This window comes from Rheinheimera salexigens (assembly GCF_001752395.1).
Classification (GTDB): Bacteria; Pseudomonadota; Gammaproteobacteria; order Enterobacterales; family Alteromonadaceae; genus Alishewanella; species Alishewanella salexigens.
In genome coordinates this window covers 2640495-2755837 of the sequence record NZ_MKEK01000001.1, presented here as the reverse complement: position 1 = coordinate 2755837, position 115343 = coordinate 2640495, and the positions used below count along the sequence as shown (strand labels likewise).

118 protein-coding genes (2 of these 118 cut by a window edge) are annotated in these 115343 nt (G+C 42.2%); 91 read left to right on the top strand and 27 right to left on the bottom strand.

Translation table 11 applies throughout. The annotated features are described in order from the left end of the window. A protein-coding gene (locus BI198_RS12525; protein WP_070049857.1) for a putative sugar O-methyltransferase crosses the window boundary here: on the bottom strand, positions 1-714 show its 5' portion. It extends 345 nt beyond the left edge of the window; only the first 714 of its 1059 coding nucleotides appear in the window; its start codon is at positions 712-714; the stop codon falls past the left edge of the window. A 191-nt stretch (positions 715-905) separates the two neighbouring features. Here BI198_RS12525 and BI198_RS12520 point away from each other — a divergent pair, with 191 nt between their 5' ends. The 13 genes from BI198_RS12520 to pseI all read left to right on the top strand — a co-directional run bounded on the left by BI198_RS12520 (position 906) and on the right by pseI (position 13869). Beyond that, positions 906-1733 (top strand): flagellin N-terminal helical domain-containing protein, encoded by an 828-nt coding sequence (locus BI198_RS12520; protein ID WP_070049856.1) that lies wholly within the window; start codon positions 906-908, stop codon positions 1731-1733. 283 nt (positions 1734-2016) lie between these two features. After that, the gene (locus BI198_RS12515) at positions 2017-2841 is read left to right on the top strand and encodes a flagellin N-terminal helical domain-containing protein (protein WP_070049855.1); all 825 of its coding nucleotides are present in this window, start codon (positions 2017-2019) and stop codon (positions 2839-2841) included. A 65-nt stretch (positions 2842-2906) separates the two neighbouring features. Beyond that, positions 2907-3317 carry a flagellar protein FlaG gene (locus BI198_RS12510; protein ID WP_235605330.1) on the top strand — a complete coding sequence of 137 codons (411 nt, stop codon included), beginning with the start codon at positions 2907-2909 and terminating at the stop codon, positions 3315-3317. A gap of 32 nt (positions 3318-3349) precedes the next feature. Continuing rightward, positions 3350-4813, top strand: coding sequence for a flagellar filament capping protein FliD (gene fliD / locus BI198_RS12505; protein WP_070049854.1), 1464 nt, complete (start codon positions 3350-3352; stop codon positions 4811-4813). A gap of 39 nt (positions 4814-4852) precedes the next feature. Next, complete coding sequence (gene fliS, locus BI198_RS12500) at positions 4853-5269, top strand: flagellar export chaperone FliS (protein WP_070049853.1); 417 nt, start codon at positions 4853-4855, stop codon at positions 5267-5269. Between the two features lie 11 nt (positions 5270-5280). Next, the gene (locus BI198_RS12495) at positions 5281-5589 is read left to right on the top strand and encodes a hypothetical protein (protein WP_070049852.1); all 309 of its coding nucleotides are present in this window, start codon (positions 5281-5283) and stop codon (positions 5587-5589) included. An 18-nt stretch (positions 5590-5607) separates the two neighbouring features. Continuing rightward, a complete protein-coding gene (locus BI198_RS12490; RefSeq protein ID WP_070049851.1) occupies positions 5608-8430 on the top strand; it encodes a motility associated factor glycosyltransferase family protein in 2823 nt (940 codons plus the stop codon). Next, entirely contained in the window at positions 8430-9146 is a 717-nt protein-coding gene (gene pseF / locus BI198_RS12485; RefSeq protein ID WP_235605329.1) for a pseudaminic acid cytidylyltransferase, read from the top strand. The genes BI198_RS12490 and pseF overlap by 1 nt, the downstream gene beginning before the upstream one ends. Beyond that, positions 9136-10104 carry a hypothetical protein gene (locus tag BI198_RS12480; protein ID WP_070049850.1) on the top strand — a complete coding sequence of 323 codons (969 nt, stop codon included), beginning with the start codon at positions 9136-9138 and terminating at the stop codon, positions 10102-10104. Before pseF ends, BI198_RS12480 begins: the two co-directional genes overlap by 11 nt. A 2-nt stretch (positions 10105-10106) precedes the next feature. Continuing rightward, on the top strand, positions 10107-10775 hold the full coding sequence (locus BI198_RS12475) for a class I SAM-dependent DNA methyltransferase (protein WP_074467420.1): 669 nt from the start codon (positions 10107-10109) through the stop codon (positions 10773-10775). After that, positions 10768-11463 carry a WbqC family protein gene (locus BI198_RS12470; RefSeq protein ID WP_070049849.1) on the top strand — a complete coding sequence of 232 codons (696 nt, stop codon included), beginning with the start codon at positions 10768-10770 and terminating at the stop codon, positions 11461-11463. Before BI198_RS12475 ends, BI198_RS12470 begins: the two co-directional genes overlap by 8 nt. A 17-nt stretch (positions 11464-11480) precedes the next feature. Beyond that, on the top strand, positions 11481-12839 hold the full coding sequence (locus BI198_RS12465; RefSeq protein ID WP_070049848.1) for an NAD(P)-binding protein: 1359 nt from the start codon (positions 11481-11483) through the stop codon (positions 12837-12839). Continuing rightward, positions 12826-13869 carry a pseudaminic acid synthase gene (pseI, locus tag BI198_RS12460; RefSeq protein WP_070049847.1) on the top strand — a complete coding sequence of 348 codons (1044 nt, stop codon included), beginning with the start codon at positions 12826-12828 and terminating at the stop codon, positions 13867-13869. Before BI198_RS12465 ends, pseI begins: the two co-directional genes overlap by 14 nt. On the opposite strand, the gene pseC is transcribed toward pseI, so the two are convergent. Both pseC and pseB read right to left on the bottom strand, forming a co-directional pair. Beyond that, positions 13866-15017, bottom strand: a complete 1152-nt coding sequence (gene pseC, locus BI198_RS12455) for a UDP-4-amino-4,6-dideoxy-N-acetyl-beta-L-altrosamine transaminase (RefSeq protein WP_070049846.1) — start codon at positions 15015-15017, stop codon at positions 13866-13868. The two genes, pseI and pseC, sit on opposite strands and share 4 nt — an antisense overlap. Beyond that, positions 15014-16015, bottom strand: coding sequence for a UDP-N-acetylglucosamine 4,6-dehydratase (inverting) (gene pseB, locus BI198_RS12450; RefSeq protein WP_070049845.1), 1002 nt, complete (start codon positions 16013-16015; stop codon positions 15014-15016). Before pseB ends, pseC begins: the two co-directional genes overlap by 4 nt. Positions 16016-16404: 389 nt before the next feature. Here pseB and BI198_RS12445 point away from each other — a divergent pair, with 389 nt between their 5' ends. From BI198_RS12445 to BI198_RS12280, 34 genes are all read left to right on the top strand, one after another. Further along, positions 16405-17925 (top strand): sigma-54 dependent transcriptional regulator, encoded by a 1521-nt coding sequence (locus BI198_RS12445; RefSeq protein WP_070049844.1) that lies wholly within the window; start codon positions 16405-16407, stop codon positions 17923-17925. 145 nt (positions 17926-18070) lie between these two features. Further along, the gene (locus BI198_RS12440) at positions 18071-19237 is read left to right on the top strand and encodes a sensor histidine kinase (protein ID WP_235605328.1); all 1167 of its coding nucleotides are present in this window, start codon (positions 18071-18073) and stop codon (positions 19235-19237) included. A gap of 2 nt (positions 19238-19239) precedes the next feature. Further along, positions 19240-20622, top strand: coding sequence for a sigma-54-dependent transcriptional regulator (locus BI198_RS12435; protein ID WP_070049843.1), 1383 nt, complete (start codon positions 19240-19242; stop codon positions 20620-20622). Between the two features lie 146 nt (positions 20623-20768). Next, complete coding sequence (fliE, locus tag BI198_RS12430) at positions 20769-21104, top strand: flagellar hook-basal body complex protein FliE (RefSeq protein WP_070049842.1); 336 nt, start codon at positions 20769-20771, stop codon at positions 21102-21104. Positions 21105-21117: 13 nt separating this feature from the next. Then, entirely contained in the window at positions 21118-22809 is a 1692-nt protein-coding gene (fliF, locus tag BI198_RS12425) for a flagellar basal-body MS-ring/collar protein FliF (RefSeq protein ID WP_070049841.1), read from the top strand. Further along, positions 22802-23836 carry a flagellar motor switch protein FliG gene (gene fliG / locus BI198_RS12420; RefSeq protein WP_070049840.1) on the top strand — a complete coding sequence of 345 codons (1035 nt, stop codon included), beginning with the start codon at positions 22802-22804 and terminating at the stop codon, positions 23834-23836. Before fliF ends, fliG begins: the two co-directional genes overlap by 8 nt. 180 nt (positions 23837-24016) lie before the next feature. Beyond that, complete coding sequence (gene fliH / locus BI198_RS12415; protein ID WP_083256611.1) at positions 24017-25033, top strand: flagellar assembly protein FliH; 1017 nt, start codon at positions 24017-24019, stop codon at positions 25031-25033. Further along, positions 25033-26376 carry a flagellar protein export ATPase FliI gene (gene fliI, locus BI198_RS12410; protein ID WP_070049838.1) on the top strand — a complete coding sequence of 448 codons (1344 nt, stop codon included), beginning with the start codon at positions 25033-25035 and terminating at the stop codon, positions 26374-26376. The genes fliH and fliI overlap by 1 nt, the downstream gene beginning before the upstream one ends. Further along, positions 26373-26837 carry a flagellar export protein FliJ gene (gene fliJ / locus BI198_RS12405; RefSeq protein WP_070049837.1) on the top strand — a complete coding sequence of 155 codons (465 nt, stop codon included), beginning with the start codon at positions 26373-26375 and terminating at the stop codon, positions 26835-26837. Before fliI ends, fliJ begins: the two co-directional genes overlap by 4 nt. A gap of 178 nt (positions 26838-27015) precedes the next feature. Further along, positions 27016-28734 carry a flagellar hook-length control protein FliK gene (locus tag BI198_RS12400; protein ID WP_083256610.1) on the top strand — a complete coding sequence of 573 codons (1719 nt, stop codon included), beginning with the start codon at positions 27016-27018 and terminating at the stop codon, positions 28732-28734. A 106-nt stretch (positions 28735-28840) separates the two neighbouring features. Then, positions 28841-29353 carry a flagellar basal body-associated protein FliL gene (gene fliL / locus BI198_RS12395; protein WP_070049835.1) on the top strand — a complete coding sequence of 171 codons (513 nt, stop codon included), beginning with the start codon at positions 28841-28843 and terminating at the stop codon, positions 29351-29353. Between the two features lie 12 nt (positions 29354-29365). Continuing rightward, positions 29366-30454, top strand: a complete 1089-nt coding sequence (gene fliM / locus BI198_RS12390; protein WP_070049834.1) for a flagellar motor switch protein FliM — start codon at positions 29366-29368, stop codon at positions 30452-30454. 5 nt (positions 30455-30459) lie between these two features. Beyond that, positions 30460-30843 carry a flagellar motor switch protein FliN gene (fliN, locus tag BI198_RS12385; RefSeq protein WP_070049833.1) on the top strand — a complete coding sequence of 128 codons (384 nt, stop codon included), beginning with the start codon at positions 30460-30462 and terminating at the stop codon, positions 30841-30843. Next, positions 30843-31493, top strand: a complete 651-nt coding sequence (fliO, locus tag BI198_RS12380; RefSeq protein ID WP_070049832.1) for a flagellar biosynthetic protein FliO — start codon at positions 30843-30845, stop codon at positions 31491-31493. Before fliN ends, fliO begins: the two co-directional genes overlap by 1 nt. A gap of 8 nt (positions 31494-31501) precedes the next feature. Continuing rightward, on the top strand, positions 31502-32248 hold the full coding sequence (gene fliP, locus BI198_RS12375; protein WP_070049831.1) for a flagellar type III secretion system pore protein FliP: 747 nt from the start codon (positions 31502-31504) through the stop codon (positions 32246-32248). Then, a complete protein-coding gene (fliQ, locus tag BI198_RS12370) occupies positions 32245-32514 on the top strand; it encodes a flagellar biosynthesis protein FliQ (RefSeq protein WP_070049830.1) in 270 nt (89 codons plus the stop codon). The genes fliP and fliQ overlap by 4 nt, the downstream gene beginning before the upstream one ends. Positions 32515-32525: 11 nt before the next feature. Next, on the top strand, positions 32526-33299 hold the full coding sequence (gene fliR, locus BI198_RS12365; protein WP_070049829.1) for a flagellar biosynthetic protein FliR: 774 nt from the start codon (positions 32526-32528) through the stop codon (positions 33297-33299). 12 nt (positions 33300-33311) lie between these two features. Further along, positions 33312-34442: a flagellar biosynthesis protein FlhB gene (gene flhB / locus BI198_RS12360; protein ID WP_070049828.1), complete on the top strand. Its 1131-nt coding sequence runs from the start codon at positions 33312-33314 to the stop codon at positions 34440-34442. Between the two features lie 105 nt (positions 34443-34547). Further along, positions 34548-34853, top strand: a complete 306-nt coding sequence (locus BI198_RS12355; protein WP_070049827.1) for a DUF962 domain-containing protein — start codon at positions 34548-34550, stop codon at positions 34851-34853. Positions 34854-34921: 68 nt separating this feature from the next. Then, positions 34922-35494 (top strand): hypothetical protein, encoded by a 573-nt coding sequence (locus BI198_RS12350; RefSeq protein WP_070049826.1) that lies wholly within the window; start codon positions 34922-34924, stop codon positions 35492-35494. Between the two features lie 243 nt (positions 35495-35737). Further along, positions 35738-37837: a flagellar biosynthesis protein FlhA gene (gene flhA, locus BI198_RS12345; protein ID WP_070049825.1), complete on the top strand. Its 2100-nt coding sequence runs from the start codon at positions 35738-35740 to the stop codon at positions 37835-37837. 9 nt (positions 37838-37846) lie between these two features. Beyond that, positions 37847-39304: a flagellar biosynthesis protein FlhF gene (gene flhF, locus BI198_RS12340; RefSeq protein WP_070049824.1), complete on the top strand. Its 1458-nt coding sequence runs from the start codon at positions 37847-37849 to the stop codon at positions 39302-39304. Continuing rightward, on the top strand, positions 39297-40175 hold the full coding sequence (locus BI198_RS12335; RefSeq protein ID WP_070049823.1) for a MinD/ParA family protein: 879 nt from the start codon (positions 39297-39299) through the stop codon (positions 40173-40175). The genes flhF and BI198_RS12335 overlap by 8 nt, the downstream gene beginning before the upstream one ends. Continuing rightward, complete coding sequence (locus tag BI198_RS12330; protein ID WP_070049822.1) at positions 40172-40891, top strand: RNA polymerase sigma factor FliA; 720 nt, start codon at positions 40172-40174, stop codon at positions 40889-40891. Before BI198_RS12335 ends, BI198_RS12330 begins: the two co-directional genes overlap by 4 nt. Before the next feature lie 53 nt (positions 40892-40944). Beyond that, a complete protein-coding gene (gene cheY / locus BI198_RS12325) occupies positions 40945-41316 on the top strand; it encodes a chemotaxis response regulator CheY (protein ID WP_449421105.1) in 372 nt (123 codons plus the stop codon). A gap of 25 nt (positions 41317-41341) precedes the next feature. After that, complete coding sequence (locus BI198_RS12320; protein ID WP_070049820.1) at positions 41342-42091, top strand: protein phosphatase CheZ; 750 nt, start codon at positions 41342-41344, stop codon at positions 42089-42091. A gap of 15 nt (positions 42092-42106) precedes the next feature. Continuing rightward, positions 42107-44425, top strand: coding sequence for a chemotaxis protein CheA (locus tag BI198_RS12315; protein WP_070049819.1), 2319 nt, complete (start codon positions 42107-42109; stop codon positions 44423-44425). A 5-nt stretch (positions 44426-44430) separates the two neighbouring features. Further along, positions 44431-45600 (top strand): protein-glutamate methylesterase/protein-glutamine glutaminase, encoded by a 1170-nt coding sequence (locus BI198_RS12310; RefSeq protein WP_070049818.1) that lies wholly within the window; start codon positions 44431-44433, stop codon positions 45598-45600. Beyond that, positions 45593-46336: a flagellar motor protein gene (locus BI198_RS12305; protein ID WP_070049817.1), complete on the top strand. Its 744-nt coding sequence runs from the start codon at positions 45593-45595 to the stop codon at positions 46334-46336. Before BI198_RS12310 ends, BI198_RS12305 begins: the two co-directional genes overlap by 8 nt. A gap of 4 nt (positions 46337-46340) precedes the next feature. Further along, positions 46341-47300: a flagellar motor protein MotB gene (locus tag BI198_RS12300; protein ID WP_070049816.1), complete on the top strand. Its 960-nt coding sequence runs from the start codon at positions 46341-46343 to the stop codon at positions 47298-47300. After that, positions 47300-48079: a ParA family protein gene (locus BI198_RS12295; RefSeq protein WP_070049815.1), complete on the top strand. Its 780-nt coding sequence runs from the start codon at positions 47300-47302 to the stop codon at positions 48077-48079. The genes BI198_RS12300 and BI198_RS12295 overlap by 1 nt, the downstream gene beginning before the upstream one ends. Then, positions 48079-48894 (top strand): chemotaxis protein CheW, encoded by an 816-nt coding sequence (locus BI198_RS12290; protein WP_070049814.1) that lies wholly within the window; start codon positions 48079-48081, stop codon positions 48892-48894. Before BI198_RS12295 ends, BI198_RS12290 begins: the two co-directional genes overlap by 1 nt. A 30-nt stretch (positions 48895-48924) precedes the next feature. Beyond that, positions 48925-49419, top strand: a complete 495-nt coding sequence (locus tag BI198_RS12285) for a chemotaxis protein CheW (RefSeq protein WP_070049813.1) — start codon at positions 48925-48927, stop codon at positions 49417-49419. Beyond that, on the top strand, positions 49419-49853 hold the full coding sequence (locus BI198_RS12280; protein ID WP_070049812.1) for a DUF2802 domain-containing protein: 435 nt from the start codon (positions 49419-49421) through the stop codon (positions 49851-49853). The genes BI198_RS12285 and BI198_RS12280 overlap by 1 nt, the downstream gene beginning before the upstream one ends. Before the next feature lie 17 nt (positions 49854-49870). Here BI198_RS12280 and BI198_RS12275 read toward each other — a convergent pair whose 3' ends face one another. Together BI198_RS12275 and BI198_RS12270 are read right to left on the bottom strand one after the other, a co-directional pair. Beyond that, positions 49871-50176, bottom strand: a complete 306-nt coding sequence (locus BI198_RS12275; RefSeq protein WP_070049811.1) for an EscU/YscU/HrcU family type III secretion system export apparatus switch protein — start codon at positions 50174-50176, stop codon at positions 49871-49873. Between the two features lie 34 nt (positions 50177-50210). After that, positions 50211-52124, bottom strand: a complete 1914-nt coding sequence (locus tag BI198_RS12270) for a flagellar hook-length control protein FliK (protein WP_070049810.1) — start codon at positions 52122-52124, stop codon at positions 50211-50213. A gap of 65 nt (positions 52125-52189) precedes the next feature. Here BI198_RS12270 and ccmA point away from each other — a divergent pair, with 65 nt between their 5' ends. The 10 genes from ccmA to BI198_RS12220 are packed head-to-tail and all read left to right on the top strand — an operon-like array spanning position 52190 to position 59992. Continuing rightward, positions 52190-52888, top strand: a complete 699-nt coding sequence (gene ccmA, locus BI198_RS12265) for a cytochrome c biogenesis heme-transporting ATPase CcmA (RefSeq protein ID WP_235605327.1) — start codon at positions 52190-52192, stop codon at positions 52886-52888. Continuing rightward, a complete protein-coding gene (gene ccmB, locus BI198_RS12260; RefSeq protein ID WP_070049809.1) occupies positions 52882-53547 on the top strand; it encodes a heme exporter protein CcmB in 666 nt (221 codons plus the stop codon). The genes ccmA and ccmB overlap by 7 nt, the downstream gene beginning before the upstream one ends. A 1-nt stretch (position 53548) precedes the next feature. After that, a complete protein-coding gene (locus BI198_RS12255; RefSeq protein WP_070049808.1) occupies positions 53549-54286 on the top strand; it encodes a heme ABC transporter permease in 738 nt (245 codons plus the stop codon). Further along, entirely contained in the window at positions 54286-54486 is a 201-nt protein-coding gene (gene ccmD, locus BI198_RS12250; RefSeq protein WP_070049807.1) for a heme exporter protein CcmD, read from the top strand. The genes BI198_RS12255 and ccmD overlap by 1 nt, the downstream gene beginning before the upstream one ends. Continuing rightward, on the top strand, positions 54486-54968 hold the full coding sequence (gene ccmE, locus BI198_RS12245) for a cytochrome c maturation protein CcmE (protein ID WP_070049806.1): 483 nt from the start codon (positions 54486-54488) through the stop codon (positions 54966-54968). Before ccmD ends, ccmE begins: the two co-directional genes overlap by 1 nt. Continuing rightward, positions 54968-56941, top strand: coding sequence for a heme lyase CcmF/NrfE family subunit (locus tag BI198_RS12240; protein WP_070049805.1), 1974 nt, complete (start codon positions 54968-54970; stop codon positions 56939-56941). Before ccmE ends, BI198_RS12240 begins: the two co-directional genes overlap by 1 nt. After that, positions 56934-57509, top strand: a complete 576-nt coding sequence (locus BI198_RS12235; protein WP_070049804.1) for a DsbE family thiol:disulfide interchange protein — start codon at positions 56934-56936, stop codon at positions 57507-57509. The genes BI198_RS12240 and BI198_RS12235 overlap by 8 nt, the downstream gene beginning before the upstream one ends. Next, on the top strand, positions 57506-58006 hold the full coding sequence (locus BI198_RS12230; RefSeq protein WP_070049803.1) for a cytochrome c-type biogenesis protein: 501 nt from the start codon (positions 57506-57508) through the stop codon (positions 58004-58006). The genes BI198_RS12235 and BI198_RS12230 overlap by 4 nt, the downstream gene beginning before the upstream one ends. Beyond that, a complete protein-coding gene (gene ccmI, locus BI198_RS12225; protein WP_070049802.1) occupies positions 58006-59199 on the top strand; it encodes a c-type cytochrome biogenesis protein CcmI in 1194 nt (397 codons plus the stop codon). Before BI198_RS12230 ends, ccmI begins: the two co-directional genes overlap by 1 nt. Position 59200: 1 nt before the next feature. Beyond that, entirely contained in the window at positions 59201-59992 is a 792-nt protein-coding gene (locus tag BI198_RS12220; RefSeq protein WP_070049801.1) for an MlaA family lipoprotein, read from the top strand. Between the two features lie 111 nt (positions 59993-60103). On the opposite strand, the gene BI198_RS12215 is transcribed toward BI198_RS12220, so the two are convergent. From BI198_RS12215 to BI198_RS12205, 3 genes are read right to left on the bottom strand one after another with little or no spacing between them, the layout of a single operon-like run. Beyond that, positions 60104-61333 carry an ABC transporter permease gene (locus BI198_RS12215; RefSeq protein ID WP_070049800.1) on the bottom strand — a complete coding sequence of 410 codons (1230 nt, stop codon included), beginning with the start codon at positions 61331-61333 and terminating at the stop codon, positions 60104-60106. Next, positions 61330-62124, bottom strand: a complete 795-nt coding sequence (locus BI198_RS12210; RefSeq protein ID WP_070049799.1) for an ABC transporter ATP-binding protein — start codon at positions 62122-62124, stop codon at positions 61330-61332. Before BI198_RS12210 ends, BI198_RS12215 begins: the two co-directional genes overlap by 4 nt. Before the next feature lies 1 nt (position 62125). Further along, a complete protein-coding gene (locus tag BI198_RS12205; protein WP_070049798.1) occupies positions 62126-63580 on the bottom strand; it encodes an efflux RND transporter periplasmic adaptor subunit in 1455 nt (484 codons plus the stop codon). 224 nt (positions 63581-63804) lie between these two features. Between BI198_RS12205 and BI198_RS12200 the strand changes: the two genes are divergently transcribed. Then, positions 63805-65007, top strand: a complete 1203-nt coding sequence (locus BI198_RS12200) for a serine hydrolase domain-containing protein (protein WP_070049797.1) — start codon at positions 63805-63807, stop codon at positions 65005-65007. A 27-nt stretch (positions 65008-65034) separates the two neighbouring features. Next, entirely contained in the window at positions 65035-65106 is a 72-nt protein-coding gene (locus BI198_RS16500) for a pentapeptide repeat-containing protein (RefSeq protein WP_083256687.1), read from the top strand. A 47-nt stretch (positions 65107-65153) separates the two neighbouring features. Here the strand turns inward: BI198_RS16500 and BI198_RS12195 are convergent, their stop codons facing one another. After that, on the bottom strand, positions 65154-66416 hold the full coding sequence (locus BI198_RS12195; RefSeq protein ID WP_070049796.1) for an HlyC/CorC family transporter: 1263 nt from the start codon (positions 66414-66416) through the stop codon (positions 65154-65156). Positions 66417-66481: 65 nt separating this feature from the next. Continuing rightward, entirely contained in the window at positions 66482-67288 is an 807-nt protein-coding gene (locus BI198_RS12190) for a cytochrome C assembly family protein (RefSeq protein WP_070049795.1), read from the bottom strand. A 177-nt stretch (positions 67289-67465) separates the two neighbouring features. On the opposite strand from BI198_RS12190, the gene ffh reads away from it, so the two are divergent. Then, positions 67466-68833, top strand: a complete 1368-nt coding sequence (gene ffh / locus BI198_RS12185; RefSeq protein ID WP_070049794.1) for a signal recognition particle protein — start codon at positions 67466-67468, stop codon at positions 68831-68833. Between the two features lie 143 nt (positions 68834-68976). Here the strand turns inward: ffh and BI198_RS12180 are convergent, their stop codons facing one another. Continuing rightward, a complete protein-coding gene (locus BI198_RS12180; protein ID WP_070049793.1) occupies positions 68977-69462 on the bottom strand; it encodes a glutathione peroxidase in 486 nt (161 codons plus the stop codon). 117 nt (positions 69463-69579) lie between these two features. Here BI198_RS12180 and BI198_RS12175 point away from each other — a divergent pair, with 117 nt between their 5' ends. Beyond that, positions 69580-70470: an NAD(P)-dependent oxidoreductase gene (locus tag BI198_RS12175; protein ID WP_235605326.1), complete on the top strand. Its 891-nt coding sequence runs from the start codon at positions 69580-69582 to the stop codon at positions 70468-70470. Here BI198_RS12175 and BI198_RS12170 read toward each other — a convergent pair. From BI198_RS12170 to BI198_RS12125, 10 genes are all read right to left on the bottom strand, one after another. Beyond that, complete coding sequence (locus BI198_RS12170; RefSeq protein ID WP_070049792.1) at positions 70459-70932, bottom strand: RES family NAD+ phosphorylase; 474 nt, start codon at positions 70930-70932, stop codon at positions 70459-70461. The genes BI198_RS12175 and BI198_RS12170 overlap by 12 nt on opposite strands. Before the next feature lie 2 nt (positions 70933-70934). Beyond that, the gene (gene parS, locus BI198_RS12165) at positions 70935-71384 is read right to left on the bottom strand and encodes a type II RES/Xre toxin-antitoxin system antitoxin (protein WP_070049791.1); all 450 of its coding nucleotides are present in this window, start codon (positions 71382-71384) and stop codon (positions 70935-70937) included. A 183-nt stretch (positions 71385-71567) separates the two neighbouring features. Beyond that, entirely contained in the window at positions 71568-72227 is a 660-nt protein-coding gene (locus BI198_RS12160) for a CoA transferase subunit B (protein ID WP_070049790.1), read from the bottom strand. A gap of 10 nt (positions 72228-72237) precedes the next feature. Next, positions 72238-72939, bottom strand: a complete 702-nt coding sequence (locus BI198_RS12155; protein ID WP_070049789.1) for a CoA transferase subunit A — start codon at positions 72937-72939, stop codon at positions 72238-72240. A gap of 35 nt (positions 72940-72974) precedes the next feature. Continuing rightward, positions 72975-73883, bottom strand: coding sequence for a hydroxymethylglutaryl-CoA lyase (locus tag BI198_RS12150; protein ID WP_070049788.1), 909 nt, complete (start codon positions 73881-73883; stop codon positions 72975-72977). Further along, a complete protein-coding gene (locus BI198_RS12145) occupies positions 73880-75880 on the bottom strand; it encodes an acetyl/propionyl/methylcrotonyl-CoA carboxylase subunit alpha (RefSeq protein ID WP_070049787.1) in 2001 nt (666 codons plus the stop codon). Before BI198_RS12145 ends, BI198_RS12150 begins: the two co-directional genes overlap by 4 nt. 5 nt (positions 75881-75885) lie before the next feature. Next, positions 75886-76680, bottom strand: a complete 795-nt coding sequence (locus BI198_RS12140; RefSeq protein ID WP_070049786.1) for an enoyl-CoA hydratase/isomerase family protein — start codon at positions 76678-76680, stop codon at positions 75886-75888. A gap of 341 nt (positions 76681-77021) precedes the next feature. Continuing rightward, positions 77022-78629, bottom strand: coding sequence for a carboxyl transferase domain-containing protein (locus BI198_RS12135; RefSeq protein ID WP_070049785.1), 1608 nt, complete (start codon positions 78627-78629; stop codon positions 77022-77024). A gap of 102 nt (positions 78630-78731) precedes the next feature. Next, complete coding sequence (locus BI198_RS12130) at positions 78732-79901, bottom strand: isovaleryl-CoA dehydrogenase (RefSeq protein ID WP_070049784.1); 1170 nt, start codon at positions 79899-79901, stop codon at positions 78732-78734. Further along, a complete protein-coding gene (locus tag BI198_RS12125) occupies positions 79898-80332 on the bottom strand; it encodes a MerR family transcriptional regulator (protein ID WP_070049783.1) in 435 nt (144 codons plus the stop codon). The genes BI198_RS12130 and BI198_RS12125 overlap by 4 nt, the downstream gene beginning before the upstream one ends. Before the next feature lie 273 nt (positions 80333-80605). Here BI198_RS12125 and BI198_RS12120 point away from each other — a divergent pair, with 273 nt between their 5' ends. The 20 genes from BI198_RS12120 to BI198_RS12030 all read left to right on the top strand — a co-directional run bounded on the left by BI198_RS12120 (position 80606) and on the right by BI198_RS12030 (position 100219). Then, on the top strand, positions 80606-81787 hold the full coding sequence (locus BI198_RS12120) for a thiolase family protein (protein WP_070049782.1): 1182 nt from the start codon (positions 80606-80608) through the stop codon (positions 81785-81787). 130 nt (positions 81788-81917) lie between these two features. Continuing rightward, complete coding sequence (locus BI198_RS12115) at positions 81918-83414, top strand: CoA-acylating methylmalonate-semialdehyde dehydrogenase (protein ID WP_070049781.1); 1497 nt, start codon at positions 81918-81920, stop codon at positions 83412-83414. 300 nt (positions 83415-83714) lie between these two features. Next, positions 83715-84872: an acyl-CoA dehydrogenase family protein gene (locus BI198_RS12110; RefSeq protein WP_070049780.1), complete on the top strand. Its 1158-nt coding sequence runs from the start codon at positions 83715-83717 to the stop codon at positions 84870-84872. 101 nt (positions 84873-84973) lie between these two features. After that, the gene (locus BI198_RS12105) at positions 84974-85747 is read left to right on the top strand and encodes an enoyl-CoA hydratase (RefSeq protein WP_070049779.1); all 774 of its coding nucleotides are present in this window, start codon (positions 84974-84976) and stop codon (positions 85745-85747) included. Positions 85748-85767: 20 nt separating this feature from the next. Next, positions 85768-86904, top strand: coding sequence for an enoyl-CoA hydratase/isomerase family protein (locus BI198_RS12100; RefSeq protein WP_141728881.1), 1137 nt, complete (start codon positions 85768-85770; stop codon positions 86902-86904). A gap of 12 nt (positions 86905-86916) precedes the next feature. Then, positions 86917-87807: a 3-hydroxyisobutyrate dehydrogenase gene (gene mmsB / locus BI198_RS12095; protein WP_070049777.1), complete on the top strand. Its 891-nt coding sequence runs from the start codon at positions 86917-86919 to the stop codon at positions 87805-87807. A 535-nt stretch (positions 87808-88342) separates the two neighbouring features. Then, positions 88343-89101: an SDR family oxidoreductase gene (locus BI198_RS12090; protein WP_070049776.1), complete on the top strand. Its 759-nt coding sequence runs from the start codon at positions 88343-88345 to the stop codon at positions 89099-89101. A gap of 81 nt (positions 89102-89182) precedes the next feature. Then, positions 89183-89632, top strand: coding sequence for a nuclear transport factor 2 family protein (locus BI198_RS12085; RefSeq protein WP_070049775.1), 450 nt, complete (start codon positions 89183-89185; stop codon positions 89630-89632). A 97-nt stretch (positions 89633-89729) separates the two neighbouring features. After that, entirely contained in the window at positions 89730-90077 is a 348-nt protein-coding gene (locus BI198_RS12080) for a DUF3024 domain-containing protein (protein ID WP_070049774.1), read from the top strand. A 32-nt stretch (positions 90078-90109) separates the two neighbouring features. Continuing rightward, positions 90110-90940: an EcsC family protein gene (locus tag BI198_RS12075; protein WP_070049773.1), complete on the top strand. Its 831-nt coding sequence runs from the start codon at positions 90110-90112 to the stop codon at positions 90938-90940. 116 nt (positions 90941-91056) lie between these two features. Next, positions 91057-91305, top strand: a complete 249-nt coding sequence (locus BI198_RS12070) for a DUF3297 family protein (protein ID WP_070049772.1) — start codon at positions 91057-91059, stop codon at positions 91303-91305. Positions 91306-91594: 289 nt separating this feature from the next. Then, positions 91595-91933, top strand: a complete 339-nt coding sequence (locus tag BI198_RS12065; protein ID WP_070049771.1) for a hypothetical protein — start codon at positions 91595-91597, stop codon at positions 91931-91933. Positions 91934-91989: 56 nt separating this feature from the next. After that, positions 91990-92289, top strand: coding sequence for a hypothetical protein (locus BI198_RS12060; protein ID WP_070049770.1), 300 nt, complete (start codon positions 91990-91992; stop codon positions 92287-92289). A gap of 45 nt (positions 92290-92334) precedes the next feature. Further along, a complete protein-coding gene (locus BI198_RS12055; protein ID WP_070049769.1) occupies positions 92335-92871 on the top strand; it encodes a DUF924 family protein in 537 nt (178 codons plus the stop codon). Continuing rightward, entirely contained in the window at positions 92872-93627 is a 756-nt protein-coding gene (locus BI198_RS12050) for an alpha-ketoglutarate-dependent dioxygenase AlkB family protein (RefSeq protein ID WP_070049768.1), read from the top strand. Between the two features lie 155 nt (positions 93628-93782). After that, positions 93783-95843 carry an amidohydrolase family protein gene (locus BI198_RS12045; protein WP_070049767.1) on the top strand — a complete coding sequence of 687 codons (2061 nt, stop codon included), beginning with the start codon at positions 93783-93785 and terminating at the stop codon, positions 95841-95843. Next, the gene (locus BI198_RS16140; protein WP_201243498.1) at positions 95840-96154 is read left to right on the top strand and encodes a GNAT family N-acetyltransferase; all 315 of its coding nucleotides are present in this window, start codon (positions 95840-95842) and stop codon (positions 96152-96154) included. Before BI198_RS12045 ends, BI198_RS16140 begins: the two co-directional genes overlap by 4 nt. Then, entirely contained in the window at positions 96154-96327 is a 174-nt protein-coding gene (locus BI198_RS16135) for a GNAT family N-acetyltransferase (RefSeq protein ID WP_235605325.1), read from the top strand. Before BI198_RS16140 ends, BI198_RS16135 begins: the two co-directional genes overlap by 1 nt. A 140-nt stretch (positions 96328-96467) precedes the next feature. Next, positions 96468-98882 carry a TonB-dependent receptor plug domain-containing protein gene (locus BI198_RS12035; protein WP_070049766.1) on the top strand — a complete coding sequence of 805 codons (2415 nt, stop codon included), beginning with the start codon at positions 96468-96470 and terminating at the stop codon, positions 98880-98882. A gap of 2 nt (positions 98883-98884) precedes the next feature. Further along, positions 98885-100219: an aminotransferase class V-fold PLP-dependent enzyme gene (locus BI198_RS12030; protein ID WP_083256609.1), complete on the top strand. Its 1335-nt coding sequence runs from the start codon at positions 98885-98887 to the stop codon at positions 100217-100219. A gap of 211 nt (positions 100220-100430) precedes the next feature. Here the strand turns inward: BI198_RS12030 and BI198_RS12025 are convergent, their stop codons facing one another. Together BI198_RS12025 and BI198_RS12020 are read right to left on the bottom strand one after the other, a co-directional pair. Further along, positions 100431-100796, bottom strand: a complete 366-nt coding sequence (locus BI198_RS12025; RefSeq protein ID WP_070049765.1) for a hypothetical protein — start codon at positions 100794-100796, stop codon at positions 100431-100433. Further along, positions 100793-101848 (bottom strand): hypothetical protein, encoded by a 1056-nt coding sequence (locus BI198_RS12020; RefSeq protein ID WP_070049764.1) that lies wholly within the window; start codon positions 101846-101848, stop codon positions 100793-100795. Before BI198_RS12020 ends, BI198_RS12025 begins: the two co-directional genes overlap by 4 nt. 275 nt (positions 101849-102123) lie before the next feature. On the opposite strand from BI198_RS12020, the gene BI198_RS12015 reads away from it, so the two are divergent. Both BI198_RS12015 and BI198_RS12010 read left to right on the top strand, forming a co-directional pair. After that, positions 102124-102429, top strand: a complete 306-nt coding sequence (locus tag BI198_RS12015) for a hypothetical protein (RefSeq protein ID WP_070049763.1) — start codon at positions 102124-102126, stop codon at positions 102427-102429. 1 nt (position 102430) lies between these two features. After that, positions 102431-103030, top strand: a complete 600-nt coding sequence (locus BI198_RS12010) for a hypothetical protein (RefSeq protein ID WP_070049762.1) — start codon at positions 102431-102433, stop codon at positions 103028-103030. Positions 103031-103099: 69 nt separating this feature from the next. On the opposite strand, the gene BI198_RS12005 is transcribed toward BI198_RS12010, so the two are convergent. The 3 genes from BI198_RS12005 to wecA all read right to left on the bottom strand — a co-directional run bounded on the left by BI198_RS12005 (position 103100) and on the right by wecA (position 106798). Beyond that, positions 103100-104251: a polysaccharide pyruvyl transferase family protein gene (locus tag BI198_RS12005; protein ID WP_070049761.1), complete on the bottom strand. Its 1152-nt coding sequence runs from the start codon at positions 104249-104251 to the stop codon at positions 103100-103102. 101 nt (positions 104252-104352) lie between these two features. Beyond that, positions 104353-105666: a flippase gene (locus tag BI198_RS12000; protein WP_235605382.1), complete on the bottom strand. Its 1314-nt coding sequence runs from the start codon at positions 105664-105666 to the stop codon at positions 104353-104355. A gap of 67 nt (positions 105667-105733) precedes the next feature. Next, positions 105734-106798, bottom strand: a complete 1065-nt coding sequence (wecA, locus tag BI198_RS11995) for a UDP-N-acetylglucosamine--undecaprenyl-phosphate N-acetylglucosaminephosphotransferase (protein ID WP_070049759.1) — start codon at positions 106796-106798, stop codon at positions 105734-105736. Positions 106799-106980: 182 nt separating this feature from the next. Between wecA and BI198_RS11990 the strand changes: the two genes are divergently transcribed. From BI198_RS11990 to BI198_RS11955, 8 genes are all read left to right on the top strand, one after another. Next, positions 106981-108036, top strand: a complete 1056-nt coding sequence (locus tag BI198_RS11990) for a glycosyltransferase family 4 protein (protein WP_235605324.1) — start codon at positions 106981-106983, stop codon at positions 108034-108036. Beyond that, positions 108033-108851 carry a WecB/TagA/CpsF family glycosyltransferase gene (locus BI198_RS11985; protein WP_235605323.1) on the top strand — a complete coding sequence of 273 codons (819 nt, stop codon included), beginning with the start codon at positions 108033-108035 and terminating at the stop codon, positions 108849-108851. The genes BI198_RS11990 and BI198_RS11985 overlap by 4 nt, the downstream gene beginning before the upstream one ends. A gap of 28 nt (positions 108852-108879) precedes the next feature. Continuing rightward, a complete protein-coding gene (locus BI198_RS11980; protein WP_070049757.1) occupies positions 108880-109782 on the top strand; it encodes a glycosyltransferase in 903 nt (300 codons plus the stop codon). A 20-nt stretch (positions 109783-109802) separates the two neighbouring features. Continuing rightward, positions 109803-111104 carry an O-antigen ligase family protein gene (locus BI198_RS11975; RefSeq protein ID WP_070049756.1) on the top strand — a complete coding sequence of 434 codons (1302 nt, stop codon included), beginning with the start codon at positions 109803-109805 and terminating at the stop codon, positions 111102-111104. Then, positions 111088-111798: a YdcF family protein gene (locus BI198_RS11970; RefSeq protein ID WP_070049755.1), complete on the top strand. Its 711-nt coding sequence runs from the start codon at positions 111088-111090 to the stop codon at positions 111796-111798. The genes BI198_RS11975 and BI198_RS11970 overlap by 17 nt, the downstream gene beginning before the upstream one ends. Before the next feature lie 4 nt (positions 111799-111802). Then, positions 111803-113548 carry an ABC transporter transmembrane domain-containing protein gene (locus BI198_RS11965; RefSeq protein WP_070049754.1) on the top strand — a complete coding sequence of 582 codons (1746 nt, stop codon included), beginning with the start codon at positions 111803-111805 and terminating at the stop codon, positions 113546-113548. 155 nt (positions 113549-113703) lie between these two features. Beyond that, positions 113704-114117 carry a YbaN family protein gene (locus BI198_RS11960; protein WP_201243497.1) on the top strand — a complete coding sequence of 138 codons (414 nt, stop codon included), beginning with the start codon at positions 113704-113706 and terminating at the stop codon, positions 114115-114117. Further along, positions 114110-114865, top strand: a complete 756-nt coding sequence (locus BI198_RS11955) for a HesA/MoeB/ThiF family protein (protein WP_070049753.1) — start codon at positions 114110-114112, stop codon at positions 114863-114865. Before BI198_RS11960 ends, BI198_RS11955 begins: the two co-directional genes overlap by 8 nt. 9 nt (positions 114866-114874) lie before the next feature. Here BI198_RS11955 and BI198_RS11950 read toward each other — a convergent pair whose 3' ends face one another. Continuing rightward, positions 114875-115343: the 3' portion of an NnrS family protein gene (locus BI198_RS11950; protein ID WP_070049752.1), read on the bottom strand. The gene runs 734 nt beyond the window's last position; only the last 469 of its 1203 coding nucleotides appear in the window; its start codon lies beyond the right edge, outside the window; its stop codon occupies positions 114875-114877.

Genomic DNA, 115343 nt, shown 5'->3' with positions numbered 1-115343 from the left:
TAACTGGTTAATATCAATAGTTGTTAAATTTTTTGTATCCATATAGCCGGTAATTTGTTCAGCCGGAACCGCCTCGCGTAAATATGACTCTGCTATACAAGAGGTTGGCGGAATATCTATATCAATATAGCGCAGCTGGTCAATATTACTCTTGGCTAAAATTTCGCCTAAGGAGCCAAATCCGCCTCCTATTTCAAGTACCGTTTTGATCTCTATATCTATATATTGCTTGAGCAGTGTAAGGCCTAACAAATAGTTAAGTGAAGAACGGCTATACATTTTATTATCAAATTCAAACTGCTCTATTGGTTTGCCATAATCAGACTCTGAAAAAAGATGTATTGCAGGTAATGTATCAGTATCGTTAGCGGCGACAAAAACCCGATAATCAGCTAATGCGGCTTGATAACCATTTAAGCACAGCTCTAAAGATTTTTGCGCTTTTATTGCTTCAGGATACTGCTGAATGAATGAATCTAATATCGTTTGCTGCATTTCAGCAGTAAAGCTATTACCTGGTACACCAAAAGTGGGCACGAAAAAGCCTAAAGCTTCAGGTAAAGCCCTAAAGTTATCCATGCCATGTTGTTGAACAGCTTGGGCAATATTTAGTGAGGCTTTAGCCCAAAATGTTGAAGGCTGATACAAGGATTCTTGTTGTTTCATGTCATTAAAAGCTTGTGATAATGCCTCGTAGGTATTGACTTTACTCATAAAGGTTTCCAATTCAGATTAAGACTAAAAGTATTTCGTAAATGCTCATTAAGATACGGACTTTAGTTATTTTGTATTTATTCTAAAAAAAGAGCTAAAGAAAAAGCCGAGTTGAACGATATATATAGTATCAGGCATTTAGTCGCTAATAAGACTCTACGCTAAAGTTATTATATCCAAGGAGCAACATCATGGCATTATTCGTTAACACTAATACATCTTCATTGAATGCACAGCGTCAAATGATTAATTCGGGTAACGCATTAGACACTGCATTTAAACGTTTATCATCAGGTATGCGGATTAATAGTGCGGCTGATGATGCGGCTGGTCTACAAATTAGTAATCGTTTAACTAGCCAAATAAACGGCTTAGACCAAGCTGGACGTAATGCTAACGATGGTATTTCTTTAGCGCAAGTCGCTGAAGGCGCAATGGATGAAATTACTAACTCATTACAACGCATTCGGACGTTAGCGATTCAATCCCAAAATGGTATTAATGGTGATGAAGATCGTAATGCGTTACAAAAAGAAGTGTTAGCATTAAAAACTGAAATGAGTCGGATTGCTACAACCACCCAATTTGGTGATCAGAACTTATTAGCCGGTACTTTTTCTGCTAAGTTTTTAGTTGGAGCCAATGCCAATCAAAATATTAGTGTTAACTTATCCAGAACGGACGGTTTTGGAGCTTTAGGACTAGGCATAACAGCGTTAACTGTTTCAACTGTTGGTGGAGCTTCAGCCGCGCTAGCCCTCGTAGACAGTGCAATTAAAGCTGTAGATAGCAAACGGGCAGATTTAGGTGCAGTGCAAAATCGGTTCCAATCTACTATTCGTAACTTAGCGAATATTTCTGAGAACGTCTCAGGCGCTCGCAGTCGAATTCGCGATACTGATTTTGCTAAAGAAACTGCAGAGTTAACTCGTCAACAGATTTTGCAACAGACTAGCCAAACAATTTTAGCGCAAGCTAATCAGCGGCCACAAGCTGCACTAAGCTTATTACAAGGATAATTAATAGGTAACTGACTATAAATTGCTAGAGCAATTATAGTCAGTATTACAGTAGTGGAGTGACTCGTAAAATACAAAGCCACCTTAAGGTGGCTTTGTATTTTTTGTACTAAATAACAAAAAATACAAAATTAAATAAAAAAACTAAAGTTAATAAAAATGAAGCCGATAGCTTGTATAAGCCAAGTTGCAGCTTGGTTAAATTAACGGGATATCCCGCTTGTAATGACAAAAAATTATAGTTTTTAGTATTTAAATTAAGCTAAAAACTAAGGAGTGACTCATGGCTTTATTTGTTAACACCAATACTTCGTCGCTAAATGCGCAGCGTCAATTATTAAATTCTGGCTCAGCATTAGATACTGCTTTTAAACGTCTTTCATCAGGTATGCGGATTAACAGTGCGGCTGATGATGCGGCTGGCTTACAAATTTCAAACCGTTTAACCAGCCAAATTAATGGATTGGATCAAGCAGGGCGAAATGCTAACGACGGCATTTCATTAGCGCAAGTCGCTGAAGGTGCGATGGATGAAATTACTAATTCATTACAACGTATTAGGACTTTAGCTATTCAGTCTCAAAATGGTATTAATGGTGACGATGATCGCAATGCGTTGCAAAAAGAAGTTACAGCTTTAAAACTAGAAATGAGTCGAATTGCCACAACCACTCAGTTTGGTGATCAGAACTTATTAGCCGGCGCTTTTTCAGCTAAGTTTTTAGTGGGTGCCAACGCTAACCAAAATATTAGTGTTAACTTATCAAGAACTGATGGTTTTGGCGCAAAAGGTTTAGGTATTGAAGCATTAACTATTTCAACTGTTGCTGGTGCTTCTGGTGCTTTAGCTTTAATAGATAGTGCGATAAAAGCTATAGATGGTAAACGGGCTGATTTAGGTGCGGTGCAAAATCGGTTTCAATCTACTATTCGTAACTTAGCCAATATTTCTGAAAACGTTTCTGGCGCCCGGAGTCGTATTCGTGATACCGACTTTGCTAAAGAAACTGCAGAATTAACTCGGCAACAAATTTTACAACAGACTAGCCAGACGATATTAGCTCAGGCTAATCAACGGCCACAAGCAGCCTTATCACTATTAGGCTAAGCAGCAAATAAATTAAGGGGGGCTTTAGCCTCTCTTAGTTTTACTTTATTTTTTTGGGGAAAGTTATGGATAATGTAAGTAATACCTCAATGCTAAGCAATTTAAACTCTAAGACAGATATTAATTTGATAAGGGATGCAAGTTTAGCGACAAAAAATGCTACAGTAACTACTGTAGAAAAGTCGCATTATTCAGCAGAAATAGAGTCAGTTGAGGCCGGTGTAAAGCCCAGTGATAATGAAGTTGAACAAGCGCTTGATGTTGTAAATCAAGCCGCAGTGTTTCAGCAGCGCGCTTTAACCTTTAAACTAGATGAAGATTCCGGCCGTACAGTGGTAACCGTTCTAGATAAAAATACAGAACAAGTGATCCGACAAATACCGACTGAAGAATTATTGAAAGTCTCCCAAGATATTAAGAAGTTGCAACAAGAGATGGGGCAGTCGCTGGGTTTACTAGTTAATCGTAAAGTGTAAGTGATATATATTAATCGAACAATGAGGTTGCTATGGCAAATATTAATTTCTTAGGTGCAGCATCTGGCTTACCTTTAGAGGATTTAGTCACTAGTTTCGTAAATAGTGAACGAGAAATTCGATTTGGCAGAATTAATAAAACCAAAGCAACTTTAGATGCATCGTTGTCTGGAGTCGGCAAACTTAAGTCTGCTCTATCTGCATTTCAAGATGCGGCAAACAAACTAAGTGGTGATAAGTTTAAACAGCGTTCAGCATTGGTTACTCAGCCAATCGAAGGCAAGTCATTTATTGAAGCTACAGCGAATAGCAATGCGTCGGCATCGAGCTTTGATATCAAAGTAAATCAAATAGCCCAAGGTAGTCGGTTAGAATCAGCTGATTTAGCTTTTAGCAGTGCCGATGATGTCATTGCTACCAGCGATGGTAAATTAACCTTTACTGCAGGTAGCAAAAGTTTTGATGTTGATGTTACTGCTGGTATGACCTTAGAACAGCTAAGATTAAAAATTAATGACAGTAGTGCTAACTTTAGCGTTAATGCCAATATTATTAATGCTGGTGGCAGTGTTGGCACTAAATTAGTTTTAAACTCATCAGAAACCGGTGAGGGCAATGATTTAGTTATATCAAATGACAATGCCGAATTAGACGCTATTTCTACCCAACCCACAGGTGTATCAGCAGGGTTAAGTTCTGTGCAAGCAGCTCAAAATGCCATTGTTGAAATTGATGGTATTATTGCAACTAGTGCAACGAATAAATTTGATAATGTGATACAAGATATTAGTTTAACCGTAGTCGCTAAAACCCCAGAGGGTAATAATGCTAAGTTAGATGTTGATGTTGATAAAGATGCTGCCAAAACTAATATCAAAGCCTTTTTAGACAGCTACAATCAGTTGGTTGATCAGGTGGCTAATTTAACCAAAAATAGAACCCTAGGTGCAGATGGTCAATCGGTTACCGGCGCGAACGGTGCGTTAAAAGGCGACCCTTTACCAGGCTCAATAATGTCGCAGCTGCGAAATATTTTGGGCAGTACTATAAGCGGTAGTGACCCGCAAATGAACTCACTGTATTCGTTAGGTGTTACTCTTAATAAAGAGGGTAAATTAGAAATTAATACTTCTACTGAATATAGCGAAACTTCGGGCCAAATGCGTTTTAATAAAGCACTAGATGAAAATTTTGATGCTATAGGTAAGATGTTTGGTAATGAGTCTGGTTTGATCACTAAACTTGATTCTTTTATTAAAGAGTTTAATAAGTCAGGTGGCGTTATTGCGAGCAAAGAATCATCAATCAACAGCCAAATAGCAAATAATACTAAAGCTTCTGAGGCAGCGAGCCGATATATAGAAAGTTTCGAAAAATCATTACGTAGCCGGTACCAAGGATTAGATGTTTTGCTTGCCGAAATGCAACGAACGCAGGCGAATGTTGCTTCAGCATTATCCAGCTTGCCAGGATTTGGTACGACTAATAAGACATAATGATATTTTGATTATCATACTATATTTGGAGAGCAAGCTATGAGTTACGGAATTAAAGCATATAAAGCAGTCGGCGTTAAAGATGATTTAGCCGTTGCCGATCCGCATCGCGTGATACAGTTGTTAATGCAAGGTGCTTTAGAAAACCTAGCAAAAGCTAAGGGGTTTATTGAACGTAAAGATTTTCCTGGTAAGTCAAAAACTCTTTCAAAAGCAATGGCTATTATTAGCGCATTGCAAAAGTCATTAGATATGGAAGCGGTTGCGGATATTTCCGACAACTTAGCGGCGCTTTACGACTTTATGTTAAATCATCTTATTTTAGCTAGTACTGAAAATAGTGTTGAAAAAATAACCGAAGTGATGGGCTTGTTATTAACAATAAAATCTGCGTGGGATCAAATTTCAGTTGCTGATCGTGAGTATGGCTATGAATTACAGAGCCAAAGAGCGTAGGGAGCGGGTTAATGGATAGTCTTGATAATTTCAAATCCAAGATATCATTACTCAAATGTGAGATAAATGTTTTGCTACAGTCAAAAGAATATAACGTGGCTGAAATAATTAATAAAATGGTTATATTCAATACTTTATTAACGATAAATGCTGCTAATATTAGCCGTTCCGAACAGATTAGGCCTTTTTTAATAACCAACCAAGAGTGGCTAACGGTAACGATAGAAAAATTGCAAAAAGAACAACAGTCTGTCGCTAATCAAATGATGCAATTACAACAAAGAAAAAAGGTTGAAATGAAATACAGCGTTCATCAATAATATAAAACTAGGGATTAGATGCTAAAATTTATTAACTACCAACTTGATGATGAAGAGCGGCAACAACAGCTAGAAACTCAGGTTACTCCTTTACTTCAACAGAGGTGGACCAAAAACCTTAATGCTATTAAAGAGTACGACCCTGCACTAAGTTCAAAAATTCAACAGTATAACTCATCAAAACACTCAATTTTTTGTACCAAAACTGCTCAATTAAATATAGTTAATATCAATACGGGGCGAGTGCTTTATCAACAGGCGCCAGAGCAAGAAATGATTCAAGAAGTGCAAAAGTTCATCCAAAATGCACCTTTTGTCAGTGTTCAGCCAGTTAATGAGCATAATGATTGCGAGCCTTTACCTGTTAAAGTTGATGCCCTAATGATGTTTGGTTTTGGCTTAGGTTATCAAGTTATTGAGCTGTTAAAAAACAGTGCTATTCGCTATCTAGTTATTTATGAACCTAACTTAGAAAATGTTGCATGCTCAATTTACAGTATTGATTGGCAAGAATTATTTGATTTAGCAAACCGTAAAGGAACACAGTTATCATTTCAATTCGGTAATGCAGCGACAACGATTGTAAATGATATTAAAGAACTATTAGGATTAATTACTGGTTTAGATAAAATTTATCTTTACCGTCACTTATGCCATCCCGTTTCTGATGAGGTATTTGCATTCCTATTGCAAAACAGTGGTGATTTAGCAGCATTATCTTTATCAGGCCGGCAATTTGTAGGGTTTAATCTAGCGATTGATTATGTTGCACCTCACGTTAATAACGTTTTAGGTTATTTAGATAAAAAAGTGCCACTGTCGAACAGCATCAATGCGCGGTATGAGAAAAATATGCAAGCATTTTCTCGTCTTTATCCAGAGATTTACCAATTATTTAGCCAATATAAACCTAGTAGCTGGCAATTAGTTGAATATCCAAATGGCGATTGCAATTTATGGCATAAAGAACGACGCGTATATCTTTATTATAATTTGCTAGCGGAATCTACGGCCTTAATAGAGCAATATTTAGCGCAACCTTTTAAAGATGATGTGATGGTTGGTTTAGCATCGAGTGAAAAATTTAAAAGTTTTGTCCATTATCAATATATAGATAAACTGCAGCAAATTTTTTTAAATTTAAAAAATGAACAACATCCTTTACCCGAGCAGGTGGATTCATTAATTGTTTTTGGGGTTGCATTAGGCAAACAAATAGAAACATTAGTTAAAAAAGTCGATATCAAAAATCTCTATATATGTGAACCTAATTTAGATTTCTTTTATGCCAGCTTGTTTGTGACTGATTGGGATGCCATTTTTACTAGTATCGACAAAGAAAACAAACGTATTTATTTGAATATAGGCGGAGATGGAACAGTATATTTCTCCGATTTTATGGCTCAGTTTTATCAAGTGGGCGCTTTCGCAATTGCTAATACTTATATGTTTTCAAGTTATTTTTCCCCTGAGTTATTAAATGCAGCACAAAGTTTAAAACGGCAACTCAAGGTTGTGCTAACGATGGGGGAATATTACGATCATGCTCGTTATGGTATTGCTCACACTTATATCAGCTTAGAAACTGAACATAAGTTTATGAAGAAAGATCGTACTGTCACTGATACTTTAGCAGCGAAAAATATCCCTGTATTTATCATTGGTAATGGACCAAGTTTAGATCAAAGTATTGACTATATTAAAGAGCACCGAGCAAGAGTAATTGTAGTAAGTTGTGGCACAACCATCCGATCTTTATATCAATTGGGTATTCAACCTGACTTTCATGCTGAGGTTGAGCAAAATAGAGCAACTTTTGATTGGATCACTCAAGTTAATGATAGGGCTTACCTCAAAGGGATTAAGATTATCTCTGTTAATGGTTTACACCCAGATACTGCCAGTCTTTTTGCTCAAAGCTATCTAGCATTTAAAAGTGGGGAAGCCTCGACTCAGCTATTTCAAACCGCTTTAGCAAAGCGCGGTTTTGATGTGGCATCGTTAGCCTATGCATATCCGACAGTGTCAAATATGGTATTAAGTTATGTGTTGGAAATGGGCTTTAAAACTATTTACTTATTTGGTGTTGATTTAGGCTATACCGATGTAGCTCAACATCACTCTAAACATTCCGCTTATTATACTTCTTCAGGTGCAGAAGTGTATGACTATAAAGCTTTTCATGGCAATGCTATGGCAGTGAAAGGAAATTTTCGGCCCTTGGTTTATACTAAACCAGAGTTTGATGTTTCTCGCCAAGTATTAGAGCAAGTTATTGCCACAATGCAACCGGATGTTGAAATCTATAATTGTAGTGACGGCGCTATGATAAAAGGAGCAGTAGCATTAGCACCGCATAATATATTGTTGGGTCATGAAATAACTGATATAGCTACAGCTTTAGAGCATTATTTATCAGAGTTGTATTTTTCTCAGTCTTTATCAGCGTTTGCTAAACCAATTTTAGATTTTTATGATTTGAATTTACTTAGCGATAGTATTTCACAGTGGCAGAAGTTGGTAGCTCAACCAGTAACAACGGTTCTAGAAGCCAAAGAATCTATTAATAAACAGTGGGAATTTATTAAAGCTGAGTCCACAGATAAGCATAATTTACTATTTTATTTGTTTTATGGTAGCACCAATTATTTTTTAAGTGTATTAACCAAAGTATTACCTAAATCAGAGAACAATGCGCAAGATTTTATTCGATTTAATCAAGTCCGCCAATATTGGCACGATTATTTGGCGGACGCACTGGATGATTTTGTTTCTCAGCCGATAATAGCAGATAAGGTTAAAGTAAATTACTTACCTAAACTAGCAACTAAAGGAATGTAATGGTGAAAGTTGCAATAATTCCAGCTCGCGGCGGTAGCAAACGTATTCCGAGAAAAAACATTAAAGACTTTTGTGGTCAACCGATGCTTAGCTGGCCTATTACTGCTGCTATTAACTCTGGATTATTTGAGCGCATAATCGTATCAACAGATGATAGCGAAATTGCAGCCATAGCTGAACAGTGTGGCGCTGAGGTGCCGTTTATCAGGCCAAGCAGCTTAGCGGATGATCATTCTGCAACCGTGCCAGTTATACAAGATGCCATCACAAGATTAAATTTGGCTACTTCAAACCAGGTGTGCTGTATTTATCCTACAGCAGCTTTTATTCAAGCTACTGTTCTACAAGCTGCATTTGAACTATTACAGCAAACCGGGGCTGACTTTGTTATGCCTGTAACTGAATTTAGTTGTCCATTAGCACGTGCGCTCAATTTAGATCTACAAGGTCGATTACAGTTACTACAAAATGAGAATGAAAATAGTCGTACCCAAGATTGTGCAACGCACTATCATGATATTGGTCAGTTTTATCTTGGTACTGCTGCGGCTTGGTTAAGTCCTAAAGCCTTTTATGCCCAAGATGTGAGGGGACTAACTGTTCCGCGCTATTTAGCCCACGACATTGATACACCAGAAGACTGGAAATATGCAGAGTTGGTTTTTAGCCAGCTAACAAAATTAGCAAAAATAGCCATTGCTGAAAATGAAAACTAAATTAATATATTTTTTATGTGATGCTAACGAAAAAAGTGGTATGGGGCATTTTCTGCGTTGCATTGCTTTGGCAAAAGCTTTAATTCAAGAGAATATCAAGGTTATTTTTGTCGGCGACTATAGTGGAACTGCGCAAGGTTTTGCTGAATATTTCGGAGTTAATTTACAACTAAATAAAGCCTCAATAGAGCAAAGAGTACTACAACTTCAGCAAGCAAGTGCGATTATAATTGATAGTTACTGTTTTGAACCAACAAAATTACCAACCGAGCATCATTATGTATTGATTGATGATTTTTGCCAACATGGTGCTTATCCTGTACAAGGCGTGCTTAACTTTACTTTGGCTGCGATGGATTATGATTATCTGATTAAAGGCGCTCAGCATCAGGCTTTAGGTTTAAAGTACTACTTACCGCATCCGGCAATCTCTGAGTTGAAACTTGTCGATACGGTTAGCAATATAAAAAAAATACTAATTATGATTGGCAGTGGTGATGTGGATAAGGTAGGTATTCGAATTGCCGACTTGTTATATAGCCTTGATTTAAATTTACAAATTAAGATAGTGGGTAAGCCACCAGTTGGTATGACACTGCCTTATAAGTTTATCGCTGCCACGCCACAAGTCGATCAGTTATATGGCTGGGCGGACTTTTGTATTACCAGTGGAGGTTTAGCCAAGTATGAATGTGCTTATTTGGGGCGACCGGCAGCGGTAATTTCATTAACAAAGGCCGAACTAGCAGAAACTATACAGTTTAGTCGAGCTGGGCTTTGTTTTAATTTAGGATCAAGTAATGACATTTGTCAGCAAGATTTGTGTGTACAATTAACGGGACTAATTGATTCAAAGTCGCAACGTTTAGCTGCAAGTGTAGCTTGTACTCAAATTTTTTCTGAAGGCTCTGCTGAAAATGCAGCGACCTTTGCCTTAGCATGCTTTAATGGACAGTAAATATGACTGATGACTTTTTAGAACACCAGTTACAGAGCTTATCTAAGCATTATGATGAATTAGCGACGAGCCATGGATATTCACATCATGCTGTTCAGCAAAGTAGTAGTGATACCCAGCAGCGACGTTTTGAGGTTTTATTACAGGGTTTCCCTGACTTTAAACATAAAAAAATATTGGATTTTGGCTGTGGAGCTGGGCATTTATTTGCATACCTTAAACAGCAGGGATTTACTGGAGAGTATGTTGGCTATGATATTTCCCCTCAATTATTACAACTTGCTAGGCAGCACCATCCTGAAGCTCGATTTGAGCAGCGCAATATTCTGCAATCAACAGTAACAGAAACTTTTGACCTAATTTTTATCAGTGGCGTTTTTAATAACGATATTGAACATAATCAGCAGTTTATGCAGAAAGTACTCAAAATATTATTTCCTTTATGCCGCCAAGGGCTCGCTTTTAATTGTTTAAGCACTTACGTCGATTTTAAGGCATCGAACTTATATTACTTCGATCCCAGTGTTGTTTTCACTTACTGTAAAGAAAATATCACCCCTTTAATTGCCTTGCGTCATGATTATGAAATTAAACCTGGTGTGGTTCCATTTGAGTTTAGTTGTTATTTAAAGCAAACTGCTATTTTACCTCGTAAGAACAATTATGATTAAAGTCGCTATTAGTCAACCTACTTATCTACCTTGGTTAGGTTACTTCCAGCAAATAGCTCAAGTTGATAGTTTTGTGTTTTTAGACACTGTCCAATTTGAAAAGCAATCTTGGCAATCCCGTAATAGAATTAAAGATCATCAAGATCAGTTGATTTGGTTATCAGTACCAATTCAGTCACATTCGTTGGGTGCAAAGATTCAAGATATAAAATTAGCTCAGCAAGGTTTAAATTGGCAACGTAAGCATCTCAATTCAATTTCAACTTATTTAGGTAAAACGCCTTACCTAAAAGAGGTGCAGCAGCTTTTGCAAGCGGTGTTTGATCAAGAGTTCGATAAACTGGCTGATTTAAACATTGCTTTAATCCGTGCTTTCTGCCAGAAAATGGGTATAAAAACTCAGTTGCTTAGAGCTTCAGAATTAAACGTTTCTGGCAGTAAAACTGATTTGTTATTACAGATCCTGCAGCAGTTGGATGCTGATTGCTATTATGCTAATCAAGGCTCCCGTATTTATTTAGAGCAAGAAGCTAGTCGCTTTGCAGACCTAGAAATTGAATTAAAATATCAACAGTGGGTTCATCCAGAGTACCAACAAAAAGGGCAGGGTTTTATTAGTCATTTGGCATGGCCTGATGCAGTTTGTCATCAAGGATTTGATGCTAAGTTATTGCAGTTACTGAGCTAACGCAGGAGTGATATTGAATGCAAAATGTTGATTACCTAATTGTGGGTGCGGGTATCTCAGGTTTGACTGCAGCATTAACCATTTTAGCTAAAACGCCTAAAGCGAAAGTTACCTTAGTCGATAGTGCCGATACTGCAGGTGGTTTATTACGTTCAGAATCTTTTGCTAATATGCAGTTTGATTTTGGAACTCATATCCCTGAGCAAAGCCGTTACCCAGAGCTGAACCAGTTACTTTTCCCTGCCGAGTTATGTAAAAACTGGCATCAACTAAGCTTTTTAAAAGTGGGGAACTATTTCAATCAACAGTTTAATGAGCGCTCGCAATTTCCTGATTTAAGCCATGATGATGGCTTGATTTATGTGGCATTATTGGAATTGCTGCATACAAATGACAGCGTCTTTGAAGCTGGAAACCTTGAGCATTATTTACATCATCATTATGGCCAAGCTGTAACTAACAACGTCTTTGCACCTTTAATGAAAAAGTTGACGAATCAATCGTTAACAGAGCTGTGTGCATCAGCATTAAAATACTATGGTTTAAATCGATTAATTTATGGCAAGCGGCAACTCAGTATTAATTTAAAAAAAATAAAGCATTTAGATAAAGTTTTAGCTTTTACTGATGATCTAGAAATGCCCCGGCAAAGCAGGTGGTACTATCCTAATCAGCAACAGGGGGTGGGTAACTGGATAAAGCTGTTACAGCAACAAATTAGCCAAAGAGGCGGCCAGTTTTTATTCTCTGAACGCATAAAGAAATGTACAGAAGTTGATGATGGTCAGCTGATTACGTTACAGAGTAATAACCAGATTAAGACTAAAAAGGTGATCTGGACAATTCCTGTTTATAGTGGCTTAAATAATGTTACGCAAACTCGCCCGCAAACTCGTGCTATAAGTATTTTACATTATATTAGTGACGCTCCGCCATCAACTGAATGTCACTATGTGTATTGTCACCAAGCGTCGTTTAATAGTTATCGTGTAACCTTATATAGCAATATACAAGCAGCAGAGCAGAATGCAGATTATCGGTGTAGTGTTGAAGTTATCCATGAGCCTACGCAGATACCATGTGCAGAATTAATTATTAATGAAATCAAAAAAATGGGGCTGTTTAGCATTGAAGCAAGTTTGCAGCATGTTGGTACTAGTGGCCAGAGTTCAGGTTTTCCTGTTCCTTTAGTCGGCAGCGAGCAACAGCGATTAATTCAGTTTGAACAAGTAAAAAAAGCTAATCCAAGTGTGATTTTTATGGGCAGAGCTAAACCTGAATTGTTTTTTATGACCGATGTTTTAGATGATACTTATTTATCGGCACTGCAAACTGTAACTGCAACAACAAAGAGGGATTTGCATGTTCATTATTAATGGCAGGGAGATTTCTACTGAGCAGCCACCTTATATTATTGCTGAAATGTCTGCCAATCATAATGGTAGTATTGAGCGAGCAAAACAAATTATTTTGGCGGCAAAACAAGCCGGTGCCGATGCTGTTAAGCTACAAAGTTATACTGCGGATACCATAACTTTAAATGCTAATTCTGAAGACTTTATGATCCGTGGTGGGTTATGGGATGGCCGAAACCTTTATGAGCTATATCAACAGGCTCAAATGCCATGGCATTGGCATAAACCGCTATTTGAGTATGCCCATCAAATTGGTATCACGATATTTAGTTCTCCTTTTGATACGACGGCAGTAGATCTATTGGAGCAGCTTAATGCTCCCGCTTACAAAGTCGCATCTTTTGAAGCGGTAGACTTACCATTAATTCGTTATATAGCGCAAACTGGCAAACCGATGATAATCTCAACGGGTATGGCAAATGCAGAAGAAATTGCAGAAGCAATTGCAGCCGCTCGTGAAGGCGGTTGTAAACAGTTAGCAATTTTGCATTGCGTCAGTGGTTATCCAGCACCCGCGGCAGACTATAATCTACGAACAATTGCTGATATGCAGCAACAATTTAATATTTTAACCGGATTATCAGATCATACTATAGATAATGTGACGGCTATTACTAGTATCGCGATGGGAGCCAGTATTATTGAAAAACACGTCACCTTAGATCGCAATGGTGGCGGAGCTGACGATAGCTTTTCTTTAGAACCCAAAGATCTACAGGCTCTATGTCGAGACGTGAAAACAGCGTGGCAAGCGTTAGGCCAAGTAAGTTATGCGCGGCAAAGTAGTGAGCAAGGCCATGTTAAATTTAGGCGTTCTTTGTATTTTGTAGCAGATTTAGCCGCCGGCACAACGATTACTGAAGAACATATTCGCAGTGTTAGGCCTGGTTTTGGTTTAGCACCAAAATATTATCATCAGCTAATTGGTCGTCGGCTTAAAGCTGCCGTGCAACAGAACAAGCCGACCAATTGGGATTGCTTTGAAAGCTAATTATCAAGCAGCTGTTGAAGTATCTCGCTTATATATTGCTGCTGTTCACCCGTTAATTCAGGAAACATTGGTAAGCTTATTATCCGCTCGTAAAAATCTTCAGCGATAGGGAAATCGCCCCAATCAAAACCTAACTGCTGGTAATAAGGCTGAGTATGAATGGGAATATAGTGCACATTTACTCCTATACCTGCGTCTCTTAAGCCATCGAACACCAGTTTGCGCTTAGTTTTGTCGTTTAAACGAATAATATATAAATGCCAAGCACTGATATTAGTATCATCTAGCTGTGGTAAGCCTAACGGTAAATTAGCCAATAGCCGATCATAGTTAGCCGCAAGCAGTTGCCGTTTTTGGATAATAGGCATTAAACGTGTGCTTTGGCTTAAGCCCAATGCAGCTTGTATATCTGTCATGCGGTAGTTAAAACCGAGCTGTAACTGTTGATAGTACCAAGCGCCGTGGCTAAGTTCGGTCATTAAGTTATCGTCACGGCTTATACCGTGGCTTCTTAATAAACGCATTTTGTCGGCTAATTCAGGCTTATTGGTAAGCGCAATACCGCCTTCGCCAGTAGTAATTATCTTTACCGGGTGAAAGCTAAAAATACTGATGTCACTATAACGGCAACTTCCCACAGGTTCGTCTTGATATTGTGCACCTACAGCATGAGAGGCATCTTCAATAATACTAAAACCAAACTCTTTAGCTAAATAATATATTTGTTGCATATCGCAACTAGCGCCGGCTAAATGCACCGGTATTACCACTTGTGGCAAGGTATCTGTCAGGCGGGCCTGTTCAAGCTTTTCTCGTAAGCTATCAACGGCCATATTGCCAGTATCAGGTTCGATATCTACAAAATCTACATCAGCGCCACAGTATCGAGCACAATTGGCGGAAGCAACAAAGCTGATGGGTGAAGTCCATACACGGCTGCCAAGGCCAACGCCTAAAGCTAAGCAAGCCAAATGTAAAGCAGATGTGGCACTATTAACCGCAATGGCATGTTGAGCTGTGGTTAGCTCGGCTAAGCGCTGTTCAAAAGCAGGAACGGCTGGCCCCTGAGTTAAAAAGTCACTATGTAGTACCTCTGTTACCGCATCAATATCTGATTGGCTAATATGTTGACGACCATAGGGGATCACAGCATGGCATCCTGATTAAAGAGTTTCATTTGTTCAACGCTTAAAAACTCGGGATTAGTATTAGACGCATATTCAAAATTAGTTGCCACCAGTTTGCCTTGTTCTTGCAGTCCATTGCTTGAAAAATCATTACTACGATTAAAAAATTTAATGGCTGGCGCAATAACGTAATGATCAGCAAATTCATAGGTATGATAAGACATATCACCCGGGCACATCATTTCATGCAATTTTTCACCTGGACGAATACCGACTATTTTAATCGGTAATTCTGGTGCCATGGCTTTGGCTAAATCTACAATACGAATTGATGGAATTTTTGGCACAAATATCTCGCCACCGAGCATGCGCTCAAAATTCTTTAATACAAAATCGACGCCTTGCTGCAGGCTGATCCAAAAACGTGTCATATCGATATGAGTGATAGGAATATGATCGCTACCTTTAGCTTGTAATTGCTGAAAAAACGGTACTACTGAGCCACGAGAGCCGACTACATTGCCATAGCGAACCACCGAAAATCGGGTACGACTGCCGCCAGCCATATTATTAGCGGCGACAAATAGCTTATCGGAAGCCAGCTTAGTCGCGCCATAAAGATTTACTGGGTTGGCTGCTTTGTCAGTAGATAATGCAATTACTTTTTCAACATTATTATCAATAGCAGCATTAATAACGTGCTCGGCACCATTAATATTGGTTTTAATGCATTCCATTGGATTATATTCGGCGGCTGGCACTTGTTTTAACGCTGCGGCATGAATCACGTAATCGACGCCATGCATGGCACGAATTAAGCGTTGCTCATCTCTTACGTCACCAATAAAATAGCGCATACAACTTTGGTTAAACTGCTGCTGCATTTCATATTGCTTTAGCTCATCACGGGAAAAGATAATGATTTTTTTCGGTTTATAACGTGCTAGCAAAGTGGCAGTATATTTATGACCAAAAGAGCCTGTGCCGCCAGTAATTAGAATGGTTTTACCATTAAACATGAAATGCCCTCAGCAGCTGTATTATCAGCCATCTTAGTAATTTTATTGGCTTATCGGCTGGTGCCGAAAACAACCGAAATTAAACCGTAATTAATTCTCAAGATCAATATCATTAAATTACGATCAAGCTGTTAATAAGCTAGCAATTACAATTAGTAATTAATGCTAGCATTCACTACAAGCATTAACTATGCCGCAATTAAGTGTAATTTAATACGATGAGTTAGTAGTAAATAGCTTTAATGACATTAATTACGTTTAATTAAACATAATTCAGCGCTAAAATTTTGACACTGCGTCAAAAAATTAGCCTATTTGGTTGCAAGCTAGCCATTGCTTAGTACAATGACTGCAAAACGAGAACAAAAAATAAGAACCTAAGTAGTACTATGTCGAATAATCCCGCTAGGTCTAATAGCCCCATAACTTATATTGTTGATCAACAGCCTGGTCGTGCTGAGCGTTTAAGTACGGTGCTAGACTTTATTTCTGAGCCGCATCAAAGCTGTGACTTAGCTACATTAAAGTCAAAGCTGGCTGATGATGCTACGGCTGTGGTGCTGTTAGGTGCATTACCCGAACAGCAGCATGCTGAGATTATTCAGCGTTATCCGACAGTGGCGTTTTTATTATTGGGTGAGCCTTTAAAGCCGTTACTACAATTTTCTAATGTGGTGGGGTTGCTTACCGATCCTTTTGCTTATGCCTCTTTAACCCAGTTATTACGCGACTGTCAGTTATATCACCGTTTAATGCCACGCCAACGCCAACATGACTGTAAAGTGCAGTTTGATGGTATGGTCGGTAATTCTGAGCCGATGCGTCAGGTACGATTTTTAATTAAGCAAGTCGCGGCAACCGAAGCTAACGTTTTAGTGTTAGGTGACTCGGGCACGGGTAAAGAAGTGGTGGCGCGTAATATTCATTTATTATCTCATCGTAAGGCGGGGCCTTTTGTGCCCATTAACTGCGGTGCTATTCCGGCAGAGCTGTTAGAGAGCGAATTGTTTGGCCATGAAAAAGGTGCTTTTACTGGCGCGATTTCTACCCGTAAAGGTCGTTTTGAGTTAGCCCAAGGTGGCACACTGTTTTTAGATGAAATAGGCGATATGCCGCAGCCGATGCAAGTAAAGCTGTTACGTGTATTGCAAGAACGCACCTATGAGCGGGTCGGCGGTACTCAAGTGATTAAAGCCGATGTGCGCATCATTGCGGCTACCCATCGCAACCTAGAGCAGATGATTATTGATGGTGGCTTTCGTGAAGATTTATATTATCGTTTAAATGTGTTTCCCATTGAAACACCGTCACTGCAACAACGAACTGATGATTTAGGTTTGCTAATTCAAGCGTTATTACAAGTTAATGCACTGCGTAATAAGGCCAATGTTAAATTTACTGATCGTGCCATTGAAAGCCTTAAGTTACACCCTTGGCCGGGTAATGTGCGGGAATTAGCTAATTTACTAGAACGCATGGTGATTATGTATCCAGAGCAAGTGGTGGATGTGGCCGAGTTACCGTTAAAGTATCGTCATTTAGAGGTTGAAAGCTATCAACCAGAATATCCGGAAAGTTTGCAAGAGCGCGACTTACTGAATGCGTTATTTCAATCTGACGATGACGATTTTGACCAAGATGACGAAGGCACTGATTTAGAGGCTGCGGAAAATGCTGAGCTAGAGCAGAATAACGGCAATGGATCATTTTATGCTAATGGCAATATTAAGCATTTACCCGAAAACGGTTTAGATTTAAAAGAGCATCTGGCCGAGTTAGAGATCCATTTTATTTCGCTAGCATTACATCGCCATGAATATGTGGTGGCCCGAGCGGCAGAAGTTTTAGGTTTACGCCGCACCACTTTGGTGGAAAAAATGCGTAAATATAATCTGAATAAAGAAGACTAACGTTATAAGTCAGTATTTTGACAGTTGAATACTGACTTTTTTGGTTGTAAATTACTTCAAAATCAATTGCTTACATTCAATCTTGCGTTGGCTTGAACCTTGCATTAGCTATAGGACGTTATTGTTTAACTGTTCTAAGGTAGCTATGACTATGGCCAATGCTTTTGCTCTTTCATCCCTTTATACCGCGACCTTACCTTCGGCTAGCTTAAGTATATTACCCTCTCGGTATAGCGAACAAGGCACAGTTGATACCGCTGAGCATAATCAAGCTGATGCCTTATTGCAGGCGTTACCTGCGGCCGTTATTTTATTAGACCAACGTGGTTACGTGTATCAAGCGAATGCGGCAGCAATAGACTTATTAGGTGAGCCGTTAATTGGCGAGCGCTGGTTAGATGTAATTACCCGCAGCTTTAGCCCACGTAGTGATGATGGCTTAGAAGTGTCGTTAAAAGATGGCCGTAGGGTTAAGTTAGCCATTAGCGCCATTGCCGCTTCTTCTGGCCAAGCCCAACCAGGGCAATTAATTATGCTGACCGATTTAACCGAAACCCGTGCTTTGCAAAGCCGGTTAAGTCATCTGCAGCGGTTATCTAGTTTAGGCAAAATGATGGCGTCGTTAGCCCATCAAATTCGCACACCTTTATCTGCCGCTATGTTGTATGCTCAAAATTTAGCTAACCCACGCATTACTATGCAAACTCAACAGCAGTTTCAGCAAAAACTGCAATCACGACTGCAAGATTTAGAACAGCAAGTGAATGATATGCTGTTATTTGCCCGTTCAGATTCCTCTCAAGCCGTTGCGCCTTTTAGTGTTACCGAGCTAGTGACGGCAATTCAAGCCAGTGCCGATGCGATTTTGGTCGCGGCTAATGCCCAGTTAACCGTTACGGTAACGGCACCGCAAGCTTGCATAATTGGCAATATGAATGCCTTAAGTGGCGCCATTTTAAATTTAATTCAAAACAGTTTGCAGGCTAAACCTGAGCAAGCACAGATTAGTTTGAGCATAGCTGAAAGCATAACTGAGAGAAGAGAACAGCCTAATAGTCTGGTTATTGCTGTAACCGATAATGGCCCAGGTGTGGCCAAAGCCATTCAGTCGCAAATTTTTGAGCCTTTTGTTACCAATAAATCGACAGGTACTGGGCTTGGGCTGGCGGTAGTGCAAGCGGTTGCTCACTCACATCATGGTGTTGTTTGTTATAAACCGAGCGAGCAAGGCGGGGCCTGCTTTGAATTAACCTTGCCTATGCAAGCAAGTGAAACAATGCAAACCGCTAACCTGCAACAGAGTGGAGGCTAAGCGTGAAACAAACAATTTTAGTGGTTGAAGACGATGCTGGTTTGCGCGAAGCATTGCAAGATACGTTAATGTTAGCCAGTTATCAGGTGCAAGCGGTTGATAGTGCTGAAGCGGCACTATTATTGTTAAAGCAGCAGCCATTTCAATTAGTGGTGTCGGATGTGCAGCTAGGCGGTGTTTCTGGCTTAACCTTATTAAAAACCTTACGTGAGCATTATCCACAGATACCGGTATTAATTATGACCGCCTATGCCACCGTGCAAGCGGCGGTAGAAGCGATTCGTTTAGGCGCTATTGATTACCTAGCCAAGCCATTTTCACCGGAAGTATTGGTCAACACTGTTAGCCGCTATGTTAGCGCTGAGGCCATAACCACTATAGAGCCGATTGTTGCGGCTGAAAGTAGTAAGCAGTTACTCACGTTGTGTGGCCGTGTGGCCCGTACCGATGCTAACGTGATGATTTTAGGCCCTAGTGGCTCGGGTAAGGAAGTGTTGGCGCGCTATATTCATCAATTATCTGAGCGAAACCAAGGGCCTTTTATTGCCATAAACTGCGCGGCCATTCCTGAGAGTATGTTGGAATCAACTTTATTTGGTTATGAAAAAGGCGCCTTTACTGGCGCGATAGCAGCATGCCCAGGTAAGTTTGAACAAGCCCAGCGTGGCACCATTTTGTTAGATGAAATTACCGAGATGGATTTAAACCTGCAAGCTAAGTTGCTACGGGTGTTACAAGAGCGCGAAGTTGAGCGTTTAGGCGGCCGTAAAACCATTAAATTGGACGTTCGTGTACTCGCCACCAGTAACCGCAATTTAAAACAAGCGGTGGCCGATGGCGTATTTCGTGAAGACTTATTTTATCGCTTAAATGTGTTTCCATTAACTTGGCCTGCTTTAGCCGAGCGCGCTGAGGATATCGTGCCTTTAGCCGAGCACTTTATTGCTAAATATTGCCGCAATGAAGGCCGCACTATTGCCAAACTCAGCACGGATGCCGCAGCACGATTGAGCCACTATTCTTGGCCGGGTAACGTGCGCGAGCTGGATAATGTGATCCAGCGGGCATTAATTATCTCTAGTGCTGATGAAATTCAAGCCGCAGATATTATGCTGGAATGTAGTGAAAGCATTCCAATGTCATCATTTAGTTCAGCAGAAGCTGAGCCTGTCGCTAATGCTCCTGTTTTAGCTGATTCGGCATTGGATAGCGCAGCTGACTTTAAAACTAGCGTGCATGATCAAGAACATCGAATTATTTTGGCGACCATGAAAGCTTGCGCCAATAAACGCAAAGATGTGGCTGAAAAGCTCGGTATTAGCGATCGCACTTTGCGCTATAAGTTAGCCCGAATGCGTGAGCATGGCATTGATATTCCGGTTTGATATCAGAAAACGGGTGCTAGACACCCGTTTTTTTATGGCTATAGCCAGTTGGTTATAATTGGCACAGTTAATGCTTTGTATATAACTAATAGTTAAACAACTAGTTAAAAAGCTAGTTAAACAGCAATTTTTTGACAGGTGAAGCGATGAATATCAAAGGCCCAAACTTATATGCCGAAATGCAATCAATGGCAGTGCAAGCTCGAGCTGTTGGTACTGAGCTAAAGCTTAAAAATACTGCTGAAGTTAACCCTAGCCAAACAGATTTTAGTCAGTTATTAACCCAAGCCTTGGGCAATGTTAATAACCTGGCGCAAGAAACAGGACAACTACGTAACGCACTGGAAATGGGCGATCCTAATGTGTCTTTAGCCCAAGTGATGATAGCCAGTCAAAAATCGTCATTAGCGTTTGAAGCCACGGTGCAAGTGCGTAACAAACTGGTTGAATCGTATAAAGAAATTATGTCGATGCCGGTATAGGGAGTAATAATAAGTGGCTGATAATCAATCAACCGAACTGGCATTAAGTGGTAATGACTACGCCAGCGGTGAACAACAAGAACATAAGCCTAGTTTTATTGGCTCTTTTGCAGGGACTGATTTAGTTCGGCAAATTACTATGGTTGTCGCCTTAACCATTTGTTTAGCCATTGCCATTTTAATTGTATTTTGGGCTAAGCAGCCTGAATTACGGCCGCTGGGTACTTATGCCACGGAAGAGCTGATCCAAACCTTAGATCATTTAGATTCGCAAAAAGTAAAGTATGAATTGCAAGGCAGCGTGATATTGGTGCCTGAAGATGAGTTTCAAAAAATTAAGTTGTCTTTATCTCGGGCCGGTTTAACCAAAGAAGCCTCAACCGGCACTGAATTTTTATTAAAAGATAGCGGCTTTGGCGTTAGTCAGCGCTTAGAAACCGAACGCTTAAAGCATAGCCGTGAACAACAATTAGCCCGTACCATTGAAGAGTTGCAAAGTATCTCGCGTGCTCGGGTGTTATTAGCCATTCCTAAAGAAAACGTATTTGCCAGAAAACAAAAACTGCCTTCTGCCACAGTGTTAGTGACAGCTAGAGGTGGCACAGTGATCCGTGATAGTGAAGTTGATGCTATTGTCGATATTATTGCCTCAGCGGTACAAGGTTTAGAGCCAACGCGGGTAACGGTTACTGATCAAAGTGGTCGCTTATTAAATAGCGGTTCACAAAGTGCTACATCGGCACGTTCACGTCGTGAATATGAGTTGCAGCGTACGCGTGAAGCTGAATACAGACAAAAAGTTGACTCTATTTTAATGCCGGTATTAGGTTACGGTAACTATACTGCCGAAGTCGATTTGCATATGGACTTTACCGCTACCGAGCAAACCCAAAAACGCTTTAATCCAGATTTACCGGCTGTGCGCAGTGAAATGACGGTTGAAGAAAGTAATGTTGGCAGCCTAAGCGGCGGTATTCCGGGCGCGTTATCTAATCAGCCACCATTAAATTCAACTATTCCTGAACAAGCCACAACCGAAAGTAAGCAACAAATTATTCCTGGTCGTAGCCATAAAGAAGCCACGCGTAATTATGAATTAGATACCACTATTAGCCATATTACTCAGCAAAGTGGTGTTATTAGGCGCTTAAGTGTATCGGTTGCGGTAGATTATAAGCCTAGTGTAGATGGCGCAGCGCCAGAGCCGCGTAACCAGGCAGACATCATGAATATTCGTCGCTTATTACAAGGTGGTATCGGTTTTGATGCCCAACGTGGTGATGTAGTAGAAGTGATATCGGTGCCGTTTATTAAAGATACCATTATTGATTTTCAGCAACCGGCGTTTTATACCGAAGAATGGTTTACTCGGTTAATACGGCTGATTATTGGTGGTTTAATTGTTATTGTGCTGCTGATGTTTATTGTGCGGCCAATGCTGAAGAAATTGATTTACCCAGAAGATACTAAAGACGCTTATGATGAAAAATCTATGAGCAAAGGCTTAGACTTGGGTGAAGACACAATTGACATGTTAAACTCATCTTTTGATGAAAATTCGGTTGGTTTCGCGGCAGATGGCACCTTAATGCTGCCAGACTTACATGGCGATGATGATCTATTACGCGCAGTTCGGGCCTTGGTTGCCAATGAGCCTGAATTGTCTTCTTTAGTGGTAAAAAATTGGTTGGCTGAAGATGAGTAGCTTAGAAGCAACAAAACCTACCTTTGATGTAGGTAAACTCGACGGCGTAGAAAAGGCCGCTATTTTATTGCTGAGTTTGTCTGAAGAAGACGCGGCGCAAATTTTAAAACACTTAGAGCCAAAGCAAGTGCAAAAAGTGGGCATGGCGATGGCGCAAATGGTTGATTTAAACCAAGCTAAAATCTCTGCAGTGCATAGTTTGTTTATTGAACAAATTCAGAACTTTAGTACCATTGGTTTCCAAAGTGAAGAGTTTATCAAGCGGGCATTAACCGCCGCTTTAGGTGAAGAAAAAGCGGCTAACTTAATTGATCAAATTGTCTTAGGTGGCGGTGCTAAAGGCTTAGACTCGTTGAAGTGGATGGACTCTAAGCAAGTAGCCAGCATTATTCGTAATGAACACCCGCAAATTCAAACTATTGTGTTGTCTTATTTAGAGCCTGAGCAATCGGCAGAGATTTTATCGCAGTTTCCTGAGAAGGTGCGGTTAGATTTAACCATGCGTATTGCCAACTTAGAAGAAGTGCAACCAGCGGCATTACAAGAATTAAACGAAATTATGGAAAAACAATTTGCCGGTCAAGCGGGTACGCAAACGGCGAAAATGGGTGGCTTAAAAGCTGCGGCAGATATTCTTAACTATATGGATACTAACGTTGAAGGCCTGCTAATGGACGCTATTCGTGAAAATGACGAAGAAATGGCCCAGCAAATTCAAGACTTAATGTTTGTATTTGAAAACCTAGTAGATGTTGATGACCGGGGTATTCAAACCTTATTACGTGAAGTGCAACAAGATGTGTTAATGAAGGCATTAAAAGGCACTGACGAAAACTTAAAAGAGAAAATTTTAAGAAATATGTCTAAACGCGCCGCTGAATTATTACAAGATGATTTAGAAGCGATGGCACCAGTACGAGTAAGTGATGTTGAAGCCGCCCAAAAAGAAATACTATCAGCTGCACGACGGTTATCTGACGCCGGTGAAATTATGCTCGGTGGTGGTGGTGGTGATGATTTCTTATAAATGATTTCTGATAACTGACTTTTTATCGCTAACTTATTAATATTGGGCTGGCGTATAAAACCTAGCAAGGGCTAGATAATATTGGTGTTATTTTGCGGTAAAAGGTATGTCTGGCATGAGTGATAAAAAAACTTTAATTACGGTCGGCCATTTTCGCCGGATGACGAAACCGAACAGCAACTGCAGCATTGGTTTACGCCTGATTTAACGGCTGACCAAGCCGCAGGTCAGCCTAAAACCAATGCATTAAATATATCGACTACTAGCAACAAATCAGCCCAAGCTGATGAGCAAGAAGAATTTAATATAAAGCCGTTAACTGCAACCGATATGGAGCAAATTCGTCAAGCCGCTTATGACGAAGGCTTTGCCGAAGGTAAAGAAGAAGGTTTTAGTAAAGGGTATGCTGAAGGGCGCGAGCAAGGCCAGCAAGATGGCATGGTACAAGGCCAAGCCGAAGGTAAGAAAAACGGCTTAGCCGACGCTGAGCAAGAGTTAACCGCTCAGCGCGAACAATTAACGGCATTACTGAGTCAATTACAGCAACCGTTATTAGCCGTTAACGAACAAGTGAAGCAGCAACTATTACAACTCAGTTTAGCCATGGCCCAAGCCGTGATTGCGGTAGAAGCTAAAACTAATCCTGATGTTATTTTACAAGCCATATCTGATGCCACCTCGGCGTTACCGCTACAAAGTAAAAATGTCGTTATTAAACTAAACCCAATTGATATTGCTAAGGTTGAGCAGTTTTATTCCGCAGCAGATATCACTAAAAATGGCTGGCAGCTAACACCGGCGGTTAATGTAAGCGAAGGCGGTTGTTTAGTACAAAGTACCTTATCTAGTGTGGATAGAAGCTTAGAGCAGCGCATTGAAACCAGCTTGGCGCATTTTATTGAGTTAGAGCAATTGGACAAACAAGATGCGGCGAAAAACATTGCTGATAGCCCAGATAGCAATGTCTCAGAGGATCTGAGCTCAGAAAGAGAGAGCCCAGAAGGCGAGCACTCAAAAAATCAGGCAGCAGAATCAGCTGCCGACGATAAGAATGCTACCGACCCAGAAGCCACCGACCCAGAAGCTACAGAGCCTGCAGCAGCCGAGCAAAACTATACGGCAGCTGAAGAGTCACACCTTGATGCGTCTAGCAAAGCTAATCGCCGCTTAGATAAAGACTTGGACGAAGAGCAATAATGTCTAGCAGCGATATTCTCAGCAGCTTTTTACAGCAGCAGCAACAATATATTCAAACAGTGCGACCTGCGGTTGCTGGTCATTTAGTCCGTGTTGTTGGCCTGACACTAGAAGCAACGGGCTGCAGCGCTGCTATTGGTCAGCCGTGTATGGTTGAAGCCGCCCAAGGCGAAATTATGGCTGAAGTGGTGGGCTTTGCTAATGATCGTATTTTTTTAATGCCCAAAGATGATGTTTCTGGCGTCGTACCAGGGGCAAAAGTGACACCACTACTGAATTATAAAGGTGTACCACTTAGTTTAAACCTACTGGGTAGAGTTATCGATGGTGTAGGTGCACCGTTAGATGGCAAAGGACCCATTGCTACCACTGAATATGCTACCGCCAAAGGTAAACCGATAAACCCGTTATTACGCCGGCCGATTAAGCAGCCGTTAGATGTAGGCGTGCGAGCTATTAATAGCATTATCACTGTGGGTAAAGGCCAGCGTATGGGCTTATTTGCAGGCTCGGGTGTGGGTAAAAGTGTGTTATTAGGCATGATGACCCGCGGTACAGCAGCAGATGTAATTGTGGTTGGCTTAGTGGGCGAGCGTGGCCGCGAAGTAAAAGAATTTATTGAAGAAATACTTGGCGAAGAAGGTAAGGCACGTTCAGTGGTGATTGCTGCCCCTGCCGACGTGTCGCCATTAATGCGTTTAAAAGGCTGTGAAACTGCAGTGCAAGTGGCCGAGTACTTTAGGGATCAAGGCTTAGATGTGTTGTTGCTCATTGATTCTATTACTCGTTATGCCCAAGCCCAACGCGAAATTGCCTTAGCGGTAGGCGAGCCACCGGCAACTAAGGGCTATCCGCCCTCGGTATTTGCTAAGTTACCGGCGTTGGTAGAACGCGCGGGTAATGGTTCTGGTAGCCAAGGGTCTATTACGGCGTTTTATACTGTTTTATCCGAAGGCGATGATTTACAAGATCCCATAGCTGATGCATCGCGGGCGATTTTAGATGGCCATATCGTGTTATCTCGCACTTTAGCTGATTCAGGCCACTTTCCGGCTGTTGATATTGAAAAATCGATAAGCCGAGTAATGCCAGCGGTAACCAGTATGGAGCATCAATATCAAGCCCGAGCCATTAAGCAACTGTATGCCAGCTTCCAGCAAAGTAAGGACTTAATCGCTATTGGTGCCTATGTTCGCGGTAGTGATCCGCAGCTAGATAAAGCCATTGCTATGATGCCGAAAATTAATCAGTTTTTGCAACAAGGCATGACCGACGTTATTCCTTATGACGAGAGTTTGCAGCAACTTAATCAGATCATGCCTTTAAGCCAAGGTAAATTATGATAAATCATCGTTTTGCTATGTTGATTAAAGTACAACAGCAGCGCGAAGAAAAACTACAAGCGCAGTTTATAAATGCTCAGCAGTTTTATCAGCAAACCGAGCAAAAGTATCAAGGTTTAGCTAATTACCGCACCGAATATATTCTGCAAAGCCAGCAACAAGGTAGCTCTGGGTTACAAAGCCGGCAGTATAATCAGTTTGTTAGCTTTATAGGTAAGTTGGATCAAGCCTTAGTTCAGCAAACCAAGGCGATGCATCAAGCGCGGCAAGTAGCCGAGCAGCGCAAGCAAACTTGGTTAGAAATGCAGAAAAAACGTAAAGCTTTAGAGTTATTAGTGCAACGTGAACAAACAGCTGCCTTGCAGCAACAGATGAAACAAGAACAAAAAACGGCTGATGAATATGCCAGCCAATTATTTATGCGTCGGTTAGCCTTAGAAAAAAGCGCTGAGAATAGCTAAATTTGGATTTAAAACGCTGCTGTCTACTACATTGGCCTGAAATTTGTATGTAAAACATAAGCGATAGAATTTTAGCTCAATGCTTTTACTAAAAGCTTAGCATTAGTCGCTTTAGTGGGTGCTTTACAAGTGCTCGGTCATTACAGCACGCAGGTTCAGGCAGGATCAGGAGATTTCGATGTCAAGTGGACAGGTTTCAATGTTGCTAAGCAGTGTAGGCAGTGCAAATAGCGCAGATAGCGCTTTACGCCAAGGGCCAAAAGACAATGCTTTTAGTGCTATTTTAGCCAAAGAAACATCAGATAAGTCTTTTATTCAGCAGCGGCAAGTTCCTGCCGCCGTCAGCCATTTCTCTGAAGCCAGCAGCGAAAAAAAGACTGAAAGCGCTGATACAGCCAATGCTGATACTGGGTCTAACATAGCTGCCGATGCGGCGGATGAATTGTTATCTAGCAACTTATTACAGCAAATAGCCTTAACTAATTCTAACAAAGCGATTTCTAACGACAACAGCCTTGCTGGCGCTAACGCTAAAGGAATATCTATTAATGAACAAGGCAATAACTCGGACCAAGATAATGCCGAATCAGACTTATTAGCAGAATTAGCAGAATTAGCAGATGCTAAAGCGATTGCTGCAACGGATATAAGCCAAGACGGCTCTGAGCAAACAGATGCTAAACCGGCTGATACCATAAAAGCTGATAGCCAATTAATAACAAGTCAATTGCAAACTCAGTCTGCAAAGTCGGATAAAGTTGAAGCAAGTACAAGCAAAACCGCCGAACAGTTAACTAAAGCTGAAAAGTTAGCCGCTGCAGCGGCGATAAGCACTAAGCCGGTGATCAGTAATGGACCCGTTACGATTACTGATGATGCTGAACCCGTCATAAAACTGCCGGAGCATGCAGACAAAATAGCAGGTTTCGCAGACAAGCAGGCAAAGCCAGCTGACAAGCAGCCTACTAAAGCAGATGGCACAACAACTAGCGACGCCGAATCATTAACAGCCTTAACTAAAGCGACTGCATCAGCTGACGATAGCGCAAAACAGGTGGCAACGGCTGTGACAGATGCAGCGAAAAGCGATAAAGCTCAAGCTAATTCTTCTAAGACTGCGTTTTCAGCTACTGCAGCTAACTTAGCTAGCAAGGCCGATACCAAAACAGATACTAAAGCTGATGCTAAATTTGTAGCCGAAGCTAAGGGCAACCAGAGCCAGGCACAAACCGGGCCAGATAAATTGACAACTGCAGCTCAGCACACAGATGCAGCGGCGACTGCATCTGAGAAAGCGCCTGAAAAGCTTGCTGATAAAGTGACGCCTACAAATTCTGCTGTTACTGCAGCGCGCTCAGAGCAGGGCTTTTCTGCAACTTTAGCTAACGCGCAAGCGACGGCTATGGAATCACGTTTAGCGACGGCAACCAATAATTTAGCGCCAACGACAACGCATGCTGAGCAATTAAAGCAAAGCATTAACTTAATGCAGCAAGATGCCGCAGGGCATATGCGACAGCAGGTGAGTTTAATGTTAAGCCAGCAGATACAAAAAGCCGAAATTAGGCTTGATCCCGCTGGGCTGGGTATGATGCAAATAAAAATAGATATGCAGCAAGATCAGGCAACGGTGCAATTTACCGTGCAACAGCATCAAGCTAAAGAGCTAATAGAGCAACAATTGCCACGTTTGCGTGAAATGTTGCAACAACAAGGTATTCAACTGGCTGAAGGCCAAGTGCAGCAGCAGTCGCAACAACAGCAACGGCAGTTAGCACAGCAACAACAGCAGCAAAATCAGCAATTAGCCGGCGAAAGCTCTAATGAAGAACAACTTGGCATGCCAATCCAAGTAACGGTAAAGCATTCAGATCGTTTAGTAGATTATTATGCGTAAATGACTTGGCTAAATCACTTGGCTGGCAAGAAAGCACGTACAAAGATTTACATTATCTAGCTTAGAGCCGCATAATAGCGCAAGAGTAATTATAGGTAGTTAAAACATGGCAGCAGACAAAGATTTAGTGATCACAGAAGGGTCGGGTAAGAAGAAAACTATTATGATCGCAGCAGGGGTTTTAATATTGTTGCTGGCAGGCGGTGGGTATTTTTTTCTGTTTAATGGTCAAGATAAGCAAACTATGAATAATGGTGCTGAATCGGCGACCGACAGTACTAACCTTAAAACAACGACAGGCTCTGCGCTATATGTGCCATTACCTCGTCCGTTTGTGTTTAATGTGCCTGGTAGTGCTCGGGATAGAATGGTGCAAATAAAAGTACAATTATTGGTACGTGGTAAAGAAAACGAAAGTTTAGCAATGCGCCATATTCCGCTGATTGAAGGTAGTTTGTTAGAGACATTTAGCTCGGGCAATGCCGATGATTTAAGTGCACCCTCTGGCCGAGATGTCTTAAAAAATAATGCATTAAGTAATTTGCAACAAGAATTATTAGAAGTAGTGGGTTCGGTGGTAGTAGAAGAAGTACTTTTCACCGGTTTTGTTATGCAATAAGAGTGAGCAGCCGTGACCGATTTATTGTCACAAGACGAAATTGATGCGCTATTGCATGGTGTCGATGACGTTGAAGAAGAAGAGGTAGAAGAAACCGGCAAAGGTACAAGCCGCTCTGCTGCTGAATACGATTTCTCGTCGCAAGATCGGATTGTGCGCGGACGTATGCCTACGTTAGAAATGGTAAATGAGCGCTTTGCCCGTCATATGCGGATTAGCTTATTTAACATGATGCGGCGTACTGCTGAAGTATCCATTAACGGCGTGCAAATGATTAAGTTTGGCGAGTATGTACATACTTTATTTGTACCTACTAGCTTAAATATGGTGCGGTTTAGACCTTTAAAAGGCACTGGCTTAATTACCATGGAAGCACGGCTAGTCTTTATCTTAGTAGATAACTTTTTTGGTGGTGATGGTCGTTATCATGCCAAAATTGAAGGTCGTGAATTTACGCCAACCGAGCGGCGTATTATTCAAATGTTATTAAAGCTTATTTTTGAAGATTATAAAGAAGCTTGGTCACCGGTAATGGATGTGTCTTTTGAATATCTTGATTCTGAAGTCAACCCAGCCATGGCGAATATTGTTAGCCCAACTGAAGTGGTCGTTATAAGTTCTTTTCATATTGAGCTAGACGGCGGTGGCGGTGATTTTCATGTTGCCTTGCCGTATTCAATGTTAGAGCCAATTAGAGAGCTTTTAGATGCGGGTGTGCAAAGCGACAAAGAAGATACTGATATGCGCTGGAGTAAGGCGCTACGCGACGAAATAATGGACGTTAAGGTTGATCTTAGTACTAAAATGCTTGATGTCGATATTAGCCTGCGTGAATTAATGGAATTAAAAGCCGGTGATATTATTCCGATAGAAATGCCTGAACATATAACGGTATTAATTGAAGATTTACCGACTTATCGCGGCAAGTTAGGCCGCTCGCGGGATAATGTGGCGGTGAAAATTACTGAGAAAATAAAACGACCAGAATCGGTAAAATCAGAATTGCACGTATTTACAAAAGGCGGCCGCCGTCTTGATAGCGACGCAGATATCAATGAATTAGAAGCGGATCTGAATTTGTCAGATCAGGATAAAAGGTAATAAAAATGGCTGATGATAAAGACACCATGGACGAATGGGCAGCAGCAATGGCAGAAGCCGAAGGCGGCGCTGAAGCGGTTGACTTAGAAGAATTACGTGATGAAAAATCAAGCATTTCTGCCGATGAAAAGCGTAAGCTTGATACTATTTTAGATATTCCGGTTACCATTTCGATGGAAGTAGGTCGAGCTAAAATAAGTATTCGTAACTTATTGCAGCTAAACCAAGGTTCAGTAGTAGAGCTAGAGCGTGTTGCTGGCGAACCATTAGATGTGTTAGTCAACGGCACTTTAATCGCCCACGGCGAAGTGGTGGTAGTGAACGATAAGTTTGGTATTCGCTTGACCGACGTGATTAGCCAAATTGAACGTATTAAGAAACTGCGTTAATGCTGCTTAATGTAACTAAAGCGGCTTTAGCGCTGCTGCTGGCGCTACTATTAACCAGTGTTAGTAGTAGCGCTGTGCTGGCGCAACAAAGCGCTACAGCTGTTGCTGCAGAGGCTTCTGCTGATAAAGAGCCCGTAGCGAGTGAAAAGCCTAAATCGTCTGAGCAGGCTTTAGTTGATGCAGAGCCATTGGCTAAAACAGAGCCCTCAGCTATAAAAGAGCCCTCAGCTATAAAAGAACCTTTAGCAGAAACACAATCTTCTGCAGAAATAAAGCCAATATCCAGCAGTGACAAACCGACAACGCCTGCTGCGTTAACCGCTAAGCCTACGCAACCAGGTAGTTCAGGTTTAAGCTTAGGTAAAATGGCCATTTCTTTGGCGATCGTGGTGTTAATTGTTTTAGCACTGGGCTGGACCTTCAAAAAATTGACGTTACGCCTGCCAGGTAGCCGACATATAAAAATAATTTCCACTTTATCTTTAGGCCCTAAAGAGAAGCTGTTAGTCATTGAAATGCAAGGGAAACAACGCGTTTTAGGTGTCACTTCAAACAACATAAATTTGCTGTTTGAACTAGAAAATCCACTACCAGAAGAAAAGTTGGCATCAGACTTTCATACACAGTTACAATCGTTCCTAAAAAAATAGAATGAACTATGTTGCGACTGTTGTTTCTGGTGCTAATTTTATTCGTTAGCCCCGAGGTTTTTGCTGATAATGGTGCACTATCTGCACTAAAGATAACCACTAATGCTGATGGTAGTCAGGAATATAGCGTAACACTGCAAGTGTTAGCGTTAATGACGATGCTGAGCTTTATTCCAGCGCTCGTGATTATGATGACCTGCTTTACCCGGATTATTGTGGTGTTGGCAATATTGCGCCAAGCCATTGGCTTGCAGCAGTCACCGTCTAACCAAGTGTTAATAGGTATTACGTTATTTTTAACGTTTTTTATTATGGCTCCGGTGTTTAAAGACATTAATGACTCTGCCATTCAGCCTTATCTCACCGAAGAAATATCGCCGATACAAGCTTTAGAAACTGCCATAGTGCCAATAAAAGGCTTTATGCTGCATCAAACCCGCACTAAGGATTTAGATACCTTTGCGCAAATTGCCGGTTTAGAGCTAGCAGAAAACCCGCAAGATTATCCCATTACTGTGGTGATACCGGCCTTTATTACCAGTGAATTAAAAACCGCGTTTCAAATCGGCTTTATGCTGTTTATTCCGTTTTTGATTATCGACTTAGTGGTGGCCAGTGTCTTAATGGCTATGGGTATGATGATGTTATCGCCAATGATTATCTCATTGCCGTTTAAGCTAATGATGTTTGTGTTAGTTGATGGCTGGGTGCTGGTGATGGGAACCTTGGCTACCAGTTATGGAGTCGGCACATGAGTCCAGAGGTGTTTGTCGATGTGCTACGTGATGCACTATTTTTAGTTATCTTGCTGGTTAGCGCCATTATTTTGCCGTCACTATTTGTCGGCTTATTAGTTGCGGTATTTCAGGCGGCGACCTCTATTAACGAACAAACACTGAGTTTTTTACCGCGCTTAATTGTTACCTTATTATCACTCATTTTTGGTGGTCATTGGTTAACGCAAACCATCATGGAGTTTACCCATGAGTTATTCCTTAGTATTCCAACCGTGGTAGGGTAGCCGAGCGGATTATGGAATTCCCGTTAAGCATTTTAATGCAAACCATTGCTGATTATTTACTGCCGTTATGTCGGGTAACGGGGATGTTTTTAATTATGGCCGGTATTGGCGTGCGCAACGTGCCGATGCGAATTAAAACCGGTTTAGTGGTAATGATTACCTTAATTATTATGCCAACGCTTCCCCCAGTAGAAAATACCAACTTAATGTCTGGCCAGATGATCATTGAAGTTTTATTGCAATTAATGATTGGTTTTGCCCTAGGCTTTATATCTTTATTATTCATTACCACTTTCGTTGTTGCTGGCCAGTTATTAGCGACTCAAACCGGTTTAGGTTTTGCGTCTATGGTCGACCCAGCCAGTGGCGTAAGCGTGCCAGCGATTGGTCAGTTTTACTTAATTTTAGCCACGTTATTATTTTGGTTATTTGATGGCCATTTAATTATGATCCAGATGTTAGTGTTTAGTTTTGAAACATTACCGATAAACGGCGAGTGGTGGGAAGTGAGTAGTTATTGGGTGGTGCTTGAGTTTGGTGGTTGGATGTTCGCTACTGCTTTAGCTATTGCCTTAGCACCTATTATTTCGATGTTAACGGTGAATTTATCTTTCGGTATTATGACTCGCGCCGCGCCGCAGCTTAATATCTTCTCGATAGGCTTTCCTATCACCATGTTATCGGGCTTAGTTATTTTATGGTTAACCTTAGATACGTTTTTATTCCATTTCGACAAACAGTGGCAGCACAGCATCGAGTATAGCTGTCGCCTAATTGGCTGTTAAGGGAGCTTCGCTATGGCAGCAGATGATAGTGCGGAAAAAACCGAACAGCCCACGGCTAAGAAGCTGCAAGACGCAGCCGAAAAAGGCCAGATAGCCCGATCCAAAGACTTAGGAACGGCCTTTGTTTTAATTGGTAGTGCCTGCGCCATACTGATGTTTGGCAAAATGTTAGCGATGGGGATCTTAACTATTGGTCAGCGCATGCTGCGCTTAGACCAAAAAGATATGTTTGAAGTTAATTCTATGTTCACGGCATGGGGTGAAGTAGGTAAAGAGCTTATACCGCCTATGGCAGGTATTTTTGCCGTTATTTTAGCCGCAGCTTTTATTGGTAATACCTTATTAGGTGGCTTTAATTTTAGTATGCAAGCCGCAGCCCCTAAAGCCAGTAAAATGAGTGTATTTAAAGGCTTTAAACGCATGTTTGGTTTACAAGCTTTTGTTGAGCTATTAAAAAGCTTTTTAAAAGTTATCGTTGTTGTCGGCATTGCCTATTTATTATTAAAATTCTTTTTCGACGACATTATGTCGTTATCTTTGATGAGTGAGCCGAATAATATTGAGTCGGCTTTATACTTTTTAGCATGGATATTTTTAGGACTATGCTCCAGCGTATCGGTGATTGCTTTAGTGGATGCACCGTATCAAAAGTGGAACCATATAAAACAACTTAAGATGTCGTTGCAGGAAATAAAAGACGAGCATAAAAATAGTGAAGGTAGCCCAGAGATAAAGCAGCGTATTCGTCGCACTCAGATGGAAATGTCGATGAAACGGATGATGCAAGAAGTACCCAAAGCCGATGTTATCGTTACCAACCCGACACACTACGCCATAGCGCTAAAATACGACCAAGGTAAGTTTAAAGCCCCCGTTGTAGTGGCTAAAGGTGTGGATGAAGTAGCCATGCATATTCGTAAAATAGCCAACGAGCATAAAATCCCGGTATTAGAATCGCCAGCATTAGCCCGTTCTATCTTCCACACTACAAAAGTAGATCACCCCATCCCAGAGCAGCTATTCGCCGCCGTAGCCCAAGTACTCGCCTATGTGTATCAATTAAAAATGCACAAAAAAGGCAAAGGTACTAGACCTAAAGCCCTAGCCAAAGATCTGCCTATTCCTGATGATTATCGCCATTAAGTTTAAATAATGCTCTCAAAGTGAAGTTGGCTGTTGATTTGGTAAATTTAATCAGCAAAGCTGAGTAATAATATATTGAATGCCAAACGCGGCAAGGATAGCTTAATGTCTAAACAATATAAAAATTTTGCTGAGTTTTACCCATTTTACTTAAGCCAACACACTAACCAAGCCTGCCGTCGGCTGCATTTTATAGGTTCTAGTATCATTATTATGCTACTTATCTATGTTGCTATATCAGGCAAACTGCTTCTACTGTGGCTACTCCCTGTCATTGGTTATGGTTTTGCCTGGCTGGGCCATTTTGTGTTTGAAAAAAATAGGCCAGCAACTTTTACTTATCCAATTTACAGCTTAATAGGTGATTGGGTGATGTTTAAAGATATTTTAATTGGCAAGATTAAGTTTTGAAGATTAACCTATTAATACTTGGCGTTAATTGGTTTATATATTAGGCATAAATTTTAAGGTTGAGAGCTATGCACATACAAGAAAATACTCAACAGCATCTTATCTTGAAAGATAGTCCTTGGTGGGGGCTTGCTGTGGGCTTGGTTGTTGCTGGATTTTGTTTTTTGCTCGAGCCGGCTGAAATGACCGCATCTCCGATACTGAATAAATTAATTCTAGTGTTTATCGGAATAGCCTTTCTTGCTGGGTTTACACTGGCTATGCGTAAAACAACCATTCATTTTGATCGAACTGCGGGGACGATTAGCCGAATAAGTGCACCGCTGTTGCCTTTGAACACATTTCGCCTATTTGGTTTGCGCAGTGAAACTCGACTGATCAAACCCGTTTTATTTGCTTATCTTGAGATGCAGCGAAAAAGTAACCACAGTGCGGTTTCACGATATAGTTTAGCCTTGTCAACGGGTGAGATCCCCGATGACATTCTGGGTGGTAAAAGCTCAATGATTTTTGCACCTGAAATGGATAAAGTGCGTTGGCTAGTTGGCTTTAATATCGGAATGAAGAAAACAAAGGCCAACGAGATTGTTAACACTGTTAACCAATGGCTGGGAACAAATACTCGGCACAATATAGTTTGATTCGACTTAGGAAAATCTGCATAACCAAAAAAAACAAATGTAGGTACATAGGCAGATGTTTAAAGATATTGTAATTGGTAAAATCAAATTTTAGTCCTATTGTTCTCAAGGATGAACACTATCCTGTTACCCTAAAAGCGGATATCTAACTCTCTGATATCCACACTTCCAGCTAGGTTCTCCAATATTGGAGCAGTTCTTGCTTAATACCCTGTATAGCGCCAATTTACTGTCAGGGTTGTCATGCAGTTAGTCAGTTATATCAAAGGTTTTGATCGTTCTAAACTCAGGTTTTTACAAGGCTTGGGTACGCCGCTATTTATTTTAGCTGCGTTAGCGATGGTGGTGTTGCCTTTAGCCCCAGTGCTGTTAGATGTATTGTTCTCATTTAACATTGCACTATCGCTAGTGGTGTTATTGGTAACGGTTTATACCTTGCGCCCCCTCGATTTTGGTGCTTTTCCGGCTATTTTGTTAGTGGCGACGATAATGCGCTTGGCACTTAACGTGGCCAGCACCCGGGTGGTATTACTTGAAGGTCATAATGGTGGTGATGCGGCCGGTAAAGTAATCGAAGCTTTTGGCTCGGTGGTTATTGGTGGCAACTATGCCGTTGGTATCGTGGTGTTCTTAATTTTAATTATCATTAACTTTGTGGTTGTGACCAAAGGTGCCGGTCGTATTGCTGAAGTATCTGCGCGTTTTACCCTTGATGCTATGCCAGGTAAGCAGATGGCGATTGATGCCGATTTAAACTCAGGTTTAATTACCCAAGAGCAAGCCAGAGATCGGCGTGAAGAAGTAACAAGCGAAGCCGACTTTTATGGTTCGATGGATGGTGCCAGTAAGTTTGTTAAAGGCGATGCCATCGCCGGTATTGTTATTTTAGTCATCAACTTAGTGGGTGGCTTATTTATTGGCATGTTCCAGCATGATTTGTCTTTTGCTAATGCCATGGAAGTGTATACGTTATTAACCATAGGTGATGGTTTAGTGGCGCAAATCCCGTCGCTGTTATTGTCTATTGGTACTGCAATTATTGTTACCCGGCAAAATAAATCGCAAAACATGGGCCAGCAAATGACGGCGCAATTGGGCAATACTCAAGTGTTGTTTGTGGCCTCAGGCGTATTAACGCTTATGGGTATAGTACCGGGTATGCCGCATTTTTCATTTTTATCGTTAGCGGCTATTGTTGGCGCGATGGCGTATTTCATGCACAAACGCGGTAAAGAAGCCAAAGCCGAGCTTATTACACGTGATGCTGCGGTACAAACCGATGCGCCACAGCTTAATAAAGAAATTGGTTGGGATGACGTGCAAGGCGTCGATGTAATTGGTTTAGAAGTGGGTTATCGCTTAATTCCGCTGGTTGATAAAAGCCAGGGCGGAGAGCTATTAAGCCGGATTAAAGGCGTGCGTAAAAAGTTATCGCAAGAATTAGGTTTTTTAATTCCGCCGGTACATATTCGCGATAATTTAGATTTAGAGCCTAATAGCTATCGTATGACCTTAATGGGCGTGATCAGTGGTGAAAGTGAATTGCGCCATGATAACGAATTAGCCATTAACCCTGGCCAAGTCTTTGGCACGGTAAAAGGCATAGAAACCAAAGATCCTGCTTTTGGTTTAGATGCAGTTTGGATAGCAAAAGATCAGCGTGAACATGCCCAAACCTTAGGTTATACCGTTGTTGATGCCGCAACTGTCGTCGCCACGCATTTAAGTCAAATTTTAACTAATCATGCGGCGAGTTTACTGGGGCATGAAGAAGTACAGAACCTACTGGATATGTTAGCTAAGCATTCACCTAAATTAGTAGAGGGCTTAGTGCCGGATACGTTGCCACTAACAGTGGTAGTGAAAGTACTGCAAAACTTATTACAAGAAGGTGTGCCAATTCGCGATATGCGCACTATTGTGCAAACGTTAGTGGAATATGGCGCGAAAAGTCAGGATGTGGATGTGTTAACCGCAGCGTGTCGAATTGCCTTACGTCGGTTAATTGTGCAAGAAGTGGGTGGTAATCGCAGTGAGATACCGGTCATTACCTTTGCGCCAGAATTAGAACAAATGCTGCATCAGTCTATGCAAGCGGCCGGAAATGACGGTGCAGGTATTGAACCGGGCCTAGCAGATAGAATTCAACAGTCATTACAAGAGTCTTATCAAAACCAAGAATTAAGTGGCGATAGTGCAGTTTTACTAACGTCAGGAATTTTACGATCAGTTATGGCACGATTCGTGAAGTATACCATTCCAGGACTGAGGGTATTGTCTTATCAAGAGATACCCGATGATAAACAAATTCGCATTGTTAGTGTGATTGGTCAGGCTTCTTAGGAGTAACTCATGAAAATAAAACGCTTTGTAGCAAAAGACATGCGTAGTGCTTTAACCGAGGTGAAAGAGTTCCTTGGACCTGATGCAATTATTTTATCCAATAAAAAAGTACCAGAAGGTGTAGAGATAGTCGCGGCTATTGATAACGAGACCGCGCCAGTGCAGGCAGCCTCTAAGCCAGTGCTTAAGCGGGCTGAGCCACGTTTTCAAGCCACGGTATCTGACGATGATGACACTGAATCGGCTGGCGACTCACTACAAGCATTATTAGCCCGTCAAATGCAAAAACAGCACAATGATGGCAGTGCTAATAGTGCGAACGGTGCTACAGCACAACCGGCTGCGGCATTTAATCGTCCAGCTCAAGCCTCTCGGCAGAACAGCCTTGAGCGTCAAAATGGCTATGATAGACCAAGCAGCCCTGAGCGCCAAAGTGGCTTTGAGCGTCAAAATACTGGCAATGCGCAAGCCGCAGCGAATAGCCAATTAACAGAAATAAGCAAGTTGCAACAGCAACAAGCCAGCTTAATGCAAAAACAGATGGACTCGATGCGCAATGAAATGCTGTCGATGCGTCAATTATTACAACATCAAGTGTCAGGTTTAATGTGGCAAGATTTAGCACGCCGCGAGCCAGTACGTGCTTTGGTGATTGAAAATTTGCAACAGCTAGGGTTAACAGAGCAAATGGCTGATCAGCTAGCCTGTTTTATGTCTGAAGACATGAATGCTAATGATGCCTGGGATTCTGCCTTAGAGTTATTAGCCGGCCAAATTAGTACCACCAATGACGATATTTTGCGTCGCGGTGGAGTAGTAGCGTTAGTCGGGCCAACAGGGGTGGGTAAAACCACTACCGTTGCTAAATTAGCGGCAGAGTTTGCCCGTCGTCATGGTGCCGACCAAGTGGCGCTGATTACAACCGACTGCTATCGCATTGGTGCTTATGAGCAATTAGCCACCTTTGGCCGCATTATTGGCTGTCCAGTTAAGTTAGCTAAAGATAGCGAAGAATTAACGTTATTAATTAATCAGTTACAACAACGTAAATTGATATTAATTGATACCGCAGGTATGAGCCAACGCGATGTGCGTTTAGCCGAAAAACTTGCCACGCTGGTGCATAATAGCCATGTCAAAATAAAAAGTTATCTGGTATTGTCTGCAACAGCACAGGCGCGGGTTATGCAAGAAAGCGTTACCCACTTTAAGCGCATTCCATTATCTGGTTGTATTTTTACTAAACTTGACGAATGTTTAAGTTTAGGCGAGGTAATTAATGTGGCAATTCAAAATTCACTAGCCGTAAGTTATTTGACCAATGGTCAGCGTGTGCCTGAGGATATTGCAGTTGCAGACGCAAAAGCATTAGTGCAACAGGCAGAAACATTACGACTAGCACAAAGTAGTACGGTTCATCAGTGGTACAATGATGAGATGAATCGGGCGGAAGGGACCTATGCATAATCATGACAATTTTGATGATCAAGCTAATGGTCTTAGAAGAATGAATAAACAGATGGTAAAAGTTATTTCGATTAGTGGCGGTAAAGGCGGCGTAGGTAAAACTAACGTGTCGCTTAACCTTGCTATGGCTTTAGCCCAATTGGGTAAAAGCGTTATGGTGCTAGATGCCGACTTAGGCTTAGCAAACTGTGATGTGATGCTTGGTTTACGGGTAGAAAAAAACTTATCTCACGTTCTATCAGGCGAAGTTTCGCTTGATGATATTATTATCGAAGGCCCGTTTGGTATAAAAATTATACCGGCGTCTTCAGGTTCACAAAGCATGACAGAATTAGCCCCCGCAGAGCATGCTGGTTTAATTCGTGCTTTTGGTGAAATGCAAACGGCTGTCGATGTGTTGTTGGTTGATACCGCTGCGGGTATTTCTGATATGGTTTTAAGCTTTTCGCGAGCCTCTCAAGATGTGTTAGTTGTGGTGTGTGATGAACCTTCATCCATTACTGATGCTTATGCCTTAATGAAAATACTTAGCCGAGATCACGGCGTAGACAGATTTAAAATTGTGGCCAATATGGTGCGCAGTGTTAAAGAAGGCCAAGAACTATTTGCTAAATTAACCCGAGTGACTGACCGGTTTTTAGATGTGAATCTGGAATTAGTGGCAACCATACCTTATGATGAAAACGTGCGAAAAGCGGCGCGTAAACAAAAAGCCTTTATTGATGTTTTTCCTAAAACAGCCGCGAGCATGGCCATTAAAAGTTTAGCCCTAAAAGCCGCTAAGTGGCCGTTACCTGATATGGCATCGGGGCACTTAGAGTTTTTCTTAGAGCAGTTAATTGACGCTCATCCGGAACGAGGCGTGCTGTGAATAGTAAATTAGCCGCTTACGGCGGTGTTGATCGTATGCAACAACTGATAGAGCAGCATACGACGCTAGTGAAGCGTATAGCCTATCATTTGTTAGCTCGGTTACCTGCCAGTGTGCTAGTAGATGATTTAATTCAATCCGGTATGATAGGCTTAATTGAAGCCGCAAAGAATTTTGATGGCAGCAAAGGCGCCAGTTTTGAAACCTTTGCCGGCATTCGCATCCGTGGCGCAATGTTAGATGAAATGCGCCGTGGTGACTGGACGCCTCGCTCAGTGCATCGCAATGCCCGCTTATTTGCTGAAACGATTGCCGAATTAGAAACCCTACATGGTCGGGATATTAAAGATTTTGAAGTAGCCGAAAAGCTAAATATTTCTTTAGATGAGTATCATCATATACTTAGTGATATTAGCAGTGGTAGAATTATCGGCATTGAAGATCTTGGTGTGTCTGAAGATGTCATTGTGAGTAGCGATGATACGGATAATGATACTTTATTTGATATTCAAGCCAATAGCGCATTTCAACAAGATTTAGTGTCTACTATTAGTAAGTTACCTGAGCGTGAAGCTTTGGTATTATCTTTATATTATAATGAAGAACTAAATTTAAAAGAAATTGGTGCGGTATTAGATGTAAGCGAATCACGCGTGAGTCAAATACATAGCCAAGCCCTTATTAGATTAAAAGCCAGAATGCAAGACTGGGTATAAACCTATTCTGAGTTTGCCGTAATATCTCGTTGGAGGAGATTTTGGATAAAAACATGAAAATTCTTGTGGTAGATGACTTTTCTACTATGAGACGAATAATAAAAAATCTGTTACGTGATCTTGGCTTTACTAACGTTTCTGAAGCGGATGACGGCAGCACTGCTTTACCTATGCTGCAAAATACTGCATTTGATTTTGTAGTAACCGATTGGAATATGCCAGGTATGCAAGGTATCGATTTGCTTCGAGCTATTCGTGCTGATGCTAAGCTAAAGCACATTCCAGTATTAATGGTTACAGCAGAAGCTAAAAAAGAACAAATTATTGCCGCTGCACAAGCGGGGGTAAACGGTTACATTGTGAAGCCATTTACCGCGGCTACGTTACAAGAAAAACTAGCAAAAGTCTTTGAGCGCTTAGGCTAATCGTCACGGACAAGGGAGTCACAATATGACGATAATAACGGAGCCCGTGATTTCGTTACAGCAAGCTCGCCAGTTAGTTGAGTTATTAGAAACAGAGCAATATGAATCTGCTAATCAATTAGTACAACAGCTAGCGCTGCCCGATAGCTCTGAGTTATTTGCTGAAGTAGGTAAGTTAACCCGGCAATTACATAGCTCATTAGAAAGCTTTCATCTTGACCCTTCTTTAAATAATTTACTTGAAGAAGATATTCCCGATGCTAAAAAACGCTTAGCGCATGTTATTGGCATGACGGAGCAAGCAGCTAATCGGACGATGGATGCGGTAGAGTCTTGTTTACCGATAGCTGATCATATTTCCCAACAATTAGCCCTTATTCAACCGCAGTGGCAACGCCTTATGCAGCGCCAATTGCCGTTAGATGAATTTAAAAGCATGTGTCATAACGTAGATGGTTTTTTGTTGCAAGCCAATATCGATTCTAAAACCCTCAATAGCTTACTGACAGATGTATTGATGGCGCAAGATTATCAAGATCTTACCGGACAGATTCTAAGTCGTGTTATTGAATTAGTTCGCGAAGTTGAAGAAGGTTTAATTGGTTTATTAACAGCATTTAATAAGTCAGAAACTGCATCATCCTTAGCACCAACAAAAAATAAAAAAGTTAAAGCAAGAGATGCAGAAGGGCCAATCTTAGACGCCGCAGAGCGTGAAGATGTGGTAACAGGGCAGGATGATGTTGATGACCTGCTTTCTAGTTTAGGCTTTTAATAGAGGTATTCAAGCATGAGCTTTGATATGGATGAGGATATTTTACAGGACTTCCTAGTCGAAGCTGGTGAGATACTTGAGTTGCTACAAGAACAACTGGTTGAGTTAGAAAACAACCCCGACGACGCTAATTTATTAAATGCCATATTTCGCGGTTTTCATACCGTAAAAGGTGGCGCAGGCTTTTTAGCCTTAACGGAATTAGTTGATGCCTGCCACGGTGCTGAAAACGTTTTCGATATTTTACGTACCGGTAAACGTCGTGTCACGTCAGAATTAATGGATGTAATACTACAAGCCTTAGATAGTATTAATGCCATGTTTGTGGCGGTAATAAACCGCCAGCCTTTAACTCCCGCTCCAGCAGAATTACTGCATGCATTGCACATTTATAGTGAGCCTGAATCAGCAAACCAAGCTGCGCCTTTAGCAAGCTCGAAAGAAAATGTTGCAGTTGAATCAGTGGTTACCCAAGTTGCTACTGATGCTGGCGACAGTGGCATTGATGATATGACTGAAGAAGAATTCGAGCGCATTTTAGATGAGTTACACGGTACAAAATCCGCTGGATCAATTGATGAAGCTGCAGCATTAAGCTCAGACACCGGTGATATCACGGATAATGAATTTGAAGCGATTTTAGACCAGTTGCATGGTAAAGGCTCATTTATTCCTGATACTGCTGTTAGTGGTACTGATTTTGCCGTTAGTAATGATAGTTCGTCTAATGAAATAGATGATGATGAGTTTGAAGCGTTACTGGATCAACTGCATGGTAAAGGCAAAGCGCCAACAGCAGCTGATAAACCAGCAGTGGCTAAACCGGCTAAAGTAGTGCCAGCGCCTGCTGCAAGTAACGCAACCAAGCCTGACGAAATTGATGATGATGAATTTGAAGCGCTGTTAGATCAGCTGCATGGCAAAGGTAAAGCGCCTACAGATGTAGATAAGCCAGCTGCAAATATACCTTCAGTAAGTAACCAGGCTGGCTCACAGTCTTCTACACCCAATGTAAGCCCAGCTATACCAGCGGCACCTAAGCCAGCTGAAGCCAAATCGAGCTCAACTGATGCAGCAATAAACGCTCCTGCTACAGATAAAGCGGCACCGACCCAGCAAGTACAAACCGAAACTACCGTCAGAGTTGATACTAAACGCTTAGACCAGATCATGAATATGGTCGGAGAGTTAGTGCTGGTGCGTAATCGGTTATTAAGTTTGGCTGGCACGGTAAGCGATGAAGAGATGGGTAAAGCCATTGCCAATTTAGATGTGGTAACCGGAGATATTCAAGGTGCGGTAATGAAAACCCGGATGCAACCGATTAAAAAGGTATTCGGTCGATTCCCTCGCGTAGTAAGAGATATGGCGCGATCGTTGAAAAAAGATATTGAGTTAATTTTAGAAGGTGAAGACACCGACTTAGATAAAAACTTGGTAGAAGCTTTAGCCGATCCTCTAGTGCATTTAGTACGTAACTCGGTTGATCATGGTATTGAAATGCCAGAAGTGCGGCAACAAGCCGGTAAAAAACGGGTTGGTACGGTTAAGCTGGCAGCTGAACAGGCAGGCGACCATATTCTATTAACCATCCAAGACGATGGTGCGGGTATGGACCCGGAAAAACTGAAATCTATTGCCATAAAGCGCGGCATTTTAGATGTTGATGCTGCGGCACGTATGTCTGATAACGATGCATTTAATTTAATTTTTGCTCCTGGTTTCTCCACTAAAGAACAGATCTCTGATATTTCTGGTCGTGGTGTGGGTATGGATGTGGTTAAAACCAAAATTACCCAACTTAATGGCTCGGTGCAAATTCATTCAAAATTAGGTCAAGGCACCTTATTAGAAATTAAAGTGCCATTAACCTTAGCCATATTACCCACGTTAATGGTGATGGTAGGCAAGCAAACTTTCGCCTTACCTTTAGCCGGTGTTAGTGAAATTTTCCATTTGGATTTAAATAAAACTAATGTCGTTGATGGTCAATTAACCATAGTGGTGCGCAATAAAGCCATTCCGTTATTTTTCCTCGAACATTGGTTAGTTAAAGGCTCTGAGAAAAAACGTCGTCGGGAACAAGGCCATGTGGTGATTGTGCAAATTGGTACTCAACAAGTAGGCTTTGTGGTTGACGCATTGATTGGTCAAGAAGAAGTAGTGATTAAGCCGCTAGATCGCTTATTACAGGGCACTCCGGGTATGGCAGGTGCAACTATTACTTCTGATGGCGGTATTGCATTGATATTAGATGTACCTAACTTACTTAAACATTACGCTAAAAAATCAAAAATTAAGTTTGAGCGATTCAGCAGCGGCCGAGGTGAATAGACAATATGACTATCCGGGTCTTAGTTGTTGATGATTCAAGTTTCTTTCGCCGTAGGCTGACAGAAATTCTGGCGATAGATCCCGCGATTGAAGTGATAGATACTGCCGTAAATGGCCGCGAGGCGGTGGAAAAAGCTAAAGCATTACAACCTGATGTTATTACTATGGATGTAGAAATGCCGGTATTAGATGGTATTTCTGCCGTGCGCGAGATCATGCAATCGCAACGTACACCGATTTTAATGTTTTCATCATTAACCCATGAAGGCGCTAAGGCTACTTTTGATGCCCTAGAAGCTGGTGCGGTCGATTTTTTACCGAAAAAATTTGAAGATATTGCTCGTAATAAAGATGAAGCCGGTCAAGTATTACGCGATAGAGTAAAAGCGGTTGCGCGCAGAAGGCCCTTAGGTCGTGCCACTTTTAATACGGTAGCGCCGCGCACAGAGTTAACTAAACCCTCAGTTACCAGCCCTATGACGTCGAGTCTTAGTGCGCGATCTACAACGGTAAAGCCAGAAAGTTTGCAGCGACCTCAGTTAAGCCAGCGCTTAGCTGCTACGTCCAGTAACAAAACCTTTCAAGCTAGCGGAAAGCAATATAAGTTAGTGGCTATTGGTACTTCTACCGGCGGCCCCGTTGCTTTACAACGTATTATCACAGCCCTGCCTGCAGATTTCCCGTTACCCATAGTGTTAATTCAACATATGCCAGCTGCTTTTACTGGCGCTTTTGCTCAGCGCTTAAATGGCTTAGCCAAGATAAAGGTTAAAGAGGCAGAAGAGGGTGATGTTCTGCAACCCGGCGTAGCTTATTTAGCGCCTGGCGGTAAACAAATGTTGCTAGAAGGCTCGCCAAGCCAAGCTCGTTTAAGAATAAGAGAAGATGATTCGCCTAGAATTACCTTTAAACCTAGTGTGGATATTACCTTTGCTACCGCTGCTAGAGTTTATGCCGATAAAGTATTAGCCATAGTATTAACGGGCATGGGAGCAGATGGCCGCGAAGGGGCCAGAATATTAAAGCAACAAGGCGCACAAATTTGGGCACAAGATGAAGCAAGCTGTGTTGTTTATGGCATGCCACAAGCTATTGCTCAAGCAGGTTTGATGGATGCTGAAATTAGCTTAAATGATGTTGCGGCACGTCTACTGGTGGAGCTTAAACATGGATAAACTTGCGATAGCCGGTTTTTTTCTGGCAGTGATTGCCGTGGCTGGCGGCTTTGTTATGGAAGGGGGCAGTTTAACCACTTTACTGCACTTGCCTGCATTCTTTATTGTGGCTGGCGGAACGGTTGGTGCAGTAATGTTGCAAACACCCTCTGCGCAATTTCAGCAAGGTTTGAAAATGCTGCCTTGGGTATTTCATTCTGAACAAATTCCATTACAACATACGGCACAACGCATTGTGAACTGGGGTACAGCAGCGAGAGGCAATGGCTTTTTAGCCCTCGAAGACGATGCGTTATCTGAGCAAGATGAGTTTTTGCATCGTGGCTTAAATATGTTAGTGGACGGTGTTGAACCGGGTGTGTTGCAAGATACCCTAGACGCTGAATTAAGCTTAGAGCACGAGCGCTTAATGCGCGGTGCCAGAATATTTGATGCTATGGGCGGATATAGCCCTACTATAGGTATTATTGGCGCGGTATTGGGGCTTATTCAAGCTTTAGCTAATATTTCCGAGCCACAATTATTAGGTATGGGTATAGCAACGGCCTTTGTTGCCACCATTTATGGTGTTGGTTTTGCTAACTTTTTCTTTTTGCCTGTTGGTAATAAGTTAAAAAATTTAGTTGAACAGCGTACGCTATATCATGAGTTAATTGTGGAAGGTTTAGTGTCTATCGCCCACGGTGAAAACCCCTACAATATTGAACGTAAGCTGGCCGCTTACCGGCTGGAGTAAGGCGATGTATCGGCATCGGAGTAGACATCAGCAGCAACCAGATCAGCAAGTCGATCGCTGGCTAGTCTCTTATGCCGACTTTATGACCTTATTGTTTGCGCTGTTTGTTGTGCTGTACGCTATGTCTATTATCAAAGAAGAACAATATAGCGTGTTAGAGCAAAGCTTAACCCGCTTATTTGTTAAGCCTATTAGCTCTGAAACCGGGCTTACCAGTAAAGGGGTATTAACTGATAATGGGCCACAAAGTGAATTAGCATTGTACGGCACGTCATTACAGCCGGCAAAAGGGCCAACCTTATTAGCGGATGCCAGTATCTTATCTGACATTGATGATAAAAATTTAGGCAGTCCATTACAGTCGGTAGAGCAGCACTTAGTTAAAGCCTTAGACAGCTTAATTGAGCAAGGTTTAACCAAAATACAACGTGATGGAAATTGGCTAACCATTGAATTAAATAGCGGCTTATTATTTGCCAGCGGCAGTGCAACTGCTACAGATTCAGCAGCGACCTTATTAACAGAAATTACCAAGATTATTAATCCGATTAATAATTATATTCGAGTGCGTGGCTATACTGATAATCGGCCGATTAATAACGAACTATTTGCATCCAACTGGCAGTTATCTGCCAGTCGCGCCGCTTCTGTGCTGCGACTATTAGAGCGATTAGGCACTACGCCTGCCAGAATGGCGATTGAAGGTTTTGGCCAATATTATCCCTTCGCCAGTAATAATAATGCCCAAGGCCGAGCTGAAAACCGTAAAGTGGTGATAGCTATTTCTCGCTATGGTTATCAACAAGCAGAAGCGCCGCCAGTAAACTTAGCAGCAGAAACTGAGTTGCAACAAAAACTAGAACAAGTCACTCAAGATGATGGCAGTATTAAAATAATTGCCTTACCAGGTGGTGGTATTCGTATTACGACACGACAACCCGCTGCGAATGAGCAAGGACAATAATGGTAATCTGGACAGTAGCGAATCAAAAAGGTGGCGTAGGTAAAACGACAACTGCAGTTAGTTTAGCCGGTTTACTTGCCGAGCGAGGCCATAGAGTATTGCTAGTGGATACCGACCCTCATGCGTCTTTAACCTATTATTTTGGTATTGATGCGGAAGATCTAGAAGTTAGTGTGTACGATATTTTTATTCGTGGCAACGAGGCTACTGCCGAACAAATTTTGCAGTCGTTATGCCCAAGCGGGGTAAAAAACCTAGATATATTACCGTCTTCAATGGCACTTTCTACCTTGGATCGCTCTTTAGGTACCCGTGGCGGTATGGGCTTAATGTTAAAAAAAGCCCTGCTAAAAGTAGAACATGAATATGACTATGTATTAATAGATTGCCCTCCGGTGATGGGGGTACTGATGGTTAATGCCATAGCAGCATGCGATAGGTTAGTTATTCCGGTTCAAACTGAGTTTTTGGCTTTAAAAGGCCTAGAGCGAATGATCGCTACCATAAAGCTTATGTCTACCTCGCAGAAAAAAAACTATCCTTATACTATAGTTGCCACTATGTATGATAAAAGAACAAAAGCTTCGTTAGAAGCCTACAAAGAATTAAAACAAACCTATCAAGATAAAGTCTGGTCGGCTGTAGTGCCAATTGATACTAAGTTTCGTGATGCGAGTTTGGCCAATACACCGCCGAATGTTCATGCCCCATCGTCCAGAGGTGTGTTTGCATATAATACGTTACTGACCTATTTGTTGCAGTTAACGCCGGAGTATTGATGAGCAATTTAAACGCTAGTCACAAGGTGATGCAACATTATCTGTCGGCGCTGTTAACCGAAGAGCCGGTAATCAAGCAGACTGTATCGGAAAAAACGCCAGAAGCAGATGTGCTTGCCAAGCAACAACAGCAACAATTAAATGCTTTATTAGCGCAAGCTAGCCAGAAAGAATTATTACAAGTAAGCCTACAAAATAAGCTGATTGAAAAAACAGTTGCTCCAGTAATAACTAACAAGCAAACTGCTAATTTACTGGCGACACAGCCAGAGGTAATTAACGCTACTGTTGTAATAGAGAAAGTAACAGAGAAAGTAACTGAGAAAGCAGCCGAGAAAACACTAAAAAAAGCACCAGAGAAAGAATACCGAAAAGGCCGTTTTCAAGCGTTGTTTTTCCAGTTAGCGGGTTTAAAAATCGCGGTACCGTTAAAGGAACTCGGGGGTATTCATAAGCTTGGCCATGTAAATAGCTTGATTGGTAAACCAGAGTGGTTTAAAGGTGTTATGCTGTATCGCGAGCAAAAAATTAATATTGTTGATACCGCGCGCTGGGTAATGCCAGAGAAGTATGATCAACAAATGCAGCAACAGTTAGATTATCAATATGTCATAATGCTGGCGAATAGTAATTGGGGTATTTGCTGCGAATCATTAGTGAATACCTTTATGTTAGAACAAGAAGATGTGCAATGGCGCCAAGTTGAAGGCAAACGCCCTTGGATGGCTGGTGTGATTAAAGAACATATGTGTGTGCTAGTTGATGTTGATGCGATGATTGATTTGCTAAATCGTGGTTTAGATATTACAGCCTAATAAGATCCAAGCAGTATAAAGGAGCAGTGTGTGAGTACACTAACTAAACAATCTAATACTAAAAGTACCAGCGCTGACGTGGTATTACAGTGGGTAACATTTAAACTGCAAGAAGAAACTTACGGTATTAATGTTATGCAGGTGCAAGAAGTGCTGCGTTACACTGAAATTGCTCCTGTACCAGGTTCACCGGACTATGTTATCGGTATTATTAACCTACGTGGCAATGTGGTTACAGTAATTGATACTCGCACCCGTTTTGGTTTAGAGCCGGCGGAATTAACCGATAATAGTCGCATTGTGATTATTGAGGCTGAAAAACAAGTGATTGGCATTTTAGTCGACAGCGTTGCTGAGGTGGTTTATTTGAAGCAATCAGATATCGACACCGCACCAAACGTTGGTACTGATGAAAGCGCTCGCTTTATTCAAGGTGTGACAAACCGTGAAGATGAGTTACTTATTTTAGTCGATTTAAACAAACTGCTCAGTGACGAAGAGTGGGATGAGGTAGGCGCAATCTAATGATGATGCTATGGGTAGTTGTGCTGGCACAAACTATTTTACTAATTGCATTGCTATTAGGGATTTATCTAATGCAGCGTCGCAGTCAGCGACAGCTGCAACAATTGCAGCAGCAGCTGTCAACCTTAAACCAAGCCACGGCACTGCATACGCAACTTGATCATGACATAAAAGAATTACGCAGTGGTATTATCGGTGTTGGTCAGCGGGTAATCAGTTTTGAATCAGAGCTATCTGAGCAGCAACAACAACTGCATCAACTGATGGATAAGCAACAATCATTAGAGTTAGCGGATCCAGATGCTAAAATTTACAGTCGAGCAATGAAAATGGTTGAGCTGGGCGCGGGCTTGGAAGAAATTATTCGAGAGTGCGAACTGCCACGAGCCGAAGCTGAGTTATTATTAAGCCTGCATCAAACTAAATCCAGTTAGACTTTAATCAATGTTAATCAGGTTTTAATGTCTACACGCTGATGAATATTATGCCAATTCTCTGGAAATTTACCCTGCAACACATACGAAAATGCGATTAGTTCTGCAATCACAATGTACAGTTGTTCTGGGATCTCATCGCCTAAACTTAATTGATTAAGCAACTTACTTAGCTCATCATCTTGATGCACCAACACGCCATGCTGCTTTGCTAGAGTGATAATATCCTCGGCAAGTTCGCCATGGCCTTTTGCTGTAATAGTGGGGGCGGCTTTACCAGAATATTGTAATGCTGTTGCTGATTTTTGCTGATATTTATCCATAAATCATTATACCCTTATACTTACATCCATTTCGCTACACCCGTATTGTTACTAAGCTATTAGTGCGAGGTATTAGGCTATCGGGGATCACGCCAAGTACACACTCTGCTTTATTAACTTCAATACCTTGCGCCTGACAGCGTGCTTTTAGTAAAGGCAGAAATTGCTCAGTGACGCGTTGTGCTGCTGCCTGCTCGGCGTAGAACTGCAGTTGCAATTCTTGTTGCTGCAAGGTTGCCACTACTAATAACCTGCCCAGTTGCTGCAAATCAAACTTCATGGTTAGACGCCATTGTTTTTGTTTATTGCCGTCCTCTTGATTGCTCGCTTCGCGTTGCTCTATGCTCATTTGATTAAGCACACTCTGTTGGCCTTGCTGCAAGGGCAACTGTAATACTAGTTGTTGGTTACTATTGCTATCAAGCATATTTAGCTGGCTTTGCTGAATAGCACTACTATGAGTACCTAATTGGCGCAGTAAACCGCTAGTTTGGCTTGGGTCTAATTGGCCAATTAACGTTGCCAGCCGCTGTGCTGTAGGAGCTTGATTAGCAGGCGCGGTGGCTTTTTGTTGTAAACTGCCGAGTAATAATTGAATGGCCAACGCTAACGTGCCGGCGCCAGTTTGTAGGTTGGGACTAGCCTGTAAAGGCTGAAACTGCAGTAAACTGGACAGTTGTTGGTTTAATTGACTGCTAGATAATACTTTATTGCCATCGGGTTGGCCTTGGCGAATCAGTGCCAGCACTTTGCTGACAACAGGATCTAAGGCTTCACTCTCTGCTAAAGGATCTATTTTAGGGGCTAATAATGGCAATAATTGACGCCATGCTTGTTGCACACTTTGCTGTTGACTCTCTTTTGAGGGTAAGGCTGTAGTGGCTTGGGTTTTATTACTGGTTGCTATGTCAGCCGTTTTTATTAACTGTATAGTTTGGTTTAATTTATCACTAGCGACAGTCACTGTTTCATTGATAGGCGTAGCACTTAATTGTAAAAGCCATTGATTACCACGCAACTGTATTTGGGCTTGGTAGTTATTATTATTTATGCCCGTGCTGTTAGCTTGCGGGGGTAATTGTAATAGCGGTAATTTACCCAGGCTAAGCTGTTGGTTACTTAGTGTTAAAGTGGGAGCTTGCTGATTAACCAAATGACGCAATTGCTGCAAAATTGCCTGATGCTCTGGCAAGCTTAAATCGACTTTAACATTTGCCGCTGGCATAGCGTTAAGTAGCGTAGTATTTGCTTGCTGAGCAGTTGTCTGCTGAGAATTGCTAGGCACTAATTGTAACTGGCTACTCGACGGCCGAATAATTAACTGTATAGGGTGTTGGTTACTATAGGCAGTAGCTTGGCGTTGTATGGCTGCGCCAAGCGCTCGGCTAGTGACAGAGCTTAATGGTATTGCCGCTAAATTTGCTAACTGCAAGGTAAGCTTATTGCCACTAATACTAACGCTTGCATTTAGCACCGCTGCGGTAGGTTGTGCTGCAGCATTAACTAAAACATTACCAATATTACCCGTACTAGCGGCATTAGCAATCTGGTTAGTGGTGCTGGCAAGTGCTTGTTGCAGCATACTTGGGCTTAACGCTAAGGTGATTTGTTGGCTTTGCGTTAAGCTAATGGGCAAATTAATGTTGGTTATTGCAGATTTTATCGCTAAATTTAATAATCCTTTGTCTTGGCTTAAAAATTCAATTTGTACGGCTAAGCTCTGAGTTGTCGATTTTGCATCAGCACTCAAAGGTGGCACCCAATTAAAATTAGCCGGCAACGGGATCTGAAGCGGCCCTTGGTTCGACGGTACCTGCACTGAAAAAGCACCACTACTAAGTTGTTGCAGTTGGGCTTGATAAACTTGTGCGACTAAAAGTTTAAGCGCTGGTTTATCAAGCGTTAAGGTACTGGCAAGACTGGGTATTGGTAACTTTATTTCATTCATTATTTACTCTTTTTATACCTCTAGTACAGGTTGTGTCATTCGTATTATGGTCGGGTTATGCTAATATGCGCGCAATATACTTAGTCGTCGATAACTTTAGGTGCGCGTCAACCTTGCTATCTTATTCAGTATCTACCGGCCAAATGTTGTTACAAGCCACACAACTGAGTTGTATTCGACAAGATCGAGTGCTTTTTGAGCAACTCTCTTTGCAACTTAATGCCGGTGAACTATTACAAATCGCCGGCAAAAATGGTGCAGGCAAAAGCTCTCTGCTGCGTTTGTTGGCTAATTTAGCCACGCCGGAAGACGGCCATATCCAATACTTAAAATACTCTTTAACTCAAGCTGCTGATGATTATGCGGCTAATCTCTGTTATATCGGCCACCATAGTGGAATACATGAGCATTTAACCGCCATTGAAAACATTTCTTTTTGGCGAGCCAGTACCGGTGTAGCGGCAGCAGATGATTATCCACTGTTAGCCAAGCTGGGTTTAGCCGGTTTAGAGGATATTCCGTGTCGTATGTTATCGGCTGGGCAGCAACGCCGAGTTTCATTAGCCCGATTATGGTTTACACCACGGAAAATTTGGATCCTAGATGAGCCTTTTACTGCTTTAGATCAAGCTGCCATTGCTTTATTACAGCAACACTTTTTAACGCATTTACAACGTGGTGGTGGCATAATACTTACTACTCATCAGCCTTTAACGCTGCAATACCCTGAAATGCGTAAATTGGAGTTAGCCTACCGATGGTGATGTTAAGCCATTTTATTCATCGCGAGCTGCGGTTATTAGCGCGACAAAAAGCTGACTGGCTGAATCCAGTATTGTTTTTTATTATCGTGCTAAGTTTATTTCCATTAGGCGTAGGGCCCGAGCCTAATTTATTACGCCAAATGGCGCCGGGTATTGTCTGGATTGCAGCATTATTAAGTGTATTACTGGCAGCCGAGCGCTTATTTAAAGATGATTTTCGTAATGGTGTGGTAGAGCAACTCGTCGCAGCCCGGCAACCGGTAATGGCTTTTGTGTTAGCAAAAACATTCACCAATTGGTTAAGCACCGGTTTACCGTTAGTGCTGCTATCACCGTTAGTTGCGTTACTACTGGGCTTAAATACCGCCAGTTTAATGGCAATGATGCTGACATTAGCGCTAGGGACACCATTGTTAAGCTTGCTTAGCGTATTAGGCGCAGCTCTTACGCTATCTGCCGATAAAGGTGGCATCTTATTGGCGCTGCTGATTTTACCGTTGTATATTCCGTTATTAATATTCGCTAGTGCGGCTATGGAGGCAGCCAGTATGGGCCTGTCTTACCAAGGTCAATTGGCGATAATTTTAGCAATGTTATTATTTAGTTTGGCGTTGATCCCGTTTGCTGTGGCCAGCGCGTTGAAAATAAATGTGAGCTAACATGTTTAAATGGTTACACCCTTTTGCAAAACCTGAGACTGTTTATCATTTATGTGGTCGCTGGTTACCTTGGTTAATGACTTTGGCATTACTTACCCTTGGCTTAGGTAATATTTGGGGTTTAGCGTTTACCCCGCCTGATTATCAGCAAGGTGACAGTTACCGTATTATACATCTGCATGTTCCCGCCGCTATTATGTCGATGGGTACCTATTTTTATATGGCTGTTGCCGCGTTAATCGCTTTAGTGTGGCAGGTTAAAATTGCCCAATGGTCTGTGTTAGCTATTGCACCAATAGGCGCTGTTTATACTGCTATTGCACTTATTACCGGCATGGCATGGGGTAAGCCAATGTGGGGGACGTGGTGGGAATGGGATGCACGTTTAACCTCAGAATTAATATTGTTATTTTTGTATTTAGGCGTCATAGCGCTCAGTGGCGCTTTTTCTGACCGGGCTATGGGCAGCAAAGTGGCCTCTTTATTAGCTGTGGTTGGGGTGATTAACTTACCTATTATTCATTTCTCAGTGCAATGGTGGAACACGCTGCATCAAGGCGCCTCTATTACTAAATTTGCCAAACCCTCTATCGACCCCAGTATGTTGTGGCCACTATTAATTAGTATCTTAGGCTTTGCACTATTTATGTTTGCTATGGTCTGTATGAGGTTACGCACGGCCATTATGCAAAACGAACAACATAGACCTTGGGTAAAAGCGCTGGTGAGGAAAGCATAATGTATTTTCAATCATGGGCAGAATTTTGGGCAATGGGTAATTATGGCTTTTATGTCTGGTTATCGTTTGGCACTACCTATGCAATGTTAGCGGCTTTGGTCATGTATAGCCGCGGTCAGCATAAGCAACTAAAACGTGATATCGCAGCGCAAGAAGCTCGCGAGCTACGAATCAAGCAGTATCAGGAGCAACAGAACTAATGCAACCTAGACGAAAAAAACGCTTATTGGCCATTGTGCTAATTGTCGGGTTAATTACCGCAGCAGTAGGCGCGATGCTATATGCTTTGCAGCAAAATATTGATTTGTTTTATACGCCAACCCAATTAGTCGAAGGCTTAGGCAAAGATAAAGTTATCCCGCAACCGGGACAACGTTTACGTATTGGTGGCATGGTGGTTGAAGGCTCGGTAAAGCGCGATCCGCAGACGTTAAAAGTACAGTTTGATGTTGTGGATATCGGCCCTACAGTGACCATTATTTATCAGGGCATACTGCCAGATTTATTCCGCGAGGGCCAAGGTATAGTGGCACAAGGTATCTTACAAGATAACCGCACTATCATTGCCAGCGAAGTGTTAGCAAAACATGATGAAGAATATATGCCGCCTGAAGTAGCGGAAGCTTTAAAAGGCATTAGGCATGTGCCACCTGTTAATACGCCTGTCAGTGGGGGCTATTAATGATTATTGAAGCTGGACAACTGGCGCTAACTTTTGCTTTTGCACTTTCTATCCTATTAGCTTTAGTGCCACTTTATGGTAGTTTTACCGGTAATCAGCAAGCATTACTGACGGCTAAACCCCTAGCTATCGCCATGTTTGTGTTTAGTTTAATCGCGATGTCGGTTCTGGGTTATGCGTTTTATATTAGTGACTTTTCGGTTATTAATGTCGCCAGTAACTCTAGTTCAGTATTACCTTGGTATTACCGCTTAGCGGCCAGCTTTGGCTCGCACGAAGGCTCTATGTTGTTGTGGGTACTAATGCTCACTGGCTGGACGGCATTAGTGGCCATGTTTTCTAAAGCCTTACCATTATTGTTGCAAGGTAGAATCTTAGCGGTTCTGGGCTTAATTAATGCTGGCTTTATCGCCTTTTCATTAATTATGTCTAACCCGTTTGCTCGTAGCTTACCGTTTTATCCGGTTGAAGGCCGTGATTTAAACCCGTTATTACAAGACTTTGGCATGATATTACATCCACCCATGTTGTATATGGGCTATGTCGGTTTTGCCGTCGCTTTTGCCTTTGCCATAGCTTCATTAATGGGCGGAAAATTTGATAGTGTGTGGGCACGTTGGGTTAGACCTTGGGCATTAGCCGCGTGGGTGTTTTTAACCTTAGGTATTATGTTAGGCAGTTGGTGGGCTTACAATGAATTAGGTTGGGGCGGCTGGTGGTTTTGGGACCCAGTAGAAAACGCGTCATTTATGCCTTGGTTAGCGGGTACCGCCTTAATACATAGCTTAGCGGTAACCGAAAAACGCGGTACCTTTAAATCTTGGACGGTATTATTAGCGTTAACCGCTTTTGCGTTAAGCTTAGTTGGCGCATTTTTAGTGCGTTCAGGCGTGTTGGTATCGGTACATTCTTTTGCCACCGATCCTGGCCGTGGCTTGTATTTATTAGTGTTTTTATTAGTTGTAGTAGGTGGCTCATTATTACTTTACGGTTTACGTATGAGCGCAGTACGCAGCCAAGCGCGGTATCAGTTATTCTCGCGTGAAATGATGCTGTGGAGTAATAACATCTTTTTATTAACCGCTTGCTTAATTGTATTCTTAGGCACTTTATTTCCGCTATTCCACAAAGAGTTAGGCTTAGGCTCTATCTCTATTGGCGAGCCATTCTTTAACCAAATGTTTTATTACCTAACTATTCCGTTTGCACTATTACTTGGTTTAGGCCCTTGGGTACGATGGAAACAACAACAATTTATGCTGTTAATTAAACCGTTAGCGTTAGTCGCAATAGCGGCAATAATGTTGGCATTAACTGTGATGGTTACCATGCAAAGCTTGCAAGCTAATTTAGCATTGCTGGGTTTATTGCTGGGGGCTTGGGTGGGTGTTTCGGCACTGGCTGAAGTGATATTGCGCTTACATAATTTTGGTTCCATCAAGCAAGGCTTAACTAAGCTTAATGCCAGCCATTACGGTATGACCATTGCCCATATTGGTTTTGCAGTGTTGATTGTTGGTGTCGTGATGACCAAAACCTACACTGAAGAGCGTGATGTGCGCATGGCAGTGGGCGATGTTACCTCAGTGTCTGGTTACGACTTTACCCTAACCGAAGTATATGCTTTAAACGGGCCTAATTATGGCGGTCAAGCGGCTGAAATAGATGTGCGTAAAGACGGTAAATATATAACCCATTTGCACGCAGAAAAACGTTTTTATCGTATTCAACGTACGGTGATGACGGAAGCGGCTGTACATGCCCGGTTAAGTCGAGATTTATATATTTCGTTAGGTGAAGAGTTACCCGGTAATGCGTGGGCACTGCGTATTCAAGTTAAACCTTTTATGCGTTGGGTATGGTTAGGCGGCGTATTAATGGCGATTGGTGGCTTTTTAGCCCTAGCGGATAAGCGCTATCGTCGTAAGCCAACGAGCGCGAGTAGCCAAGCTGCTGAGGTAAACCATGCGTAAATTATTCTTTTATTTACCGTTAGCTTTATTCTTGGCGTTAAGTTTATTTTTACTCAGCGGCTTATTTTCTAACCCTATGGAGCGCAGTTCAGCCACCGTGGGTAAAGTGTTGCCTGAGTTTAGTTTGCCAGATTTAATGCAACCTAAAACGCTGTGGACGGCAGAGAAGTTAACAGGCGAAACATTTCTACTTAACGTGTGGGGCACTTGGTGTCCAACCTGTAATGCTGAATTAGCTTATTTAACCGAATTACGCCAACAAGGTGTTAAAATTGTCGGTTTGTATTACGACTTACCTAAAGATCCTACTTTTGATAAGCCTTTTAACTTAAAGACCTTGCAGCAAGAAGTGGTAGAAAAACTACAACAACGCGGCGACCCATATCAATTTAATATTTTAGATGCTAAGCGCACCTTATCGTTAGACCTAGGGGTTAGCGGTGCGCCAGAAACGTTTTTAATTGATGCCGATGGCGTGGTAAGACTGCATCATATTGGCGATATTAACCCGCAAATATGGCGCAGTAAGTTAGCGCCGTTATATCAGCAATGGAGCGCTAAACCATGAAGCGTTTACTGTTGGTTTTAATCTGTGTCTTTGCAGCTAACTTTAGCCAAGCTAATGAAATTATGCCCTTTAAAGATGCAGCAGAGCGGCAATTATATCAGCAATTAACGGCTGAATTACGCTGCCCACAATGTCAAAATCAGAATGTGGCTGATTCTAATGCTGTGGTAGCGGTAGATATGCGCGAGAAAACTTTCGAGTTAATTCAACAAGGTAAAAGTCGCGAACAGATTCTAGATTATATGGTTAATCGTTATGGTGATTTTGCCCATTATCAGCCGCCATTAAATAAACTCACATTATGGTTATGGATAGCACCTTTCGCCATGTTAGTGGCGTTATTAGCTTTTGGTGCTTATAGACGAAAAACCACTAGTACGGTGCAGGCTAATGTTGCTGACAGCGCATCCGAAAACACCGTAAGTAGCAACGCTGCTGATAATAAGCATAACGAAGAGTTAGATAAGTTGATTGATCGTTACCGGAGTAAAAAATAATGTTGTGGCCTTTAATGATCGCTAGTGGCGTTATGCTACTCATTTGTGCGTTATGCCTGTTTTGGCCACGACGTAGTCGTCAACAAAGTTTATCTAACACGGCGTTATTTGAACAGAGGCTACAAGCCTTAGCTTTAGCGCGGGATAATGGTGAATTAGCCGAGTCAGATTTTGTACAGGCGGCTAATGAATTAAAGTTACAGTTTGTCAGTACTCAGCCGCAATCGACGGCTAACAATATTACGATGAGTCGCTTACTAGCGGGCTTAATGTTAGTAGCTATAATGGTTATTGTTGGCGGCGTTTATGCTTTTAACGGTAACTATAGCCAATTACAACAATGGCAATTAGCGCAAGACAACTTACAACTATATGGTGAGCGAGCGTTATTGCAACAAGGTGAGCCGTTATCTGCTGAAGAAGTTGAACTGTTTGCTTTAGCATTACGTACTAAACTAGCTAAAGAAGGTGATGATGCTATTGCTTGGATGTTGCTAGGCCGTATTCGTTTATCACAAGGTTTTCCTGAACAAGCCGTTGATGCTTTTGAAAAAGCCCTAGCCATATCGCCAGATCGCACTGCCGTATTACTCAGTTATAGCCAAGCCTTAATTATTGTTGGCGATGAGCAAAGTTTAGCCTTAGCCGGTCGGGCAGTGGCTAGAGTGCTAATTAACGAGCCAAAAAACAGTGATGCGCTATCATTAATGGCGCTAATTGCTTATGAAAACGGTGACATGGAACAAGCTAAACAAGCATGGATAGTATTATTAGCAGAGTTAGAGACTGATGACCCACGCTATGCGGCCGTGCAACAACGGTTAAGTGAGTTAGGTGTCGATGTACAAGTTGATACACGGCGCATTACCGTTGATTTATTTGTTGACCCAGCTTTGCAGCAAGCCAATCCTGAGGCGACTTTATTTTTATTCGCCAGAGCAAAAGAAGGCCCAGCATTACCGTTAGCGGTGCAGCGCATACCGTTAGTGGCTGGTCAACAGCAATTGGTTTTACAAGAGTCGATGGCGATGCAACCAGGCTGGAGTTTAGCCAATGCGGAACAAATAGAAGTCGTGGCTCGGATGTCGATATCGGGCACGGTTGAGCAGCGTCCTGGTGACGTACAAGCCGTATCGGATGTGTTGTCTTTTGAACAACCACAAATTTCAATTAAGTTAACGCTGGAACCGTAATATGGCAGCATTAAAACAAGTTATTAGTACCGCATCACTGCTGCTGTTGTTAGCGGGCTGTGCAAGTAACACTGCGCCACAGGCAACAGATAATGCTGCAGCGCCTTTAACGGCAAATCCTTACGTTGATGAGCGTGATCCGCTGGAAAGCTTTAACCGCAGCATGTGGGACTTTAACTATGATGTACTGGATCATTATCTGTTAAGACCGGCCACTGTCGGTTATATGGCAGTAGTACCTAAACCTGCGCGTAAAGGTTTACGTAATGCCAGTAATAATTTATCTGAACCGGTAAACTTTCTTAATGGCGCCTTACAGGCTAAGCCTAATAGCACAGCTATTAGTGCGGCACGATTTTTAGTTAACAGTACCTTAGGCATATTTGGTTTATTTGACGTTGCTAGCCATATTGGTTTAGCCGAGCAAGATGAAGACTTTGATCAAACCTTAGCGGTGTGGGGTGTGGGTGACGGGGCTTATGTTATGGTACCTGGCCTAGGGCCCGATACTGCAAGGGGCTTAGTTGGCCGAGCAGGCGATACTTGGTACTCACCGTTATCGTTATTAAGCTTGCCTTTAACCATTACTAAGTTTGCTATTAATGCCCTAGATAGCCGTGAGCAAATGATGTCGATGGAACAATTGCTGGAAGAGTCGCTTGACCCTTATGCATTTGTTAAAGAATCTTACTATCAACGCTTATTATTTAAAATTTATGATGGTAATCCGCCAAAATCTGCTGAGCCGGAAATTGATGAAGATATCTTCGATGATTTATTAGATGATTGGTAAAGCGACAATCTAGTATTAATATGCAAAAACGGCTTAAAAGCTTTATAAAGAGCGATTAAGCCGTTTTTTTATGTCGGTTTTATTACCGGTTTTTAAAAGTAACGGGTGCGATTACTCGTAGCGTAAGGCATCAATAGGTTGTAATTTTGCAGCTTTTGTTGCGGGGTAATAGCCAAAAAACACCCCGATTAAGCATGAAAAACCTAAGCTCATTAACACTACTTCAGGTTGAATAATCGCCGTGTAGCCCAAAAAGTGAGCTAAGCCTTGGGTTACCGCAACGGCGAGTAATAATCCGATTAAGCCACCCATACCACAGAGTAATACCGCTTCAATTAAAAACTGCTTTAAAATTACTTTTGGCTCTGCACCTACAGCCATACGTAAACCAATTTCGCGGGTACGCTCTGTCACCGACACCAACATAATATTCATAATGCCGATACCGCCCACTAGTAGCGAGACCGAAGCCACAGCGGCTAACAAACCATTAAATATTTGCATGGTTTCTGAGCGGGTACTAATCATTTGCGATAAGTTAAAAATACGAAAGGATGTCTCGCCAGTGGTACTGCGTAAACGCTGGCTTAATAAGCTTTCCATTTCTTGCTGCACAAAGTCCATATCTTGCTCGTGCTCTACTTGAACAATAATACTGCGAATGGCGGTGGGGCTAGATAACGTCATGCCAGCAATGCGTTTGCGTACGGTGCTTAATGGCATGAAAATTAAATCATCTTGATCATTGCCTTGCGTATTTTGGCCTTTAGTATTCAATACACCAATAATGGTTACTGGGATTTTATTCACCCGTACGGTTTGGCCAATAGGATCGCTTTCGCCAAATAACTCGCGCTTAACGGTTTGGCCAATAATGGCGACGCGTGCCGCGGTATTAAGCTCGGTAGGGCTAAATTCTCTACCTGATACTACAGACCAACTTTGGGCCGCAAAAATACGATTATCAACGCCGTTAATTTCGGGCGCCCAATTCATATTGCCATAGATAAGCTGACCGCTAGCGCGCAGTGTCGGCGCCGCCACGTTCACTTGGGGGATTTGTTGCTCTATGGCTAACGCATCTTGTTCGGTTAAGCCCTGACTGGTACCTGACGACTCACGAGCGCCACCACTAGAGCGACCACGGGCAAACACCACAAACACATTGCCGCCAAGGCTTTTTATTTGTTGATCTACGTCATAACGCGCACCTTCGCCTAATGCCAGCATAATAATCACTGCAGAAACACCAATAATAATGCCGAGCATAGTTAATATGCTGCGCATCAAATTCACTTTAAGCGCAGACCACGCCACGGCTAATAAGGTAAGCATATTCATAGCTGTGCTCCGCAAGTACTACTGAGAGTTGTGCCTTGAGTTTTGCTCTGGGCACTTTGTCTTAACTGTCTTAATTCAGTTAATGCTGTTTGGGCACAGGCAGGTATAGATTGGCTATCGCTAATTAATTCACCATCGCGAAACATCAACTGCCGATTAGCAAAGGCCGCGATATCATGTTCATGGGTAACTAATACTATGGTTTTACCTTGTTGATGCAGTTGTTGAAACAAGGCCATTATCTCTAAGCCTGTTTCGCTATCTAAAGCCCCTGTAGGCTCATCGGCTAACAGCAAGGCTGGTTGATTAACTAAGGCTCTGGCGATAGCTACGCGTTGTTGTTGGCCACCTGAAAGCTGTGCAGGGTGATGATCAGAACGAGAAGCTAATCCCACCTGTTGTAAGGCTTGTTGAGCCATATCCTTTATAAGGTGTTTTGGTGTGTTGCTGTAAAGCAAAGGCAGCAATACATTATCTAATGCACTAGTGCGCGGTAATAAATTAAATTGCTGAAATACAAAACCAATATATTTATTCCTAATTTGTGCCAGTTTAGCGGCTGACAAATGAGTGATATTGTCAGTTTGTAATAATACTTCGCCGCTGCTGGGTGAATCTAAACAGCCCAGCAAGTTCATAAAGGTAGATTTACCGGAGCCTGAAGGGCCCATCACCGCGACAAATTCGCCGCTATTAATCCGAATATCAAGTGGTTTCAATGCTTGTACGGTTTGGCCACCCATTTGATATTGTTTACTAATGGCACGCGTTTCAATAACACAGCTAGCCATATTAACTGGCCCTCACTGCGCGCACGATTACATTGTCTTGGGCAGATAACTCGTTGCTAAGTACCTCACTGTATTCGTCATCAGCTAAACCAATGCGAATCGCAACAGGATACAAAGTACCATCGGCTGCCAGCTTCCATACTTGGGCAGCAGTGCCATTACTGCCTTGCTGGCGTTGTTCACGAGCTTGAGCCATAAGCTGGCTATAACGGGCAAATTCCTCTGGCGTCAATATCTGTTGTAACCTATTTTGCATTTTTTGCCGTTGCTGTTGCATTATCTGCCGTCTATCTGTATTGGGTCCAGGGCTGTTACTTTGGGCAAGAGCCTGTTTAAGGTTGTTTTGAAATTCACTCATAAGCTTTTTAACGTCGGCCGCTTTGTCCGCGCTTAGTTTTAGCTCTGCAATCAGTTTTTCGGCCATATCGGTTGGATTGGCCTGGGCAGTTTCATTGTTCGCGCCTGTGGGTTTAAAACGTAGTGCCGCATTAGGCACGCGTAATATATCCTGCTTTTGGCCGCGAATAATATTCAAGTTTGCGGTCATACCGGGCAGTAATAATTGTTGCTGATTTGGCGCGGCAATAATAACTTTATAGGTTACGACATTTGACACATTTGTGGCGGCTTTGCGCACTTGTTGTACCTGACCGCGAAACTGCCGCTCAGGAAAAGCATCCACCTGAAACCTGACCTCTTGGCCTTGTACAATTTTACCAATATCCGCTTCATCAACATCAGCTTCTATTTGCATTTGAGATAAATCTTGAGCAATGGTAAATAAGGTGGGAGCCGCAAGGCTAGCGGCAACCGTTTGGCCAATATCAACTTGGCGATCAATAACAATACCATTGACAGGCGAGCGAATTATTGTCCGATCTAAGTCTAACTGCGCTTGTTCTAATTGAGCATGTCGTTGTAGTAGCTGGGCTTGGGCACTTTGGATTTGCGCTTCGGATAAGGCAACTTGTGCTGTAGCAGTCTCAAAACTGGCGATGGCGTTATCTAATTCAGTTTGATTAGTGAGTTGCTGGGTAATTAACTGTTGTTGGCGATTATAAGCCCGCTCGGCGCGCGCTAATTCTGCGTTAGACTTGGTTAATCCTGCTTGTTGCTGGGCGACATTGGCTTTGGCCATAGTAACATCGGCTTGTGCTTGGCGTAATCGAGCTTGATAGCTGCGATCATCTAATTGAGCAATAGCTTGGCCTTCGCTGACTTGATCATTAAAATCGACATAGAGTTTGGTAATAAGGCCTGATACTTCGGTACCTACTTCAACAGTCACCACTGCTTTAGTGCTGCCCGCCGTATTCACTACGCTTTCAATTGCACCAATACTGATGCCTTGCGTTTGATAATCAATAGCGGCTTGTTGCTCACCTTTATTTAGCCAAATCAGCAAAATAACGCTAACTACTATTGCTATGATTGTGGCTGTAATCCTATTACGCATCTTTATACTCCTGATAGTACTACTTATACTTTTATTATACCCATTGCTATACCCATACTATACTCAGGGCTTAGTCAGCGCAGAAGCAGCGATGGGTAAAGGTTATGTAAAGTTACTATGGACGGCTAATAAGTAAACTGAGTAAGTTAAGTTGGCAACGAAAGCGAAAGTCCTTACAATGCGAAAATTAGTAGTAACTATTTTTATAAGTATAAGGACACAAAGTGAAACTTTGGTTTATCGGTTTGTTGTTAAGTTTTGTCTCTGTGTTGGTATCAACGCCGGTCTCGGCAGAAGATGATTTAGCAAAAGTGATCAGCAATTTTGATCAACATTTTTTAGCCAAGCTAAAAGAATCAGGTGTGCCAGGTGGCGCTTATGCCATTGTCCAAGGTGATAAAATTATTGCCACTGCCGGCTTTGGTGTGCGCCAATTAGGTTCAGTAGAAGCAGTTGATCCTTTTACGGTATTTCGTATTGCTTCAGTATCAAAAACCTTTGCTGCAAGCTTATCGACCATATTGGCGGCGGAAGGTAAATTTGGCTTAGATGATAAGTTAATTGATTATATTCCTGAGTTTTCCTTTAAATCTAAACACTTCAACAAACAGCTGACCTTAACCCATTTGTTATCACAAAGTACGGGAGTGATGCCAAATGCCTATGACAATTTAATTGAAGCCGATGTACCCATGGCGCGAATTTTACCCCAGTTTAGTAAAATTGATCCGCTGTGTAACCCAGGCAAATGTTACGGTTATCAAAACGTTTTATTTAGTTTAATTGAACCAGTTATGCTGCAAACTACCGGCTTAACTTATGCCGAGTTAATTCAGCAACGGCTGTTTACGCCTTTAAAGTTGCCAACAGCATCAGTAGGGATGGAAGGTTTTTTTGGCAGTGAAAACCGGGCTATGCCTCATGTTAGGGCGCGTAAAAAATGGCATCCAGTTAAAGTTGCAGAAGATTATTATCACTTTTTGCCTGCGGCAGGTGTTAATGCCAGCGCAGTCGATTTAGGCTATTGGTTAATAGCCCAATTAGGCCATAATCCCAATGTGTTATCGCCACAATTACTGCAACAATTAACCACGCCGCATATTAAAACCCGCCGTGATTTACGCCGCAAACAATGGCGAAGCCATCTTACTGATGCCAATTATGCATTGGGTTGGCGCCTGTATCAATTTGGTGATGATGAGTTGGTATATCATGGTGGCTGGGTTAAAGGTTATCGTGCTGAAATAGCCTACTCGCAACAACATCAGATAGGCGTAGCCATGTTATTAAACGCTGAATCGAATGTGATTAATGAGTTAGGGCCGTATTTTTGGCAGAATATGTTAACGGCATTGCATCATAATCAGCCAAAGCATGGCGTACAGCAAACAGCTGCGCTTGATGCGGTTAATACTAGCGTAGAGTGAACCGTCAATCTTAATAAGCATTCTTCTTTGAGGAATTGCTATTTAAGGAATTGTCACTTTAGGAATTGCTATTTGAGGGATTGCTACTTGGCATACTAAAACTAGTGGCTATCAAGCAAATTAACTTGATAGCCATTAATTGCGGTTTATTTTAAAAGTGGCATAAAGCGGACAGTCTTAATCATATTATCCTGCACGTTTATCAATTCAAATGGATAACCTGCTAGCTTTATGCTTAAGCGACCTTGCGGAATTTCTTCTAACAGCTCTAAGATCAAACCATTAAGTGTTTTTGGGCCATCCGTAGGTAGGGTTAAATTCATCTCGCGGTTTAAATCGCGGATATTAATACTACCATCAATTAAAAACGAACCGTCAGGTTGCGGCATAATATCTTCATTACTTTCTTCGGCAATATCTGTGGTAAATTCGCCCACCACTTCTTCTAAAATATCTGCCAGCGTCACTAAACCTTGAATATCGCCATATTCATCAACCACTAAACCAATACGCTCTTTGGTACGCTGAAATTTAAGTAACTGGGTATTGAGCTGGGTGCCTTCAGGAATAAAGTAAATATCGTTTACCGCGCGCAGTAATGAGGCTTTAGTTAATTGCTCTTTAATGGATAAACGCATTAATTCACGCGGATGAACAAAGCCTAAGGCATCATCAATATTATCTCGGTACAGTAAAATGCGGCTGTATTGGATATTGGCTAATTGGCGCTCTATATCCTTCCAGTCATCATTAATATCAATACCCGACACTTCATTGCGCGGGACCATAATATCTTCAACTGTAGCGTTTTCTAAGTCTAGTACACCCACTAACATGCTTTGGTGTTGTTCAGGAATAAGCGCTCCGGCCTCATGCACTACTGTTCGTAATTCTTGGGCGCTTAAGCTATGGCCTTGATGACTTTCTGGGTTGATTCGTAATAACATTAAAATGCTATTTGTAATACAGTTTATAAGCCAAACTAACGGGTAAAATATTTTCAATAGCAATTGTAATAGGGCAGAACTTGGAAAAGCGATGCGTTCTGGATGCAGTGCCGCAATAGTTTTAGGGGTAACTTCAGCAAAGACTAAAATAATTAAGGTCAGCACTATAGTGGCAATAGCAATACCGGCATCGCCATATAAGCGCATACCAATAATAGTTGCAATGGCAGAGGCTGCGATATTAACTAAGTTATTACCAATTAGAATTAAACCGATTAAACGATCAGGCCGCTTTAATAATTTGCTAACACGGATAGCGCCTTTATTGTTTTCGTTTGATAAATGCTTCAAACGGTAAGGATTTACAGACATCATGCCTGTTTCTGAACCTGAAAAATAAGCAGAGATGAAAATGAGTACGCCAAGAATAATAAATAACGTACTCGTTGTTATGTCGTCCAAGAGTTAAACACCTATATAACCAAACACCCATATTAATTAATATGAATGGGCACTTGAGTCAAGAATTAAAGTTTATCCAACAGCACTTCGCGAACAAAGCGACTACCGAAGTAGGCTAATGTTAGCAGTAAACTACCACTGATCGTTAGCATATTAGCCGTTCTACCACGCCAGCCTTTACGTGCATGGCCCCAACATAACAGGGCAAAGATTATAAAGGCTATAAAGCTTAACACGTTTTTATGTAAGTTAGCTTTTGCTAACCAATTATCCATAAATAACGCGCCAGTTAATAACGCTAAGCCTAGTAGAATTGTCCCCGTTAGCAATAAGCGAAATTGTAACTTTTCAGCATAAACTAAAGGTGGCATATGTCGACTAACTGCAGTGAAGTCTTTTTGCTTTAATTTATTGCTGATATAGCTAACTTGTAATGAATACAACATGGCCATAATTAACACTGCATAGGCAATAAAGGCTAAAAAAATATGGGCTAATAAACTGATATGTTGTTCAAAATGCTGCATTTGGATGCCGTGAGGCATAATCAGGGTAGCCAGTTGGGTTAAGCAGGCAAAGCCATACACTACCGGAAGTAATAATATGGTTGGAGTGCGCAATGCGATTAAGGTTATCGCCACGGTAATTAACCAGCAAACTAAAGAAATAACATTAAGCAAACTAAAATTTTGACCATCACCGGTAAATAACAAGCTTGTTAACGCTAGCATATGTAACACTATGCCAATAATAGCGGCAGAGAAAGTGGTTTTAAAGTGTGGCCCGGCCGGATGAAAAATACGCAGCAATACTGAGGCGGTTGCTATTAAATAAGCAACTAAAGCGACTGCGCTAAGTAATACCGTTGACATGAGCATTTTTTCCTCTTATTTCATCAGTCTACTATTGTATGGTATGTTGACACTTAAACACAGTGTTCGCTAATAAGCTTTTATATCAAGAGTTTTATCATCAGTATTTCATAACGGCTGATTCTTCATCTTGTCTGAGGTATAATCAGCCACATTATCAGTGTTGAGTATAATAGCATGTTTGAAAACCTCTCTGACAGATTAAGCCGCAGCCTAAAAAACATTACCGGCCGCGGTCGTCTTACTGAAGACAATATTAAAGAAACCTTACGTGAAGTACGTATGGCGCTGCTTGAGGCTGACGTTGCCTTACCTGTTGTGCGCGACTTTGTTGCGAATGTTAAACAACGCTCAGTCGGTTTAGAAGTTAGTAAAAGCTTAACCCCAGGCCAAGAGTTTCTGAAAATTGTGCAAAAAGCACTTGAAGAAGCCATGGGCGACGCTAACGAAGAACTGGTATTAAATACCCAGCCGCCAGCAGTCATTATGGTTGCCGGTTTACAAGGTGCGGGTAAAACCACCTCTGTTGCTAAATTAGCGAAATATTTAACTGAGCGTAAAAAGAAGAAAGTTATCGTTGTGTCTGCTGACGTTTATAGACCAGCGGCCATTAAACAGCTAGAGACCTTAGCTAACGATATTAATGTCGAATTCTTCCCCAGTGACATCTCGCAAAAGCCAGTTGATATTGTTAACGCCGCTATAACCCATGCTCGGTTACGCCAATTTGATGTGTTATTAGTCGATACCGCTGGCCGTTTGCATGTCGACAGCGACATGATGGACGAAATTAAAGCCTTACACGCTGCGGTTAAGCCTATTGAAACCCTGTTCGTGGTTGACGCGATGACGGGTCAAGATGCCGCTAATACTGCTAAAGCCTTTAACGATGCGTTGCCATTAACGGGTGTAGTATTAACTAAAGCTGACGGTGATGCCCGTGGTGGTGCCGCGTTATCTATTCGGCATATTACCGGTAAGCCGATTAAGTTTATCGGTATGGGCGAAAAAACGGATGCATTAGAGCCGTTTTATCCTGATCGTATCGCGTCGCGTATTCTAGGCATGGGCGACATGCTGGGCTTAATTGAAGAGCTAGAGCAGAAAGTCGATAAAGAAAAATCGGCGAAAATGGCCCAGAAAATAATGAAAGGCAAAGGCTTTTCATTAGAAGATTTTCGCGAGCAATTAGTCCAAATGCGTGGCATGGGTGGCATGATGTCGATGTTAGATAAACTGCCAGGCATGAAAAACTTACCTGCGGGTGCCGCTAATCAAATGGGCGATAAACAATTTGTCAAAATGGAAGCTATTATCAATTCCATGACGCCAAAAGAGCGAAATTTTCCAGATTTGTTAAAAGGCTCGCGTAAAAAGCGCATTGCAGCCGGTTCTGGTACCCAAGTACAAGATATAAATCAGTTGCTAAAGCAGTTTATGCAGATGCAAAAAATGATGAAGCAAATGTCGGGTAAAGGCGGCATGATGAAAATGATGCGTGGCATGGGCGGTAAATTACCACCAGGTATGTTACCTCCACGCTAAGCGGTAGCCGTTAAATACTGTCAACGTTATTTAAGACGGGACTAGCTATTAAAAAAGCCTTGTTGATACAAGGCTTTTTTGTGGTTTTAAATCGCTGAAAGTTATTAGTTAATAATTACTAGCTAATAATTACTAGCTAATAACTACTTAATTAATAATTGGTCTATCGCCGCAGTCATACTGCTGGGCTTAGTTCTGGGCGCATAGCGTTTAATTACTTCGCCCTGTTTATTGACTAAAAACTTAGTGAAATTCCACTTAATCGCCCGAGTTTTTAGAACGCCGCGAGCTTGGCTTTTTAAATAATCAAATAACGGTGCTGTTTCAGGGCCATTAACCTCTACTTTGGCCATAACAGGAAAGTTAACACCATAATTAAGTTGGCAAAATTGCTGAATGTCTTTATTGGCGCCAGGCTCTTGCTTACCAAATTGATTACACGGAAAGGCTAAAATAACTAAGCCGCGATCTTTATAGGTTTGGTGCAAAGCTTCTAACTGGGCATATTGTGGTGTAAAACCACATTCACTGGCGGTATTCACAATTAGCAGCACCTTATTTTCAAACTGCTGCAGCGGTACATTTTCACCTTGGGCATTATCTACACTGAATTGGTATATATTTGTCATGAAAACTTCCTTGCTAACGGCTTTGCAATTAGCCGGATTAATTTGTAAGCTCTGCGCCACAGTATGTCACAGAATTAAGTCTAAACTATGTCAACCTCTAACAAGTCAATGTCAAGCATGTCAAAAATACCAAACAAATCAAGCAAGCAGGTCGCCTTTATCGGCTTAGGTGTTATGGGTTATCCCATGGCCGGTTTTTTACAACAAAACGGTTATCAGGTCACTGTTTATAACCGCACTACGGTTAAAGCCCAAACATGGGCTGCAGAATACGGTGGGTCTTGGGCGCAAACCCCAGCTGCTGCCGTAAAAGATGCCGAACTGGTGTTTATGTGTGTGGGCAATGATAACGATGTGCGTTCTGTCGTTTATGGCGAACATGGCGTATTAGCCGGTATGCAAGCCGCAACGGTATTGATTGATCATACTACCGCATCGGCAGAATTAGCGCGTGAGTTAGCGGCTGCAGCTAAGCAACAAGGCATTGGATTTTTAGATGCACCTGTTTCTGGTGGCCAAGCTGGTGCAGAAAAGGGCATTTTAACGGTAATGATTGGTGGCGATACTGCGGACATGGCTAAAGCCGAAGCGGCCATTCAATGTTATGCCCGTTGTGCCAAACTGTTAGGGCCTGTTGGTTCAGGCCAATTAGCTAAAATGGTTAATCAAATTTGTATAGCTGGCGTGGTACAAGGCTTGGCTGAAGGTTTAAACTTTGCCCAAAATGCCGGGTTAGATGCAGCGGCCGTGGTTGAAGTAATCTCGCAAGGCGCAGCACAATCATGGCAGATGCAAAATCGTTCAGCAACGATGCTGCAGGGGGAGTACGACTTTGGCTTTGCCGTCGATTGGATGCGCAAAGACTTAGGCATAGCGCTAACAGAAGCCCGAAATAATGGTAGCCATTTACCCTTAACCGCATTAGTTGATCAATTTTATAGCGAAGTACAACAAATGGGTGGCCAGCGCTGGGACACCTCTAGTTTATTAGCGCGTTTAAAGCGCTAAACGTGGATCTGGCATAAAGTCTAGTTCGGTAATATTGGTAACACAACTAGCAAAGTTGGCGTGTTTAGGGTTAAGCAAAATATTGTTTTCTCGGGGCGCCAACACGCTAGGTACTGCTAGTGCTAAACTGGCATTTTGATTTAGCCAGCTATCACCAATACGGGCGGTTTCACTCGTTGCCGGTTGGTCACGCCAACTAATTGGCAGTGTGCTGTTATTGATTTGCATTAAGTCTGTTCTAACAATAGTTAATTGAAATAGCTTGAACTGACTTAACGCTGCACGATTATTTAAATGCACTAAAATTTCTAATATAGCTAAAGCTTCACTTCCTGCGGTGTATATACACTGCTGTCCTTTGCTATTCCAACGCCCTCCATATAAGCGCGCACCTTCACCATCAAAAGCATGTTTGAGCCATTTACTATGCACTAAACGAAAAAGCTGAATACTTTTCACCATGCTTAGGCAAATACCCCATGCTCTAAACGGCCGATTAAATCGAGTACGGCTTGGGTTTCGGCTGAGGTTACTAGCATAGCTAGGGGCGATTTGTTGCCAAGACCATATACGGGTTCGGTTAGCCAACGGCTAGCGGCAGCAATGTTGTTGTCGAATAAGGCGATGGCTGCCACTAACACGGTAGCAAAGCGGTATAGTCGATCACTTTCATCTTGAGTAAATTTGCCGACTTTAGCCCGTCGCGCGAGCGTTGCTGGCGCCAACTGACACACCGAGGCTAATTGTTTTTTATCTAAACCAGATAAACTAGCAAGGGTGTCAAATACGCTATAGGCAAACCCATTATGCAGTGCTTGATATAATTTTGGCCCACGTTCTGCAATACCTAACTGTTGCCAAATAGTAGTAGCTTGATAAAGCGGGGGGGTAAACTCTTTAACTAACGCAATCATATTGCACCTGTAATCAAATGATACATTTTAAATATATCACATGGTTGCTGGTTGGTCAAAAAGTAAGCGATAAAAGCAGGGCGGTTGAAAGATAAAATAGCATAAGACAAAACCGACTAGTGTTAGTCATCAGCAATAAAAAAGCTGGCTTAAGCCAGCTTTTTTATTCTAGAGAGAAGAATACTAATTAAACTTCATTTCTGGGATATCACCGTCAACGACCAGTTTACCTGCCGTTTTCTGTTGAATTTCTTCAACTGAAATACCCGGAGCACGCTCTAATAAGTGGAACGCGCCATTACGTACTTCTAATACTGCAAGGTCAGTAACAATTTTCTTAACACAGCCGACACCGGTTAACGGTAGGGTGCAGTCAGTTAATAGTTTACTGTTACCGTACTTATCGGCATGGGTCATGGTGACAACGATGTTTTGTGCGCCTGCTACTAAGTCCATAGCGCCGCCCATACCTTTAATCAATTTACCTGGGATCATCCAGCTGGCAATATTACCGTTTTGATCCACTTCAAAGGCGCCTAATACTGTTAAATCAACATGGCCGCCACGGATCATGGCAAAGCTTTCAGCTGAGTTAAAAATAGCCGCGCCTTTTACGGCAGTAACGGTTTCTTTACCGGCATTAATCATATCAGCATCTAGATTTTCTTCAGTTGGGAATTGCCCCATACCGAGTAAACCATTTTCTGATTGCAGCATCACTTCAATACCTTCTGGTACGTAGTTCGCCACTAAGGTTGGAATACCAATACCTAAATTTACGTAATAACCATCTTGTAGTTCTTGTGCTACGCGCATGGCAACTTGTTCACGAGATAAAGCCATTGTTGCCTCCTTAAGCTTGACGAACGGTGCGACGTTCAATGCGTTTTTCAAAAGTACCTTTGATAACACGTTGCACGTAAATTCCCGGGGTATGAATTTGTGAAGGCTCTAATTCGCCTGGTTCAACAATTTCTTCAACTTCAGCTACCGTTATTTTACCAGCAGTGGCAGCCATGGGGTTGAAGTTCATTGCAGTATGGCGGAACATTAAGTTGCCATAACGGTCAGCTTTCCACGCCCGAACAATGGCAAAATCACCTTGAATTGATTCTTCAAGTACATAGTTGCGGCCATTAATTTCGCGAGTTTCTTTGCCTTCAGCTACAGGAGTACCATAGCCAGTCGCCGTAAAAAATGCAGGGATACCCGCACCGGCTGCACGCATTTTTTCTGCCAAGGTGCCTTGTGGTGTTAGTTCTACTTCTAATTCACCATTAAGCAATTGTTTTTCAAACAACGCATTTTCACCGACATAAGAGGCGATCATTTTTTTAATCTGCCGGTCTTCAAGCAAAATGCCTAAACCAAAGCCATCAACACCACAATTATTGGATACCACGGTTAAATCTTTGGTCGCCATTTTTTTAATTTGTGCGATTAAACCCTCTGGAATACCACATAAACCAAAGCCACCCGCAATAACGGTCATACCGTCTTGCAAGCCTGCCATGGCTTCTTCGTAGCTATTTACGACCTTATTAAACCCTGCCATTTGTTGTCCTCTGTGTTTTCTTAAATCTTAATGCCTTAAGTTGTACTGCACTTAGCTTGCAGCGCCAATCCTACTTTAGAACTAGGCTGCTTGCCTAACTTGTCGGTGATAAACCTGCCAGCTGCCGCTAAGGCATTTAAATCCACGCCATGGCTGATGTCTAAACCATTTAATAAATAGACTACATCTTCAGTTGCGACATTGCCAGATGCACCCGCCGCATAAGGACAACCGCCTAAGCCAGCAACCGCGCTATCAATGACGCTGATGCCACGATTAAGTGCGACATAGATATTACTTAACGCTTGACCATAGGTATCATGAAAATGTACGGCTAGTTTTTCTACCGGAACCACAGCACTAACAGCATCTAGCATTGCCATAACAGTTTTCGGTGTACCGACACCAATAGTGTCGCCTAACGAGATTTCGTAGCAGCCCATATCCAGTAAAGCTTTAGCGACTCGTGCGACTTCACTAGGTGCAACTTCACCTTGATAAGGACAACCAACAACACATGAAACATAACCGCGCACTTTAATGCCATCACGCTTAGCGGCGGCCATTACTGGCTCAAATCTGGCTAAACTTTCGGCTATGCTGCAGTTAATATTTTTTTGACTAAAGGCTTCTGAGGCCGCACCAAAAATGGCGACTTCAGATACATTCGCTAACTTAGCAGATTCGTAGCCTTTTAGATTTGGTGTTAGTGCGGCATAAGTGACATTAGCTTGACGGTCAATACCGGCAAAAACCTCGGCAGAGTCGGCCATTTGTGGCACCCATTTAGGCGAGACAAAAGCACCACTTTCAATGTAGCTATGCCCAGCCGCTGCTAACTGATTAATCAATTCAATTTTGTCAGATGTGCTAACACTGGCTTCATTTTGCAAACCATCTCGAGGGCCAACTTCAACTATTCGAACGCGGGTAGGTAAACTCATTGTTCATCCGCCGTAAAATCAACTAATTCAGCGCCATCTTGCACTAAGTCACCGGCGGCATAAAATACATCATTAACAGTGCCATCGTGGTTGGCTTTAATGCTGTATTCCATTTTCATGGCTTCCATAATCACCAGTGTATCGCCGGCTTTTACTACCGCGCCTTTTTCGACTAATACTGCCACCACAGTGCCGTTCATTGGAGCGGTTAAGCTACCGGCATGTTCAGCGCCATCGGTGTCGGTGGTGACTTCGGTTTGATAGATAAAGTCATAGCGCTGATGTTTTATAAAAACACTAATCGTATCTTGGTACTGATTCACCCGCACTTTGATTCTGCGCTGGTCTATTACCGCGCTCAATTCATCACCGATAAGCTCTGCCTGACAGATTAAGTTTTGCTCTGCTAATTGCACTTGGTAATGTTGGCTGTGCTGCTCAATAGTGACTTGATGCTTTTCATCACCTTTTAATAGCGCAATGCTAACTGTTGGGACTTCATTTAAGCGCCAACCTTGGCTGTGCTGCCAAGGGCTAGAGTGGCCCATGCTTTGCGTTTCGTTATTTTTTTGTTGCTGTAGCACAAATAACGCAGCTAACACTAATGCTTGGTTACTGTTTGCAACATCTTTGGCATCTGCAGGTGCAAATAAGCTGTCGTGATGCTGATTAATAAAGTTGGTATCTAGCTCTGCCGCTTTAAACGCAGGGTGTCCCGCTAAGCTGGTTAAAAAGCTTAGGTTAGTGGTAACACCGGCAATCTGATAATCTTCTAAGGCACGTAACATGCGGTTAATAGCCCGATCACGGTTTTGATCCCATACAATTAATTTTGCGATCATCGGATCATAAAACGGACTGACTTCATCGTTTTCAAGCACACCGGTATCCACCCGCACATAGCGGCTTGGTTTTGGCTGGCGTAAATAGGTTAGTTTACCGGTCGCAGGTAAAAAATCGTTATCAGGATCTTCAGCGTAAATGCGTACTTCAATAGCATGGCCATCAATTTTCACTTGATCTTGGGTCAGGGGTAACGGCTCGCCCGCAGCAATTAATAACTGCCAGTTAACTAAGTCTTGACCAGTAATCATTTCAGTTACTGGATGCTCTACCTGTAGACGGGTGTTCATTTCCATAAAGTAGAAAGAGCCATCTTCATCAAATAAAAACTCAACCGTACCCGCACCACGATAATCTATAGCTTGGGCCGCTTTAACCGCAGCTTCACCCATAGCTTGGCGCTGCTGTTGGCTAAAGTTAGGTGCTGGTGCTTCTTCAATTACTTTTTGATGACGACGTTGAATAGAGCAATCGCGCTCGGCTAAATACACTGCATTTCCGTGATTGTCGGCAAAGACTTGAATTTCTATATGCCGAGGTTTAGTAAGATAGCGCTCTATAAGCATTTTATCATTACCAAAACCAGCCGTTGCTTCACGACGAGCACCAGCAAGTGCGCTAGCGAATTCGTCTTCTGACCACACCACACGCATACCTTTACCACCACCACCGTAAGCGGCTTTAAGTAACTGCGGGTAGCCTATTTTGGCAGATTCTGCCGCTAAGGTGGTATCTGCTTGGTCTTCACCATGATAGCCAGGTACTAGTGGTACACCGGCTTTATGCATAATATTTTTAGCCGCACTTTTTGAACCCATAGCGGTAATAGCGGCCACAGGCGGGCCGATAAAAACAATATTTTCATCCAAACAAGCTTGAGCAAATTGCTCATTTTCAGCTAAAAAGCCATAACCTGGGTGAATAGCTTCTGCGCCACTTTTCTTGGCTATCGCAATAATTTTATCTAAACGTAAGTAAGAATCTTTGCTTGGGGCCGGGCCTAATAAATAAGCTTCATCTGCCATGCGTACATGACGGGCATTGGCATCAGCTTCAGAATAAACTGCAACACAACGAATACCGAGCTTATGAGCTGTATCAATAATACGGCAGGCTATTTCGCCGCGGTTAGCAATCAGAATTTTACGAAACATCAATGTTATTCCTCACTTTGCCAATTAGGTTTACGCTTATTTAAAAATGCGGTTAAGCCTTCTTGACCTTGTTCTGATACCCGAATTTCTGCAATAGCTTGCGTAGTATGAGCAATCACATTATTACCAATCTTACGATTATAAATATTATGGATAAGGGTTTTGGCGGCTTTAATTGCAGCTGGGCTATTTAGTAATAAATTTTGAATAAAGTGTTCAGCACTCTCATCCAACTGATTTTTTGTCACTACTTGATGCAATAAACCTAAATTCAATGCAGTATTAGCGCTAAAACGCTCGGCAGTAATAAAGTAACGACGGCTTTGTCGCTCACCCAAAGCGCGCATCACATACGGGCTAATTACCGCAGGTACTAAACCAATTTTAACTTCACTTAAACAAAAACTGGCATCGTCTGCAGCAATGGCGATATCACAACAAGCTACTAAACCGATTGCACCACCAAAAGCGGCGCCTTGCACTAAAGCGATGCTTGGTTTGGAAAAGCGATCTAATTTATGCATTAACTCGGCAAGTTCGTCGGCGTCATCTAAATTTTGTTGATAATCTTTATCTGCCATAGCGCGCATCCAATTGAGATCGGCACCGGCAGAGAAATTTTTACCATTAGCTTTTAATACTAAAATACGTACCGAATCGTCAGCCGCTAAATTATCTAAAATGCCGATAAGTTCGGCGATCATTTTATCATCAAAGGCATTATGTACCTCAGGACGGTTCAGCGTTAATGTAGCGACGCCGCGGGTATCAATGCTGACTTCTGTGTAAATTAGGTTCATATATTACTCCGAGAGTATTTAACTTTTATGGCTCAAGCATTGCGTTCTAATTAGACCGCACTGGGTACATATCTTCGAATTTGTTACTGCTAGGCTTATTTTAAACCGCTACTGCTGCGTAATTTCAGTATTACTTGCCCAGTTAAATCTGACATTACGCTGCTATCCGGCAGAGCAAGCGCACAGTACACTTTGCTCAGAACCGTGTTTTTCAAGGATGAAAAACCCGAGCCTACAAGGATGTATTTACGGCGTGTTCTGATAAAGTAGTACGGCGCGATTGCGCTTACCTCAGTCACGACCTAATCCATCCTCAATTATTTGCCAAAACACATGCAAAACTACATTCTAAACACGCCAAACTTAGTCTCTTCAATAGGCGCATTTAATGCTGCCGCCATCGCCAAGCCAACTGTCATTCGAGTTTGTGCTGGATCAATAATACCGTCATCCCACAACCGGCCGCTGGCGTAGTAGGGGTGACCTTGTTTTTCATACTGCTCAATAATAGGCTGTTTCAGGGCTTGCTCGGCTTCAGCTGACAAGGTTTCACCTTTACGGGCTAAACCGTCTTTAGTTACTTGCGCCATAACACCTGCGGCTTGCTCGCCACCCATAACGGAAATGCGGGCATTAGGCCACATCCACATCATTGTTGGGTCATAAGCGCGGCCACACATACCGTAGTTACCTGCGCCATAGCTACCGCCAATTAACACGGTAAATTTAGGCACTTTGGCGCAACTTACCGCCATCACCATTTTAGCACCGTGTTTAGCAATACCTTCGGCTTCGTATTTTTTACCCACCATAAAGCCAGTAATGTTTTGCAGAAATAATAAGGGGATTTTTCGCTGGGCACACAGCTCAATAAAGTGGGCACCTTTTTGCGCTGACTCTGAAAACAAGATGCCGTTATTGGCCACAATACCCACAGGGTAACCAAAGATACGGGCAAAACCGCAAACCAGAGTGCTGCCGTAATATTGTTTAAACTCATCAAAATCAGAGCCATCAACAATTCGCGCTATCACTTCTTTAACATCAAACGGTTTACGCAAATCAGTACCGACAATGCCGTATAATTCTTTGGCATCATATAACGGCTCTTGGCTTGGTTTTACTTCAACATTAGCCTGTTGTTGGCGGTTAAAACGAGAAACAGAATTGCGGGCTAACTGTAAAGCATGCTCATCGTTTAGGGCATAATGATCGGCCACACCAGAAATTCTACAGTGCACATCGGCGCCGCCTAATTCTTCTGCTGTTACTTCTTCACCGGTTGCCGCTTTAACTAACGGCGGGCCAGCTAAGAAAATAGTGCCTTGGTCTTTAACAATAATACTCTCATCGGCCATAGCGGGCACATAAGCACCACCAGCGGTACATAAGCCCATTACTACAGCAATTTGTGGAATACCTTTGGCAGACATAGTGGCTTGATTAAAGAAAATACGACCAAAATGTAATTTGTCAGGGAATACTTCGTCTTGGCGCGGTAAGTTAGCACCGCCAGAATCGACTAAATAAATGCAAGGCAAATGACAACGCTCGGCAATTTCTTGAGCGCGTAAATGCTTTTTAACCGTTAGCGGATAATAAGTACCGCCTTTTACCGTGGCATCGTTAGCCACTATCATACATTCAACACCGCTAACCCGACCAATACCGGCAACAATACCGGCACTGGGTACATAGTCGTCATAACATTCCCAGCCAGCAAATTGGCCAACTTCTAAAAATGGTGAACCTGGGTCTAATAGCTTTTGCACTCGTTCACGCACAAACATTTTACCACGGCCAACATGGCGAGCAATAAGCGCTTCACCACCACCGAGTTTAATTTGTTGTACTTTGCTGTTTAGATCATCGACTACGGCTTGCATAGCTGCCGCATTTTTTTGAAATTCCTCAGTGCGAGGATTTATTTTAGACGTAATTTGGGTCACTTAAATTACCTTACACCAGACTTGGTTAGCCAAAGCAGAAGCGTTGGCCTACACCGGACTTAGGACCAAGGCAATGTAGCTTTCGTACATTGCCTCGCTCAACTAGATAGATTCGTTAAATAGTTCGCGGCCAATCAACATGCGACGAATTTCTGACGTACCCGCACCTATTTCATATAATTTAGCATCACGTAATAAGCGCCCAGTAGGGTACTCATTAATATAACCATTACCGCCCAGTAATTGGATAGCGTCTAAGGCCATTTTAGTGGCTAATTCTGCTGCATATAAAATAACCGCAGCGGCATCTTTACGGGTGGTCTCACCGCGATCACAGGCTTTAGCCACAGTGTACACATAGGCTCTAGCTGCGTTCATTTGGGTATACATATCAGCTAATTTGCCCTGTACTAATTGGAATTCACCAATAGCTTGGCCAAATTGCTTACGGTCATGCACATAAGGCACAGCCACATCCATACACGCGGTCATAATGCCCAGTGGACCAGCAGATAATACAACACGCTCGTAGTCTAGGCCGCTCATTAATACTTTTACGCCACTGCCCACTTGGCCTAAAACGTTTTCTGCCGGTACTTCACAATCTTCAAATACTAATTCACAGGTATTTGAGCCGCGCATACCTAATTTATCTAGTTTTTGTGCCGTACTAAAGCCTTTAAAATCACGCTCAACGATAAAGGCTGTAATGCCTTTAGAGCCAGCATTAACGTCGGTTTTAGCATAAATAACTAATACGTCAGCATCTGGACCATTAGTAATCCACATTTTATTGCCATTTAAAATATACTTATCGCCGTGTTTATCAGCGCGTAGTTTCATGCTAACCACGTCAGAACCGGCGTTAGGCTCGCTCATGGCTAGCGCACCTACATGCTCGCCCGAACATAGTTTAGGCAAGTATTTCAATTTTTGCTCTTCAGTACCATTACGAGAAATTTGGTTAACGCATAAGTTAGAGTGAGCACCATAAGATAAAGCCACTGAAGCCGAAGCACGGCTAATTTCTTCCATGGCAATAACATGCTCTAAATAGCCTAAACCTGAGCCACCGTATTTTTCGTCAACAGTAATACCTAATAAACCTAAGTCGCCAAATTTACGCCATAAGTCGGCTGGAAATTCATTATCAATATCAATTTGGCTGGCACGTGGTGCGATTTCTTCACGAGCAAATGCATTAACTTGTTCGCGAATCATATCGACGGTTTCACCTAAGTCGAAGTTAAGGCCTTTATAGCTGCTAATCATGCTTTTTCCCCGTTTACTCGTTCCTGCTGCTGCAGTGTATGTGGTTTGGCATCGGCTAAGATATCTCGGCACCGCTTTTCTACGGTTACCAGCTCCATTAGCACGACTTTGATATCGTCTAATTGCTGATGTAAATCAGCTTTTTTCTGTTCAATTAACTTCATCATGGTATTAAGCTGCGTCACGCTACTTTTATCTACATCATAAAGTTCAAATAATTGTCCTGTTTCGGCCAGACTAAAACCTAAACGTTTGCCACGTAAAATTAGCTTTAAACGTACCCGATCCCGATTGCTATATATGCGGGTCTGCCCCTTACGCAAAGGCATCACTAAGCCTTGGTCTTCGTAAAAACGAATGCTGCGAGTGGTAATGTCGAACTCTTTGGCGAGCTCGCTAATGCTGTAGGTTTTTTCTTCTTTTGTAGTCATGTCTGCCTTCTTAAAAACGCTGCAACTATAAGTGAAGTTTACGTAAAGGTAAAGCAAGCACAAAGCAGCCACCTAGACTGCACGCCAGCGTGAATGCTAACTGTAAAGCAAAGATGCCAAATTGATTAAATTGACTGTACAGAGAGTTGAACCTTAATTGCCGATCACTACCATAGTGTTAGTAGGTTGACGTTGGCGTAAACGTAAATTTGGTGTAGGCTCTGAAACAACTTTTTTTATGAATTTATTTAATAACCAATTTTGGAGAGCATAATGGCGTCTGACAATATCGTAATCGTTGCAGCACAACGTACCGCTATGGGCGGGTTTATGGGTGGCTTATCAGCAGTAGATGCAACTGTGCTGGGTGCAACCGCCATTAGTGCTGCTTTAGCTCAAGCTGGTATTAGCGGTGACAAAGTTAGCGAAGTCATAATGGGTAACGTGTTACCGGCAGGTTTAGGCCAAGCGCCGGCGCGTCAAGCTACATTAAAAGCAGGCTTACCTTTATCAGCGGGTGCTACTACATTGAATAAAGTCTGTGGTTCAGGCTTAAAAGCGGTAATGCTGGCATTTGATTTATTAAAAGCCGGTAGTGCAGATGTAGTAGTCGCGGGTGGCATGGAGTCAATGAGCAATGCACCATACTTATTACCTAAAGCTCGTGGCGGTATGCGTATGGGCCATGCTGAAGTAAAAGATCACATGATGCTTGATGGCTTAGAAAATGCCTATGACGGTAAAGCCATGGGTTGTTTTGCACAAGACACCGCTGACGAAAAAGGTATTACTCGTGAGCAAATGGATGCGTTTGCTGTGCAATCTTTAACGCGCGCGCAACAAGCAATTGAAAGCGGTGCTTTTACCGCTGAGATAGCACCAGTAACCTTTAAAAGCCGTAAAGGTGACAGCACTTTTGCTATTGATGAACAACCAGCTAAAGCTAATTTTGATAAAATTCCAGGTTTGCGTCCGGCCTTCGCCAAAGAAGGCACCATCACGGCAGCCAACTCTAGTTCAATTTCTGATGGCGGTGCAGCATTAATATTAATGCGTGAAGACGATGCCAAAGCACAAGGCTTAACGCCATTAGTGCGCGTAGTAGCCCATGCGACTCACTCTATTGAACCAGCATTATTTACTGTTGCTCCTGTTGGTGCGATGGAAAAAGTATTAGCTAAAGCAGGCTGGGCTAAACAAGATGTCGACTTATGGGAAATTAACGAAGCCTTTGCCATGGTCACTATGCTAGCCATTAAAGAGCTAGGCTTAGACGAAGCTAAAGTAAACGTTAATGGCGGTGCTTGTGCTTTAGGTCATCCTATTGGTGCCTCAGGTGCGCGTATTTTAGTGACTTTAATTCATGCCTTACGCCAACGCGGTCTTAATAAAGGTATCGCCTCATTGTGTATTGGTGGTGGTGAAGGTGTTGCACTGGCTGTTGAAGTCATTTAACCGAAAATTTGTAATATAAATACTGATATATAAGCGATATGTAATTGCTTATATAAACTAAATAGAAAACTGCCAGCAAGATAATAAATCAATATAGCTGGCAGGGCTCCACACAACCGGGAGAAGCTCCATGACCGTTAATGTAAAACTTTTTATTGATGGCGAATTTGTAAATTCAGCCAGCGACAAATTTATCGACGTTACTAATCCAGCAACTCAGGAAGTGATTGCTCAAGTACCTTGTGCCACTCCAGATGAAATGACCCGCGCGGTAGAATCAGCCAAAGCGGCCTTTTTAACTTGGAAAGAAGTACCTGTATCTGAGCGTGCGCGTTTAATGATGCGTTATGCACATTTATTAAAAGAACATCAAGCAGATATTGCTGAGATTATTTGTCAAGAATTAGGCAAAACCATTGAAGATGCCAAAGGCGATGTTTGGCGTGGTATTGAAGTGGTTGAACAAGCCGCTAATATTCCATCGTTAATGATGGGTGAAACGGTAGAGAACGTTGCCCGTAGTATTGATACTTATAGCTACATTCAACCGCTAGGTGTCTGTGCCGGTATTACACCGTTTAACTTTCCCGCCATGATCCCATTGTGGATGTTCCCACTGTCTATTGCTTGCGGTAATACCTTTATTTTAAAACCATCTGAGCAAGATCCAATGACGGTAAATAAACTGGCAGAGCTGTTTGCAGAAGCGGGTGCACCTAAAGGCGTATTACAAGTTGTGCACGGTGCTAAAGAGCAAGTTGATGCCATATTGCATCACCCAGATATTAAAGCTATTTCTTTTGTGGGTTCAGTTAATGTTGGTCAGTATATTTATAAAACAGGTACTGACAACTTAAAACGTGTACAAGCTTTTGCTGGCGCCAAAAACCACATGGTTATTATGCCTGATGCTAATAAACAACAAGTGATTAATGCTTTAGTTGGCGCATCAGTGGGTGCAGCTGGTCAGCGTTGTATGGCTATTTCAGTAGCAGTATTTGTTGGTGATTCTGCAGAGTGGATCCCAGAAGTGGCTGCAGCCATTGGTAAGGTTCGCCCAGGTGTTTACACTGATCCTGACGCAGCCTATGGCCCACAAATTAGCCCACAAGCCCGTGCTCGGGTGTTATCGCTTATTGCCCAAGGTAAAAAAGAAGGCGCAACGTGTCTGTTAGATGGCACAGATTGCACCGTTGAAGGTTACCCAGACGGTAACTGGGTTGGCCCAACTGTATTCTCTGATGTGACTGCTGATATGGAAATTTATAAGCAAGAAATCTTTGGCCCAGTATTAACCACTATGCATGTTGATTCATTAGATGCGGCATTAGAAGTGGTTAACGCCAGCCCATACGGTAACGGTACTTCTATCTTTACCGCTAGCGGTGCAGCTGCGCGTAAGTACCAGCATAATGTTGAAGTGGGTCAAGTCGGTATTAACATTCCTATTCCAGTGCCTCTACCGTTTTTCTCATTTACCGGCTGGAAAGGCTCGTTCTATGGCGATCAACACGCCTATGGCAAGCAGGCAGTGCGTTTTTATACAGAAACTAAAACTATTACTGCTCGTTGGTTTAACGATGATATTCCGGTTTCAGGACCGAATATGTCGATTAATCTGAGTTAAAGTACACAGGTGAGGAGCAGACTTTACTAAACTGACCGTTGGAGGCCATGGATGGCCGGAATCGAGCCCCAGGGACGGTTTACGGCGTGTCAGTGAGTCAAGTGTGTTCCTCGCTGCCCGGTGCAAGCAACCGCTTCCACCGTAACAACACGCAGACCCGCTCGGATCTCCCATCCTCGCTTTTGATTGTCTGCTTAGTTGTTCCGGTTCCGCGTTGCAGTCAGACTCTGGTGCAGGTTCAAAAGGTTAATACGGCGACGTAAGCAAGCAACGAAACCGATTGTATAAGCAGGACACTATATGAATTTTAATTTAACAGAAGACCAACAAGCCTTTGTTGATGTAGCAAAACAATTCTCTGATCAAGAGCTAGCACCCTATGCAGCCGAGTGGGATCGTGAGCACTTTTTTCCTAAGGCCGTTATCCAAAAAGCCGGCGAGCTAGGTTTTTGCTCGTTGTATACGCCAGAACAATACGGTGGTATGGGCTTATCACGTTTAGACTCATCTATTATTTTTGAACAACTGGCGATGGGCTGTACCGCCACTACCGCTATGTTAACCATACATAATATGGCAACGTGGATGATTGCTAACTGGGGTACCGACGCTGCCAGAAGCGAGTATATCGATCAGTTAGTCACCGGTGAACTACTAGCGTCATATTGTTTAACCGAGCCGGGTTCAGGTTCAGACGCGGCCAGTTTACGCACCAGCGCTAAAAAAGACGGCGATGAGTACGTTATTAATGGCTCAAAAATGTTTATCTCAGGTGCCGGTGAAACTGAAGTCTTAGTGGTTATGGCACGTACCGGCGAAGCTGGCCCTAAAGGTATTTCGGCGTTTATTGTTCCGGCCGATGCTAAAGGCGTTATTTATGGTAAAGCCGAAGAGAAAATGGGCTGGAATGCGCAGCCAACACGGTTAATTACTTTTGAAGATGTGCGTATTCCAGCCCACTACTTATTAGGTACAGAAGGCGAAGGTTTTGGTTTTGCCATGAAAGGCTTAGACGGCGGCAGAATTAACATTGCTACTTGTTCTATAGGTACGGCGCAGCAAGCATTAAATACGGCTCGTAACTATATGCTAGAGCGTCAGCAATTTGGTAAGCCATTAGCGGCATTTCAAGCGCTACAATTTAAGTTAGCTGATATGGTAACCGAGCTTGTCGCCGCGCGGCAGTTGGTGCGTTTAGCTGCGTTTAAACTAGACCAACAAGATAGTGAAGCCACCGCGTATTGCGCGATGGCCAAACGTTTCGCAACCGATATTGGCTTTAGTGTTTGTGATCAAGCCCTGCAATTACACGGTGGTTATGGCTACATTAAAGAATACCCATTAGAGCGTCATTTCCGTGATGTACGGGTGCACCAAATTTTAGAAGGTACCAATGAAATTATGCGTTTGATCATTGGTCGTCGAGTGTTAGATCAAGCTGCAGCCGATATTTTGTAGTCAATCTATTAAATATTGGTCAGGTATAGACTGAAAATCGGTAACTAATCCAGTGCTAGCTAATATTTTTTGGTTAGCGCTAGCTGAGATAAGGAAGCATCATGGCACAATTAAAACTAGAAAAGCGTGGGCATACGGCATTAATTACTATTGCCAACCCACCGGCAAATACTTGGACCTTTGAAACTTTAACCCAACTGCGTGACGCGGTAAAAAGCCTAGACGAAGATAAAAACATCTATGCTTTAGTGATTACTGGTGAAGGCGATAAGTTTTTTAGTGCTGGCGCTGATCTTAAATTATTCGCTGATGGCGATAAGGCTGTAGCTAGCGATATGTCGCGGATGTTTGGCGAAGCCTTTGAAACATTAACGGCGTTTAGTGGTGTGTCTATTGCTGCTATCAATGGTTTTGCCATGGGCGGCGGTTTAGAAGTCGCGTTAGCCTGTGACATCCGTATTGCCGAGCAACAAACTGTCATGGCGTTACCTGAAGCCAAAGTTGGCTTGTTACCTTGTGCCGGTGGTACTCAAAACTTAGCCTGGTTAGTGGGCGAGGGCTGGGCAAAACGGATGATTTTATGTGGCGAGCGGGTTAATGCCGAAAAAGCCTTACAAATTGGTTTAATCGAAGAGATGGTTGCCACCGGTGCCGCTTTAGATACGGCATTAGAACTAGCCGAAAAAGCTGCCGAACAAAGCCCACCAGCGGTGAGTGCTTGTAAACTGTTAATTCAACAAGCACGCAGCGGTACCATGCACAGTGCATTAGCCTTAGAGCGCGAACGCTTTGTAGGTTTATTCGATACTAAAGATCAAGTGGAAGGTGTCACGGCATTTTTAGAGAAGCGTAAACCCAATTGGATAAATGGATAATTGGATTAATGGATAAGCACATGACTGACGTAGTTAAATATGTAGAGCTAGATACCCATAACGGCAAAAAAGTTGGCGTCGTTACGCTAAACAGCGAAAAGTCGTTAAACGCCTTAAGCTTGCCAATGGTTGAGTCCATGCTACCGCAATTACAACGCTGGCAGGCAGATCCTAAAATTTGCTTAGTGTTTATGCAAGGTGCCGGTGATAAAGCATTTTGTGCTGGTGGTGATATTCGTGATTTATATCATGCCATGCAACGTCAACCAGGTGAATATGCGCCTGAAGTAGAAGAATTCTTTGCTAAAGAGTATGAGTTAGATTACTTAATTCATACTTTTGATAAACCGGTATTAGTCTGGGGTAACGGTATTGTAATGGGCGGTGGTTTGGGCTTAATGGCTGGCGCATCGCATAAAGTGGTTACCACTACTAGCCGTATCGCTATGCCAGAAATGGCCATTGGTTTATACCCAGATGTTGGCGCAAGCTGGTTTTTAAATCGCATGCCAGCGGGTTGTGGCATCTTTTTGGGTTTAACGGGCGCTTCTATTAATGCGGCTGATGCTAAATTTATTGGCTTAGCCGATCATTTTGTTGTTCATCAGCGTAAAGATGCCTTAATGGATAAGCTATTAACCGTGAACTGGGGCGATACGGTGGTGCTAAACCATCAAAAGCTAAGTGATATTTTACGCACTGAAGAAGACCAATGTCGCAGCCATATGCCGTTAAGTCATATTCGGCCCTATAAAGAAGAAATAGCAGCATTAGCCAATAAAACCGAGTTGCCTCAAGTGATCGCTGCTATTAATGCGATAAATGGTGAAGACGATAAATGGCTAGATAAAGCCAAAGCATCGTTGGCGTATGGCAGCCCGATTACGGCGCATATCGTGTTTAAATTATTACAGCTTGGCCAAAGTAAAATTTTAGCCGACAGCTTTCGGTTAGAGTTAGGTTTAAGTGTGCAATGCGGTAAATTAGGTGAGTTTGCCGAAGGTGTACGAGCGTTATTGATAGAGAAAGATCACCAACCAAAATGGCAATATAAAACTGTTGCCGATGTACCGGCTGAAATTGTGACTGAGTTATTCCGCTCACCATGGACTACAGCTGAACATCCGCTTCGTGAACTTGGACAATTAGAAGACTAAAAGGATCCCAAGATGGCAAAAGTCGCCTTCATCGGCCTTGGTAATATGGGTGGCCCTATGGCCATTAACCTTGCTAAAGCCGGACATCAAGTAACAGCGTTTGATTTATCAGCCTCTGCTTTAGCCCAGGTTAAAGCCGAAGGTGTCGCCAGTGCCGGCTCGGCAATTGCAGCGGTAACCGATGCCGAGTTTGTTATTTCCATGCTACCTGCTGGTAAGCATGTTATTGGCCTCTACCTCGGTGAGCAAGGACTAGCTAATCATATCGCTAAAACAGCGCTAGTTATTGATTGCTCTACTATCGATGCGGCGAGTGCGCGCAAAGTTGGCGCGGGTTTAGCTGAGCACGGTATCGCCTTTATTGACGCACCGGTTTCAGGTGGTGTTGGTGGTGCAAAAGCTGGTACCTTAACCTTTATTACAGGTGGTGCTGCAGCTGATTTTGAGCGAGCCAAAACCGTACTGAGTAATATGGGTAAAAACCTGTTTCATGCCGGTGACATTGGCGCAGGCCAAGTGGCTAAAATTTGTAATAATATGCTGCTAAGTATTCTGATGGCGGGTACATCTGAAGCCCTACAAATGGGTATAGATAACGGTTTAGATCCTAAAGTGTTATCCGATATTATGCTAAAAAGCTCGGGTCGCAACTGGACGCTAGAGCTTTATAACCCCTGCCCAGATGTGATGGAAAACGTACCATCATCAAACGGTTATCAGGGTGGTTTTTTAGTTGATTTAATGGCTAAAGATTTAGGCTTAGCGCTAGAGGCATCATTACAAAGCAATAGTAGTACGCCTATGGGATCATTAGCGCGCAGTTTATATGTTACGCACCAGCGAGCAGGCCACGGCAAGTTAGATTTTTCGAGCATTTTTAAGATGTTTGAGAAGAAGAGCTAAATATAACACTAGCGTAAAGTATCGCCTGCGCGCCGAATGTTTTCTGTGAGACACGCCGTAAATACATCCATGTAGGCTCGTGTTTTTCATCCCTGAAAAACACGGTCTCAGCAGAAAAATTCTATGCACAGGCTGATTTAGCAGAATTAAGCGAGTACGAATGTACTTTTTTCAGAGACCGTTGCAGGCTATGGATGGCCGGAATCGAGCCGCATGGATGGTTTATAGCGTGTTGCAGAAAAATGCACGTAGTATTCGCTCAATATACTGAGTACTTATTTCGATAGAGTAACTCACTTATTTTAGAGTTGTGTCGCGATCTGCAAGTTCGCCGAGTTTTTTCTTTGTGCTGGCTGTTGATGCGCTGTTAACTGACTCAATGTTAGAACTGAGTCAGACGCGGATGTACTTTTTTCTCGACCCTTGGACGCCTGGATGGCGTGCAAAGAGTCTACAGGGAAGTATTTACGACGTGTCATGAAAAAATGTACGCAGTGGCTGACGCTCTCAAACAAAAAACGAACAAGGTAATCACATGAATCTGAAAGACAAAACCATCGTTATAACTGGCGGTGCTCAGGGTCTAGGCCTAGAAATGGCACGTATGTGTGCTGCAGAAGGCGCTAAATTAGCCTTAATTGATATGAATGCCGAGCAGTTAGCTGCGGCTAAAGCAGAACTGTCAGTCAGCACCACCGTTAATACCTACAGTGCCAACGTTGCAAATGAAGCTGAAGTTGAAGCCACTTTTGCCCAAATCGATAGTGATTTTGATGGCATCGACGGCTTAATTAACAACGCGGGTATTTTACGTGACGGTTTATTGCTGAAATTCAAAGACGGTGAAATTCAAAGTAAAATGTCGTTGCAACAATTCCAATCGGTTATCGACGTTAACTTAACAGGTGTCTTCCTATGTGGCCGTGAAGCGGCTGTTGTAATGGTAAAGCGGCAACGTAAAGGCGTTATTATTAATATGTCTAGCGTTGCTCGGGGCGGTAACATGGGCCAAACCAACTATGCAGCTGCTAAAGCAGGCGTAGTGGCTATGACAGTCACTTGGGCACGTGAGTTAGGCCGTTATGGCATTCGCGTGGGTGCAATTGCTCCAGGCGTTATTCGCACCGCTATGACCGACGCTATGAAGCCTGAAATGCGCGAACGTTTAGAGAAAATGAAACCCGTAGGGCGTTTAGGCGAAGCCAACGAAATTGCGCATACGGCAAAATACATTTTTGAAAACGACTTTTTTACTGGCAGAGTGGTAGAAATAGACGGCGGCATAAGTATGTAACTATTGTTACTGCTTAAAAAGTGTTACAAACTAAAGGCGCAATTAGCGCCTTTTTTAATCAGTAATTATAAGGAAATACTAATGAAATTTACTTTATTACTCTCCGCGTTATTTCTAATGCAAACCCTACTAATGCCAACCCTTGCTTTTGCTGATGATAAAGCTGACTTAACCGAATTACTGACTGAATTTCTCGATGGAGCTACTCGAAATGATGCCACTATTCATAATAAATTTTGGGCCGACGAGCTTATTTACACTAGCTCAACCGGCACGCGATTTGGTAAAGCCGAGCTGATGCAAGGCGTTAATGACAGTGGCTTATTAAAATCAGAAAATATTAACACTGTTTATGGCAGTGAAAATGTCCGCATTATGCAATACGGTAACACAGCAGTTGTCGCCTTTGTATTAGTCGGGCGTTCAGGTGTTCAAACCAAGCGCTATTTAAACAGCGGTACCTTTGTTAAGCGTAATGGCCAATGGCAAGCCGTTAACTGGCAAGCAACGATTAAAGCGAATGAGTTGTAGAAATCTATATAGGACAATATAGAAAAAATGACTGATACTAAACACATTGAGTTTTAATTCATGCAACTATGCCTTTTGAGTTAATTGGAGATTAAGGATGGCATTCAGTGAGTTTGAACACGCTAGAGTCGAAAAGTTTGCGACAACTTACATACAACAAAACCGGCCTCCTTTACACATGCGTGACCAGCTTGATATTGGTTATCGTATCAAAGAGCAAAGCATAGAGTTTTTTGAAATACGGCCAAGATTGAATAATAAATCTACTAAAATTGAGCAGCCGATTGCAAAAGCTACCCACATTAAGCAATCAAAAACGTGGCAGATATTTTGGCTGCGCCAAGATCTAAAATGGCATAGTTATGATCCAGTTCCTGAAGTAAGTTCTTTTGAAGAATTTTTAGCCGTGCTAGCAGAAGACGCCCATGGCTGTTTTCGCGGTTAGAATCAATTTAGCATCCAAATAAGGAATTTACCGTGTCTATACAGCAAGATCCTGTTGATTATAAAGACCTTAAAGCAGCCGTAGCGTTATTAGAGTCGCCATCTGTAATCTCGAAAATATCCCATTTAATCGGTTCGCCAATAGAGGGAGCGGTAAAAGCGCTGCCGGCCTCTGTCGCAAAGAAAATAAACGGTGCTGTAGAAGTGGCTTTGCATAAAGCCGCGGGTACCGCATTATGGAGCCTAAATAATAAACCAAAAACGTTAGCCTCACCTAAGCTGCATAAATTTTATGCAGCAACGTCAGGAGCTATTGGCGGAGCATTTGGATTCACTGCGCTGTTAATTGAACTGCCTATTTCAGTAACCATTATGATGCGCTCAGTGGCTGATGTTGCCCGAAGCGAAGGTTTCGATTTAAACAATATTAGCACTAAACAATCCTGCATCGAGGTTTTTGCCCTTGGTGGGCCCAGCAAAATAGATGACGCAGCAGAAACGGGGTATTATATAACTCGCGGTTTTTTAACCCAATCTATGCAGCAGTTGTCTAAAGAATTAGCGGAAATAGCAGCAAAGCAGAGCACTAAAGCTGTTAGTAACTATACCCCCTCACAAGCTGCGAAGTGGCTGGCAGAAATTATAGAGAAAGTTGCAGCGCGATTTGGTATCGTGATAACGAATAAGTTTGCAGCGCAAATTGTTCCGGTTATAGGCGCTGTTACGGGTGCATCTTTAAATACGCTGTTCACTGATTTTTATCAAGACATGGCGCGCGGCCACTTTATTATTAAACGCTTAGAGAGTAAATACGGTTACGAGCCAGTAAAAAATGAATATATCAACATAAAAAATGGCAGATAAATACCTTGCCAGGATGCAAGTGGCTTAATTTACTGACAACGAACAGTGACAGCAGTTCTTGAGCGTTAGGTCTATATTGTCTACAATAGCGCACTTTTATCTACCTTAGGTCAATTATGAACGACACTAAATCGGCACCTGCTTTACCTGATCGCCTTTCGAGCAATCCCCGTAGTCCACACTATGTGGCAGAAGTTTTCGAGCACAATATTGGAATTAAGCTCAACGGCAAAGAGCGTTTCGATGTTGAAGAGTATTGTATCAGCGAAGGTTGGGTAAAAGCCGCTTCGCATAAAGCGCTGGACCGTCGTGGTCAACCGCTTATTATTACGCTTAAAGGTACTGTCGAAGCCTTTTATAGCTAATCTGTGCAATGAAAACCGTTAATCAATGAACAGTATTCCTCATCCTGTTTTGCTGCAACAGCACCTAGATTATCGGTATTGACAGGGTTAAAATCTTATCGTGTTAAAGGGTCTAAACAATTTTAGGCCCTTTTTTATTTTGATACCTAGCCAAACATGATTAAGCTGCTTGAACTAAAAGCTTGGTTTCTATTTCCAACAATGTGTGTAGCATATAAATTAGATCCAAATGCGCGTCGATACTTATCTAGGCACAATTATAGGCACAGCATGAATATATAGGTACAACATGAAAAAGTCAGTTCAAGCTGCATTGTTATCTGCTCTGGTGTATCCGGGTGTTGGCCATTTTTATGTTAAAAAACATGTGATGGGTGCAGTTTTTGTTTGTGCGTTTTCTATACCGTTATATTTTTTTATCAAAGAAATTTTTGCTAAAGCTGAACAGATTGTACAGCAGCTGAAAAGTGTCGAAATACCATTAGATATTGCCGCCATTACACAATCCTTATCAAGTTCAACAACAGGTGTTGCTGCACAAGAATTAAATGTTCAAATATATTTGTTAGTCATTATTTGGCTTATAGCGATAGTCGATTCATATAGGCTTGGGCGTGTCATAACATAAAGCCATTTTACGGATATTCGTTTAATGGCGCGGTTAAACCTTATTAGAGAATCAGCATGAATATAGATAAATCAAAAAAGAGAATTGCCAAAAAAATTAAAATGGGCTTTCAAGGCTATCCTGAATTATCAATTGCTTATTCTGGTAGCCATGCTGATTTAGCACAGCAGGTAACAATTGCATTCGTGGAAGAGCAAGGTGCTGAGCCCATGCTGCAAAGCTTTACAAGCACAGCTGATGCCCGAGAAGACGAAATTATTCAGTCTACAATTGTAAAAGTAATGGAGCGTTCTGGCGCAAAAACCGTGGTCCTTGTACCTGGAGTACTTGTGTCAGGCGTAGAGGGTATAAGCTAGTTTAACGGTAACGTTTATATGGGCGTTACACTTTTAGGAGTGACAATGCACCTAAAAATAATAGAGTTTTGGTTTACTGAAGCGGGTAGGTCAAAGTGGTTTATTAAAAATGACGCCTTTGATCAACATATTCGAACTAGGTTTGCAGCTGTGCATGCTCAAGCCATTCAATGCGAGCTAGCAAGTTGGCGCTGTAGTGCTTTGGGCAGTTTAGCTGAAATTATAGTGTTAGATCAGTTCTCAAGAAATATGTTTCGAGGCCAGCCAGAATCTTTTTTATATGATCCTTTAGCATTGGCCTTAGCACAGAATGCTATTGCTAAAGGTTTAGATGTGGAATTAAGCGCTGAGCAACAATCCTTTTTATATATGCCGTTTATGCACAGTGAGTCTTTGTACATTCAGCAACAAGCAGAGCATTTATTTACCCAGTTGGGTATCAAAGATAGTCTAAAATTTGCTTTAAAACATAAAGCTATAATCGAACAGTTTGGCCGTTATCCACATAGAAATAAAATTTTAGGCCGAGCTTCAACCGAAGAAGAAAAAAAATTTTTATTACAGTCAGGCTCTGGTTTCTAAATGGATTTATTCTCTGAGCTAGACCAGTCAAACCAGCCAAAACTGCCCTTTATCATTTCTGCAGATATCGAATATTCATACCTTTGGCATGACGCTGTGCAAGCCTTTATCCTAAAAGTACCTAATGGCGAATTGATGTTTGCAGAGCATTTTTTTAATCGCAAGGTGAGTGATCGTAGTGTTGAGTATTTTCAACAGAATGACACCCTAGATTGGAAAAACACCAACTGGCAGCAGGTTAGTGAACACGATTTTGCTCAGATAAAATTTACGCATATTAACTGGCAGCGCGATAAAATAAACATGTATGGCAGAAGTCTCTATTTGCCTAGGCTGACTGCTTGGTATGGCGACTCAGGAAAGCGTTATACTTATTCTGGCATTACTTCTAAGCCGAATGCATGGAACCAAGGCTTGCTTTATATCAAGCAAAAAATAGAGCAGGCAACGGCGACGTCCTTTAACAGCGTGCTATTAAATTGGTATCGCAATGGTGATGATCACATGAGTTGGCATGCCGATGACGAACAAGAATTAGGTAAAAACCCTGTTATTGCCTCGGTTAATTTTGGCCAAACACGAGATTTTGTGTTGCGCAGAATGGATGACCCTGCAAAGAAAATAGTAATCGCATTGCCGCACGGCAGCTTATTAGTTATGCGTGGACAGCTGCAACATTATTGGCAACACAGCGTGCCAAAAAGAAAGAAAGTGACTGGCTCGCGGTTTAATTTAACCTTTAGATATATTGTTTAATTGCAAACTTACTATTTAGGTAGAAACTGAGTAAAGAATTGAATTGAAATAGGAACTCGGATAAGGTTTATTCATTAATTTAGGCTAAATCATTGTCTTGAGATTAAGTATTGTCTTGGCCTGATGCCATTGTAAACGTTTAAAGGAACTGGGTAATGCGAGTATTAATATGTGGTGTCATGCTGGGCTTGTTGTTTGGCTGCTCTGAGCTAACCGAACAACAGCAACAACCTGTTGAGAGCTTAGATAATTATACGGTTATGCTTAATGGTAACCGAGTGGGGCATTTACATGTCACGACTACTATTACTGAGCAGGGTTCTGATCTGCAGATAGATTTTGATTTTAAGAGCAATGGCCGAGGCCCAGGCTATAAGGAAAGCTTAACGCTGGATCAACAGGGTATTCCTACCAACTGGCATATCACGGGCAACACCACTTTTGGCAATACCATTGAAGAGCATATGCAACGCTTGGCAAACCAAGCTACTTGGCAGGATGCAACCGGCACGGGTCAAAAAACGCTGCAATCATCTGCCTTGTATGTACCACAAAACAGTAGCCCATATGCCCACTTCATATTAGCTAATGCGCTATTACAAGCAGAAGGCCAATCTATGCCGGCTTTACCGGCAGGTCAGTTATCGCTTGAAAAGCTAGAGACTCTGAACATTAGCAGCAAGGGCCAAAAGTTAAACTTAAGCAGCTATGTTTTGGCGGGAGCAAACCTAGATCCTGACTACTTAATACTCGACAATAACCAGCAGTTTTTTGCCTATATTACGCCACGTTTTATTGTTATACGCCAAGGCTTTGAAGCCGAAGAAACCCAGTTACGTAAGCTATCAGCAAAATATTCGTTACAGCGATTTGAAGCCCTACAAGCAGAGTTTTCTCATCAATATGACGGCGTGGTACGTATTCGTAATGTGCGGGTATTTGAACCACAAAACTTGGCGCTTTCAGCACCCGTGTCTGTATTAGTAAAAAACGGTCGTATTGAGCGTATTGCTCCACTTGCAGAAAAAGCTGAAGTAGGCGAAACAGAAATTACCGGCAATGGCGGTACGCTGGTGCCAGGGTTGTACGATATGCATGGCCATGTTGGCAATAATGACGGCTTGATGAATGTGCTAGCAGGTGTAACCTCTGTTAGAGACATGGGCAATTCGTTGCAAGTACTGGGCGAATTGGTAGCCAAAATTGAAGATGGCATTCTGGTTGGTCCTAGAGTAACCCGCTATGGCATGATCGAAGGTAAAAGCCCGTCGAATAATAACAATGGTATTTTGGTAGAAACACAACAACAAGCGCTTGCTGCGGTAAATACTTACGCCGAACAGGGTTTTCCTGGTGTAAAAATTTACAACAGTATGAAGGGCGAATGGGTACCTGCCATCGCAGAGCTAGCCAAAACCCATGGTATGCGAGTGTCAGGCCATGTACCGGCATTTTCTAATGCCAATCAAATGATTGAAGCGGGCTATCACGAATTAACCCATATTAATCAGCTAATGCTGGGCTGGGTGCTAGAGCCAAATGAAGATACCCGTACCTTGCTGCGCCTAACGGCTCTTGATCGCTTACCTGCGCTGGATATAAATAGTCAGCCGGTACAGCACACCTTACAATTAATGATTGATAATCAGGTGGCTATTGAACCGACTATGGCCATTCATGAACGCTTATTGTTATCACGAAACGGCGAAACCCAAGCGGGAGCATTAGACTATATCGATCATATGCCACCGGGTGAGCAGCGTAGTGCCAAAGTGTCTATGGTTGACATTAGCAGCCCAGAGCAAGACGCTGCTTATCGTGGCGCTTATGAAAAAATTATTAGTACCTTAAAAATGATGAAGCAAAAGGGCATTGTTATTATACCGGGCACCGATCTCGGCGGCGCCTTTACATTGCATCGCGAATTAGAGATTTTTCAGCAACTAGGGTATAGCCCGGCAGAGCTGTTGAAATTAGGCAGCTATGATATGGCAAACTATTTAGGCCATCGCGACAGAGGTAGCATTGAAGCCGGCAAACTGGCGGACTTCTTTTTAGTTCCCGGCAACCCAAGCGAAGATTTTAAGGCAATCAAAAATATCAGCCTAGTGTCTCGCGGCGGCGTATTTTATTACCCAACAGAAGTATATCCAAAACTGGGTATTAAACCGTTTACTGAAAAACCGCTAGTGCGTGAGGTTGTTGTAAAAAATTGATCATTATTCGAGATTATGTTGTAAGTGATATGACAACGGGTATTGAAACAGATGCGGCAGCGTTATGGCGCATCTTTTTTAATACCATTCGTAATATTAACTGCCGTGATTACTCACAAGCACAAATAGAAGCTTGGGCACCAGAGTCATACGATTTTACCGCTTGGCAACAGCGTATGCAGGGTTTATCGCCATTTGTGGCAGAAATGGATGGCGTAATAGTGGGTTATACCGATCTGCAACCCGATGGCTTAATTGATCATTTTTTTGTCATCATCAGTATCAAGGCCAAGGTGTTGCCAGAGCACTGATGGAACACGTATTTAAACAAGGCCAAACCCGCGGTGTCAGGCGATATTACTCAGAAGTCAGTATTACCGCTAAACCCTTCTATCAGCACATGGGCTTTACAGTAGCCAAAGAACAACTCATAGATATTAGAGGGCAACAGCTTAAGAATTTTGTTATGGAAAAGTGTAACTAACAGAATAATGTTTTTCCTGTTGCACTTTAATTAAAAACTGCTGACTTATAAGCGTCATATTTTCGTCATTCACCTTACACAATTGTAGATTACCTTACTCCCTGAATTTTCCTTTTATTAAAAGACTCTTGGAGTAGTACATGTTAAACCGAAGTCGCAACCTAGTAGCTTTAGCCATTCTGGCCGCGTTATCACCTATTTCTAACAGCGCTTTTGCTCAAGACTCCAGTCTCGATCTGAGTGGAAATGTCCAAGATAAAGAAATAGAAACCTTGATTGTGACAGGTACACGCAGCCAAGCGCGAACCCAATTTGATACTATGTCACCCGTGGATGTATTTTCACGCGACGAAATGGATGCGACAGCTTCAAGTGAATTAGTTGATATTTTAACCACTTTAGCGCCTAGTTTTAATGTACAACGTTTGCCAATGAACGATGGTTTGGTGTTTGTGCGACCAGCAACATTACGCGGTTTAAGCCCTGATCACACTATGGTATTGATTAACGGTAAGCGACGCCACCGTAGTGCTTTACTAGGTTCTAATGGCGCACAAGGTGCTGATTTAGCGCAAATTCCAGCTGCAGCAATTAAGCGTATTGAAGTACTACGGGACGGCGCAGCAGCACAGTATGGCTCGGATGCCATCGCAGGTGTCATTAATATTATTTTGGATGACTCCGTAGGCGTTTCAGGTTATACCCAAGCTGGCCAATATTTTGAGGGTGATGGCTTTGAGTGGCAAACCGCGTTACGCGCGGGCACAAAGCTGGGTGATGACGGTCACTTAAGCGCAACATTTGAATATACTGATGCAAGTATGACCTCACGTTCGCGGCAACGCGGTGATGCTATTGATTTTGAACAGCAAACCGGCATCAAAGTAAATAATCCAGTACAACATTGGGGCCAACCTGAGCGAACAGCTTTACGTTTAGCTTTAAATGCACAAAGTTCCATGGGAGAAAACAATTGGTATGGTTTTGCAACTTATGGCGAAAGTGAGGGGGTATCAGATTTTAACTGGCGTAATCCGCTGTCTACTAGTGCATATAAGCCAAGCCCAAATAATTATCCTGATTACGATTTACATAAACTCTTTCCGGCGGGTTTCTCACCTAAGTTTGGTCAAGAAGATCAAGACTTTGCACTCACTACAGGTATTAGTGGTGATGTAACAGCCGATTTTAGTTGGGATGCCAGCATAAGTATGGGCAGTAGCGCTATTGATTACACGCTAGATGAAAGTATTAATGCGTCTTTGGGTACTGATAGCCCAACTCAATTTTATTTAGGTCAGTTAAAGCAAAGCGAACTGAATGCAAATCTAGATTTTGTCTACCAGTGGGCAAATCGCATCTTAGTTTATCCGGCTAATATTGCCTTTGGTGTTGAAACTCGAGAAGAAACGTATCAGATCGGTGCCGGTGATTATGCTTCGTACGCTGTTGGTCCTGCTGCACAAGAAGGTTTGCCATCTGGTTCAAACGGCTTTCCGGGTTACAGTCCTCAGCAAGCTGGCAAATATGATCAACGCAGCTATGCCGGGTATATTGATATAGAAGCGCCCATTAATGATCAATTTACTACGGGCATCGCACTACGTTATGAAGACTTTTCTGAGTTTGGTGATACCCTTGATGGCAAGGTATCACTGCGTTATGAGTTATCTCATGATTTAGCATTTCGTGGAACGGTAAGCACGGGCTTTCGAGCACCCACGCCAGGTCAGTTAGAAAGTACGCGGACCTCACAAGGGCTCGACACCGTTACCTTAAATTTGTTTACTTCCGGTCGTTTATCACCCACTAGCCCCGTTGCGCAATATTTTGGCGCCCAACCTTTGCAAGCAGAAGAATCAACCTCGTATACCCTAGGTATAACAATGCGTACTGATAGTGGCTTTAATGGTTCGATTGATATCTACCAAATAGATGTTGATAACCGCTTTGGTCAATCACAAAACTACAATGTTACAGAGTCCATTCGCCAAGAATTATTATCGCAAGGCGTAGCCGGCGCTGAAAGTTTTACCAGTGTTAATTTTTACACTAATGCCTTTGATACTCGCACTCGCGGTATTGATGTAGCTGGAAACTACACCTTTGCTACTGCGTACGGTGATATTCGAGTGGCGGGTGCGGTTAACTATAACGATACCGAAGTAACCAAGCAAGATGGCACCATAAGTGACAGCGGTGTAGTTAGGATTGAAGATGGTTTACCAAAGTTTAGCGGTAATCTTAGCGCGACGTGGCAATTAGATAGTTGGGAATATTTTGCCCGCTTACGCTATTTCGGTAAGTGGACTGATAGTGCTGATCAAGCAAGTGGTCAGCTATATCAAGATTTTGGAAGTGAAATGCTGTTAGATATTTCGGCTACTTGGCATTCTAGTCCTGCTTTTAAAGTACGTTTAGGAGTTGAAAACTTATTTAATAACTATCCAGATGAAGCAACACTGCAAGCGAGTAGAGGTTTAATTTACTCGCGGCATGCTCCGTATGATACCGATGGTGGTCAGTATTATGTCCGTTTTGATTATAAGTTTTAATTATGCTGAAACGACGTGATTTTATTATAAGAGCTGCCGCGATGGCAGCTCTACCTTTAGTCTCTCGCAATGTCATAGCGGGTAGTAACTCTGAAGTTAACATTCCTTTTTCTAAAATAGACATAGCCAGAGGGGCAGCTTTAAACGCAGTGTCTGATGAAGCCTTTTGGCAGCAAGTACGTCAGCAATATGAACTGCCAGCAAATGTTATTCAGTTGGAAAATGGCAATTGGGGCGTAATGACAAAAAGTGTGCTGCAAAGTTATATAAACCATACGCAACGGGTGAATCAATATAGTTCCCTTTATAGCCGTCGTGAATTTATGCAAGAATTTAAGCCCATCCAGCAGCGGGTTGCAAGCATGCTGGGTTGCGGTGCTGATGAGATTGCTTTTGCGCGAGGCGCAACTGAAGTGCTTAACAATTTGATTACTCGCTATCGTAAATTAACACCCAGCGATGCAGTTATGTACGCTGATACCGATTACGATAGTATGCAAGCGGCTATGCGGCAGCGTGGTAATCCTGTGGTTAAACTGAATTTACCGGAACGGGCCAGTGCTGATGAATATGTGGCTTTTTATCGATCGGCGCTAGCACAGCATCCAAAAGTGAAGTTGCTGTTATTGACCCATTTAAGCCATCGTCATGGTTTAGTACTACCTATTAAACAAATTGTGGCCATGGCACGCGAATATGACGTTGATTGCATTGTTGACGCGGCTCATTCTTGGGGCCAAATCAACTTTAATGTCGCCGATTTAGGCGCTGATTTTGTTGGTTTTAACCTGCATAAATGGATGGGTGCACCTATAGGCGTTGGCGTAATGTACATTAAAAGGTCGCGCTTAACTGATATTGCACCGGCCATTGGTGATACCGCGGAGATTGCAGCAAGATCTCAAACTAACGCTAAAACTGTAGCTGAAGTCGGCACGACCTATAATCGTATTCATACCGGTACTTTTAATTATGCCGCTTGGTTAACTGTGCCAACGGCATTAGATTTTCATGACCAAATTGGCGCTGATTTAAAAGCGGCGCGGCTAAAATACTTACGGGATCATTGGGTAAGCAGCATGAACGATGTGCCGCAGGTACAGTTAGTTATTGGCACTGAACCTGACACTTATGCGGGTATTTGTTCATTTCGTGTGCAGGGGGAAACCAGCGTAGCTGGCAATAAAGCTATCGCTGCAAGGTTATTACAGCAACATAAAATATTTAGCGTTCATCGCAGTGGTTTAGCCGGTGGTGCATGTGTGCGCATTACGCCAGCGCTATTTAATACTACAACTGAAATGGATAGCTTGGTGCAAGCTTTAAAAACATTTTAACTCAACATATTACAATTTGTACTAGTGCTGTTTCTAAGGCAGGTACTGGCAAGAACTGATTTCGCCAGTACCTGTCTTATCAAATTTAGGCTCATGTTAAAGAGTTTCTAATTAAAGGTTATCTTTGAGGATGTCTATCAAAGTAAATTCTGGTTATTTATAATATGTTAAAGTATGAAATTTATTCACCATCCATAAGTTACTAATAACGCTAGCGTTTCCATAAATAACTAGCGATTAAGCCACTAATAACCATGCCGTAAATTGAGATGAAAAACCAAGCGGCTAATAGCCAATCTTTACGAGAAACATGTTTTTTGACTTCTACAGGATCTAACAACGGATCCCTAGAATCATTTATTTTGCAAATAGGCAAAAATATTGCCCATGCATACCATATTGCCCTCCAGCCTGGACCATCCCACTTACTTATTTTATCTTTATTATTAGCGCGCATTTTTTTTTCAATCGGATGCATACTAAATTGAGCGAAAACCAACCAAGATAAAATGGTTGATACTAATAAGATTAAAAAAAGATCGCCTAACCAAAAACTTTCTATTGGACTGTCTGTCACTTACTCATCCTCATTATTCTATCGTATGTAACTCCTGAATATTCTTTAGCAAACTCATCAGATGTTTTTGATAATTGATAGCCTGCATATATCCCCGTTCCTATTATTATTACCCAACCAACAGGGCCAACAGCTAAACCTATTCCAATACTGATTGCAGTTTTACCAATTATCGCACCAGTGGCTATTGATGCAGAAAGTCCGGCACCCTCCGAAATAGCTACTCTAGTTGCATCTCTGCCGCTAGAGTGGGCGTCCATAACTTTATTCACTCTGAATCCTGCATCGAGCACAATAGCGCCGTTACCCAGTACTCGGGTGTATCTTGCATAATTATTAAGAGCCATTACTTGTTGTGATGAAGTGACTTGTAACGTTTTAGCTGTGCGTTGACTGCCAGCACTTGTGCCGTTCATATCGCGACCATGAGTAGCGACATTAATACTGCGATTAACATTAGCTAAAGAAGTTTTTGTTCTGCTGGCTTTGTTTAGTGCAGCATAACGATTCAATTGGCCTTGAAATCGGGTAATAAGCTCGGAGTGTGCTAACCGAACGGCTGCTTCTTTGGCTGCAATTACAGAGTTATAACCTCCTCTAGCTCTTGCGCCAGAAACGCCACGCTTTACTAGGTTTGATTGATGTAATTCTTCTAATGCAACTTGATACTTAATTAAAGCTTTTTGCAGAGCACTACTATGTTCACTAGCTAGTGACAGGGTAGCCGCTACAGCAGGTAGACCATGTAACTCAATCCGATCCATTACCGGCTTGATATGCTCATCAATAGTCTGTGCTAATGGCAGAGTGTAATCTTCATAATGCAAATAAGTTTGGGCTATGCGCTGCTGTACAGCAGGCGGCATGGCAAACATTTGCTGGGCGATTAACGTATCATTTGGACGACAGGACGTTAAATAAGGCTTCCCAGAAAGTAATAAATCATTACTACTGCTGTGATTTAGCTGATTAAATCGAGCTAGTAAATCTGGGTCAGAAGCAAAAATCTCACTTGCGCGTTGCGTTCGCGCTGTCATATAGAACTCGGCCATATCAATATCCCTATATTAAGCAATATAAGGATGTTAATAACTTTGGGTTTAAACTTCAACAATAATTAACTATTAATATACTTTTGGTGCGTATGGTATAAAATTTAGTGAGATGAATCTCTACTAACGCTACAGCGTAATCTTATAAGTTACGATTAATATTAACAGTTTCCACTGACATATTTTGAGTATGGTGTTGCAATATTGCAATGTACGAAATAAAGCGTACAATAACTACGTGTACGAATAAAATCGTACAGATTTAAAGGTGAGGTATGGGTTTTAGGGAAGTAAAATCGAAGGTTTTAACTTATCTAACTCAAGGCTCATATGATCATGAAGTCAGGGGAAAGATCGATGTTAAAAATCTTTTTCAATGTGGGTTAATAACAGATGAACAGGTCATCGGCTTAATAAAGCAGTGCCGAGGGAGTGAATATGAAGTTAGTCCTCATCATTCTGCGCCATCAATCGACGTACATGTTTTGAAGCCAGTTAAAAACGGTAAGCGCTGGTATATAAAATTTTATTTTTTAGAGCCTGATGTTGTGTTTATAAGTGTTCATGAAAGCGGAGTATAATATGAGAATAGTGAAAGAAGGCGACTCAAGGCAGGTGGTTTGTCCTGATTGTGGCGTAACTCAAGCTACATATTTGCTTCAGGATGTTTGTTTTAATGATGACTCTGGTGTTGTGAAAAACATCTTAGCTGCAGTCTGTAATAGTTGTCATAAAGTCGTGAGTATACCAAAGCAGTCAACAGCTAAAGTTAGAGCTGAATATAACAGGGTTAAAGTGCCAGTTGATGTGCGCTTACCTGCTCATTTCATAGATATTTTAAATTTAGCGACTCAAAAAATAGATCCTAGTTTGAGTGATAGTTTTAATAAATCATTAGTTTTATATTATTTACATGCAGTAAGTAAAAAAAGATATTCTCAACATAACTTAGCTCAGTTATTAACCTTGGATATTGCTAAAGCGAAAGCTTCTAAAAGATTTTCTGTAAAGTTAAATGACAAGAATATTCAGGATATTAATGACTTAATGGTGTCTCAAGGCCTTAAAAATAATACAGAAGTATTTAAAAGCCTTATTCTAAAAATTAATGAAGATATCGTACAACCTAAACAACCAAAGCATTTAGCCGAACTACAAAATTTCGCGGCTGCTTTTGTCTAATTAAAATAAAGCCGCTAACCAGCATTAACCTAAAACCCTCAATTAATGCTGGTTCATACTCTGTAGTATCTACTTAATCGCCTGATACAGCCGTTGCCACATAGCCGCATTTTTCTGCTTTAACGCTATCGCACTTTGTTTTAGCGCTAGGCTTAAAGCGGTTTTATTGTCTAATAGCTGTTGTAAGCTGGCTAATAGGCTTTGTTCTGATAATTGCTCTACACAGTAATCGCCCATGCCGAAATCGCTCATCATGGCGTGGTATTTATGGCTCCAGCTTGTGGCTATGCAGGGTACACCTTGGCTTAAGGCATTTACGGCGCCGTGAAAGCGTGAGCTGATGGCCAACTCGGCTTTACCAATAAAAGCTTTTACCGCTAGCGGATCTTCAATCTGGACGATTTGGCACGGCGCTTTGGCGGCAATTTCTTTGCATAGCTCGGCGTCTTCTTTGCCTTCATGATTCACTAACATCACTTGCATGCCTTTGGCGCTAAGCTTATTGGCTGCAGCAGCAAAGGCATTAATGTATTCAACACGTTGTTGTTCGGCATCGGCATGGTTAAATTTAGACACCACTTTATTATTAGGAATAAGCGCGGCATAAGGGCCATCGATAGCAGGAATTTCGTGATTAGGTTTAGCCGTTAAACCGATAGTGAAATCTGGGGTTAATACTACGGTGTCTGGCAAGTTAGCTACACAGCTTTGCAAATGCTCAAGCGATACGGGATCGCGAACAAAAATTAACGTGGCATGCTGAATAATATCGCGCATGGCGGCTTTGCTTTCATCAGACTTAAAAGGACCAAAGGCTTGTGGCATAAATACAAAAGGTTTATCGGCTTTAGCAAAACGGACCACTTCTTTGGCAGTATTTTGTAAAAAGCGTAACGGCCATTGATCGCCATAAGCAAAGCCACTGGCTTCAAGCACTAAATCAACTTGTTGTTCACTAAGCATGCCATAGCGGCGAAATAAGCCTTGCATTGGCAACTTACCAATCCATGGCGTTAAATCTACATTACCGCGGCGAAAGGATAGCTTTTGCCAAGCACCTAAACGGGCGCGTTCTGGGTAAGGCAAGTTAGGGCCAGGTGATAGCACCAATTGCACATTAGGCTCCGCTTTAAGGCCTTCAAGGCAGGCCAATAACATTAAATAAGCGCCTTTATTGCGAAACTGCACGCCTTTAATTTCAACGAAAAATGGTTTGCTCATATAAAAAACCTTTTATAAAAATCGATAAACAACTTTTTAATATTACGAATTCTGTTCACGTGCTATTTCAGCCTAATACTATTCGGTAAAGCCGTTAGATACTACTGTGGCTTACTTTTGCGCACGGTAATTAATTGCCACATTTGCTTGCGAGTACTGTTGAATAAAAACAGAAAAAAGAATGACGCAAACGCATACGAAATGAGTGTAGCCCAAGCTGCACCAACGATACCCATCTTTGGTATAAGCCATAAATTTAAGCCGACATTAAGTAAGGCGCCAATAGCATGGCTGGCGAGTGACAGTGGCTCTTGCTCGGTGATCAGTAAATGCTGGCTAATTAAGTAGCGCACAAATATAAAACAACCGGCCCAAATATGAATTTTTAATACATCGACTGCCGCCAGGAAATTGTCACCAAATAATAAGCTAATAATCCACGGTGCTAATAGCGTCATAGCCAAAGCTATAACAAAAGCTGCGACGAAAAACATTAATGCAAAGCGACGTAATTTTAAATAATAAGGCGTCCAGCCTTGCTTATGGGCGCGGATCATATCCGGGTAATAACGCGCAGCTAGCGTCGCGGGGAATACATACCACAATTCAGATAGTCGGCTAGCCGCAGCATAGATACCGGCTTGTTCGGTGCCGGCTATTGAGCCGATCATCACAATATCAACTTTTAAATAAATAACCGAAACAATGCCTGACAACCACAGCCATGAAGAGCGTTTTAGTAGTATTTTGGCTTGAGTTAAATTAAACCAACGCGGGTGATATGCCGGCCAACGGGCTTCGCCGTCTTTATACGGCTGATGCTTTAAACGGTAAACCCAATATTGGGCTACACCGACCACTAAAAACTCAATACCGGTAAACAATAATAAGCTAGCAATACCAAAGCCTTGATAAAGCAGGGTTAACTTAACACTAAAACTGATGGCCGTAATAGCGGCTTTGATATAAGCAACGCTGCGAAAGGTACCTTGGTAATTTAAGTAGAATTCAAATAACAAAAAGCCAAAAAAGGTTTGCAGTAAAAACAATGCCGGTATGGCAATACGCAGGTGGCCAGTAAACATATCGGGATATAACAGAAAAAATGCTAGCAGCATAACGCCGCCGCCGATGATGCCAAGCACCAAACGCATACTAATGGCGCTATACAGCATGGTCATAGCATCGTGGCCACTTTCATGCTTAACCATTTGCCTAACCACGATATTATTCAAACCTAAACTAGTGATGGGGACTAAAAAAGCACTCCACGCCATCACTATTGAGAAAATACCTAACTCTGCAGCGCCCAGCATCCGAGCAACGAAAATGGTTAATATAGCGCCTGCCGCTAACTTAACCAGTTTGTCGCCAAGCATGGCGGTTGCCCGAGCTTGCAGTAGTTTTATAATCATAGTCACGCTTAGCTTATCCTCTTAGCAACTGTGCTTAAATAGTTTATTAATTTATCGGCTCAATAGCTTATCGATTGCCGTGACGTAAACGTTGTTGGCGTAAATGGGACACTATGCGCCAAATGTTATTTAATAAATATAGATAACCAGAAAAAACCACCATAAATAACAACAACATAATAATATCTGGGACTAAAAAATATTCAGCAATAATACCAATACTAGAAAATATACAGGCTAAAGAAGTGATTAAGAATAAAGACTCGCGTGAGTTTAAGCCTAAACGTAACGAGATATGATGCAAATGCTCACGATCGGCTTTAAACGGTGATTGGCCTTTACGAATGCGTCTAAACATAATAGCGATCATATCCATTAGTGGTACAGCAATAATCCACAGCGCCGTTACGGGGCGAAAGCTGGCGGTTTCACTTTGGGTACCAATAATCAACAACCAAATAACTGACAAACCAATTAACATGCTGCCTGCATCACCTAAAAATATTTTTCTAGAGCCGATAATGCCTAAGTTGCAAGCGAGATATGGCAACATGGCGAATACAATGACCAACACAAAAACGGCATATTCTTGTTGACCCCATAGCCACATAAAAATGGCAATGGTAATAAAGCTCACTAAGCTAAGCATTCCGGCTAAGCCATCTATACCGTCGGTCATATTAAACGCGTTAATGGCAGCAATAACGGCAATTAAGGTAATAGGTAAGCCTAAAAAGCCTAGCTCTATTACACCTAAACCAAATAAATTGCCTAAACTACTTAGATGTAAATCTAAACTCCAGGTCATCGCTAAGCCAAGCAAGGTTTGCACAGCTAAGCGTAACTTAACGCTTAAATCTAAGTAATCATCAAATACACCTAACAATACAATGCAGCCAGTACAGGCTAAATAATAAAACGGTTGTAATGCACCGTCGGCAAATAAACTTAGCGTAACGGCTATACCGATAAAGGTTGCAATACCGCCTATTAATGGAATAGCGCCTTGGTGTTGTTTACGGCCGCGCGGAATGTCGACTAAGCCAAACCGCACCGATAGCGGATATAGTAGGCTAATAGCTAGAGCCGAAGTAACCAAAGCCGTAAAGTAAAGTAATGTGTTTTCAGCCATTTAGTGTGTCCATTATGATGAATTTTTGCTTGGCATTTAATGCTATTCAGCACAGCGTCAGCTAAAATCGGTTTTACTGTGCCCCTTAAGTTGTTTAACTGCAATTGACTCTAAATACAGTCTATTGCGCTAACAATAGGTAATTTAACTGGCTGAATTGGCCGTTAGGATGAACTAATAACGTGCAACTATCTCAGTGTAAAATTCTTATTATCAGTAATATGGGGCCAAAGCCTTCAGCACCGTTTCAAGGTAAATTTGTTCATAACCAAGTTTGGGCACTAGCTAAGCTTAATCCTGCGTATCATTATATGCGCTGGCACAGTGACTCTTTGCTGAACAAGCTTTTGAAATATCCCGTTTTTTTGTTAGATTTCATCTGGCGTTTTATCTTAAGTCGTCAGCGTTATGATATCGCCCATGTCCATTTTTTCTATCCAACTATATGGTTAGCATTATTGTATAAATACTGCCGAAATAGAAAGTTAAAAATTGTTGTTACCTGTCACGGCAGTGATATTTATAAGTATCAGCCACCGGGCAAACTGTATCGCTGGTGTGCAAAAAAAGTCGACCAATGGATTTTTGCCAGCTCGGCCTTACAAAAGCATTTTTTACTACCCGTTAAACAAAGCAAAGTATTACCCGCGGGTATTAATGAATCCTTTCGCCAAGCCGAAGCTATTGCTTGGCAAGATAAAAGCATCGATTTACTTTATGTCGGTAGTTTAGACCAAAATAAAGGTATGGATAGGTTATTAGCGATGTTGCCTTATTTAGCCGATAAACACGTAGTGATTGCCGGCAGTGGCCCTTGGTTAAGTCGGTTGCAAACCGCTGCGACCGAGTTTCCCAATGTACTAGTGGTGGGCCCAAAAAGTAGTACCGCTTTAAAACAACTGTATCAGCAAGCGCGCTATTTAATTAATTTATCGCGTAATGAAGCCTTTGGCTTAGTAATGACAGAAGCTATGTGCTGTTACACACCGGTTATAGCAAGTTATACCGACGGGGCTTTAGAACAAGTAAAGAATGGGGTTAATGGGGTTTTATTATCAGCAACTGAGTCTGAAGAGCAGTGGTTAAGTAATGTTGTCGCGATAATACAACGCTTGTGGCAGCTGCCTCCTGAGCAATATCAGCGTTTGCAGCAACAAGCCAGAGACAGCGCTGAGCAATACCTATTAAAAAATGTGGTCACAGAATTAGAAACCGTTTATCAACGAGTGATATCATGAATAGCCAACAACCTACACAGCAAGACACGGTTAACCTACAGAAAAACCAACCGAACCCGTCTGCAGATCAGATGACAGAAGCTAATAGCGAAATGAAAACAGTAGCAACGGTTAAAATAGGCCCGGTGGAAGTGGCGGCTTTTAAAGATATGCAGCAAATGCTGGAATTAGTGATTAAGCCCGATGCCAGTGTTTTTGCCGGTTCTGCCATTGCTATTAACCCAGAAAAAATATTAACAGCAATGAAAAACCCGCAAATTGAAGCGGTAATTAATCAAGCTGATATTCGGTATGCCGATGGAATTGGTGTCGTTACCGTAATGCGTAAACGCTTAGGCAAAGCAGTACAACGGATCCCAGGCTGTGAGTTTTGGCAGCAATTAATGCAACGTGCGGCGACTTATCAGGTGCCGGTATTTATTGTCGGTGCTACCCCAGAAATCAATAAACAAACTGCGGCTAAACTTAAGCTACAGCAAGTAAATTTAGTTGGTGCCGTTGATGGTTATTTTAAAGATGAAGCGGCCTTAATTGCCAGTATTCAACAAAGCGGTGCCCGTATAGTGAGTGTAGCTATGGGCTCGCCTAAGCAAGAGCTACTTATTCAGCGTATTGCAAAACAGCATCCAGATTGCTTTTACATGGGTGTTGGCGGTACTTATGATGTATTCACTGGTAACGTAAAGCGGGCACCGGCATTATGGTGCAAGTTAAACTTAGAATGGGCGTATCGTTTATTATCGCAACCCAGCCGCATTGGTCGACAACTTGGTTTGTTGCGCTATGTCTGGTGGTATTTGCGCGGTAAAATTTGATGGTATTTAGAAAAAGGGTAAATAAATAATGGTTACTGCAGCGACTTTACCTCTGATCAGTGTTTATATGCCGACCTATAATCGGGTAGATATGGCGATACGCGCTATTGATTCAGTTTTAACACAAAGCTACCCTAATATTGAGTTGTTAGTGGTAGACGATGCTTCGCCCGATAATACATGGCAGTTATTAAACCAACGTTATATTGATGATGCGAGAGTTCGCTTGTTTCGCCAAGCCAAAGGCCAAGGCGCCTGTGCGGCACGAAATAGAGCCATTGAGGCCGCGAATGGTGACTTTGTTACCGGCATTGATGACGACGATGAGTTTTTGCCTAATCGCTTACAAAGTTTATTTGAGGCCTATGACGACAAATATAGCTGTGTTTGTTCAGGCTATATTTGGGATTACGGCTCGATACAAAAAAGACTGCATACCGAACGTAAAGTAGTAGCACTAGATGAATTACTCGACTTGCATGTGTTATCTAATCAAGCCTTAGTTAAGCGCGATAGAATGCTGGCATTGGGCGGTTTTGATATTACTTTAGCGGCATTTCAAGATTATGACATGTGGGTGCGAGTAGTACGTGATTATGGCCCTGCGCTACGCATTGCCGAGCCTAGCTATAAAGTGAATGTTGGTCATGAACACGGCCGGATCACCGATTCGCCCAAGCGCTTAGATGCTCATAAACAATTTGTAGCCAAACATCGCGGTTTAATGTCTGAGCGAAATTTACAAAATCAAATGTATTACCGCCAAACTATGCAGCATCAGCCGTTATCTTTACTGGGCTTTTTTAGCAGTGCGCGTTATGGCTTAACCGGTTTAAAGTGGCGTTATTACCTAAAACATAAGCTGAGCTTATTAAGTAAGTGGCGGATGCGCTTATTTAGTAAAGGCATTACCGGCTTGTTTAAAAAGTGAATAAGAGCGAATAATAACTGATGACAAAAAACAAGGATGTCAGTTGGCTAAATACTAGTTGGCCAGACCGCTATGCCGATGGGTTTTTATGTTGGCTTATCCCTTGGTTTTTATTGGTCGATAGCGTCAATGGTGCGTTACTGCAAAGTAGCGGCACTAGCTACGGCTTAGCAGTAGGCTATAAAGCGCTAATACTAGCATTAATGTTATTATCACTTAGCCAAAGCCAACCTAAAGCCGTATTGTTATGGGCTGGCGCTGCATTACTCTTACTCGTTGGGCCAGCACTTAGTAGTTGGCAGCAAAGTACTAACTGGCTAATAGCCGATGTGCAATTAGTGCTTAAAATTCTCAGCCCATTACTGGGTTTTTATTATTTTTTAAGCCTACGTAAACACCAGCCCATTGCAGCCCAACGCTTATTCTATTTTACCTTTGCACTTAGTGCTGCGGTATTACTGATAAACATGCTGTTGGGTATTAGCGGTTTAGGCTATAGCGCCTATCAGCCACTGGATAATGTACAGCAGTCATTTTTAGGCATTAAAGGTTATTTTTATTCCACCAATGAATTATCGGCATTATTACTAGTATTAACCGCTGCTTTACTCAGTATAACGTGGCCGATATCACGCTGGGCTTATGCAATTGTTAGCGTGCTAGCTATTGGTATGGCGTTGTTATTACTAACAAAAACCGGATTGTTTGGTTGTTTATTGTTGGTAAGCATTATTCCGATTTTATTTATGCAGGCTACATTTTGGCGCGAAAAAAGGTCAATATTGCTGACGGCTGTGCTGTTATTAGCCTTGTTGTTTATTCTGGTTATAGTGAATTTTGCGACACTTCTGCAGGCATTAGGCATGTACAATAAACTGCAGTTTGTGTACCAGCAGCGCGGTATAAGCGGAATATTATTATCCTCTCGCGATTTTTATGCCGGCCAAATTTGGATAACCGTGCAACAGCATTATGCCGATTGGCAAAGCTGGTTAGGTGTGGGGCAAGGCGGCGTTGCCTTGCAACTTAAAAAATATTTTGCCGAGTTAGACTGGTTTGATTTATTTATATTTTATGGTGTAGCCGGTGTCAGTGTATTTATTGCTACCTTTGCTGTGTTTATTACTTACAGTCTTAAGCATATTCAACTGGCATCGGGTCGTATTATGCTTTTGCTGACGATAGTGTTATTGGCTGTTTCTGCTGTTGCCGGGCATGTTATGACCTCAGGGTTATTATGGTTACCCTGGGCACTATGTAATGCGCTACTAATACCAAGCAGTGAGCAGCAACTAAGGAAAATTTGTGAAAGACATTCTTGAGCCTTTATTGTATCCGCAAAATTTATTTTTATTTGCGTTGTTGGTGTGTTGTGTTTATTACCGTAAAAAAGGCTTGTGGTGCTTATTTGGTTTTTATTACTTAGTGGGTAATAACTTTGTTGCTAATCAAGTTCGCAGCTGGTATCCCGATTTTAAGCCGCAAACAGTGGCTACATCGGCCAGTAGCGTAAATGCAGTGGTGTTAGGCTGTGGCGGCAGTGCAACTGCTTTACCAGCCTGCGCCAAAGCACGTTTGCAGCGGGTAGTGCAATTATTACCCAAGCAAGCTGGATCAGTGGTTATTACTACTCGCTATTGCAAACCATATGTCGATTACTTGATGCAAAAAAATGTTAATATCGCGATTAATTGCTTTAATGGTGGCGATAATACTTATCAAGAATTTGCGAGTTTAGCCCAACGTTATGGTATAAATGCCGATTACATTGTCACTAGCCAGTTTCATGGTTGGCGGGTGCGGCAATTAATAGATTATCACCAGTTACCTAGTCAGGTTGTTACTACTTCTAGCCAAACCTTTCGCCCTGTAAATTGTGGCTATAATTGTTTTTTCACAGTAAATCTAAGCAACTTCGATTTATACAGTAAATTAATTGCCGAGTTTAGTAGCTATAGCGTGTTTGTATTAACCCGCGGCTGGACTTCTTGGTATCAAGCACCTACGGCTGAATAATACAATGCACAGTTCCAATACCAAGGTTTTGCCTTGGATTTTAAGTTTTTTACGCCCGTTTTGGCTCAAAGTTATCGCTGCTTTAATTTGTTTAGCCGTTGGCTCGCTAAGTTGGCTAGCGCTGGGTCAAGGCGTTAAAATGTTAGTCGATCAAGGTTTTGCCCAAGGTAACGCTAGCCAGTTGAATTATGTGACTGGCTTTATTTTAGCGCTGTGTTTTATTGCTTCGTTAGCAACGTTTGCTCGGTTTTATTTAATGACGTGGTTAGGCGAGCGGGTGAGTGCCAATATTCGTAATACTGTGTATGACAATATGCTTAAGTTATCGCCGGCGTTTTATAGTGAAATGCGCACCGGCGAAATAATCTCCCGTTTTACGGCCGATACAACGTTATTACAAAGTGTCGTCGGCTCTAGTTTATCCATGGCGTTGCGCTCGGGTGTGACGATTATTGGTGGCTTAATCATGATGGCGCTAACTAGCATTAAAATGACCTTGTTAGTGCTAATAGCGGTGCCGCTGGTGTTATTGCCCATTTTTATCTTGGGTAAAAAAGTGCGGGTTTTAGCTAGAGCTAGCCAAGACAGATTAGCAGACGTTGGTGCTTACGTTGACGAAAGCATTCATGAAATTCATACCGTGCAATCCTATACCCATGAAGCTTACGACAAACAATTGTTTGCGAAACGGATTGAGCAAGTGATGGCGGCAGCCAGTGGTCGAATCTTATATCGCGCTTTACTGATAGCTTTAGTGATGATGCTAAGTATCGGCGCTATGGTATTAGTCAGTTGGGCTGGCGCACATGATGTTATGGCTGGGCTAATGACTGCTGGTGAGTTAACGGCATTTATGTTTTACGCCGTTATGGTCGCTGGTGGTGCTGCAACCATTAGTGAAGTCATCGGCGATATCCAGCGCGCAGCAGGTGCGGCAGAGCGCTTAATAGAATTAGCTGAAATGCCGGTGGATATTCAATCACCACTAAATGCCAAGCCATTACCACAACCTATACAAGGCGCTATTGCGTTACAGCAGTTAAGTTTTGCCTATCCGCAAGCTGAAGATAGGTTAGTGTTACAACAGTTAGAATTAACCATTAAACCGGGTGAGCGGGTAGCGTTAGTCGGCCCAAGTGGTGCTGGCAAAACCACCTTGTTTCAATTGTTACAGCGTTTTTATCAACCCAGCATCGGCACTATTACCTTAGATGGTGTTGATATTAATCAGCTAGAATTACAACAACTACGCCAGCAATTTGCTTTAGTACCGCAAGACGCGGTTGTGTTTGCCGATAATGTGCTAGAAAACGTTCGATATGGCAGGCCGGATGCCTCAGAGCAGCAAGTGGTAGAAGCCTGTATTGCCGCGCGAGCAGATGGGTTTGTTCGAGAGTTAACCGAAGGTTATCAAACTCAACTTGGTGAGCGTGGCGTTAAATTATCCGGCGGCCAACGCCAACGAATTGCTATTGCCCGGGCTATTTTAGCCGACCGTCCAGTGCTATTGCTGGATGAAGCTACCAGTGCTTTAGATGCGCTAAGCGAACAGCAAGTACAGCAAGCGCTAGATCATTTAATGCAAGGCAAAACCAGCTTAATTATCGCCCATCGTCTAGCGACTGTAGTGAATGCCGATCGTATTATCCTACTCGATAAAGGCTGCATTATTGCCATTGGTACGCATCAGCAGCTGATAGAACAAAGCCCGCTATATAGCGAGTTAGCTAAGTTACAGTTATTACATTAGTGCTTAACTAACTGTCAGCTAGACGAGAAATATTGCATAAAAGCATGCTTGTTAATTTTGGCATGCTTTTTAGTTTAAACTTCTGTAATAGGTGGCTCGACAAGGGCTGCTGAATGCGGGTAACTTAGCTCAATTAGCGATAAGGAGCAGAAACGATGACGCGAATATTGCGGTTAGTTTGTTGGCGCTTGTTGGCCATTATCAGTTTAGTTCTGGGCTTAATAGGTATACTTTTGCCCGTGGTGCCAACAGTGCCGTTTATGATATTAAGTGCCTGGGCTGGCAGCAAAGGTTGGCCCGCATTAGAAGCATGGCTATTGTCTCAACCTCATTTAGGTCCTGCTATATTGAACTGGCGTCTGTATGGTGCTGTGTCGCGAAAAGCAAAGTACTTAGCAACGATTATGATGTTACTAAGTGGCGTTTTTATCCAGTTTACACCGGCCCCATTGTGGATAAAATGGCTTATACCGTCAATATTTTTGCTCGTAGCGACATGGTTATGGTTAAGGCCGGAGCCTAAAAATCCTGAGCCTGAAAAAATTGCTCAGGAAAACAAAAATGACTAACCAAATTAACTCAGTACAGGCTATGCGATATAGCCGTCAGTTAATGTTGCCTGCGATGGATTTTCGCGGTCAAGAAGCATTATTAGCGAGTAAAGTATTAGTTATTGGTATGGGCGGTTTGGGTTGTGCTGCTGCGCCTTATCTGGTCGCCAGTGGTGTCGGGCATATAACCCTAGTAGACGACGACAGTATTGATAGTAGTAATTTACAGCGGCAAATATTATATCGCGAAGCAGACATCGGTTTAGCCAAAGTACAACAAGCCGCCACTCAATTACGCCAACTTAATAGTGGTATTGAGATAAATGTGCTTGAACAGCGCTTAACCGCTGAGGATTTAGCCGAGTTGATACCGCAATATTCACTAGTACTTGATTGCACAGACAACTTAAGTACTCGTAATGCCATTAATGCCGGTTGTGTGCAAGCTAAAGTGCCACTGGTATCCGGCGCAGCTATCCGCTTTGAAGGCCAAGTTGCCAGCTTTAGTATGCAAGGCCAACATGCTTGTTACCAATGCTTAAGTCAGTTATTTGGTAAGCAGCAATTAAGCTGTATGGAAGCCGGTATTTTATCGCCAGTAGTAGGGATTGTTGGCAGCATGCAAGCATTAGAAGCAGTAAAAATAATTGCTAATATTGGCCAGCCTTTATATGGCAAACTGCAATTGTTTGATGGCTTATACAGCCAATGGCAACAATTTGATTTAACTAAAGATCCGCTTTGTGCGGTGTGCTCTGCAGGTTAACGCAAAGCGTTAACCTGGTCGGCCATCTGGTCTAGGTGTGGTAAGTATTGGGAAGTAAGCAATAACATACAGTAAATAAGCTAAGCACCATGCCGCAACACCCAGCATTAACCAATGCGTCGTTTCAACTGGCCAGATAGACACTAGCGCAGTTCTGCTAATAGCGGCAATAATTATCAATATAAACGCTACCGACATAACGGCTTTAGGCTTTAAAACGCGACCACTGTGGCCTAAAGAAACTCGTGCCATCATGCTTAAGATCATTGAGCCCATAGCGCCCGCTGTTAAAGCGTGTAAAGCGACACTGTTACTTATTGCAAAGCTGGCATAGCGAGCACTATACAAGGCTAAGCCAATTGGGATGAACCAATAGGCAATATGTAGTGACCATAATAGTGGCACTTTAACCGTTATCCAGAATTTCCAGCGGGCACAACGAATGGCAATTGCTATGGCGCTAATGGCAAATAACGCA

Bases quoted from the DNA above. Each gene is read 5' to 3' on its own strand.
- BI198_RS12520 (WP_070049856.1), top strand. From the start codon at position 906: ATGGCATTATTCGTTAACACTAATACATCTTCATTGAATGCACAGCGT.
- BI198_RS12515 (WP_070049855.1), top strand. From the start codon at position 2,017: ATGGCTTTATTTGTTAACACCAATACTTCGTCGCTAAATGCGCAGCGT.
- BI198_RS12510 (WP_235605330.1), top strand. From the start codon at position 2,907: ATGGATAATGTAAGTAATACCTCAATGCTAAGCAATTTAAACTCTAAG.
- fliD (WP_070049854.1), top strand. From the start codon at position 3,350: ATGGCAAATATTAATTTCTTAGGTGCAGCATCTGGCTTACCTTTAGAG.
- fliS (WP_070049853.1), top strand. From the start codon at position 4,853: ATGAGTTACGGAATTAAAGCATATAAAGCAGTCGGCGTTAAAGATGAT.
- BI198_RS12495 (WP_070049852.1), top strand. From the start codon at position 5,281: ATGGATAGTCTTGATAATTTCAAATCCAAGATATCATTACTCAAATGT.
- BI198_RS12490 (WP_070049851.1), top strand. From the start codon at position 5,608: ATGCTAAAATTTATTAACTACCAACTTGATGATGAAGAGCGGCAACAA.
- pseF (WP_235605329.1), top strand. From the start codon at position 8,430: ATGGTGAAAGTTGCAATAATTCCAGCTCGCGGCGGTAGCAAACGTATT.
- BI198_RS12480 (WP_070049850.1), top strand. From the start codon at position 9,136: ATGAAAACTAAATTAATATATTTTTTATGTGATGCTAACGAAAAAAGT.
- BI198_RS12475 (WP_074467420.1), top strand. From the start codon at position 10,107: ATGACTGATGACTTTTTAGAACACCAGTTACAGAGCTTATCTAAGCAT.
- BI198_RS12470 (WP_070049849.1), top strand. From the start codon at position 10,768: ATGATTAAAGTCGCTATTAGTCAACCTACTTATCTACCTTGGTTAGGT.
- BI198_RS12465 (WP_070049848.1), top strand. From the start codon at position 11,481: ATGCAAAATGTTGATTACCTAATTGTGGGTGCGGGTATCTCAGGTTTG.
- pseI (WP_070049847.1), top strand. From the start codon at position 12,826: ATGTTCATTATTAATGGCAGGGAGATTTCTACTGAGCAGCCACCTTAT.
- pseB (WP_070049845.1), bottom strand. From the start codon at position 16,015: ATGTTTAATGGTAAAACCATTCTAATTACTGGCGGCACAGGCTCTTTT.
- BI198_RS12445 (WP_070049844.1), top strand. From the start codon at position 16,405: ATGTCGAATAATCCCGCTAGGTCTAATAGCCCCATAACTTATATTGTT.
- BI198_RS12440 (WP_235605328.1), top strand. From the start codon at position 18,071: ATGACTATGGCCAATGCTTTTGCTCTTTCATCCCTTTATACCGCGACC.
- fliE (WP_070049842.1), top strand. From the start codon at position 20,769: ATGAATATCAAAGGCCCAAACTTATATGCCGAAATGCAATCAATGGCA.
- fliG (WP_070049840.1), top strand. From the start codon at position 22,802: ATGAGTAGCTTAGAAGCAACAAAACCTACCTTTGATGTAGGTAAACTC.
- fliI (WP_070049838.1), top strand. From the start codon at position 25,033: ATGTCTAGCAGCGATATTCTCAGCAGCTTTTTACAGCAGCAGCAACAA.
- fliJ (WP_070049837.1), top strand. From the start codon at position 26,373: ATGATAAATCATCGTTTTGCTATGTTGATTAAAGTACAACAGCAGCGC.
- BI198_RS12400 (WP_083256610.1), top strand. From the start codon at position 27,016: ATGTCAAGTGGACAGGTTTCAATGTTGCTAAGCAGTGTAGGCAGTGCA.
- fliL (WP_070049835.1), top strand. From the start codon at position 28,841: ATGGCAGCAGACAAAGATTTAGTGATCACAGAAGGGTCGGGTAAGAAG.
- fliN (WP_070049833.1), top strand. From the start codon at position 30,460: ATGGCTGATGATAAAGACACCATGGACGAATGGGCAGCAGCAATGGCA.
- fliO (WP_070049832.1), top strand. From the start codon at position 30,843: ATGCTGCTTAATGTAACTAAAGCGGCTTTAGCGCTGCTGCTGGCGCTA.
- fliP (WP_070049831.1), top strand. From the start codon at position 31,502: ATGTTGCGACTGTTGTTTCTGGTGCTAATTTTATTCGTTAGCCCCGAG.
- fliQ (WP_070049830.1), top strand. From the start codon at position 32,245: ATGAGTCCAGAGGTGTTTGTCGATGTGCTACGTGATGCACTATTTTTA.
- fliR (WP_070049829.1), top strand. From the start codon at position 32,526: ATGGAATTCCCGTTAAGCATTTTAATGCAAACCATTGCTGATTATTTA.
- flhB (WP_070049828.1), top strand. From the start codon at position 33,312: ATGGCAGCAGATGATAGTGCGGAAAAAACCGAACAGCCCACGGCTAAG.
- BI198_RS12355 (WP_070049827.1), top strand. From the start codon at position 34,548: ATGTCTAAACAATATAAAAATTTTGCTGAGTTTTACCCATTTTACTTA.
- BI198_RS12350 (WP_070049826.1), top strand. From the start codon at position 34,922: ATGCACATACAAGAAAATACTCAACAGCATCTTATCTTGAAAGATAGT.
- flhA (WP_070049825.1), top strand. From the start codon at position 35,738: ATGCAGTTAGTCAGTTATATCAAAGGTTTTGATCGTTCTAAACTCAGG.
- flhF (WP_070049824.1), top strand. From the start codon at position 37,847: ATGAAAATAAAACGCTTTGTAGCAAAAGACATGCGTAGTGCTTTAACC.
- BI198_RS12335 (WP_070049823.1), top strand. From the start codon at position 39,297: ATGCATAATCATGACAATTTTGATGATCAAGCTAATGGTCTTAGAAGA.
- cheY (WP_449421105.1), top strand. From the start codon at position 40,945: ATGAAAATTCTTGTGGTAGATGACTTTTCTACTATGAGACGAATAATA.
- BI198_RS12320 (WP_070049820.1), top strand. From the start codon at position 41,342: ATGACGATAATAACGGAGCCCGTGATTTCGTTACAGCAAGCTCGCCAG.
- BI198_RS12315 (WP_070049819.1), top strand. From the start codon at position 42,107: ATGAGCTTTGATATGGATGAGGATATTTTACAGGACTTCCTAGTCGAA.
- BI198_RS12310 (WP_070049818.1), top strand. From the start codon at position 44,431: ATGACTATCCGGGTCTTAGTTGTTGATGATTCAAGTTTCTTTCGCCGT.
- BI198_RS12305 (WP_070049817.1), top strand. From the start codon at position 45,593: ATGGATAAACTTGCGATAGCCGGTTTTTTTCTGGCAGTGATTGCCGTG.
- BI198_RS12300 (WP_070049816.1), top strand. From the start codon at position 46,341: ATGTATCGGCATCGGAGTAGACATCAGCAGCAACCAGATCAGCAAGTC.
- BI198_RS12295 (WP_070049815.1), top strand. From the start codon at position 47,300: ATGGTAATCTGGACAGTAGCGAATCAAAAAGGTGGCGTAGGTAAAACG.
- BI198_RS12290 (WP_070049814.1), top strand. From the start codon at position 48,079: ATGAGCAATTTAAACGCTAGTCACAAGGTGATGCAACATTATCTGTCG.
- BI198_RS12280 (WP_070049812.1), top strand. From the start codon at position 49,419: ATGATGATGCTATGGGTAGTTGTGCTGGCACAAACTATTTTACTAATT.
- BI198_RS12275 (WP_070049811.1), bottom strand. From the start codon at position 50,176: ATGGATAAATATCAGCAAAAATCAGCAACAGCATTACAATATTCTGGT.
- BI198_RS12270 (WP_070049810.1), bottom strand. From the start codon at position 52,124: ATGAATGAAATAAAGTTACCAATACCCAGTCTTGCCAGTACCTTAACG.
- ccmA (WP_235605327.1), top strand. From the start codon at position 52,190: ATGCGCGCAATATACTTAGTCGTCGATAACTTTAGGTGCGCGTCAACC.
- ccmB (WP_070049809.1), top strand. From the start codon at position 52,882: ATGGTGATGTTAAGCCATTTTATTCATCGCGAGCTGCGGTTATTAGCG.
- BI198_RS12255 (WP_070049808.1), top strand. From the start codon at position 53,549: ATGTTTAAATGGTTACACCCTTTTGCAAAACCTGAGACTGTTTATCAT.
- ccmD (WP_070049807.1), top strand. From the start codon at position 54,286: ATGTATTTTCAATCATGGGCAGAATTTTGGGCAATGGGTAATTATGGC.
- ccmE (WP_070049806.1), top strand. From the start codon at position 54,486: ATGCAACCTAGACGAAAAAAACGCTTATTGGCCATTGTGCTAATTGTC.
- BI198_RS12240 (WP_070049805.1), top strand. From the start codon at position 54,968: ATGATTATTGAAGCTGGACAACTGGCGCTAACTTTTGCTTTTGCACTT.
- BI198_RS12235 (WP_070049804.1), top strand. From the start codon at position 56,934: ATGCGTAAATTATTCTTTTATTTACCGTTAGCTTTATTCTTGGCGTTA.
- BI198_RS12230 (WP_070049803.1), top strand. From the start codon at position 57,506: ATGAAGCGTTTACTGTTGGTTTTAATCTGTGTCTTTGCAGCTAACTTT.
- ccmI (WP_070049802.1), top strand. From the start codon at position 58,006: ATGTTGTGGCCTTTAATGATCGCTAGTGGCGTTATGCTACTCATTTGT.
- BI198_RS12220 (WP_070049801.1), top strand. From the start codon at position 59,201: ATGGCAGCATTAAAACAAGTTATTAGTACCGCATCACTGCTGCTGTTG.
- BI198_RS12215 (WP_070049800.1), bottom strand. From the start codon at position 61,333: ATGAATATGCTTACCTTATTAGCCGTGGCGTGGTCTGCGCTTAAAGTG.
- BI198_RS12210 (WP_070049799.1), bottom strand. From the start codon at position 62,124: ATGGCTAGCTGTGTTATTGAAACGCGTGCCATTAGTAAACAATATCAA.
- BI198_RS12205 (WP_070049798.1), bottom strand. From the start codon at position 63,580: ATGCGTAATAGGATTACAGCCACAATCATAGCAATAGTAGTTAGCGTT.
- BI198_RS12190 (WP_070049795.1), bottom strand. From the start codon at position 67,288: ATGTCAACGGTATTACTTAGCGCAGTCGCTTTAGTTGCTTATTTAATA.
- ffh (WP_070049794.1), top strand. From the start codon at position 67,466: ATGTTTGAAAACCTCTCTGACAGATTAAGCCGCAGCCTAAAAAACATT.
- BI198_RS12180 (WP_070049793.1), bottom strand. From the start codon at position 69,462: ATGACAAATATATACCAATTCAGTGTAGATAATGCCCAAGGTGAAAAT.
- BI198_RS12175 (WP_235605326.1), top strand. From the start codon at position 69,580: ATGTCAAAAATACCAAACAAATCAAGCAAGCAGGTCGCCTTTATCGGC.
- BI198_RS12170 (WP_070049792.1), bottom strand. From the start codon at position 70,932: ATGGTGAAAAGTATTCAGCTTTTTCGTTTAGTGCATAGTAAATGGCTC.
- parS (WP_070049791.1), bottom strand. From the start codon at position 71,384: ATGATTGCGTTAGTTAAAGAGTTTACCCCCCCGCTTTATCAAGCTACT.
- BI198_RS12160 (WP_070049790.1), bottom strand. From the start codon at position 72,227: ATGGCTTTATCTCGTGAACAAGTTGCCATGCGCGTAGCACAAGAACTA.
- BI198_RS12155 (WP_070049789.1), bottom strand. From the start codon at position 72,939: ATGGCAGGGTTTAATAAGGTCGTAAATAGCTACGAAGAAGCCATGGCA.
- BI198_RS12150 (WP_070049788.1), bottom strand. From the start codon at position 73,883: ATGAGTTTACCTACCCGCGTTCGAATAGTTGAAGTTGGCCCTCGAGAT.
- BI198_RS12145 (WP_070049787.1), bottom strand. From the start codon at position 75,880: ATGTTTCGTAAAATTCTGATTGCTAACCGCGGCGAAATAGCCTGCCGT.
- BI198_RS12140 (WP_070049786.1), bottom strand. From the start codon at position 76,680: ATGAACCTAATTTACACAGAAGTCAGCATTGATACCCGCGGCGTCGCT.
- BI198_RS12130 (WP_070049784.1), bottom strand. From the start codon at position 79,901: ATGATTAGCAGCTATAAAGGCCTTAACTTCGACTTAGGTGAAACCGTC.
- BI198_RS12125 (WP_070049783.1), bottom strand. From the start codon at position 80,332: ATGACTACAAAAGAAGAAAAAACCTACAGCATTAGCGAGCTCGCCAAA.
- BI198_RS12120 (WP_070049782.1), top strand. From the start codon at position 80,606: ATGGCGTCTGACAATATCGTAATCGTTGCAGCACAACGTACCGCTATG.
- BI198_RS12115 (WP_070049781.1), top strand. From the start codon at position 81,918: ATGACCGTTAATGTAAAACTTTTTATTGATGGCGAATTTGTAAATTCA.
- BI198_RS12110 (WP_070049780.1), top strand. From the start codon at position 83,715: ATGAATTTTAATTTAACAGAAGACCAACAAGCCTTTGTTGATGTAGCA.
- BI198_RS12105 (WP_070049779.1), top strand. From the start codon at position 84,974: ATGGCACAATTAAAACTAGAAAAGCGTGGGCATACGGCATTAATTACT.
- BI198_RS12100 (WP_141728881.1), top strand. From the start codon at position 85,768: ATGACTGACGTAGTTAAATATGTAGAGCTAGATACCCATAACGGCAAA.
- mmsB (WP_070049777.1), top strand. From the start codon at position 86,917: ATGGCAAAAGTCGCCTTCATCGGCCTTGGTAATATGGGTGGCCCTATG.
- BI198_RS12090 (WP_070049776.1), top strand. From the start codon at position 88,343: ATGAATCTGAAAGACAAAACCATCGTTATAACTGGCGGTGCTCAGGGT.
- BI198_RS12085 (WP_070049775.1), top strand. From the start codon at position 89,183: ATGAAATTTACTTTATTACTCTCCGCGTTATTTCTAATGCAAACCCTA.
- BI198_RS12080 (WP_070049774.1), top strand. From the start codon at position 89,730: ATGGCATTCAGTGAGTTTGAACACGCTAGAGTCGAAAAGTTTGCGACA.
- BI198_RS12070 (WP_070049772.1), top strand. From the start codon at position 91,057: ATGAACGACACTAAATCGGCACCTGCTTTACCTGATCGCCTTTCGAGC.
- BI198_RS12065 (WP_070049771.1), top strand. From the start codon at position 91,595: ATGAAAAAGTCAGTTCAAGCTGCATTGTTATCTGCTCTGGTGTATCCG.
- BI198_RS12060 (WP_070049770.1), top strand. From the start codon at position 91,990: ATGAATATAGATAAATCAAAAAAGAGAATTGCCAAAAAAATTAAAATG.
- BI198_RS12055 (WP_070049769.1), top strand. From the start codon at position 92,335: ATGCACCTAAAAATAATAGAGTTTTGGTTTACTGAAGCGGGTAGGTCA.
- BI198_RS12050 (WP_070049768.1), top strand. From the start codon at position 92,872: ATGGATTTATTCTCTGAGCTAGACCAGTCAAACCAGCCAAAACTGCCC.
- BI198_RS12045 (WP_070049767.1), top strand. From the start codon at position 93,783: ATGCGAGTATTAATATGTGGTGTCATGCTGGGCTTGTTGTTTGGCTGC.
- BI198_RS16135 (WP_235605325.1), top strand. From the start codon at position 96,154: ATGGAACACGTATTTAAACAAGGCCAAACCCGCGGTGTCAGGCGATAT.
- BI198_RS12035 (WP_070049766.1), top strand. From the start codon at position 96,468: ATGTTAAACCGAAGTCGCAACCTAGTAGCTTTAGCCATTCTGGCCGCG.
- BI198_RS12030 (WP_083256609.1), top strand. From the start codon at position 98,885: ATGCTGAAACGACGTGATTTTATTATAAGAGCTGCCGCGATGGCAGCT.
- BI198_RS12020 (WP_070049764.1), bottom strand. From the start codon at position 101,848: ATGGCCGAGTTCTATATGACAGCGCGAACGCAACGCGCAAGTGAGATT.
- BI198_RS12015 (WP_070049763.1), top strand. From the start codon at position 102,124: ATGGGTTTTAGGGAAGTAAAATCGAAGGTTTTAACTTATCTAACTCAA.
- BI198_RS12010 (WP_070049762.1), top strand. From the start codon at position 102,431: ATGAGAATAGTGAAAGAAGGCGACTCAAGGCAGGTGGTTTGTCCTGAT.
- BI198_RS12005 (WP_070049761.1), bottom strand. From the start codon at position 104,251: ATGAGCAAACCATTTTTCGTTGAAATTAAAGGCGTGCAGTTTCGCAAT.
- BI198_RS12000 (WP_235605382.1), bottom strand. From the start codon at position 105,666: ATGATTATAAAACTACTGCAAGCTCGGGCAACCGCCATGCTTGGCGAC.
- wecA (WP_070049759.1), bottom strand. From the start codon at position 106,798: ATGGCTGAAAACACATTACTTTACTTTACGGCTTTGGTTACTTCGGCT.
- BI198_RS11985 (WP_235605323.1), top strand. From the start codon at position 108,033: ATGAATAGCCAACAACCTACACAGCAAGACACGGTTAACCTACAGAAA.
- BI198_RS11980 (WP_070049757.1), top strand. From the start codon at position 108,880: ATGGTTACTGCAGCGACTTTACCTCTGATCAGTGTTTATATGCCGACC.
- BI198_RS11975 (WP_070049756.1), top strand. From the start codon at position 109,803: ATGACAAAAAACAAGGATGTCAGTTGGCTAAATACTAGTTGGCCAGAC.
- BI198_RS11965 (WP_070049754.1), top strand. From the start codon at position 111,803: ATGCACAGTTCCAATACCAAGGTTTTGCCTTGGATTTTAAGTTTTTTA.
- BI198_RS11960 (WP_201243497.1), top strand. From the start codon at position 113,704: ATGACGCGAATATTGCGGTTAGTTTGTTGGCGCTTGTTGGCCATTATC.
- BI198_RS11955 (WP_070049753.1), top strand. From the start codon at position 114,110: ATGACTAACCAAATTAACTCAGTACAGGCTATGCGATATAGCCGTCAG.